The organism is Pseudoxanthomonas sp. SGT-18, assembly GCF_003931645.1.
In the GTDB taxonomy this organism is placed as follows: Bacteria; Pseudomonadota; Gammaproteobacteria; order Xanthomonadales; family Xanthomonadaceae; genus Pseudoxanthomonas.
Map to the genome: position 1 here is coordinate 167612 of NZ_RRYJ01000001.1, position 109518 is coordinate 277129.

112 protein-coding genes, 2 tRNA genes and 1 pseudogene (2 of these 115 only partly in view) are annotated in these 109518 nt (G+C 71.8%); 60 read left to right on the forward strand and 55 right to left on the reverse strand.

What is annotated here, in order from left to right; all coding sequences use genetic code 11:
* A protein-coding gene (gene lpdA / locus EIM47_RS00760; RefSeq protein WP_125075809.1) for a dihydrolipoyl dehydrogenase crosses the window boundary here: on the forward strand, positions 1–87 show its 3' portion. 2022 nt of this gene lie to the left of the window's left edge; 87 of the gene's 2109 nt are visible here — the last part of the coding sequence; its start codon lies beyond the left edge, outside the window; its stop codon occupies positions 85–87.
* A gap of 78 nt (positions 88–165) precedes the next feature.
* Here the strand turns inward: lpdA and EIM47_RS00765 are convergent, their stop codons facing one another.
* On the reverse strand, positions 166–990 hold the full coding sequence (locus EIM47_RS00765) for a hypothetical protein (protein ID WP_019398215.1): 825 nt from the start codon (positions 988–990) through the stop codon (positions 166–168).
* A gap of 346 nt (positions 991–1336) precedes the next feature.
* Here EIM47_RS00765 and EIM47_RS00770 point away from each other — a divergent pair, with 346 nt between their 5' ends.
* From EIM47_RS00770 to EIM47_RS00830, 13 genes are all read left to right on the forward strand, one after another.
* Entirely contained in the window at positions 1337–1705 is a 369-nt protein-coding gene (locus EIM47_RS00770) for a hypothetical protein (protein ID WP_233581615.1), read from the forward strand.
* Between the two features lie 72 nt (positions 1706–1777).
* On the forward strand, positions 1778–2575 hold the full coding sequence (gene atpB / locus EIM47_RS00775) for a F0F1 ATP synthase subunit A (RefSeq protein WP_125075810.1): 798 nt from the start codon (positions 1778–1780) through the stop codon (positions 2573–2575).
* A 69-nt stretch (positions 2576–2644) separates the two neighbouring features.
* Positions 2645–2926, forward strand: coding sequence for a F0F1 ATP synthase subunit C (gene atpE, locus EIM47_RS00780; protein WP_013534007.1), 282 nt, complete (start codon positions 2645–2647; stop codon positions 2924–2926).
* A gap of 122 nt (positions 2927–3048) precedes the next feature.
* Positions 3049–3519, forward strand: a complete 471-nt coding sequence (locus EIM47_RS00785; RefSeq protein WP_019398218.1) for a F0F1 ATP synthase subunit B — start codon at positions 3049–3051, stop codon at positions 3517–3519.
* Between the two features lies 1 nt (position 3520).
* Positions 3521–4048 (forward strand): F0F1 ATP synthase subunit delta, encoded by a 528-nt coding sequence (locus EIM47_RS00790; RefSeq protein WP_125075811.1) that lies wholly within the window; start codon positions 3521–3523, stop codon positions 4046–4048.
* A 75-nt stretch (positions 4049–4123) separates the two neighbouring features.
* Positions 4124–5671: a F0F1 ATP synthase subunit alpha gene (gene atpA, locus EIM47_RS00795; RefSeq protein WP_028914470.1), complete on the forward strand. Its 1548-nt coding sequence runs from the start codon at positions 4124–4126 to the stop codon at positions 5669–5671.
* Between the two features lie 125 nt (positions 5672–5796).
* Positions 5797–6660: a F0F1 ATP synthase subunit gamma gene (gene atpG / locus EIM47_RS00800; RefSeq protein ID WP_019398221.1), complete on the forward strand. Its 864-nt coding sequence runs from the start codon at positions 5797–5799 to the stop codon at positions 6658–6660.
* Positions 6661–6757: 97 nt separating this feature from the next.
* The gene (atpD, locus tag EIM47_RS00805) at positions 6758–8155 is read left to right on the forward strand and encodes a F0F1 ATP synthase subunit beta (RefSeq protein WP_019398222.1); all 1398 of its coding nucleotides are present in this window, start codon (positions 6758–6760) and stop codon (positions 8153–8155) included.
* 38 nt (positions 8156–8193) lie between these two features.
* Positions 8194–8616 carry a F0F1 ATP synthase subunit epsilon gene (locus tag EIM47_RS00810; RefSeq protein ID WP_028914471.1) on the forward strand — a complete coding sequence of 141 codons (423 nt, stop codon included), beginning with the start codon at positions 8194–8196 and terminating at the stop codon, positions 8614–8616.
* 375 nt (positions 8617–8991) lie between these two features.
* Positions 8992–10038, forward strand: coding sequence for an anthranilate phosphoribosyltransferase (gene trpD / locus EIM47_RS00815; protein WP_026010444.1), 1047 nt, complete (start codon positions 8992–8994; stop codon positions 10036–10038).
* Positions 10035–10391 (forward strand): antibiotic biosynthesis monooxygenase, encoded by a 357-nt coding sequence (locus EIM47_RS00820; protein ID WP_019398225.1) that lies wholly within the window; start codon positions 10035–10037, stop codon positions 10389–10391. Before trpD ends, EIM47_RS00820 begins: the two co-directional genes overlap by 4 nt.
* A gap of 79 nt (positions 10392–10470) precedes the next feature.
* On the forward strand, positions 10471–11265 hold the full coding sequence (trpC, locus tag EIM47_RS00825) for an indole-3-glycerol phosphate synthase TrpC (RefSeq protein ID WP_019398226.1): 795 nt from the start codon (positions 10471–10473) through the stop codon (positions 11263–11265).
* Positions 11262–11984 carry a haloacid dehalogenase-like hydrolase gene (locus EIM47_RS00830; RefSeq protein WP_028914474.1) on the forward strand — a complete coding sequence of 241 codons (723 nt, stop codon included), beginning with the start codon at positions 11262–11264 and terminating at the stop codon, positions 11982–11984. Before trpC ends, EIM47_RS00830 begins: the two co-directional genes overlap by 4 nt.
* 18 nt (positions 11985–12002) lie before the next feature.
* On the opposite strand, the gene crp is transcribed toward EIM47_RS00830, so the two are convergent.
* Positions 12003–12692: a cAMP-activated global transcriptional regulator CRP gene (gene crp / locus EIM47_RS00835; RefSeq protein ID WP_125075812.1), complete on the reverse strand. Its 690-nt coding sequence runs from the start codon at positions 12690–12692 to the stop codon at positions 12003–12005.
* A 134-nt stretch (positions 12693–12826) separates the two neighbouring features.
* Between crp and speD the strand changes: the two genes are divergently transcribed.
* Together speD and sugE are read left to right on the forward strand one after the other, a co-directional pair.
* Positions 12827–13621, forward strand: a complete 795-nt coding sequence (gene speD, locus EIM47_RS00840) for an adenosylmethionine decarboxylase (protein ID WP_024870477.1) — start codon at positions 12827–12829, stop codon at positions 13619–13621.
* Between the two features lie 192 nt (positions 13622–13813).
* A complete protein-coding gene (gene sugE, locus EIM47_RS00845) occupies positions 13814–14131 on the forward strand; it encodes a quaternary ammonium compound efflux SMR transporter SugE (protein ID WP_125075813.1) in 318 nt (105 codons plus the stop codon).
* Positions 14132–14279: 148 nt separating this feature from the next.
* Here sugE and coq7 read toward each other — a convergent pair whose 3' ends face one another.
* On the reverse strand, positions 14280–14927 hold the full coding sequence (coq7, locus tag EIM47_RS00850; protein ID WP_028914477.1) for a 2-polyprenyl-3-methyl-6-methoxy-1,4-benzoquinone monooxygenase: 648 nt from the start codon (positions 14925–14927) through the stop codon (positions 14280–14282).
* A gap of 226 nt (positions 14928–15153) precedes the next feature.
* Between coq7 and rplM the strand changes: the two genes are divergently transcribed.
* From rplM to EIM47_RS00870, 4 genes are all read left to right on the forward strand, one after another.
* The gene (rplM, locus tag EIM47_RS00855) at positions 15154–15582 is read left to right on the forward strand and encodes a 50S ribosomal protein L13 (protein ID WP_019398231.1); all 429 of its coding nucleotides are present in this window, start codon (positions 15154–15156) and stop codon (positions 15580–15582) included.
* 10 nt (positions 15583–15592) lie between these two features.
* Positions 15593–15985 (forward strand): 30S ribosomal protein S9, encoded by a 393-nt coding sequence (gene rpsI / locus EIM47_RS00860; RefSeq protein WP_019398232.1) that lies wholly within the window; start codon positions 15593–15595, stop codon positions 15983–15985.
* A gap of 104 nt (positions 15986–16089) precedes the next feature.
* A tRNA-Gln gene (locus EIM47_RS00865) sits at positions 16090–16164 on the forward strand.
* A gap of 80 nt (positions 16165–16244) precedes the next feature.
* On the forward strand, positions 16245–17282 hold the full coding sequence (locus EIM47_RS00870) for a sensor domain-containing diguanylate cyclase (protein ID WP_240626118.1): 1038 nt from the start codon (positions 16245–16247) through the stop codon (positions 17280–17282).
* Positions 17283–17286: 4 nt separating this feature from the next.
* Here EIM47_RS00870 and EIM47_RS00875 read toward each other — a convergent pair whose 3' ends face one another.
* The 10 genes from EIM47_RS00875 to ccoN all read right to left on the reverse strand — a co-directional run bounded on the left by EIM47_RS00875 (position 17287) and on the right by ccoN (position 26394).
* On the reverse strand, positions 17287–18018 hold the full coding sequence (locus tag EIM47_RS00875; RefSeq protein WP_019398234.1) for a sulfite exporter TauE/SafE family protein: 732 nt from the start codon (positions 18016–18018) through the stop codon (positions 17287–17289).
* Positions 18015–18209, reverse strand: a complete 195-nt coding sequence (gene ccoS / locus EIM47_RS00880) for a cbb3-type cytochrome oxidase assembly protein CcoS (RefSeq protein WP_019398235.1) — start codon at positions 18207–18209, stop codon at positions 18015–18017. The genes EIM47_RS00875 and ccoS overlap by 4 nt, the downstream gene beginning before the upstream one ends.
* Positions 18206–20668 carry a heavy metal translocating P-type ATPase gene (locus tag EIM47_RS00885; RefSeq protein WP_125075814.1) on the reverse strand — a complete coding sequence of 821 codons (2463 nt, stop codon included), beginning with the start codon at positions 20666–20668 and terminating at the stop codon, positions 18206–18208. The genes ccoS and EIM47_RS00885 overlap by 4 nt, the downstream gene beginning before the upstream one ends.
* Positions 20669–20673: 5 nt before the next feature.
* A complete protein-coding gene (locus EIM47_RS00890; protein WP_019398237.1) occupies positions 20674–21192 on the reverse strand; it encodes a FixH family protein in 519 nt (172 codons plus the stop codon).
* Entirely contained in the window at positions 21189–22739 is a 1551-nt protein-coding gene (locus EIM47_RS00895; RefSeq protein WP_125075815.1) for a 4Fe-4S dicluster domain-containing protein, read from the reverse strand. Before EIM47_RS00895 ends, EIM47_RS00890 begins: the two co-directional genes overlap by 4 nt.
* 184 nt (positions 22740–22923) lie before the next feature.
* Positions 22924–23220, reverse strand: a complete 297-nt coding sequence (locus tag EIM47_RS00900; RefSeq protein ID WP_019398239.1) for a hypothetical protein — start codon at positions 23218–23220, stop codon at positions 22924–22926.
* Positions 23217–24158: a cytochrome-c oxidase, cbb3-type subunit III gene (gene ccoP, locus EIM47_RS00905; protein ID WP_019398240.1), complete on the reverse strand. Its 942-nt coding sequence runs from the start codon at positions 24156–24158 to the stop codon at positions 23217–23219. Before ccoP ends, EIM47_RS00900 begins: the two co-directional genes overlap by 4 nt.
* A complete protein-coding gene (locus EIM47_RS00910) occupies positions 24155–24313 on the reverse strand; it encodes a cbb3-type cytochrome c oxidase subunit 3 (RefSeq protein WP_125075816.1) in 159 nt (52 codons plus the stop codon). The genes ccoP and EIM47_RS00910 overlap by 4 nt, the downstream gene beginning before the upstream one ends.
* Positions 24310–24939 carry a cytochrome-c oxidase, cbb3-type subunit II gene (gene ccoO / locus EIM47_RS00915; protein ID WP_125075817.1) on the reverse strand — a complete coding sequence of 210 codons (630 nt, stop codon included), beginning with the start codon at positions 24937–24939 and terminating at the stop codon, positions 24310–24312. Before ccoO ends, EIM47_RS00910 begins: the two co-directional genes overlap by 4 nt.
* Positions 24940–24954: 15 nt before the next feature.
* Positions 24955–26394: a cytochrome-c oxidase, cbb3-type subunit I gene (gene ccoN, locus EIM47_RS00920; RefSeq protein ID WP_026010448.1), complete on the reverse strand. Its 1440-nt coding sequence runs from the start codon at positions 26392–26394 to the stop codon at positions 24955–24957.
* Between the two features lie 195 nt (positions 26395–26589).
* Here ccoN and EIM47_RS00925 point away from each other — a divergent pair, with 195 nt between their 5' ends.
* Together EIM47_RS00925 and EIM47_RS00930 are read left to right on the forward strand one after the other, a co-directional pair.
* Positions 26590–29301 carry a bifunctional acetate--CoA ligase family protein/GNAT family N-acetyltransferase gene (locus tag EIM47_RS00925; protein WP_019398244.1) on the forward strand — a complete coding sequence of 904 codons (2712 nt, stop codon included), beginning with the start codon at positions 26590–26592 and terminating at the stop codon, positions 29299–29301.
* A 62-nt stretch (positions 29302–29363) separates the two neighbouring features.
* Entirely contained in the window at positions 29364–30290 is a 927-nt protein-coding gene (locus tag EIM47_RS00930) for an NAD(P)/FAD-dependent oxidoreductase (protein WP_125075818.1), read from the forward strand.
* A gap of 35 nt (positions 30291–30325) precedes the next feature.
* Here the strand turns inward: EIM47_RS00930 and prpF are convergent, their stop codons facing one another.
* The 8 genes from prpF to nirK form a co-directional block, all read right to left on the reverse strand.
* Entirely contained in the window at positions 30326–31507 is a 1182-nt protein-coding gene (prpF, locus tag EIM47_RS00935) for a 2-methylaconitate cis-trans isomerase PrpF (protein ID WP_125075819.1), read from the reverse strand.
* A gap of 36 nt (positions 31508–31543) precedes the next feature.
* Positions 31544–32002 (reverse strand): SRPBCC family protein, encoded by a 459-nt coding sequence (locus tag EIM47_RS00940; RefSeq protein WP_125075820.1) that lies wholly within the window; start codon positions 32000–32002, stop codon positions 31544–31546.
* Between the two features lie 45 nt (positions 32003–32047).
* The gene (gene acnD / locus EIM47_RS00945; protein ID WP_125075821.1) at positions 32048–34666 is read right to left on the reverse strand and encodes a Fe/S-dependent 2-methylisocitrate dehydratase AcnD; all 2619 of its coding nucleotides are present in this window, start codon (positions 34664–34666) and stop codon (positions 32048–32050) included.
* A 204-nt stretch (positions 34667–34870) separates the two neighbouring features.
* Positions 34871–35110, reverse strand: a complete 240-nt coding sequence (locus tag EIM47_RS00950) for a hypothetical protein (protein ID WP_019398249.1) — start codon at positions 35108–35110, stop codon at positions 34871–34873.
* Between the two features lie 75 nt (positions 35111–35185).
* Entirely contained in the window at positions 35186–35644 is a 459-nt protein-coding gene (azu, locus tag EIM47_RS00955) for an azurin (protein ID WP_019398250.1), read from the reverse strand.
* Positions 35645–35681: 37 nt separating this feature from the next.
* The gene (locus EIM47_RS00960; RefSeq protein ID WP_125075822.1) at positions 35682–36302 is read right to left on the reverse strand and encodes an SCO family protein; all 621 of its coding nucleotides are present in this window, start codon (positions 36300–36302) and stop codon (positions 35682–35684) included.
* Entirely contained in the window at positions 36299–37090 is a 792-nt protein-coding gene (locus EIM47_RS00965) for an SUMF1/EgtB/PvdO family nonheme iron enzyme (RefSeq protein WP_240626120.1), read from the reverse strand. Before EIM47_RS00965 ends, EIM47_RS00960 begins: the two co-directional genes overlap by 4 nt.
* Before the next feature lie 26 nt (positions 37091–37116).
* The gene (gene nirK / locus EIM47_RS00970; RefSeq protein ID WP_019398253.1) at positions 37117–38181 is read right to left on the reverse strand and encodes a copper-containing nitrite reductase; all 1065 of its coding nucleotides are present in this window, start codon (positions 38179–38181) and stop codon (positions 37117–37119) included.
* Positions 38182–38421: 240 nt separating this feature from the next.
* Here nirK and EIM47_RS00975 point away from each other — a divergent pair, with 240 nt between their 5' ends.
* Entirely contained in the window at positions 38422–40479 is a 2058-nt protein-coding gene (locus EIM47_RS00975; protein WP_125075824.1) for a TonB-dependent copper receptor, read from the forward strand.
* A 54-nt stretch (positions 40480–40533) separates the two neighbouring features.
* Here EIM47_RS00975 and EIM47_RS00980 read toward each other — a convergent pair whose 3' ends face one another.
* The gene (locus tag EIM47_RS00980; RefSeq protein WP_125075825.1) at positions 40534–41805 is read right to left on the reverse strand and encodes a hypothetical protein; all 1272 of its coding nucleotides are present in this window, start codon (positions 41803–41805) and stop codon (positions 40534–40536) included.
* Positions 41802–42197 (reverse strand): DUF2249 domain-containing protein, encoded by a 396-nt coding sequence (locus EIM47_RS00985; RefSeq protein WP_240626122.1) that lies wholly within the window; start codon positions 42195–42197, stop codon positions 41802–41804. Before EIM47_RS00985 ends, EIM47_RS00980 begins: the two co-directional genes overlap by 4 nt.
* Positions 42198–42253: 56 nt before the next feature.
* Between EIM47_RS00985 and EIM47_RS00990 the strand changes: the two genes are divergently transcribed.
* Positions 42254–43498, forward strand: coding sequence for an alginate export family protein (locus tag EIM47_RS00990; RefSeq protein ID WP_164514520.1), 1245 nt, complete (start codon positions 42254–42256; stop codon positions 43496–43498).
* A 10-nt stretch (positions 43499–43508) separates the two neighbouring features.
* Here the strand turns inward: EIM47_RS00990 and EIM47_RS16065 are convergent, their stop codons facing one another.
* Genes EIM47_RS16065 through EIM47_RS01000 form a run of 3 tightly spaced genes read right to left on the reverse strand, consistent with a single transcriptional unit; the run spans position 43509 to position 45307 of the window.
* Positions 43509–43640 carry a hypothetical protein gene (locus tag EIM47_RS16065; protein WP_276312170.1) on the reverse strand — a complete coding sequence of 44 codons (132 nt, stop codon included), beginning with the start codon at positions 43638–43640 and terminating at the stop codon, positions 43509–43511.
* A gap of 11 nt (positions 43641–43651) precedes the next feature.
* Positions 43652–44053 (reverse strand): SirB2 family protein, encoded by a 402-nt coding sequence (locus EIM47_RS00995; RefSeq protein ID WP_125075826.1) that lies wholly within the window; start codon positions 44051–44053, stop codon positions 43652–43654.
* A 9-nt stretch (positions 44054–44062) separates the two neighbouring features.
* A complete protein-coding gene (locus EIM47_RS01000; protein ID WP_019398259.1) occupies positions 44063–45307 on the reverse strand; it encodes an NnrS family protein in 1245 nt (414 codons plus the stop codon).
* Positions 45308–45448: 141 nt separating this feature from the next.
* Here EIM47_RS01000 and EIM47_RS01005 point away from each other — a divergent pair, with 141 nt between their 5' ends.
* The 3 genes from EIM47_RS01005 (at position 45449) to EIM47_RS01015 (ending at position 46888) form a co-directional block, all read left to right on the forward strand.
* Positions 45449–45703 (forward strand): hypothetical protein, encoded by a 255-nt coding sequence (locus tag EIM47_RS01005; protein ID WP_125075827.1) that lies wholly within the window; start codon positions 45449–45451, stop codon positions 45701–45703.
* A 196-nt stretch (positions 45704–45899) separates the two neighbouring features.
* On the forward strand, positions 45900–46571 hold the full coding sequence (locus EIM47_RS01010) for a methyltransferase domain-containing protein (RefSeq protein ID WP_019398261.1): 672 nt from the start codon (positions 45900–45902) through the stop codon (positions 46569–46571).
* Positions 46568–46888: a YkgJ family cysteine cluster protein gene (locus tag EIM47_RS01015; protein WP_019398262.1), complete on the forward strand. Its 321-nt coding sequence runs from the start codon at positions 46568–46570 to the stop codon at positions 46886–46888. Before EIM47_RS01010 ends, EIM47_RS01015 begins: the two co-directional genes overlap by 4 nt.
* 183 nt (positions 46889–47071) lie before the next feature.
* Here the strand turns inward: EIM47_RS01015 and EIM47_RS01025 are convergent, their stop codons facing one another.
* The 4 genes from EIM47_RS01025 to EIM47_RS01040 form a co-directional block, all read right to left on the reverse strand.
* Positions 47072–49369, reverse strand: coding sequence for a nitric-oxide reductase large subunit (locus EIM47_RS01025; RefSeq protein ID WP_125075829.1), 2298 nt, complete (start codon positions 49367–49369; stop codon positions 47072–47074).
* Between the two features lie 104 nt (positions 49370–49473).
* Entirely contained in the window at positions 49474–50232 is a 759-nt protein-coding gene (locus EIM47_RS01030; RefSeq protein ID WP_125075830.1) for a helix-turn-helix domain-containing protein, read from the reverse strand.
* A 19-nt stretch (positions 50233–50251) separates the two neighbouring features.
* Positions 50252–51652, reverse strand: a complete 1401-nt coding sequence (gene hemN / locus EIM47_RS01035) for an oxygen-independent coproporphyrinogen III oxidase (RefSeq protein ID WP_125075831.1) — start codon at positions 51650–51652, stop codon at positions 50252–50254.
* A 146-nt stretch (positions 51653–51798) separates the two neighbouring features.
* Entirely contained in the window at positions 51799–52341 is a 543-nt protein-coding gene (locus EIM47_RS01040; protein WP_240626124.1) for a hypothetical protein, read from the reverse strand.
* Positions 52342–52692: 351 nt separating this feature from the next.
* On the opposite strand from EIM47_RS01040, the gene EIM47_RS01045 reads away from it, so the two are divergent.
* The 12 genes from EIM47_RS01045 (at position 52693) to EIM47_RS15860 (ending at position 66051) form a co-directional block, all read left to right on the forward strand.
* The gene (locus EIM47_RS01045; RefSeq protein ID WP_125075832.1) at positions 52693–53265 is read left to right on the forward strand and encodes an ANTAR domain-containing protein; all 573 of its coding nucleotides are present in this window, start codon (positions 52693–52695) and stop codon (positions 53263–53265) included.
* Positions 53266–53269: 4 nt separating this feature from the next.
* A complete protein-coding gene (locus tag EIM47_RS01050; protein ID WP_037034254.1) occupies positions 53270–54334 on the forward strand; it encodes a CmpA/NrtA family ABC transporter substrate-binding protein in 1065 nt (354 codons plus the stop codon).
* A gap of 373 nt (positions 54335–54707) precedes the next feature.
* Positions 54708–55877, forward strand: a complete 1170-nt coding sequence (locus EIM47_RS01055) for a nitrate/nitrite transporter (protein WP_205948685.1) — start codon at positions 54708–54710, stop codon at positions 55875–55877.
* Positions 55878–55920: 43 nt separating this feature from the next.
* The gene (locus tag EIM47_RS01060; protein ID WP_037034260.1) at positions 55921–56784 is read left to right on the forward strand and encodes a formate/nitrite transporter family protein; all 864 of its coding nucleotides are present in this window, start codon (positions 55921–55923) and stop codon (positions 56782–56784) included.
* A 27-nt stretch (positions 56785–56811) separates the two neighbouring features.
* Positions 56812–57351 (forward strand): GNAT family N-acetyltransferase, encoded by a 540-nt coding sequence (locus EIM47_RS01065; protein WP_026010465.1) that lies wholly within the window; start codon positions 56812–56814, stop codon positions 57349–57351.
* Positions 57348–59813 carry a nitrite reductase large subunit NirB gene (nirB, locus tag EIM47_RS01070; RefSeq protein WP_125075835.1) on the forward strand — a complete coding sequence of 822 codons (2466 nt, stop codon included), beginning with the start codon at positions 57348–57350 and terminating at the stop codon, positions 59811–59813. Before EIM47_RS01065 ends, nirB begins: the two co-directional genes overlap by 4 nt.
* Before the next feature lies 1 nt (position 59814).
* Positions 59815–60180 carry a nitrite reductase small subunit NirD gene (gene nirD, locus EIM47_RS01075; RefSeq protein ID WP_019398356.1) on the forward strand — a complete coding sequence of 122 codons (366 nt, stop codon included), beginning with the start codon at positions 59815–59817 and terminating at the stop codon, positions 60178–60180.
* The gene (locus EIM47_RS01080; RefSeq protein ID WP_019398355.1) at positions 60180–62960 is read left to right on the forward strand and encodes a nitrate reductase; all 2781 of its coding nucleotides are present in this window, start codon (positions 60180–60182) and stop codon (positions 62958–62960) included. The genes nirD and EIM47_RS01080 overlap by 1 nt, the downstream gene beginning before the upstream one ends.
* 82 nt (positions 62961–63042) lie before the next feature.
* A complete protein-coding gene (gene cobA, locus EIM47_RS01085) occupies positions 63043–63789 on the forward strand; it encodes a uroporphyrinogen-III C-methyltransferase (RefSeq protein WP_198006241.1) in 747 nt (248 codons plus the stop codon).
* Between the two features lie 116 nt (positions 63790–63905).
* Positions 63906–64220 (forward strand): flagellar hook-basal body complex protein FliE, encoded by a 315-nt coding sequence (locus EIM47_RS01090; RefSeq protein ID WP_019400002.1) that lies wholly within the window; start codon positions 63906–63908, stop codon positions 64218–64220.
* A gap of 16 nt (positions 64221–64236) precedes the next feature.
* The gene (fliF, locus tag EIM47_RS01095) at positions 64237–65373 is read left to right on the forward strand and encodes a flagellar basal-body MS-ring/collar protein FliF (RefSeq protein ID WP_019400001.1); all 1137 of its coding nucleotides are present in this window, start codon (positions 64237–64239) and stop codon (positions 65371–65373) included.
* A gap of 453 nt (positions 65374–65826) precedes the next feature.
* On the forward strand, positions 65827–66051 hold the full coding sequence (locus EIM47_RS15860) for a hypothetical protein (RefSeq protein WP_232207951.1): 225 nt from the start codon (positions 65827–65829) through the stop codon (positions 66049–66051).
* A gap of 92 nt (positions 66052–66143) precedes the next feature.
* Here EIM47_RS15860 and EIM47_RS01105 read toward each other — a convergent pair whose 3' ends face one another.
* The 3 genes and pseudogenes from EIM47_RS01105 to flgB all read right to left on the reverse strand — a co-directional run.
* Positions 66144–66830 carry a flagellar hook capping FlgD N-terminal domain-containing protein gene (locus tag EIM47_RS01105; RefSeq protein WP_125075836.1) on the reverse strand — a complete coding sequence of 229 codons (687 nt, stop codon included), beginning with the start codon at positions 66828–66830 and terminating at the stop codon, positions 66144–66146.
* Positions 66827–67228, reverse strand: a complete 402-nt coding sequence (gene flgC, locus EIM47_RS16155) for a flagellar basal body rod protein FlgC (protein ID WP_125076094.1) — start codon at positions 67226–67228, stop codon at positions 66827–66829. Before flgC ends, EIM47_RS01105 begins: the two co-directional genes overlap by 4 nt.
* 48 nt (positions 67229–67276) lie before the next feature.
* A pseudogene (flgB, locus tag EIM47_RS16160) lies at positions 67277–67600 on the reverse strand (flagellar basal body rod protein FlgB); the annotation flags it as partial.
* A 136-nt stretch (positions 67601–67736) separates the two neighbouring features.
* Between flgB and flgA the strand changes: the two are divergent.
* Positions 67737–68447 carry a flagellar basal body P-ring formation chaperone FlgA gene (gene flgA / locus EIM47_RS01120; RefSeq protein WP_125075837.1) on the forward strand — a complete coding sequence of 237 codons (711 nt, stop codon included), beginning with the start codon at positions 67737–67739 and terminating at the stop codon, positions 68445–68447.
* A gap of 80 nt (positions 68448–68527) precedes the next feature.
* Here the strand turns inward: flgA and EIM47_RS01125 are convergent.
* A tRNA-Met gene (locus EIM47_RS01125) sits at positions 68528–68604 on the reverse strand.
* A 157-nt stretch (positions 68605–68761) separates the two neighbouring features.
* Here EIM47_RS01125 and EIM47_RS01130 point away from each other — a divergent pair.
* The 3 genes from EIM47_RS01130 to bfr all read left to right on the forward strand — a co-directional run bounded on the left by EIM47_RS01130 (position 68762) and on the right by bfr (position 70220).
* Positions 68762–69361 (forward strand): RNA pyrophosphohydrolase, encoded by a 600-nt coding sequence (locus EIM47_RS01130; protein WP_125075838.1) that lies wholly within the window; start codon positions 68762–68764, stop codon positions 69359–69361.
* A gap of 89 nt (positions 69362–69450) precedes the next feature.
* On the forward strand, positions 69451–69648 hold the full coding sequence (locus tag EIM47_RS01135; protein ID WP_125075839.1) for a (2Fe-2S)-binding protein: 198 nt from the start codon (positions 69451–69453) through the stop codon (positions 69646–69648).
* A 101-nt stretch (positions 69649–69749) separates the two neighbouring features.
* Positions 69750–70220 (forward strand): bacterioferritin, encoded by a 471-nt coding sequence (gene bfr, locus EIM47_RS01140; protein WP_019399995.1) that lies wholly within the window; start codon positions 69750–69752, stop codon positions 70218–70220.
* On the opposite strand, the gene EIM47_RS01145 is transcribed toward bfr, so the two are convergent.
* The 3 genes from EIM47_RS01145 to EIM47_RS01155 all read right to left on the reverse strand — a co-directional run bounded on the left by EIM47_RS01145 (position 70193) and on the right by EIM47_RS01155 (position 75565).
* Positions 70193–72961, reverse strand: coding sequence for a hybrid sensor histidine kinase/response regulator (locus EIM47_RS01145; RefSeq protein ID WP_125075840.1), 2769 nt, complete (start codon positions 72959–72961; stop codon positions 70193–70195). The genes bfr and EIM47_RS01145 overlap by 28 nt on opposite strands.
* A gap of 53 nt (positions 72962–73014) precedes the next feature.
* Complete coding sequence (locus EIM47_RS01150) at positions 73015–74904, reverse strand: EAL domain-containing response regulator (protein ID WP_125075841.1); 1890 nt, start codon at positions 74902–74904, stop codon at positions 73015–73017.
* A gap of 76 nt (positions 74905–74980) precedes the next feature.
* Positions 74981–75565, reverse strand: coding sequence for a DUF4126 domain-containing protein (locus EIM47_RS01155; protein ID WP_019398799.1), 585 nt, complete (start codon positions 75563–75565; stop codon positions 74981–74983).
* Between the two features lie 119 nt (positions 75566–75684).
* Between EIM47_RS01155 and EIM47_RS01160 the strand changes: the two genes are divergently transcribed.
* The 5 genes from EIM47_RS01160 to EIM47_RS01180 are packed head-to-tail and all read left to right on the forward strand — an operon-like array spanning position 75685 to position 79141.
* The gene (locus tag EIM47_RS01160) at positions 75685–76410 is read left to right on the forward strand and encodes a DUF6776 family protein (protein ID WP_019398800.1); all 726 of its coding nucleotides are present in this window, start codon (positions 75685–75687) and stop codon (positions 76408–76410) included.
* 1 nt (position 76411) lies between these two features.
* Positions 76412–76870 carry a polymer-forming cytoskeletal protein gene (locus tag EIM47_RS01165; protein WP_019398801.1) on the forward strand — a complete coding sequence of 153 codons (459 nt, stop codon included), beginning with the start codon at positions 76412–76414 and terminating at the stop codon, positions 76868–76870.
* A 31-nt stretch (positions 76871–76901) separates the two neighbouring features.
* A complete protein-coding gene (gene erpA / locus EIM47_RS01170; RefSeq protein ID WP_019398802.1) occupies positions 76902–77270 on the forward strand; it encodes an iron-sulfur cluster insertion protein ErpA in 369 nt (122 codons plus the stop codon).
* Between the two features lie 20 nt (positions 77271–77290).
* Positions 77291–78226 (forward strand): NAD(+) diphosphatase, encoded by a 936-nt coding sequence (gene nudC / locus EIM47_RS01175; protein ID WP_019398803.1) that lies wholly within the window; start codon positions 77291–77293, stop codon positions 78224–78226.
* Between the two features lie 21 nt (positions 78227–78247).
* Complete coding sequence (locus EIM47_RS01180) at positions 78248–79141, forward strand: membrane protein (RefSeq protein ID WP_019398804.1); 894 nt, start codon at positions 78248–78250, stop codon at positions 79139–79141.
* A gap of 92 nt (positions 79142–79233) precedes the next feature.
* Here EIM47_RS01180 and EIM47_RS01185 read toward each other — a convergent pair whose 3' ends face one another.
* The 3 genes from EIM47_RS01185 to EIM47_RS01195 form a co-directional block, all read right to left on the reverse strand.
* Entirely contained in the window at positions 79234–79617 is a 384-nt protein-coding gene (locus tag EIM47_RS01185; protein ID WP_164514527.1) for a DUF2752 domain-containing protein, read from the reverse strand.
* Positions 79618–79650: 33 nt separating this feature from the next.
* Positions 79651–79989, reverse strand: a complete 339-nt coding sequence (locus tag EIM47_RS01190) for a CD225/dispanin family protein (protein WP_019398806.1) — start codon at positions 79987–79989, stop codon at positions 79651–79653.
* A gap of 306 nt (positions 79990–80295) precedes the next feature.
* Positions 80296–82203, reverse strand: a complete 1908-nt coding sequence (locus EIM47_RS01195; RefSeq protein WP_125075842.1) for an MFS transporter — start codon at positions 82201–82203, stop codon at positions 80296–80298.
* A gap of 153 nt (positions 82204–82356) precedes the next feature.
* On the opposite strand from EIM47_RS01195, the gene ygiD reads away from it, so the two are divergent.
* Together ygiD and EIM47_RS01205 are read left to right on the forward strand one after the other, a co-directional pair.
* Entirely contained in the window at positions 82357–83217 is an 861-nt protein-coding gene (gene ygiD, locus EIM47_RS01200) for a 4,5-DOPA dioxygenase extradiol (RefSeq protein ID WP_125075843.1), read from the forward strand.
* Between the two features lie 46 nt (positions 83218–83263).
* On the forward strand, positions 83264–84577 hold the full coding sequence (locus EIM47_RS01205; RefSeq protein WP_125075844.1) for a M20 family metallopeptidase: 1314 nt from the start codon (positions 83264–83266) through the stop codon (positions 84575–84577).
* A gap of 4 nt (positions 84578–84581) precedes the next feature.
* Here the strand turns inward: EIM47_RS01205 and EIM47_RS01210 are convergent, their stop codons facing one another.
* The 14 genes from EIM47_RS01210 to cutA form a co-directional block, all read right to left on the reverse strand.
* A complete protein-coding gene (locus tag EIM47_RS01210; RefSeq protein WP_125075845.1) occupies positions 84582–85721 on the reverse strand; it encodes an aminotransferase class I/II-fold pyridoxal phosphate-dependent enzyme in 1140 nt (379 codons plus the stop codon).
* Positions 85722–85724: 3 nt separating this feature from the next.
* The gene (gene purD, locus EIM47_RS01215) at positions 85725–87017 is read right to left on the reverse strand and encodes a phosphoribosylamine--glycine ligase (RefSeq protein WP_125075846.1); all 1293 of its coding nucleotides are present in this window, start codon (positions 87015–87017) and stop codon (positions 85725–85727) included.
* 99 nt (positions 87018–87116) lie between these two features.
* Positions 87117–87623, reverse strand: coding sequence for an N-acetyltransferase (locus EIM47_RS01220; protein ID WP_240626126.1), 507 nt, complete (start codon positions 87621–87623; stop codon positions 87117–87119).
* Positions 87624–87780: 157 nt separating this feature from the next.
* Complete coding sequence (gene purH / locus EIM47_RS01225) at positions 87781–89367, reverse strand: bifunctional phosphoribosylaminoimidazolecarboxamide formyltransferase/IMP cyclohydrolase (RefSeq protein WP_019398813.1); 1587 nt, start codon at positions 89365–89367, stop codon at positions 87781–87783.
* 67 nt (positions 89368–89434) lie between these two features.
* The gene (fis, locus tag EIM47_RS01230) at positions 89435–89710 is read right to left on the reverse strand and encodes a DNA-binding transcriptional regulator Fis (RefSeq protein WP_028914542.1); all 276 of its coding nucleotides are present in this window, start codon (positions 89708–89710) and stop codon (positions 89435–89437) included.
* A gap of 80 nt (positions 89711–89790) precedes the next feature.
* A complete protein-coding gene (locus tag EIM47_RS01235; protein ID WP_084220782.1) occupies positions 89791–90642 on the reverse strand; it encodes a DUF3426 domain-containing protein in 852 nt (283 codons plus the stop codon).
* A 41-nt stretch (positions 90643–90683) separates the two neighbouring features.
* Positions 90684–91601: a 50S ribosomal protein L11 methyltransferase gene (prmA, locus tag EIM47_RS01240; RefSeq protein ID WP_019398816.1), complete on the reverse strand. Its 918-nt coding sequence runs from the start codon at positions 91599–91601 to the stop codon at positions 90684–90686.
* 156 nt (positions 91602–91757) lie between these two features.
* The gene (accC, locus tag EIM47_RS01245; protein WP_019398817.1) at positions 91758–93125 is read right to left on the reverse strand and encodes an acetyl-CoA carboxylase biotin carboxylase subunit; all 1368 of its coding nucleotides are present in this window, start codon (positions 93123–93125) and stop codon (positions 91758–91760) included.
* On the reverse strand, positions 93115–93561 hold the full coding sequence (locus EIM47_RS01250) for a four helix bundle protein (RefSeq protein ID WP_125075848.1): 447 nt from the start codon (positions 93559–93561) through the stop codon (positions 93115–93117). The genes accC and EIM47_RS01250 overlap by 11 nt, the downstream gene beginning before the upstream one ends.
* A 28-nt stretch (positions 93562–93589) precedes the next feature.
* Positions 93590–94075, reverse strand: coding sequence for an acetyl-CoA carboxylase biotin carboxyl carrier protein (gene accB, locus EIM47_RS01255; protein WP_019398819.1), 486 nt, complete (start codon positions 94073–94075; stop codon positions 93590–93592).
* A gap of 54 nt (positions 94076–94129) precedes the next feature.
* Positions 94130–94570 carry a type II 3-dehydroquinate dehydratase gene (gene aroQ, locus EIM47_RS01260; RefSeq protein ID WP_019398820.1) on the reverse strand — a complete coding sequence of 147 codons (441 nt, stop codon included), beginning with the start codon at positions 94568–94570 and terminating at the stop codon, positions 94130–94132.
* Positions 94571–94674: 104 nt separating this feature from the next.
* Positions 94675–95244 (reverse strand): TlpA disulfide reductase family protein, encoded by a 570-nt coding sequence (locus EIM47_RS01265; RefSeq protein WP_019398821.1) that lies wholly within the window; start codon positions 95242–95244, stop codon positions 94675–94677.
* Positions 95241–97529: a protein-disulfide reductase DsbD gene (locus EIM47_RS01270; protein ID WP_276312172.1), complete on the reverse strand. Its 2289-nt coding sequence runs from the start codon at positions 97527–97529 to the stop codon at positions 95241–95243. Before EIM47_RS01270 ends, EIM47_RS01265 begins: the two co-directional genes overlap by 4 nt.
* Positions 97530–97551: 22 nt before the next feature.
* On the reverse strand, positions 97552–97869 hold the full coding sequence (gene cutA, locus EIM47_RS01275; protein ID WP_125075849.1) for a divalent-cation tolerance protein CutA: 318 nt from the start codon (positions 97867–97869) through the stop codon (positions 97552–97554).
* A gap of 223 nt (positions 97870–98092) precedes the next feature.
* Here cutA and groES point away from each other — a divergent pair, with 223 nt between their 5' ends.
* The 5 genes from groES to glnE all read left to right on the forward strand — a co-directional run bounded on the left by groES (position 98093) and on the right by glnE (position 105594).
* Positions 98093–98383 carry a co-chaperone GroES gene (gene groES, locus EIM47_RS01280; RefSeq protein ID WP_019399951.1) on the forward strand — a complete coding sequence of 97 codons (291 nt, stop codon included), beginning with the start codon at positions 98093–98095 and terminating at the stop codon, positions 98381–98383.
* A 63-nt stretch (positions 98384–98446) separates the two neighbouring features.
* Complete coding sequence (gene groL / locus EIM47_RS01285) at positions 98447–100081, forward strand: chaperonin GroEL (RefSeq protein WP_019399950.1); 1635 nt, start codon at positions 98447–98449, stop codon at positions 100079–100081.
* Positions 100082–100277: 196 nt separating this feature from the next.
* The gene (locus EIM47_RS01290; protein ID WP_028914546.1) at positions 100278–100946 is read left to right on the forward strand and encodes a hypothetical protein; all 669 of its coding nucleotides are present in this window, start codon (positions 100278–100280) and stop codon (positions 100944–100946) included.
* Between the two features lie 353 nt (positions 100947–101299).
* Positions 101300–102376 carry a 3-deoxy-7-phosphoheptulonate synthase gene (locus EIM47_RS01295; protein WP_125075850.1) on the forward strand — a complete coding sequence of 359 codons (1077 nt, stop codon included), beginning with the start codon at positions 101300–101302 and terminating at the stop codon, positions 102374–102376.
* A 380-nt stretch (positions 102377–102756) separates the two neighbouring features.
* Entirely contained in the window at positions 102757–105594 is a 2838-nt protein-coding gene (glnE, locus tag EIM47_RS01300; RefSeq protein WP_125075851.1) for a bifunctional [glutamate--ammonia ligase]-adenylyl-L-tyrosine phosphorylase/[glutamate--ammonia-ligase] adenylyltransferase, read from the forward strand.
* Here the strand turns inward: glnE and EIM47_RS01305 are convergent.
* Entirely contained in the window at positions 105591–106559 is a 969-nt protein-coding gene (locus EIM47_RS01305) for a mitochondrial fission ELM1 family protein (RefSeq protein WP_125075852.1), read from the reverse strand. The genes glnE and EIM47_RS01305 overlap by 4 nt on opposite strands.
* Positions 106560–106668: 109 nt before the next feature.
* On the opposite strand from EIM47_RS01305, the gene EIM47_RS01310 reads away from it, so the two are divergent.
* The 5 genes from EIM47_RS01310 to EIM47_RS01330 all read left to right on the forward strand — a co-directional run.
* A complete protein-coding gene (locus tag EIM47_RS01310) occupies positions 106669–107256 on the forward strand; it encodes a malonic semialdehyde reductase (RefSeq protein WP_026010733.1) in 588 nt (195 codons plus the stop codon).
* A complete protein-coding gene (locus EIM47_RS01315) occupies positions 107189–107878 on the forward strand; it encodes a YceI family protein (RefSeq protein ID WP_232207938.1) in 690 nt (229 codons plus the stop codon). Before EIM47_RS01310 ends, EIM47_RS01315 begins: the two co-directional genes overlap by 68 nt.
* 108 nt (positions 107879–107986) lie before the next feature.
* On the forward strand, positions 107987–108184 hold the full coding sequence (locus tag EIM47_RS01320; RefSeq protein ID WP_019399647.1) for a zinc-finger domain-containing protein: 198 nt from the start codon (positions 107987–107989) through the stop codon (positions 108182–108184).
* Positions 108185–108212: 28 nt separating this feature from the next.
* Entirely contained in the window at positions 108213–109325 is a 1113-nt protein-coding gene (locus EIM47_RS01325) for a glycosyltransferase (protein WP_125075853.1), read from the forward strand.
* Positions 109306–109518 carry the beginning of an O-antigen ligase family protein gene (locus tag EIM47_RS01330; RefSeq protein ID WP_125075854.1) on the forward strand. Its footprint extends 1113 nt past the window's final position, so 213 of the gene's 1326 nt are visible here — the first part of the coding sequence; it begins with the start codon at positions 109306–109308; the stop codon falls past the right edge of the window. Before EIM47_RS01325 ends, EIM47_RS01330 begins: the two co-directional genes overlap by 20 nt.

Here is a 109518-nt window from a genome sequence, read left to right on the forward strand (position 1 = left end):
CACCCGACCCTGGGCGAGACGGTGGCGATGGCGGCCGAGGTATACGAGGGCACGATCACCGACCTGTACATCCCGAAGAAGAAGTAAGCCGGCGCCGCTGGCACCGCAACGAAGAACCCCGGCCTGCGCCGGGGTTCTTCGTTTCCGCAGGTGTCGCGGGGTGGTTCAGAACGCCAGGGTCACGCCCACCACCGGGCCCTTGAAGCGCTGGTCCCAGCCGGCCAGGCCGTCGCGCATGCCGTCGCCGGAGACCGTGCGCTTGACGTCCAGGCGGTACCACTCGTAGCCGGCGAACAGGCCGAAGTTGTCGGTGAAGCGGTACTCGGCCACGGCGTTGGCGCGGGTGATGCTGCCGTCGTAGTCGCCGAAATCGCCCCAGTCCGCGTCCAGGTACTGGCCCTGCAGGTTCAGCAGCCAGCGCTCGCCCGGGCGCGCGGTCAGGCGCACGCCGACCACCGGGGCGTAGCCGTCCTCGCTGGTGTCGTCGCTCCAGCGGTCCTCGCCGGCCTCCGCCACCAGGGTGGCCTTGGCCTTGGCCCACTCGGCGCCGATCTGCAGGCCCAGGCTGAAGGAATCGGTCTGCACCACCGAGTAGTCGTACAGCAGGCTGGCCAGCTGGAAGTCCAGCGTGGCCTCGGCGTAGCTGCCGGCGGGGATGGTGATGTCGTCGTAGGAGAGGTTCTCGCCGAGGGTCTCGCGGCGGCTCTTGTCGTAGTTGAAGTAGTCGAACACCAGGCGCTGGCGCTCGGACAGGCGGAACACGCCGTCGATGCGCGGCACCCACTCGTCGCTGCCGAAGTCGAAGCCCTGGGAGAAGCGGTACGGCTCGCCCATGAAGGTGGTGGAGGCCGACAGCTCGGTCTCGGCGGCGGCGCTCATCGCACCCACGCGCAGGGTGAAGCGGTCGCCGCGCGCGTCCTGGGCGGCGGCGGTGCCGGCGCAGGCCAGCAGGGCGGTGGCAAGCAGGGCGGGGGCGGGGTGGAAGCGCATCGGGTCGGGCTCTCGTGGGAGGAGGGGCCGCCACTATGCGGGCGCGTGCGGTCCACAACCCGTGAGCCCGGCGCACAGGCCGGGTGAAGGCGGGCCACCCTACCAAAGCAGGCCCCTACCAAAGACGAAGGCCCCGGTGGGGACGGGGCCTTGGCGGCGACGGATCGACGAGGTACTCCGCGGCTGCAGGGGCTTACGACCGGGATTTTCCCGGCAAGTTCCCGCCCGGGGGCCGTGACTTGCGTCGGTTGTCCCGCAAATTGTCCCGCTGCTATACTTTTGCGGCTCAACGGGCGCATCTGCTGCAGTGCAGCCTGCTTCCGCCTCCCCTCACAGGTACCGTCGCGTGATCAATTCCGTTGCCGCAGCCCGGCGACAGGCCGTTCGCGCGATTGCCTGGCAGGCGATGGCGACGCTGCTGACCGCGCTGGCCTGCCTCTGGCAGGGCTGGAAGGCGGGCGCGGCGGCGCTGGTGGGCGGGGCTGCGGTGCTGCTGGGCGGCTGGATCGCGGCCCGCATCGGACTGGGCGGCGGCATCACCGGGGCGGTTCCGGCGATGGCGCGGCTGCTGGCAGGGATGCTGGCCAAGTGGTTCGTCCTGGTCGCCGTGATGGTGATCGGGGTGGTCGCCCTGGGATTGCCCCCGCTGCCGATGCTGGTGGCGGCGGCGGTCTCGCTGGTGGCGCAGGTACTGGCCATGGCGCGACATCCCTGAACGGCTCAGGCCGACGGGGCCGTTATACCGCAACACACAACTCCAGGTCGTTAGCACAGGAAGATCGGACCTATGGCGGGCGAGGCGGAACTTACCCCTACCAGCTACATCCAGCACCACCTGCACAACCTGACGGCGCACGTCGGCGAGGGCAGCTTCTGGACGATTCACGTCGACACGCTGGTGACCTCGGTCCTGATGGGCCTGCTGATGGTCTTCCTGTTCTGGCTGGCCACCCGCAAGCCGACGTCCGGCGTGCCGGGCAAGTGGCAGGCCTTCGTCGAGATCTGCCTTGAATTCGTGGACCACCAGGCCCGCGACACCTACCACGGGACCAGCAAGCTGGTGACGCCGATCGCGATCACCCTGTTCTTCTGGATCCTGCTGATGAACCTGCTGAAGATGATCCCGGCGGACTTCATCGTGCAGCCGCTGCACGCGCTGGGCGTCTCCTCGTGGAAGCCGGTGCCGACCGCCGACGTCAACGCCACCCTCGGCATGTCGATCAGCGTGTTCTTCCTGATGCTGTTCTTCGCGCTGCGCGCCAAGGGCCTGGGCCACTTCACCGCCGAGTTCCTGACCGCGCCGTTCGGCAAGTGGATGATGCCGTTCAACCTCATCCTCAACATCGTCGAATGGCTCAGCAAGCCGATCTCGCTGGCGATGCGACTGTTCGGCAACATGTTCGGCGGCGAGATCGTGTTCCTGCTGATCTGGGTGCTCGGCGGCGCCGGCCTGCTGGGCATGCTCGGCGGCGCGGTCTTCGGCTTCGGCTGGATGATCTTCCACCTGCTGGTGATCCCGCTGCAGGCCTTCATCTTCATGATGCTGTCGATCGTGTACCTGAGCCTGTCCGAAGACAGCCACTGATTTCCCCCATTCGCTTCACCCTTCGTTCCCACCGTTTCACCAACTCAGCTATCCGTTCCGGAGAAAACCATGGAAACCGCACTGACCGCCCTCGCTTCCGTCCAGGCTTCGACCGTTCTGGCCATCGGCATCATGATCGGCCTGGCCGCGCTGGGCGCCGGCCTGGGCCTGGCCATCATGGCTGGCAAGTTCCTGGAATCGGCCGCCCGCCAGCCGGAACTGATCCCGGTGCTGCAGGTCCGCATGTTCATCACCGCCGGCCTGATCGACGCCGCGTTCATCATCTCGGTCGCCGTGGGCCTGCTGTTCGCCTTCGCCAGCCCGTTCCTGGTCGGCGGCCTGGCCCCGTAACTGCCGGATCGTTCGATTCGACGGGTCTGCCGCCGGTCCGCTTCGCGGGAACCGGCGGCGGCATGTAGGCAGCCTCGCGGCGTCCGCGCCGCAGGCTCCCTGAGCACAGGCAGAGCGTACCAATGAACCTCAATCTGACTCTTTTCGCCCAGGCGCTGGCCTTCGCAGGCCTGATCTGGCTGGTCGCCACCAAGATCTGGCCGCCGCTGCTCAAGGCCCTGGAAGAGCGCCAGCAGAAGATCGCCGAGGGCCTGGCCGCGGCCGACCGCAGCCAGAAGGACCTCGCCCAGGCGCAGGACAAGGTCAACGAGCTGCTGAAGGAAGCCCGCGCCAAGGCCAACGAGATCATCGACCAGGCCCACGCGCGCGCCAACCAGATCGTCGACGCGGCCCGCGAGGAGGCCATCGTCGAGGCCAACCGCCAGAAGGCGCTGGCCCAGGCGGAGATCGAGGCTTCGGCCAACCGCGCCCGCGAGGAGCTGCGCAAGCAGGTCTCCCTGCTGGCGGTGAGCGGCGCCGAGAAGCTGCTGCAGCGCGAGATCGACGCCAACGCGCACAAGGCGCTGCTGGACGAACTGGCGGCCGAGATCTGACATGAGCCAGGCGCTGACCCTCGCACGTCCCTATGCCCGCGCCGCCTTCGGCGCGGCCCGCGACCAGGGCCGCCTGGACGCCTGGTCGCAGGCGCTGGCGTTCTCGGCGCAGGTCGCTGCCGACCCGCGCGTGGCCACGCTGCTGCTCAACCCGGAACTGGGCGACGAGGCGGCCATCGCGCTGCTGGCGCCGCAGGACGCCGACGACAGCTTCCGCCGCTTCCTGGCGGTGCTGGCCGAGGCCGGCCGGCTGCCGCTGCTGGCCGAGATCGCCGGCCTGTTCGAGCAGCTGCGCGCCGAGGAACAGCGCGTGGTGCGGGCCAAGGTCACCTCCGCCACCGAGCTTTCGGCCGAGGAGCTGGAGAAGATCCGCGCCGCGCTGCGCCGCCGCTTCGGCCGCGAGGTCGAGCTGCAGCAGGCGGTGGACGCCAGCCTGATCGGCGGCGCCGTGATCGACACCGGCGACGTGGTCATCGACGGCTCGCTCAAGGGCAAGCTGGCGCGCCTGCAGACCGCCCTGGCGGGCTGACGGACGCCGCACCCAGACAGTTCACTTTTCAGGTCGCGACCCGGGATGCCGGCGAGCGACTCCAAGGAAACCAACATGGCTACCACGCTCAACCCCTCCGAAATCAGCGACCTGATCAAGTCCCGCATCGAGCAGGTCAAGCTCTCGGCCGAGGCCCGCAACGAGGGCACGGTGACCAGCGTGTCCGACGGCATCGTGCGCATCTTCGGCCTGGCCGACGTGATGCAGGGCGAAATGATCGAGCTGCCGGGCAACACCTACGCGCTGGCCCTGAACCTGGAGCGCGACTCGGTCGGCGCCGTGGTCCTGGGCGACTACGAGCACCTGCGCGAGGGCGACGTGGCCAAGACCACCGGCCGCATCCTCGAAGTGCCGGTCGGCCCGGAGCTGCTGGGCCGCGTGGTCAACGCCCTGGGCGAGCCGATCGACGGCAAGGGCCCGATCAACGCCAAGCTGACCGCCCCGGTCGAGCGCGTGGCCCCGGGCGTGATCTGGCGCAAGTCGGTCGACCAGCCGGTGCAGACCGGCTACAAGTCGGTGGACGCCATGATCCCGATCGGCCGCGGCCAGCGCGAGCTGATCATCGGCGACCGCCAGACCGGCAAGACCGCGATGGCGATCGACGCGGTCATCAACCAGAAGAACACCGGCATCAAGTGCGTGTACGTGGCGATCGGCCAGAAGGCCTCGACCGTCGCCAACATCGTGCGCAAGCTGGAGGAGAACGGCGCGCTGGAGCACACCATCGTGGTCGCCGCCACCGCCTCCGAGTCGGCCGCCATGCAGTACATCTCGGCCTACGCCGGCTGCACCATGGGCGAGTACTTCATGGACCGCGGCCAGGACGCCCTGATCGTCTACGACGACCTGTCCAAGCAGGCCGTGGCCTACCGCCAGATCTCGCTGCTGCTGCGCCGCCCGCCGGGCCGCGAGGCGTACCCGGGCGACGTGTTCTACCTGCACTCGCGCCTGCTGGAGCGCGCCGCGCGCGTCTCGGCCGAGTACGTGGAGAAGTTCACCAACGGCGAGGTCAAGGGCAAGACCGGCTCGCTGACCGCGCTGCCGATCATCGAGACCCAGGCCGGCGACGTGTCCGCGTTCGTGCCGACCAACGTGATCTCGATCACCGACGGCCAGATCTTCCTGGAAACCGACCTGTTCAACGCCGGCATCCGCCCGGCCGTGAACGCCGGTATCTCGGTGTCGCGCGTCGGCGGCGCCGCCCAGACCAAGATCATCAAGAAGCTGTCCGGCGGCATCCGCATCGCCCTGGCCCAGTACCGCGAGCTGGCGGCGTTCGCCCAGTTCGCCTCCGACCTGGACGAGGCCACCCGCAAGCAGCTGGAGCGCGGCCAGCGCGTGACCGAGCTGATGAAGCAGAAGCAGTACGCGCCGATGCCGATCGCGCTGCAGGCCCTGTCCATCTACGCGGTCAACGAGGGCTACCTGGACGACGTCCCGGTCAACAAGATCGGCGCCTTCGAGGAAGGCCTGCACGCCCACTTCATCAACACCGCCGGCGAGCTGGTCGAGCGCATCAACAACACCGGTGCCTGGGACGACGAGATCGAGGCGGCGTTCAAGAAGGGCATCGAGGAGTTCAAGACCACGGGCTCCTACTGAGTCCGTGGGATTTGGGATTCGAGATTCGGGATTCGTAGGAAAACAGGGTTCGTGACGGGACACGGGATGCGCCTTCGGCCAATCCCCGTTCCCGAATCCCGAATCCCGGCGAGCGGAGCGAGCTAATGGCAGGCGGCAGGGAAATCAAAACCAAGATCAAGAGCGTGCAGAACACCCGCAAGGTGACCCGCGCGCTGGAGATGGTCTCGGCCTCCAAGATCCGCAAGGCGCAGGATCGGATGCGGACCTCGCGCCCGTACGCGCAGGCGATGAAGCAGGTGATCGGCCACCTGGCCCAGGCCAACACCGATTACCAGCACCCGTTCCTGGTGCAGCGCGAGCAGGTCAAGCGGGTCGGCTACATCGTGGTCTCCTCCGACCGCGGCCTGGCCGGCGGCCTCAACAACAACCTGTTCCGCAAGCTGCTGGGCGAGATCCGCCAGCACAACGAGCAGGGCGTGGAGGTCGACATGGTCACCATCGGCCAGAAGGCGCAGGCCTTCTTCCGCCGGATCAAGGTGAACATGGTCGGCAGCGTCTCCCACCTGGGCGACATGCCGCACCTGGACGACCTGGTCGGCGTGATCAAGGTGATGCTCGACGCGTACACCGAGGGCAAGGTCGACCGCGTGTACGTGGTCTACAACCACTTCGTGAACACGATGAGCCAGAAGGCCACGTTCGACCAGCTGCTGCCGCTGCCGGCGGCGCAGACCGACGTGCCGGCCCACGACTGGGACTACATCTACGAGCCCGACGCGGCCAGCGTGCTGGACCACGTGATCACCCGCTACATCGAGTCCCTGGTCTACCAGGCGGTGCTCGAGAACGTAGCCTCGGAGCACGCGGCGCGCATGGTGGCGATGAAGGCCGCCAGCGACAACGCGACCAAGCTGATCGGCACGCTGAACCTGGTCTACAACAAGGCCCGCCAGGCGGCGATCACCCAGGAAATCTCCGAGATCGTCGGCGGCGCGGCGGCGGTCTGACGCGAACACCAAGCGGCCGCGCCTCCCGGCGGCGGCCATCAGGAAAAACCTTCGGCGACCCGGTCGCGAGAAATTTCAAGAGTCTGAGGAAATCACCATGAGTCAGGGCAAGATCGTTCAGATCATCGGCGCGGTCGTCGACGTCGAGTTCCCGCGCGCGGAAGTGCCGAAGGTGTACGACGCGCTGAAGGTCGAAGGCACCAACATCACCCTGGAAGTGCAGCAGCAGCTGGGCGACGGCGTGGTGCGCGCGATCGCGCTGGGCTCCACCGACGGCCTGAAGCGCAACCTGGTCGCGACCAACACCGGCCGCGCGATCTCGGTTCCGGTCGGCGCCGGCACCCTGGGCCGCATCATGGACGTGCTGGGCAACGCCATCGACGAGGCCGGCCCGGTGCAGGCCTCCGACCACTGGGAGATCCACCGCGCCGCCCCGTCCTACGAGGACCAGTCCTCGGCCACCGAGCTGCTGGAGACCGGCATCAAGGTGATCGACCTGATGTGCCCGTTCGCCAAGGGCGGCAAGGTCGGCCTGTTCGGCGGCGCCGGCGTCGGCAAGACCGTCAACATGATGGAGCTGATCAACAACATCGCCAAGGCGCACTCGGGCCTGTCGGTGTTCGCCGGCGTGGGCGAGCGCACCCGCGAGGGCAACGACTTCTACCACGAGATGAAGGAGTCGAACGTCCTCGACAAGGTGGCGATGGTGTACGGCCAGATGAACGAGCCGCCGGGCAACCGCCTGCGCGTGGCCCTGACTGGCCTGACCATGGCCGAGTACTTCCGCGACGAGAAGGACGCGTCCGGCAAGGGCAAGGACGTGCTGCTGTTCATCGACAACATCTACCGCTACACCCTGGCCGGTACCGAAGTGTCCGCGCTGCTGGGCCGCATGCCGTCGGCGGTGGGCTACCAGCCGACCCTGGCCGAGGAAATGGGCGTGCTGCAGGAGCGCATCACCTCGACCAAGACCGGTTCGATCACCTCGATCCAGGCCGTGTACGTGCCCGCGGACGACCTGACCGACCCGTCGCCGGCCACCACCTTCGCCCACCTGGACGCCACCGTGGTGCTGTCGCGCCAGATCGCCGCGCTGGGCATCTACCCGGCCGTGGACCCGCTGGACTCGACCAGCCGCCAGCTGGACCCGAACGTCATCGGCCACGAGCACTACGACACCGCGCGCCGCGTGCAGGCCACGCTCCAGAAGTACAAGGAGCTGAAGGACATCATCGCGATCCTGGGCATGGACGAGCTGTCGGAAGAGGACAAGCTTGCCGTGTCGCGCGCCCGCAAGATCGAGCGCTTCTTCAGCCAGCCGTTCCACGTGGCCGAGGTGTTCACCGGCTCGCCGGGCAAGTACGTCTCGCTGAAGGACACCATCCGCGGCTTCAAGGGCATCGTGGACGGCGAGTACGACCACCTGCCGGAGCAGGCGTTCTACATGGTCGGCACCATCGAGGAAGCCGTCGAGAAGGCCAAGAAGATCGCCTGAGCGCGGTCTTCCTTGGACACTGAGCACAGCGAGGCAGCATGAGCACCATCCGTTGCGACATCGTCAGCGCCGAGCAGGAGATCTTCCACGGCGAGGCCACCCTGGTCGTGGCCACCGGCGAGCTGGGCGAGCTGGGCATCGCGCCCCGGCACGCGCCCCTGATCACGCGCCTGAAGCCGGGCAAGGTGGTGGTGACGCTGCCGGACGGCTCGCAGCTTGACTTCGCCATCTCCGGCGGCATCCTCGAGGTGCAGCCGCAGGTGGTGACGGTGCTGGCCGACACCGCGATCCGCGCCGAGGACATCGACGAGGCCGCGGTGCGCAAGGCCAAGGAAGAGGCCGAGCGGGTGCTGGCCAACCGCAGCGAGGCGATGGAAGTGGCCGAGGCGCAGCAGCGCCTGGCCGAGGTCACCGCCCAGCTGCAGGCGCTGGAGCGCCTGCGCCGCAACCTCAAGCACTGACGCTGCTCCCGGCCACGGCCGGGCAGGGTTACGCGAACGCCGGCCCCGGGGCCGGCGTTTTGCGTTTGGGGGCCGGGAATGGACCAGGGGCTGGCAAGACTCATGGCCCGCTTGTGGCATGCCCGCGTGCTACAAGCGGCTTCCGGCGCGTCGGGGGGCGTGTGGTCCTGTTCCCGCCCCTGGAGTGGGGCGCCCCGGCAACGGGTATTCCGATGCTCGCAGCCCGGACGAGCGAAGCGGGCCCCGGGAACCGGCTGCGGCAGGCGCCCGGGAGCCCGGCGCGCCATCCCGGATGCGCCCTACGGCCTGTCCCGGGGCCACGCACGCGCCACCGCGATAAACTCGCCCGGGTACCCCCGCACAGCCGCCATGACCATGACCTTCACCCCGCAGGAAGCCCTGCAGCGCACGATCGAACACCGCGAGATCTTCCACGACGAGATGGTCGACCTCATGCGCCAGATCATGGGCGGCGAGGTCTCGCCGGTGATGGCCGCGGCCATCCTCACCGGCCTGCGGGTGAAGAAGGAAACCGTGGGCGAGATCGCCGGCGCGGCCACGGTGATGCGCGAGTTCTCGCGCAAGGTCGAGGTCGCCGACCGCAGCCACCTGGTCGACATCGTCGGCACCGGCGGCGACGGCTCGCGCACCTTCAACATCTCCACCTGCTCGATGTTCGTGGCCGCCGCCGCCGGCGCGCGCGTGGCCAAGCACGGCGGGCGCAGCGTGTCCTCCAGCTCCGGCGCGGCCGACGTGCTGGAGGCGCTGGGCGCGGCGATCGAGCTGCAGCCGGAGCAGGTGGCCGAGTCCATCGCCCGCACCGGCATCGGCTTCATGTACGCGCCCATCCACCACCCGGCGATGAAGGTGGTGGCGCCGGTGCGGCGCGAGATGGGCGTGCGCACGATCTTCAACATCCTCGGGCCGCTGACCAATCCGGCCGGCGCGCCGAACATCCTGATGGGCGTGTTCCATCCGGACCTGGTCGGCATCCAGGCGCGCGTGCTGCAGGAGCTGGGCGCCGAGCGCGCCCTGGTGGTGTGGGGCCGCGACGGCATGGACGAGATCTCGCTGGGCGCGGCCACCCTGGTCGGCGAGCTGCGCGACGGCAAGGTGCGCGAATACGACATCCACCCGGAGGACTTCGGCATCGCCATGTCCGCCAGCCGCAACCTCAAGGTGGCCGATGCGGCGCAGTCGCGCGGCATGCTGCTGGCGGTGCTGGACGGCGCCCCCGGCCCGGCGCGCGACATCGTCCTGCTCAACGCCGCCGCCGCGCTGTACGTGTCCGGCGTGGCCGAGGACATCCCCGACGGCATCGGCCGCGCGCGGCAGGCGATCGACTCCGGTGCCGCCCGCGCGGCGCTGGACCGCTACGTCCAGACCAGCCGCGCGCTGGCCGCGGAGGCGGCCCCGGCATGAGCGAGGGACGCTTCGCCACGCTGCCGGCACCGCCGTACTACATGGTGGTGTTCGCCTCGCAGCGCAACGACGCCGACCCGGAGGAATACGCCGCCGCCGCGGAGCGCATGGTGGCACTGGCGCGCCGGCAGCCCGGTTTCCTGGGCGTGGAGTCGGTGCGTGGCGCCGACGGCTTCGGCATCACCGTGTCGTACTGGGAAAGCGAGGCGGCGATCGCCGCCTGGCGCGCGCACGCCGAGCACGCGGAGATCCGCCGCCACGGCCGTGCCCACTGGTACGAGCGCTACGAGCTGCGCGTGGGCAGGGTCGAGCGCGCCTGCGGCTACCGCGCCGGCGTGCCCGCCGCCGACTGAACGGCGCCGGGCCGCGCCCGGCTCATGCGAGAATGCCGGTCCCGGCCCCGGCCGGGGTGCCGCGCCATACAGGGACCCCATGAGCGACATCCTGCAGACCATCCTGGCCCGCAAGGCCGAAGAAATCGCCGAGCGCCGCGCGCGCCTGCCGCTGGCCGAGGTGGCTGCCCGCGCCCGCGATGCCGGGCCGGTGCGCGGCTTCGCCGCGGCCCTGCAGGCCGCCATCGCCCAGGGCGACCCGGCGGTGATCGCCGAGATCAAGAAGGCCAGCCCGTCCAAGGGCGTGATCCGCCCGGACTTCCGCCCGGACGAGATCGCCGTCAGCTACGAGTTCGGCGGCGCCTCCTGCCTGTCGGTGCTGACCGACGTGGACTTCTTCCAGGGCGCGGACCAGTACCTGCAGCAGGCGCGCGCGGCCTGCACCCTGCCGGTGCTGCGCAAGGACTTCACCATCGATCCCTACCAGGTGCACGAGGCGCGCATGCTCGGCGCCGACTGCATCCTGCTGATCGTGGCCGCGCTGTCCGACGAGCAGCTGGCCGAGCTCTCCGGCACCGCGCTGGAACTGGGCATGGACGTGCTGGTCGAGGTCCACGACATCGACGAGCTGGAGCGCGCGATCCAGGTGCCGGTGCCGCTGGTGGGCATCAACAACCGCAACCTGCGCAGCTTCGAGGTGTCGCTGGACGTGACCCTGGGCATGAAGGACGCCGTGCCGCGCGACCGCCTGCTGGTCACCGAGAGCGGCATCCTCGGCCCGGCCGACGTGGCCCTGATGCGCCAGGCCGGGGTCCACGCGTTCCTCGTCGGCGAGGCCTTCATGCGCGCCGAGGAGCCGGGCGAGGCCCTGCGCCAGCTGTTCTTCGAAGCATGAGTACCTGGCCCGAACCCAAGGCCGACGCGCCACTGGTGGTGTTCGACTTCGACCACACCCTGTACGACGGCGACTCCGGCAGCCACCTGTTCGCCTGGCTGATCCGCCGCAGCTGGCTGCGCACCCTGGTGGCGCTGCTGGCCACGCCGGTGCTGGGGCCGATGGTGGCGTTCCTGCCGACCCGGCGCTGGGGCATCTCCGGCTACGCCTGGATCGGCAGCTTCGGCATGCACCGGGTGCGCGAGTTCGACCGGGTGATCGACCGCTACGTGGCCACCCACCGCGAGGAGATCGCCGCGCGCCTGCTGCCGACCGCGCTGGAGGTGTTCGCCAACCACCGCGCCCGCGGCGACCGCGTGGTCGTGGCCACCGGCGCGCCGCCGGAACTGGCGCGGGCGATCCTGGGCTTCGTCGCCCACGCCGACGTGCCGGTGGTGGGCACCGAGGTCGGGCCGCGCCTGGGCGGGGTCAAGGCCACCCGCCACTGCCACAACCGCGAGAAGGTGCGGATGCTGCGCGAGCGCGGCTATGGCGACATCGACATGGCCTACAGCGACAGCACCGCCGACCTGCCGCTGCTGCAGGCCGCGCGCCAGCCGGTGGTGGTCAATCCCAAGCGCGGGCGCGAGGCGTTCTTCCGGCAGGTGCTGCCGGCCGGGACGCCGATCCTCAACTGGGGCTGCAAGGACCGCGGCGGCGAGGCACCGCCCCGGGCCTGATCCACTGAACGGTTAAGTTCAGCGCGTGCCGTAGACCACGACGGTCTTGCCGCGCGCATGCAGCAGGCCGTCGGCCTGCAGCTTCTTCAGCACGCGGCCGGCCATCTCGCGCGAGCAGCCGACCAGGCGCGCCAGCTCCTGGCGCGAGACCCGCAGCTGGGTGCCCTGCGGGTGCGACATGGCGTCCGGCTCGCGGGCCAGGTCGTGCAGGGTGCGCACGATGCGGTCGGTGACGTCGAGGAAGGCCAGGCGGCTGGCCTTGCGGCTGGTGGTCAGCAGGCGCCGCGACAGCTGCACGCCGATCGAGTACAGCAGGCGCGGGGCGTCGGCCGCCAGCGAGCCCAGCATCAGCTGCTGCAGGCGCTCGTAGCTGATCTCGGCCAGTTCGCAGGCCGCGCGGGTGCGGAGGATCACCTCGCGGCTGTCGGTCTCGATGAACAGGCCCATCTCGCCGACGAACTCGCCCGGGCCGTAGTAGCCCAGGACCAGTTCGCGGCCATCGTCTTCCTCGGCGATGATGCTGACCGAGCCGCTGACCACGTAGTACAGGGTCCCGGCGGGGTCGCCAGGCCTGAACACGTCGGTGCGGTTGGGGTAACGTCGGCGCTGGCAGTGGACGAGGAATCGGTCGACGACGGTCTGGTCCAGCGACAGGGGGCTGGTGGCAAAACGCGCGGGAGACACGGCGGCAGGATTCCTGACGTTCATGAATTGGGGGTATGGGGCAAGCGAAGGGTACCCCCGTGTCGCCCGGGGGGCAAACTCCGGTTCACGGAGCGTATCCCCCTTCATCGGCTTTGCCGCATAATGGCGCGTTTCCCACCCCCAGAGGCATGACCGCCGTGGTCAAACCCCTGCCGCGCCTGAGGCTGCAAGGCTTCAACAACCTGACCAAAGCGCTGAGCTTCAACATCTACGACGTCTGCTACGCGGTCTCGGAGGACGAGCGCCAGCGTTACATCGAGTACATCGATGAGGCGTACAACGCCGACCGCCTGACCCAGATCCTGACCGACGTGGCCCGGATCATCGGCGCCAACATCCTGAACGTGGCCCGCCAGGACTACGACCCGCAGGGTGCCTCGGTGACCATCCTCATCTCCGAGGAGCCGGTGATCGACAAGAAGCAGGCCGGCAAGGAGGTCATCTCCGACGCGGTGGTGGCGCACATGGACAAGAGCCACATCACCGTCCACACCTACCCGGAGACGCACCCGCAGAACGGCATCGCGACCTTCCGCGCGGACATCGACGTGGCCACCTGCGGCGTGATCTCGCCGCTGAAGGCGCTGAACTACCTGATCGAGAGCTTCGAGTCCGACATCGTGGTGATGGACTACCGCGTGCGCGGCTTCACCCGCGACATCAAGGGCAAGAAGCACTACATCGACCACAAGATCAACTCGATCCAGGACTTCCTGGCCAAGAACATCCGTTCGCGCTACGAGATGATCGACGTGAACGTGTACCAGGAGAACATCTTCCACACGAAGATGCACCTGAAGGAGTTCGACCTGGACACCTACCTGTTCGAGGAGAAGGCGCGCAACCTCTCGTTCAAGGAGCGCATGCGCATCGAGGCGCTGCTCAAGCGCGAGATCGAGGAACTGTTCCACGGCCGCAACCTGGTCGAGTAACCGCGCGGTTACTCGCGGTTACACGCGGTTACACGCGGTTGCAGCGGTGCCGGGCACACTGGCCTGGCATGGAAAACAAGGCGGGACGACCCGCCCGCGGCAGGCGCCGCGAACGCGGGACCGACGGCGGTCCGGAACCTGGTTCCGGGCCGCTTTTGCATTGCGGCCCGGGCGAATCGCAAGGAGATCGAGATGTCCTGGATCCTGCTCGTACTGGCTGGCCTGCTGGAAGTGGTGTGGGCCGTCGGCCTGAAGTACTCGCACGGCTTCACCCGGCTCACGCCCAGCCTGGTCACCGTGGTGGCCATGCTCGGCAGCTTCTGGCTGCTGGCCACCGCGTTGAAGACGATCCCGTTGGGCACCGGCTACGCGGTGTGGGTGGGCATCGGCGCGGTCGGCACCGCCCTGCTGGGCATGCTGGTGTTCAAGGAGCCGGCGACCACCGCGCGGCTGCTGTGCATCGGCCTGATCGTGGCCGGGATCGCCGGCCTCAAGCTCACCAGCGCCTGAGCGCCCGCGCCGGGAGCGGGCCAGGGCGTTGGCACGGGGGAGTACGTGGACACGCGCCGGTGGCCTGTCATCCGCCGCACCCCGGATGCGCTGTGCCTGCCCGGGCTACGGATCAACCCCCGATCACCAATCACCAATCCCGGATCCATCAGATCCGGTACGCCACCAGCTTCATGAACTTCGAGGCCAGGGCCATCGCCTGCGGAATCGGCGGCGGCAGCACCCGCGCGCCGGCGTGCTCGGCGTTGTCGGCGTGGCGCGCCTCGTCCTCCTTCATCACCCGGATGATCTCGCGGCTGCGCTGGTCGCCCGGCGGCAGGCTGTCCAGGTGCTCGTCCAGGTGGGCTTCGACCTGGCGCTCGGTCTCGACCACGAAGCCCAGGTTCCAGCCGTCGCCGCGCAACCCGGCCAGCGAGCCGATGGCGTAGCTGCCGGCGTACCACAGCGGGTTGAACAGGCTGGGGCGGCTGTCCAGCTCGCGCAGCCGCTGCGCGCACCAGGCCAGGTGGTCGGTCTCCTCCTGGGCCGCGTCCAGCAGGTGCTGGCGGGTGGCCGGGTCGCGTGCCACGGCGGCCTGGCCGAAGTACAGGCCCTGGGCGCAGACCTCGCCGACGTGGTTGATCCGCATCAGGCCGGCGGCATGGCGGCGCTCGGCCCGCGGCAGCACCGGGTCCCCGGCGCGGGCCGGGCAGGGGCGGGACGCCGGCGGATCGCCCAGGGTGGTCTCCAGCGCGCGCTGGACCTCGACCAGGACGCGGTCCAGGGGGGAGAGCTGGCGGGCGGCGACGGACGACATGGGCGAACCTCCTGCGTGGAACGGGGGATTGTCGGCCGGCCCGCGGGCGTCGCCAAGTGAAGCCGCCCCCCGGACGCGGCGCCTGCGGCCGGAGTACCCGGCGGCTTGCGCCGGACCGCGCGGATGCGCTACCATCCCGCGTCTTTGCTGCACCCTTCACAACGCGAGGCAAAGTTCCGTCCGGGCAATCCGGTGCGGAATCCGCCCGACCAACCTTCGAGTCCCCATGAAGACCTTCATCGCCAAGTCCGAGACCGTCCAGCGCGACTGGTATCTCGTCGACGCCTCCGGCAAGACCCTGGGCCGCCTGGCCGCCGAGCTTGCCCACCGCCTCCGCGGCAAGCACAAGCCCACCTACACCCCTCACGTTGACACCGGCGACTACCTGGTCGTGATCAACGCCGAGAAGATCGCCGTCACCGGCAAGAAGCTGCAGGACAAGATGTACCACCGCTTCACCGGGTACGTCGGCAACCTGAAGAGCGAGACCCTCGCCCAGGCGCTGGAGCGCCACCCGGAGCGCGTGATCGAGATCGCGGTCAAGGGCATGCTGCCCAAGGGCCCGCTGGGCCGCGCGATGTACCGCAAGCTCAAGGTCTATTCCGGTTCCGAACACCCGCACGCGGCGCAGCAGCCGAAGCCGCTGGAAATCTGAGGCACACACGATGGCTACCACGCAAAACTACGGCACCGGCCGTCGCAAGTCCTCCACCGCCCGCGTGTTCCTGCGCAAGGGCAGCGGCAACATCACCGTCAACGGCCGTCCGCTGGACGAGTTCTTCGGCCGTGAGACCGCGCGCATGATCGTGCGCCAGCCGCTGGAGCTGACCCAGACCACCGACAAGTTCGACGTCGTCGTCACCGCCAGCGGCGGCGGCACCACCGGCCAGGCCGGTGCGATCCGCCTGGGCATCGCCCGCGCCTTGGTCGAGTACGACGAGTCGCTGAAGTCCGACCTGCGCAAGGCCGGCTTCATGACCCGCGACGCCCGCGAGGTCGAGCGCAAGAAGGTCGGCCTGCACAAGGCCCGCCGCGCCACGCAGTTCTCCAAGCGCTGATCCGGCGCCTGGAGGGGATCCGGCACGCGCTGCGGTGCGTGCCGGTTCCACCGCCGGTGGTGTTGCATCCGCACCGGCACCTGGGGTTATAATCTCCAGCCCACAGCCCCGTCGCCAAGTGGTAAGGCACCTGACTCTGACTCAGGCATTCGGTGGTTCGAATCCATCCGGGGCTGCCAAATTCGAGATCGAGAAAGCCCGGCCCTCAAGCCGGGCTTTTTCGTGCCGATGGAACCATGGTTTGCAGCGGACGCACGCCATGCCCGACAACCCGGGCAATGCAGGAAGCTCCCTGGCGCGATTCGTCAGGCACACCGCCCTGATGCGGGCGCTGGGCTTTGTCGCCGGAGCCTTCGGCGTGGCCTCCGCGCTGGCCGGGCAGGGCCATCCGGCCTGGGTACTGGCGGTGGTGTGGCTCAACGCGGTGTGCTGGCCGCTGCTGGCCTGGCGCCTGGTCGACGTATCCCTGCAACCCCTGCGCACCGAGTACCGCAGCCTGCTGGTCGACACCGGCATGGCCGGGTTCTGGATGGCCATGACCGGCTTCGACCTGGTGCCTACGGCGATGATGCTGGCGATGATGATGATGGACCGCCTGATCGCCGGCGGCTGGGGCCTGGCCCTGCGCGCGTTCGCGACGATGGCCGCGGCCGCCCTGCTGACCTGGATCGCGCGCGGCTTCCCGTTCCACCCCCATACCAGCTTCCGCACCATGCTCTGGTGCATGCCGTTCTTCGTGCTCTACCCGCTGGCGATCGGTGCGGTGGCCTGGCGCCTGACCGAGCACGTGCGCGTGCGCAAGCGCGAGCTGGAGCAGGATTCGCGCATCGACCCGCAGACCGGTCTGGCCACGCGCCGGCAGTGGCAGGCACAGGTGGCCGCCGAGGTGCGGCGCTACCGGCGCTACGGCACGGTGGCCTCGCTGATGATGGTGGACATCGACCACTTCAAGCAGGTCAACGACGCCGCCGGCCACCTGGCCGGCGACGAAGTGATCCGCAAGGTCGCCGCCTGCGTGCTGGACAGCCTGCGCGGCGGCGACGCCGCCGGCCGCTTCGGCGGCGACGAGTTCGGCGTGCTGCTCCCCGGCACCGCGCGCGAGGCCGCGCTGGACCTGGCCCGGCGCCTGGCCGACGCGGTGCGGGCCTGCGTGCTGGGCGGCGGCCGGCCAGTGACCCTGAGCATCGGCGTGGCCCAGATCGGGCCGGGGCTGGATGATTTCGAAGCCTGGACCGGGGCGGCCGACGCCGCCCTGTACCGGGCCAAGCTCGCCGGCCGCGACTGCGTGCGCGACTGAGCGCTCAGCCGCCCGCCGGGCGGCAACCCAGCGCCGCCAGCGGGCCGTGCAGCGCCGGCACCTGCATCAGCCAGGGCGCGGCCATGGTCAGCAGGCCCGCGCACAGCACCAGCAGGGCGAGCGAAGTGCGCAGCGCCGGGCGCTGCAGCCAGCGCCCGACCCGCGCCCCGCTCCAGGTCAGCGGCAGCATCACCGGCAGCGTGCCCAGGCCGAACGCGGCCATCACCAGCGCCCCGCCGGCGGCGCTGGCCTGCAGCCAGGCCACGGTCAGCAGGCCCAGGCTCAGGCCACACGGCATCCAGCCCCACAGCGCGCCCAGCGCCAGCCGCTTCCAGCTGCGGTCGGCGGGAACCAGGTGCCGGCGCAGCGGCTGCAGCCAGCGCCAGGCCTGGATCCCGGGCCTGGCCAGCAGGTCCAGGCGCCCGCCGCGGTCGAGCAGGCGCAGGGCGACCAGCACCAGGGCCAGGCCGGCGGCCATGCGCAGGCCCAGGGCCAGGGCCTCGATCCGCAGCAGCCGCAGCACGCCGCCGCCCAGGCCGCCGACCAGGGCACCGGCCAGCACGTAGCCGAGGATGCGGCCGGCATTGGCCTGCCAGGCCACGCGGTGCGCGGGGCCGGCGGCCATGGCGTGGAAGCCGGTGGCGATGCCGCCGCACATCACCGCGCAGTGCAGGCCGCCAAGCAGCCCGGCGGTGAGCGCCGCCAGCAGGGTCGGCAGGTCGACCGGCAGGATCATGGCGCCGGCCGGTCGCCGTCCCCGCGCGGTTGCCCGCGCGGCGGGGCCGGGCGGTCGTTGTCCTCGAGGATGTCCAGGGCGGGGGTGTCGAGGTCGTCGAACTGGCCGCGCTTGACCGCCCAGACGAAGGCGGCGATGGCCACGCCCAGCAGCACCAGGCTGATCGGGATCAGCAGCAGCAGGATCCTCATGCGCGGGCCTCGCGGGTGGTGGCGGTACCGCCATTGTCGCCGCTGGCGGACGTCGGCGCGCGCCGGGCCAGGCGCAGCGCGTTGAGGGTCACCAGCAGCGAGGACAGGGCCATGCCCAGCGCCGCCAGCCACGGGGTGACCAGCCCGGCGGCGGCCAGCGGGATCGCCAGCACGTTGTAGGCGGCGGCCCAGGCCAGGTTCTGGCGGATGATGGCGCGGGTGCGGCGGGCCAGCGATACCGCCGCCGGGATGCGCAGCAGGCCCTCGCCGGTGGTCACCAGGTCGGCGGCGCGGTGGGCGAGCGAGGCGCCCTGGCCCATGGCGATGGAGACGTCGGCGCCGGCCAGCACCGGGGCGTCGTTGAGGCCGTCGCCGACCATGGCCACGATCCGGCCCCCGGCCTGCAGGCGGCGCACCAGGGCCAACTTGTCCTCCGGCGACTGCCGCGCATGGCGCGCGTCCAGGCCCAGCGCCGACGCCAGCCGCGCCACCGCGGCCTCGCCGTCGCCGCTGGCCAGGTGCAGGCGCAGGCCCTGCGCGCGCAGCGCGGCCAGCGCGGCGGCGGCATCGGCGCGGGCGCGTTCCTCGAGCACGAAGCGCGCGGCCGCGTGCTGGCCGTCGCCCAGCCACAGGGCACCGTCGTCTTCGCGGCCGGCGGCGAAATCGGCGCGGCCCAGGCGCCAGGCGCGGGCGCCGACCACGCCCTGCACCCCGCGGCCGGGCAGGGTTTCCACCGCGCTCGCGGCCAGTGGCGTGGCACCGGCGAAGGCGGCGGCCAGCGGATGCCCGGTATCGCGCTCCAGCGCCGCGGCGATGGCGAGCACGCCGTCGCGGTCCAGCGTGGCGTCCAGCACCTCGACCGAGGCCAGTGCGGGGCGGCCATCGCTGAGGGTGCCGGTCTTGTCGAACACCACGTCGGTGGCGCGGGCCAGGGTGTCCAGTGCGTCCGGACGCATGGCCAGCAGGCCGATCCGCGCCAGTGCGCCATGCGCGGCGGCCAGCGCGGTGGGCACCGACAGCGACAGCGCGCAGGGACAGCTGACCACCAGCAGGGCCAGGGTCACTTCCAGCGCCCGCTCCGGCTGCCAGTGCCACCAGCCGGCGAACACCAGCGCCGCCACCGGCAGCAGCGACATCACGAAGCGGCTGCCGATGCGGTCGGCCACCCGCGCCAGCGCCGGGCGGTGCGCCTGGGCCTGCTCGACCAGGCGGGCCAGCTGCGACAGCCGGGTGGCGGTGCCGGTGCAGGTCACCCGCAGGCGGGCCGGGCGCTCGCGGCAGATGGTGCCGGCGTAGACGGTTTCGCCGGCGGTGCGGCGCACCGGGGCCGACTCGCCAGTCAGCAGTGCTTCCTCGAACCAGGCCTCGGCGCTGTCGCCATCGGCCAACAGCACGCCGTCGGCCGGCACCGCCTCGCCGGCGGCCACGCAGGCCACGTCCCCGGGCGCCAGCGCCGCCAGCGGCACGGTCTCGCGGCGGCCGTCGGCCAGTTCGCGGGTGGCGAAGGCCGGGCGCGCACGGGCCAGTGCGTCGACCTGGGCCGAGGCCACGCTGCGCGCGCGCTGCTCGAGCATGCGCGCGGCCAGCAGCAGGAACACGAACATCACCGCCGCGTCGTACCAGACGTGCGGGCCGCCGCGGATGGTTTCCACCAGGCTGGCGAAGTAGGCCAGCAGGGTCGAGCTGGCGATCAGGAAATCCATGCCCAGGCGGCGCTGGCGCAGCTCGCGCGCGGCGCCGGCCAGGAACGGCCAGCCGGAGTAGAACACCACCGGCGCGCACAGCAGGAAGGTCAGCCAGCGGAAGAAGTCGCGGGTCGCCTCCGGCATGGTGCTGTCGAAGTCCAGGTACAGGGCCTCGGCCATCATCATCGCCTGCAGCATGCCCAGTCCGGCGATGCCCAGGCGCAGCAGCCAGCGCCGGCGTTCGCGCGTGCGTTCCCGCTCCAGCGCCTCGCTGCCGGCCAGGTAGGGCCGGTAGCCGAGCATGGCCAGGCGCCGCAGCGGCACCGACAAAGCAGTACGCGAAGGGTCCCAGGTGATGCGGATGCGACCGGTCACGGCATTGGCGCTGCAGTCGACCACGCCCGGCTCGCGCGCAAGCGCGCGGTCGATCAGCCAGGCGCAGGCGGCGCAGCGCATGCCGTCGGTGAGCAGGGTGATCTCGCGGCCGCCCTCGACCGGCCGGCTGTGCTCGGCCTGGATGTCGGGCCGGTCCCAGACCGCCAGGTCGGGCAGTTCGTCGCCCACCTTGCCGGCGGCGGCGCTGCGCAGGCGGTAGTAGCCGTCCAGGTCGGCCTGGGCGATCCATTCGGCGGCCGCGGCGCAGCCCTCGCAGCAGAAGGAACGGGCCTGGCCGTCGAGTTCGACCACGCAGGGGTTGGCCGGCAGGGCCTCGCCGCAGTGGTGGCAGTGGCCGCTGGTGGAAGCGGCAGCCGGCATGGCCAGGGCAGCCGCCATGGCGCTCAGCCCTGGCCGCCGCCCAGCGCCGGCGCCAGCCGCGTGGCGTGCTGATCCTTCGGCAGCCGGCCTTGCAGGCGCCAGCTGCCGTCGGCCGCGCGCAGGCGCGCGATCCAGTCGTGCGAGCCGTCCACCGCCTGCTCGGTGCGCCAGCCCGGGCCGTGCGGCTGCAGTTCCAGCTGCAGGTCGCGGGCCTGGGTGGTCGGGTGCTCCAGGTGCAGCCGCAGCGGCGCGGCGCGGTCGAACTTGCCGGTGGCCGGCAGCACCTCGACGATGCCGTCCTCCACCCGCAGCACCGCGCTCAGGCCCAGCTTCTTCGCCTGCGCGTCCGGGCCCAGGTCGGCGGTCTGGATCTGCGAGACCCGGCGCACCGGGTCGGTCACCACGTCGGCGCCGCCGGAGCGCACCGAGACCACCACCAGGCCCACGCCGGCGACGATCGACAGCAGCGGCAGCCCGATGACCAGCCACAGCACGGGGTTGCGCCAGGCCGGGGAATCCTTGTGCGGGTTGGGCTCGTTCATTGGACCGGTCCGAAGAAGCTGCTGTCGATGATGCGCCTTTCGCTGCCATCGATGCTCTCGACGACGAACCGCAGCTCGTGGCGGCCGGCGGGGATGCCCTCGTCGGCGACCACGCTGACCGCCACCGGCACCACCTGCTCCGGCCCGGCGGCGACCTCGCCGGCGCCGGCCAGGCGCAACGGGGCGTCGGTCTCGAGGCTGATGCGGTAGCGCTGTTCCTGCTGGCTCTTGTTCACCAGCTTGAGCGTGTAGTCGTTGGCGACGCCTTCGTCGCCGAGCTGGCGGTAGAGTGCGTTGCGGTCGCGCAGCACTTCGACGATCAGCTCGCTGCGGTTGGCCACGCCCCAGGCCCAGGCCGCGCACAGGCCCAGCAGCACCAGCCCGTAGACCAGGATGCGCGGGCGCAGCACCCGGGTGGGCTTGCCGTCGATGCCGTTCTGGGTGGCGTAGCGGATCAGGCCGCGCGGGTAGCCCATCTTGCCCATGACCTCGTCGCAGGCGTCGATGCAGGCGCCGCAGGCGATGCACTCGTACTGCAGGCCGTTGCGGATGTCGATGCCGGTCGGGCAGACCTGCACGCAGATGGTGCAGTCGATGCAGTCGCCCAGTTCCTCGGGGGCGAACTTCGGCAGCGGCTCGGGCTTCTGGCCGACGCCGGCCAGGGTGATGGTGCCGCGCGCCTGGGCGCGGTTGTCGGCCGCGGTCGGGTGCGCGCTGGCGCGGAACACGTAGTCGTAGGCGGTCTTCGGGTCCAGCAGGCCGCGCGCGCGCTCGAGCACGCTGCCCAGCCCGCGCTTGCGCGGGCCGCGCGGCTCGCCGCGCATCGGGTCGTAGGCGATCAGCAGTGTGTTGCGGTCGAACATCGCGCTCTGGAAGCGCGCGTACGGGCACATGTACTTGCACACCTGCTCGCGCAGGAAGCCGGCGTTGCCCCAGGTGGCCAGGGCGTAGAAGAACACCCAGAAGGTCTCCCAGCCGCCCAGCTCGAACGGGAACATGCGGGCGCCGAGGTCGCGGATCGGGGTGAAGAAGCCGACGAAGGTGAAGCCGGTCCACAGCGCGAACGCCAGCCACAGCGCGTGCTTGGCGCCCTTGCGCAGGATCTTCTCGCGGTTCCAGGGGCCGGCGTCGAGCTTCATGCGCTTGGGCCGGTCGCCCTCGGTCCAGCGCTCCATCCACAGGAACACCTCGGTCCACACCGTCTGCGGGCAGGCGTAGCCGCACCACAGGCGGCCGGCCAGGGCGGTGAAGAAGAACAGCGCGAACGCGGCGATGATCAGCAGCAGGGCCAGGAACAGGAAGTCCTGCGGCCAGAACGCCAGGCCGAACACGTAGAACTTGCGCGCCGGAAGGTCGAACAGCACCGCCTGGCGCCCGTCCCACTTCAGCCAGGGGAACAGGTAGAACATGCCCAGCAGCCACACCACCGCGGCCACGCGCAGGCGGTTGAAGCGGCCGGAGACGTCGCGCGGGTAGACCTTGCGCTCGCTGACGTAGAAGGAGTTGCCCTGGTCGTCGACCACGTCCAGGGGAATGCGCTTGCTCACGGAGTCCACCGTACGCCGGCGGCGTGGCAAGGAAGGGAAAGGATGCGTTCTTGGGCAGTCATGGCGTTTGCTTGGCCGCGTCCGCGGCGTGGCGTGCGGGGGAGTCCGCCGCATGTCCCAGTATCCGCATCCGGTCCGCGCGCGAAAGCGACAGATTGTCCCAGGGCCGCGCGCCGGAGCGCGCTTATTCAGGCGGAAGCGCGCGGTTGAAGCGGCTGGAGGGACGCAGCAGGATCCAGGTGAAGAGGCTGGAGGACGCGGTCGCGATCCAGAAAAGGAAAAACCCCAGCGTGTAGCCGAGTTCCCGTGTCATCGGCAGGCCGGGGAAGGTGAGGTCGCGCAGGACCAGCGGGTCGACGAAGGCGAAGAACACCATCGTCGACACGCCGGCCGCGAAGAAGCTGGGCCAGGCGATGGCCCCCACGCGCTGGGCCAGCGGACGTGGGGGGTGGTCAAAGCGTGGCTCGCTGAAGTCGGTCACTGTTGGTCCGTCGGTTCCCCGGAGTCGGCCCGATTATGCGACAGCGACCAGACATAGGCACCGACCAGGCGCGCGCGGGTCTCGCCGAGCAGCTCGCGGTGGGCCGGCATGGTGCCGTGGCGGCCTTCGGCGATGGTCTTGCGCAGGCTCTCGCGGCTGCTGCCGTACAGCCAGTAGTCGTCGGTCAGGTCGGGCGCGCCGAGGTCCTGGTTGCCCTTGCCGTCGATGCCATGGCAGGCCACGCAGACGCCCTCGTACAGCTTCTTGCCCTGGGCGGCCATGAAGTTGTTCTGCAGGCCGGCCTCCGGGTCGGACAGGGCGCGCACGTAGGCGATCACGTAGTCCACCGCCTCCGGGCCGCCCATGCCGGTCAGCACGGTGCCCCACTCCGGCATCACGCCCTCGCGGCCGTCCAGGATGGTCTCCAGGATGCGGTCCGGGCTGCCGCCCCAGTGCCAGATCTCGTCGGTCAGGTTCGGGTAGCCCACCGCGCCCTGGCCGGCCGAGCCGTGGCAGGTGGCGCAGGTGTTGCTGAAGATCGAGCGGCCCAGGGCCACCGCCTTCGGATCCTGCGCCAGCACGTCGATGGACTTGCCGGCGTACGGCTTGAAGGTCTGCTCCAGGCGCGCGTCCTGCACCGCCTTCTCCTCGGCGTGCTCCTGCTTGGAGCTCCAGCCGCTGTAGCCGGGGATGCTGCCCAGGCCGCCGTACCAGAAGAAGTAGCCGATGCCGAAGACGATGGTGATGTAGAACAGGTTGATCCACCACCGCGGAAGCGGCTTGTTGTACTCGGTGATGTCGCCGTCCCAGGTGTGCAGCGTGTCCTCGGGCTTCGGATCGCCCGGGCGCCGGCGCGACGTCCACCACAGCAACCAGACGTAGCCGACGATGTTCAGCGCGACCAGGGCGATGACGTACCACGTCCATCCCATGCTCATGCGCGGTTCTCCCCAATATTGCCCTGATGCGAGTCCTCTTCCAGCGGCAGCTGCGCCGCCTGCTCGAACTCGGTCCTGCGTGCCGGGCTCCAGGCCCAGATCCAGCCGCCGATGAACAGCACCAGCAGCACTGCGGTCACGATTCCGGAAATCACTGCTGGCCTCCCTTCGGCGCGTGCCGGCCCAGGCCCTGCAGGTAGGCGACCACCGCGTCGAGCTCGGTCTTGCCCTCGAGCTCGGCCGGGGCCTGCTCGATCTGCTCGTCGGTGTAGGGGTCGCCCAGGGCCTGCAGCGCGCGCATGCGCTTGGCCACGACTTCGCCGTCGACCTTGGCCTTGGCCAGCCACGGGAACGCCGGCATGTTGGATTCGGGCACCACGTCGCGCGGGTTGTTCAGGTGCACGCGGTGCCAGTCGTCGGAGTAGCGGCCGCCGACGCGGGCCAGGTCCGGGCCGGTGCGCTTGGAGCCCCACTGGAACGGGCGGTCGTAGACCGACTCGCCGGCCAGCGAGTAGTGGCCGTAGCGCTCGGACTCGAAGCGCAGGGTGCGCACCATCTGCGAGTGGCAGTTGTAGCAGCCTTCGCGGACGTAGACGTCGCGCCCGGCCAGCTCCAGCGCCGGGTAGGGCTCCACGCCCTCCAGCGGCTCGATCGCCTCGGCCTGGAACATCAGCGGGACGATCTCGGCCAGGCCGCCGAAGGACACGGCCACCGCGATCAGCACGGCCATCAGGCCGACGTTCTTCTCGACTTTCTCGTGCGCGTTGTGGTTTTCGCTCATGGTCCTAGTTCCTCCTCAGGCGCGCGCATCGGAGGCCGCCACGGGCAGCACCGGCTGCGGGGCGATCGCCGGGGCCGCACGCCAGGTGCGCCACGTGTTCCAGGCCATCACGCCCATGCCGGACAGCACCAGCAGGCCGCCGCCCAGGCGGATCAGGTAGTACGGGTAGGTGGCGTGCAGCGACTCGACGAAGCTGTAGGTCAGCGTGCCGTCCGGGTTGGTGGCGCGCCACATCAGGCCCTGCATGACGCCGGCGATCCACATCGAGGCGATGTAGAACACCACGCCGCCGGTGTGCAGCCAGAAGTGCAGGTCGATGGCCTTGGTCGAGAACATCTGCTCGCGGCCCAGCAGCTTCGGCAGCAGGGCGTAGATCGAGCCGATGGAGATCATCGCGACCCAGCCCAGGGCGCCGGCGTGCACGTGGCCGACGGTCCAGTCGGTGTAGTGCGACAGCGAGTTGACCGTCTTGATCGACATCATCGGCCCCTCGAAGGTGGCGATCATGTAGAACGAGACGGAGACGATCAGGAACTTCAGGATCGGGTCGGTGCGCAGCTTGTACCAGACGCCGGACAGGGTCAGGATGCCGTTGATCGCGCCGCCCCAGGACGGGGCCAGCAGGATCAGCGAGAACACCATGCCCAGCGACTGCGCCCAGTCGGGCAGCGCGGTGTACTGCAGGTGGTGCGGGCCGGCCCACATGTACACGGCGATCAGCGCCCAGAAGTGCACGATCGACAGCCGGTAGGAGTACACCGGGCGGCCGGCCTGCTTGGGCACGAAGTAGTACATCATTCCCAGGAAGCCGGCGGTCAGGAAGAAGCCGACCGCGTTGTGGCCGTACCACCACTGCACCATCGCGTCGACCGCGCCGCTGTACACCGGGTAGGAGTGCAGGGCGCCGGTGGGGATGGCGATGTTGTTGACGATGTGCAGTAGCGCCACGGCGATGATGAAGCTGGCGTAGAACCAGTTCGCCACGTAGATGTGCTTGACCCGGCGCTTGGCGATGGTGCCGATGAACAGCACCGCGTACGCCACCCAGACCACGGCGATCAGGATGTCGATCGGCCAGATCAGCTCGGCGTACTCCTTGCCCTGGGTCAGGCCCAGCGGCAGGGTCACGGCGGCCAGCACGATGACCAGCTGCCAGCCCCAGAACACGAAGGCCGCCAGGCCGTCCGAGAGCAGGCGCACGTGGCAGGTGCGCTGCACCACGTGCAGGCTGGTGGCCATCAGCGCGCTGCCGCCGAAGGCGAAGATGACCGCGTTGGTGTGCAGCGGGCGCAGGCGCCCGTAGCTCAGCCACGGCAGGTCGAAGTTGAGGGCGGGCCAGTACAGCTGGGCGGCGATTAGCACGCCCACGGCCATGCCCACGATGCCCCAGACCACGGTCATGACCGCGAACTGGCGCACTACCTTGTCGTTGTATGTCTCCTGAACGGTCGACACGTCCCAATCCTCCTGTGGATGGGGCGCATGATCGGCAGGGAAGGCAAGCGGGGCATTGATCAGGATCAAGGCGCCAAGCGCCGTTAACGGGTTATCCCTTGAAATAGGGGAACTGCATCCCGGTTCCGGGACCCGGAGGCGCCCGCCGGCCCCGCACTGTATCGTTTAGCCCTGAGACGTACCGAGCCGTTGCGGATGAGCATCTACGCACTGGAAGCCGTTTTCGCCCCCAAGTCGGTGGCCGTGGTCGGGGCCAGCCCCCGCCCCGGGTCGGTGGGCCGCACCGTGGTCCACAACCTGCGCCAGGCCGGATTCGCCGGGCAGGTGGGCCTGGTCAACCCCAAGTACCGGCGGATCGAGGGCGTGCCGGCGGTGGCCTCGCTGCGCGACCTGCCGTTCGCGCCCGAGCTGGTGGTGGTGACCACCCCGGCCGAAACCGTGCCCGGGGTGATCGCCCAGGCGGTGGCGGTGGGGGCGCGGGCGGCGATCGTGGTCACCGCCGGGCTTGGCCAGGGCCCGGGCTCGCTGCTGGAGCACCTGCGCAACGAGGCCCGCCCGCACGGCCTGCGCATCGTCGGCCCCAACTGCCTGGGGGTGATGGCCCCGCACGTGGGCCTCAACGCCAGCTTCGCCGCGCGCAGCCCGCTGCCGGGCGACCTGGCCCTGGTCTCGCAGTCCGGCGCCATCGCCGCAGGCCTGGTCGAGTGGGGCGCGGCGCGCTCGATCGGCTTCTCGGCCGTGGTTTCGCTGGGCGATGCCCTGGACGTGGACTTCGGCGACCTGCTGGACTGGTTCGCCCAGGACCCGAAGACCCGGGCCATCCTGCTGTACATCGAATCCATCCGCGACGCGCGCAAGTTCATGTCGGCCGCGCGCGCCGCGGCCCGCTCCAAGCCGGTGGTGGTGGTCAAGTCCGGGCGCCACGAGCAGGGCGCGCGCGCCGCCGCCACCCATACCGGCGCCCTGGCCGGCGCCGACGCGGTATACGACGCCGCCTTCCGCCGCGCCGGCCTGCTGCGCGTGCACGCGCTGGACGAGCTGTTCGCCGCGGCCGAGACCCTGGGCCACCTGCGCCAGGCCCCCGGCCGGCGCCTGGCCATCCTCACCAACGGCGGCGGGATCGGCGTGCTGGCGGTGGACCGCCTGGTCGACCTTGGCGGCACCCTGGCCAGCCTGGATCCGCAGACCGTGCAGGCCCTGGACAAGGTGCTGCCGCCGACCTGGTCGCATTCCAACCCGGTGGACATCGTCGGCGACGCCGACGCGGCCCGATACACCGCCGCGCTGGAGGCGCTGCTGGCCGACCCGGGCAACGACGCGGTGCTGGTGATGAACGTGCCCACCGCGCTGTCGTCCTCGCTCGAGGCGGCCGAGGCGGTGGCCTCGGTGCTGGCGCGGCGGCCGCGCCCCGGCCACGGCAAGCCGGTGCTGGGGGTATGGCTGGGCGGCGGCCAGGAGGCGTTGGCGCGGCTGGACGCGGCCGGGGTGCCCACCTACGCCACCGAGGCCGACGCGGTGCGCGGCTTCACCTACCTGGTGCGGCACCGGGAGGCGCAGCAGGCGCTGATGGAAACCCCGCCCAGCCTGCCGGAGGACTTCGTGGTCGACGCCGCCGCGGCGCAGGCGATCGTCGCCCGTGCCCTGGAGCAGGGCCGCGACTGGCTGGACCCGCTGGAGGTGGTGGACCTGCTGGGCGCCTACGGCATCCCGGTCACCCCGGCGTGGCGCGCCGCCGACGCCGAGGCCGCGGTCGCCGCCGCGCGGCCGCTGCTGGAGGCGGGCAAGCTGGTGGCGCTGAAGATCCTGTCGCCGGACATCGTGCACAAGTCCGACGTGGACGGCGTGCGCCTCAACCTGTCCAGCGAGGCCGCGGTGCGCGAGGCGGCGGCCTCGATCCTGGCACGCGCCCGTGAACTGCGGCCCAAGGCGCGGATCGAGGGCGTGACCGTGCACCCGATGGTGGCGCGGGCCAAGGCGCGTGAACTGATCGCCGGCATCGCCCACGACCCGACCTTCGGCCCGGTGATCGTGTTCGGCCGCGGCGGCACCGCGGTGGAAGTGATCGACGACAAGGCACTGGCCCTGCCGCCGCTGGACCTGCGCCTGGCCCACGACCTGATCTCGCGCACCCGCGTCAGCCGCATCCTCAAGGCCTACCGCGACGTGCCGGCGGCCGACGAGCGCGCGGTGGCCCTGGTGCTGGTCAAGCTGGCGCAGCTGGCGGCCGACGTGCCGCAGATCCGCGAGCTGGACATCAACCCGCTGCTGGCCGACCGCGAGGGCGTGGTCGCGGTCGATGCCCGGGTGGCGGTGGCGCCGCACCCGGGCCCGGCGCAGAAGGGCCCGTGGCATTCCAGCTTCGTGATCCGCCCGTATCCGAAGGAGTGGGAGCGCACGCTGGAGCTGTCGCAGGGCCGGCGCATGTTCGTGCGCCCGGTGCGGCCGGAGGACGAGCAGATGTTCCTGGAGTTCTTCTCCCGGGTCAGCGACGAGGACCTGCGCCTGCGTTTCTTCTCCGCGGTGCGCCACTTCAGCCACGAGTTCATCGCGCGCCTGACCCAGCTCGACTACGCCCGCTCCATCGCCCTGGTGGCGATCGACCCGGACAGCGGCGAGATGCTGGGCGCGGTGCGCCTGCTGGCCGACGCCAACTACGAGCGCGGCGAGTACGGGATCATGGTCCGTTCCGACCTCAAGGGCCTGGGCATTGGCTGGCAGCTGATGCGGATCATGATCGAGTGGGCCGGCAGCATCGGCCTGAAGGCGGTCGAGGGCCAGGTGCTGCGCGAGAACGTGACCATGCTGGCGATGTGCCAGCAGCTGGGCTTCAAGGTCGCGCCCGACCGCGAGGATCCCACCGTCATGGACGTGGTGCTGGACGTGGCCAGCGCCAACGCCGCCGCCTAGCCGCCTCGCGCCGCGTTCACGCCGGCCGCCTATCGTTCCGGCGAGGACGACGGAGGTGGGCCGTGATCGAGACGGACGTGCTGGTGGTTGGCGGCGGCCCTGCGGGGCTGACCGCGGCCATCTACCTGGGGCGCTTGCACCGCCGCTGCGTGGTGGTCGACGCCGGCGACAGCCGCGCACGCTGGATCCCCGAGAGCAACAACTGCCCCGGCTTCCCCCAGGGCATCGCCGGCACCGCGCTGCTGGCGCGGTTGCGCGCCCAGGCCGAATCGTTCGGCGCGGTGCTCGAACACGGCCTGGTGGCCTCGCTGCAGCGCGGCGCCGACGGCGTGTTCGTCGCCGAAGCACCGGACGGGCGCCGCTGGCACGCGGCGGCGGTGATCCTCGCCACCGGGCTGAGCGACCGCCTGCCGGACCTGCCGGACGTGGAGCAGGCCGTGGCCTGCGGCGCGCTGCGGCTGTGCCCGGTCTGCGATGCCTACGAGGCCAGCGACCAGGCCATCGGCATCTACGGTCCGTGGGAGACGATCATCGGCCACGTGCCGTTCCTGTGCGGCTACAGCGCACGCCTGAGCCTGCTGCCGACCGATGCGGTGCCGGCGTCGCCGCCCCCGGACCTGGGCGTGGAAGTGCTGCCGCCCGGCGGCCGCCTGGTGTTCGCCGACGGCCGCTGCGGCTACGTGGTCGACGGCCACTGCCACCGCTTCGACACGGTGTACCCGTTCCTCGGCTGCGACAGCAGCGCGCACCTGGCGCGGCAGGCCGGGGTGGAGCTGTCGGACAGCGGCGAGATCCCGGTCGACGCCCACCAGCTGACCTCGGTACCGGGCCTCTACGCGGCCGGCGACGTGGTCAGCGGGCTCAACCAGATCTCGGTGGCGGTGGGCCAGGCGGCGATCGCCGCGCTGGCCGTGCACGACCGGCTGCCGCCGCGGCCGCGGGAACTGCAGCAGGAACAGGCGGCGGCCGCGGGACCGGGGGCGGCCTGAGCCGGCGCGCCGGGAGGCGGCGGGCCGGCGAGGGATCAGGCCGCCGGCACCCGGACGTGGCCTTCCATCAGCACGCGCGCGCTGCGGCTCATCACCGCGCGGGTCACGGTCCACTGGCCGTCGACCCGGGCGACCGAGGCGCCCACGCGCAGGGTCCCGGAGGGATGGCCGAAGCGCACCACCTCGCGCGCGCCGCCGCCGGCGGCGCGGTTGACCAGGGTCCCGGGCACCGCGGCGGCGGTGGCGATCGCCACCGAGGCGGTGCCCATCATCGCGTGGTGCAGCTTGCCCATGGACATGGCGCGCACGTTGAGGTCGATGTCGGCGGCCGCGATCGGCTTGCCGCTGCTGGACACGTAGTCGCGCGGCGGTGCGACGAAGGCGACCTTGGGCGTGTGCTGGCGGGTGGCGGCCTCCTCCGGGGTGCGGATTAGGCCCATGCGCAGTGCGCCGGCCACGCGGATGGCCTCGAGCTTCGCCAGGATCGCCGGATCGCCGTTGATCGCCGGCTGCAGCTCGGTGCCGGTGAAGCCGATGGCTTCCGCGTCCACGAACACGGTGGGGATGCCGGCGGTGATCAGGGTCGCCTCCAGCGTGCCCACGCCGGGCACCTCGAGGGTGTCGACCAGGTTGCCGGTGGGAAACATGCTGCCGCCGTCCTCGCCTTCCTCGGCCGGATCGAGGAACTCGACGACCACCTCGGCCGCGGGGAAGGCCACGCCGTCCAGCTCGAAATCGCCGGTCTCCTGCACCTGGCCGTCGCGGATCGGCACGTGCACGACGATGGTCTTGCCGATGTTGGCCTGCCACACCCGCACTTCCACCGTGCCTTCCCGCGGGATGCGCGCCGGGTCGATGAAGCCGTTGGCGACCGCGAACGGACCGACCGCGGTGCTGAGGTTGCCGCAGTTGCCGCTCCAATCGACGAAGTCCTCCTCGATCGCGACCTGGCCGTAGAGGTAGTCCACGTCGTGGCCCGGGCGCGTGGCCGGGCCGATGATCACGCACTTGCTGGTGCTGGAGGTGGCGCCGCCCATGCCGTCGGTGTGCTTGCCGTAGGGATCGGGCGAACCGATCACCCGCTGCAGCAGGCGGTCGCGCGCCGGACCCGGCACCTGCGCCTCGGCGGGCAGGTCCTGCAGGCGGAAGAACACGCCCTTGGAGGTGCCACCGCGCATGTAGGTGGCGGGGATGCGGAGCTGGGGCTTGTGGCTCATGGATTCGCTTGCGCTGAGGGTAGGGGAGGGCGGGGCTCAGGCCCCGTCCGGGATCTCCGGTTCGACCAGTTTCGCCAGCATGTCCAGCGAGTCGCGCCAGCCCAGGTGGCACATGTCCTCCGGGATGGCCGCGGGAATGCCTTCCTGCACGATCCGCAGTTCGGTCCCTGCGATGCTGGGCTTCAGCGACACGGTCACGAGCATCTCCCCGTGCAGCCCGGGGTCGTCGAACGTGTCGGCATGCCGGATCAACGCGTCCTCGACCAGCTCGAGGTAGCGCACGGTGAACGACTCGCTGCTGCCGGTGGAGAAGTTGGTGAAGGCCATGCGGTAGCCCACGCCGGGCTTGAACTCGAGCATGCGCGCGGTGAAGCCGTACGGCGGCATCCAGCGCACCAGCGCGTCCGGATCGGTGAACGCGCGGAACACCCGGGCCGGTGGCGCGGCCAGGATGCGGTGCAGGTGGACGGTGCCGGTGGCGGTCGTGTCGGTCATGGTCGTGGCTCCTTCGCAGTGGGTCATGTCACTGCGACGAACCAGTCAGGCAGCCTTCGACGCCTCCAGGAAGTCCTGGGCGAAGCGCTGCAGCACGCCGCCGGCCTCGTAGATGCTCACCTCCTCGGCGGTGTCCAGGCGGCACGTCACCGGGACCTCCAGGGCCTGGCCGTTGCGGCGGTGGATGACCAGGGTCAGGTCCGCGCGCGGGGCGCGGGTGCCGACCACGTCGAAGGTCTCGGTGCCGTCGATGCCCAGGGTCAGGCGGGTGGTGCCCGGCTTGAACTCCAGCGGCAGCACGCCCATGCCGATCAGGTTGGTGCGGTGGATGCGCTCGAAGCCCTCGGCCACGATCGCCTCCACGCCGGCCAGGCGCACGCCCTTGGCGGCCCAGTCGCGCGAGCTGCCCTGGCCGTAGTCGGCGCCGGCGATGATCACCAGCGGCTGGCGGCGCTGCATGTAGGTCTCGATCACCTCCCACATGCGCATCACCTTGCCTTCCGGCTCCAGCCGCGCCAGCGAGCCCTGGCGCACGCTGCCGTCCTCGTTGCGCACCATCTCGTTGAGCAGCTTGGGATTGGCGAAGGTGGCGCGCTGCGCGGTGAGGTGGTCGCCGCGGTGGGTGGCGTAGGAATTGAAGTCCTCCTCCGGCACGCCCATCTTCGCCAGGTACTCGCCGGCGGCGCTGGTCGGCAGGATGGCGTTGGACGGGGACAGGTGGTCGGTGGTGATGTTGTCGCCCAGCACCGCCAGCGGGCGCATGCCGCGCAGGGTGCGCTCGCCGGCCAGCGCGCCTTCCCAGTACGGCGGGCGGCGGATGTAGGTGCTCATCGGGCGCCACTCGTACAGCGGCCTGACCGGCTCGCCGTGCTCCACGCGCACCTGGAACATCGGCGCGTAGACCTTGCGGAAGTGCTCCGGCTTGACGCTGGCGCGCACGATGGCGTCGATCTCCTCGTCCGCCGGCCAGATGTCCTTGAGCGTGACCGGCTTGCCGTCGGCGTCCAGGCCCAGCACGTCCTTCTCGATGTCGAAGCGGATGGTGCCGGCGATGGCGTAGGCGATCACCAGCGGCGGGCTGGCCAGGAATGCCTGCCGGGCATACGGGTGGATGCGGCCATCGAAGTTGCGGTTGCCCGACAGCACGGCCACCGAGTACAGGTCGCGCTCGACGATCTCCTGCTGGATCTTCGGGTCCAGCGCACCGCTCATGCCGTTGCAGGTGGTGCAGGCGAAGCCGACGATGCCGAAGCCCAGCTTCTCCAGCTCCGGCAGCAGTCCGGCTTCCTCCAGGTACAGCTGCACCGCCTTGGAGCCCGGGGCCAGCGAGGTCTTGACCCAGGGCTTGCGCAGCAGGCCGCGGGCGTTGGCGTTGCGCGCCAGCAGGCCGGCGGCGATCACGTTGCGCGGGTTGGAGGTGTTGGTGCAGCTGGTGATGGCGGCGATGATCACCGCGCCGTCCGGCAGCAGGCCGCGGGCCTCTTCCTCGCGCGCCGCCTGCAGCTTGGCCGGGTCGGCGATGCCGCGCTCGCCCAGCGCGCTGACCGGCAGGCGCCGGTGCGGGTTGGACGGGCCGGCCAGGTTGCGCACGACCGAGGACAGGTCGAATTCCAGCACGCGCTCGTACTGCGCCTGCGCCAGGTCGTCGGCCCACAGGCCGGCGGTCTTCGCATAGGTCTCCACCAGCTGCACCTGCTGCTCCTCGCGCCCGGTCAGGCGCAGGTAGTCCAGGGTCTGCTGGTCGATGTGGAACAGCGCGGCGGTAGCGCCGTACTCCGGGCACATGTTGGAGATGGTGGCGCGGTCGCCGATGGTCAGCGTGGCCGCGCCCTCGCCGAAGAACTCCAGGTAGTGGCCGACCACGCGCTGCGCGCGCAGGAACTCGGTCAGCGCCAGCACCACGTCGGTGGCGGTGATGCCCGGGCCCGGGCGGCCGGTCAGGCGCACGCCGGTGATTTCCGGCAGCCGCATCCACGAGGCGCGGCCGAGCATCACGTTTTCCGCCTCCAGGCCGCCGACGCCGATGGCGATCACGCCCAGCGCGTCCACGTGCGGGGTGTGCGAGTCGGTGCCCACGCAGGTGTCGGGGAAGGCGACGCCGTCGCGCACGTACACCACCGGCGACATCTTCTCCAGGTTGATCTGGTGCATGATGCCGTTGCCCGGCGGGATCACCTCCACGTTGCGGAACGCATGCCGGCACCACTCGATGAAGTGGAAGCGGTCGGCGTTGCGGCGCTCCTCGATCGCGCGGTTCTTCTCGAAGGCCTGCGGGTCGTGGCCGCCGCACTCCACCGCCAGCGAATGGTCGACGATCAGCTGCACCGGCACCACCGGGTTGACGCTGGACGGGTCGCCGCCCTTGTCGGCGATGGCGTCGCGCAGGCCGGCCAGGTCCACCAGCGCGGTCTGGCCGAGGATGTCGTGGCATACCACCCGCACCGGGAACCAGGGGAAGTCGAGGTCGCGGCGGCGCTCGACCAGCTGGCGCAGGTAGTCGTCCAGGTGGGCCGGGTCGGCGCAACGCACCAGGTTCTCGGCATGCACGCGCGAGGTATAGGGCAGGCTGGCCCAGGCGCCGGGCTGCAGGGCTTCGACCGCCTCGCGGGCGTCGTACCAGTGCAGGGGGGTTCCGGGGAGGGGCTTGCGGTGCTTGGTATTCATGGCGGGCAGGTCGCTGGTCGCGCCGGCCTGCCTGCCGCCGGTGCGGAGCGCACCGGCCTGCCGGGCGGGCCGGGCATGGATCGGAGGACCGATCTTACCCCTGCGTCGCGCCACGACCCGCCGCCGGAGGCCGGAAACAGCGGGTTTGCGGCCTGAATGCGGGTCTCGTATTGATGCCGGCGATCAACGGATCGCCGCGGCGCTTCAGCCGCTGCAGCCGCCGCAGCACACCGAAGGCACGATGTGGATGGCCTGCTGCGGCACCGGGACGCCGGCGGCGGCGAGGATCGCCCCGACCTCGGCGGTGCCGGCGCAGGTGGCCACGCGCAGGTGGCCGCTGGCCGGGTCCAGGTCCACGAGGGCGGCCGGGTCGCTTTCCAGCAGGGCCTGCTCGATGCGTGCCAGGTCGACCCGCGTCGGATCGATGCGGATGTCCAGTTCCATGCGGGAATCCCCTTGGGGCCGCGTCGCGGCCGGGAACGGGCCACCCGTGCCTCGGCGGCACGGGTGGCGCGGGACTTACTTGGTGACGACCAGCTTGCCCTTCATCATGGCCGAGTGGCCCGGGAAGCTGCAGAAGAAGCTGTAGTCGCCGCCGGCGGCCAGGGCCTTGCCGGGGAAGGTGATCTTGGTCTTCTGGCCGCCGCCCACCAGGTCGGTGTGCGCGATCACGCGGGCGTCGCCCTTGGGCACGTAGGCGTTGGCGGCGCCGGCCTTGATGCCGTCGCGGGCGATGCCGGCCATGTCGGCGGTCTTGCTGATGACCACGTTGTGGCCCATCGCGGTGACCGGCAGCTTGCCGGTGTGCGCCAGCTCGACGGTGATGGTCGGGCAGCTGGCCGAGACGGTGGCCTCCTTCAGGTCGAACTTCATGGCGTCGTCGCCCTTGAGCGAGATGGTGCAGTTGCCGGCGGCCTGGGCCATGCCGGCGGCGCCCATCAGGGCCAGGGCAGCGAGGATACGGGTGCGGTTCTTCATGGTGGTTACTCCGGTTTGACGGGGATGGATGGAAGCGTCAGTCCGCGGCCAGCGTGGCGCGGACCTGTTGCACGAATGCGGGATCGGGCGCGATGCCCGTGACTTCGGAGCGTGCGACCTCGCGGCCCTCGGCGTCGAGCAGCACCAGTACGCTGGTGTGGTTGATGCTGCCGTCGTCGCGGAAGCGGTAGCGTACGCCCAACACGCTGGCCAGGGCGCGGACCGCGTCCGGTTCCGGGCGCAGGTAGCGCCAGGCGGCGGGCGTGCGGTGGTCGGCGGCGACCGCGGCCAGGGCCTGCGGGGTGTCGCGCGCCGGGTCCAGGGTGATGACCGCCACGCCCAGGCGTTCGCCGTCGGCGCCCAGCTGCTTCTGCAGGGCCTTGGCGTTCTCCAGGATCAGCGGGCACATCAGGTGGCAGTTGGCGTAGAACATCGACACCAGCTGCGGCCGGCCGTGCAGGTCGGACCAGCGCAGCGGCTGGCCGTGCTGGTCGGTCAGGCCGGCATCGACCTGGTACAGCGAACTGCCGGGCAGCATGGTCGCCGCGGGCGCGTCCGGCCCGGCCAGCGCGGCCAGGGCGACCGGCAGCGGCCCGCACAGGGATAGCGCCAGGGCCAGGCCCAGGGCGGTACGCAGGGGTTTGAAGTGGTGGTTCATGGCTGGCTCCTCGCGCAGCGGAAGCCCAGGTTGCCGAGGGTGGCACCGGGCGTAAGGGCCGACAGCAGGACGAAGCGCTTGACCACGCCGTAGTCGGCCGGATCGTTGAAGGCCATGGCCGAGGCGCCGCAGTACTGCAGGGCGTCGCCGTCGTCGCGGCCGCGGCGGTCGCCGCCGCCCAGCAACGAGGTGGCGTCGCCGGTCCATTCCCAGTAGGCGCCGTGCAGGCCACGGACGCCGTACACGTTGGCCGGGGCGTCCGCCGCGGCATCGGGCGCGTGCGGGGTGCCGTCGTTGGCCTGGCGCAGGCGCCACTGGCGGTCGTGGCGGGCATCGGCGCGGGTGGCGTCGGCGGCCGCGGCGAATTCCCACTCGAGGAAGTCCGGCAGGCGCCCGCCAGCCTCGCGGCAGAACGCATCGGCGGCGTACCAGTTCACGTGCACCACCGGTGCGTCCGGGTCCAGCCTGGCGCCGGGGGCGTCGGCACTTTCCCAGTGGCCCAGGTAGCCGGGACTGGAGAACAGCGCGGGGATGCGGTCGCGCCGCCACTCGGGGCGGCGCGCCACGAATGCGGCGAACTGGGCGTTGCTGACCGGGCGCTCCATCAGCTGGAACGGCGCCACCGGCAGCACCGGCCGCTCCTCCTCGAAGCGCACCGCCGAACGGAACGCGCCGCCGGGAATGGACCGCCATGCGATCCCGCCGCCGGACGCCGCGTCGGTGGCGGCGGCCCCGGCCAGGGCCGGAGCCAGCGCCAGGACGGCGGCGAGGGTGGTGGACAGGGGCATGCTGCGGGACATGGCGGCGGCTGCGCTCAGTGCTGGTGGCCCTGGGGTTCGGCTTCCGGGTACTCGACGTCGTGCTGCTGGCCGGTGTAGATCTCCGGGCGCTTCTCGCCGTCGACCTTGAGGATGCCCAGCGTGCCCTTGTGGAAGGCGCGGAACAGGCTGTGGTCGACCAGCACGAAGTTGCCGGGCACGTCGGCCTTGAACTCGACGATGGCCGAGCCGCCGGCCGGGATCAGCGTGGTCTGCACGTTCTCCTGGTACTTGCTGCCGCCCTCGAAGTAGACCTTGTCGAAGATCTCGCCGATGACGTGGAAGCTGGAGGTCAGGTTGGGGCCGCCGTTGCCGACGTACATGCGGATCTTCTCGCCGGCGTTGGCCTGCAGCGCGTTGTCGCCGGTCAGCGCGCCGACCGAGCCGTTGAACACCACGTAGGTCGGATCCTCGGCGATGCCCTTCTCCAGGCTGAAGGCCTGCAGGCCTTTCTCGCCGTTGGCACCCTCGGTGTAGAAGTCGCCCTGCATGACGTAGAACTCCTTGTCCACCGGCTCCATGCCTTCCTCCGGTTCGACCAGGATCAGGCCGTACATGCCGTTGGCCACGTGCATCGCCACCGGGGCCATCGCGCAGTGGTAGACGTACAGGCCGGGGTTGAGCGCCTTGAACGTGAACTGCGTCTCGCGGCCGGGCAGGGTGAAGGTGGCCTCGGCGCCGCCGCCCTGGCCGGTCACCGCGTGCAGGTCGATGTTGTGGGAGAAGTGCGAGCTGTGGTGGTTCTTCAGCCGGAACTCCACCGTGTCGCCCTCGCGGACGCGGATGAAGCTGCCGGGGACCGAGCCGCCGAACGTCCAGAAGTTGTAGGTGACGCCGTCGTCCAGCTGCATCTCCTTCTCGACCATCTCCAGGTCGACCACGACCTTGGCCGGGGTCTTGCGCGAGATCGGGGCCGGGACCAGCGGCGGCGCGGTCAGCTGCGCCTGCACGACCGGCAGCGGGGCATCGGAAGCCTTGGCCTTGGCGGCGAAGGCGGGAGCGGAAGCCAGGGCGATTGCCGCCGAAAGCGCGCCGATGGCCAGGTGGTGACGGATCTTCATGTTTCGTCTCTTTCGTCTCGTTGGGCTGCGGGACGAACAGTGCGCGTACGCCACCGGACGGACCTTGATTTGCATCAATCCGCTACCCGCGGCGGGCACGACCTGCGCTCCACTTGACCCAGGTCAAGCCGGTGCATGGCGGCCGCCTGCGGGGGCTTGCGATTGACCACCATCAAGGCGCATGCGGCGGCCGGCGCGAAGACTGCCCGTACCCCGAGGCAACGCGCACGAGGCGCAGCCATGATCCGCAATCCCCTTGCCCATGCCCTGGTCGCCGCGCTTTGCGCCGCCGTCCCCGCCGCCGTGGCCGCGGACGGGCATGTCCATGCCGAACTGGCCACCACCGACCTGGATGGGGTGGTGGTGCTGGGCGTGGCCCCGGTGGCCGCGGCCACCTTCACCACCGATCCGAAGCTGCCGCGCCAGCCGGTCCCCGCCAGCGATGGCGCCGACTACCTGAAGACCATCCCCGGCTTCTCCACCCTGCGCAGTGGCGGCACCAACGGCGATCCGGTACTGCGCGGCATGTTCGGCTCGCGCATCGCCCTGCTCACCAACGACGGCGTGCTCAGCGGCGCCTGTCCCTCGCGCATGGACAACGCCATGTCCTACATCGCGCCGGAGACCTACGACCGCCTGACCGTCGTGAAGGGTCCTCAGACCGTGCTGTGGGGAGGCGGCGCCTCGGCCGGCACGGTGCGCTTCGAGCGCGAGATCCCGTACTTCGACCGCCCGGGCGTGCGTGCCCAAGGCAGCCTGCTGGCCGGCGGCAACGGCCGCAACGACCAGGTGCTGGATGCCAGTGCCGGCACCCCGCGCGGTTATGCGCGTGTCGCCGGCAACCGTTCGGAGGCCAGCGACTACCGCGCCGGTGACGGCCGCCGCGTGCCCTCGGCCTGGGACAAGTGGAACGCCGACGCGGCAATCGGCTGGACCCCGGATGCGGACACCGTGCTGGAGCTGTCGGCTGGCACCGGCGATGCCGAAGCCCGCTATGCCGGCCGCGGCATGGACGGCTCGCGGTTCCGCCGCGACAGCCTCGGCCTGCGCTTTGAAAGGAAGCACATGGGTGGCGTGCTCGATGCGGTGGTGGCCAGCCTCTACCGCAACGAGGTCGACCACGTGATGGACAACTACAGCCTGCGCGACCCGGATCCGGATTCGGCCATGCCCATGCCGATGGCCAGCAATGTCGGCGACACCAGCGAGGGCGGGCGCATTGCCCTGACCTTCCAGCACGGCCGCTGGGAGGTGACCGCCGGCGTGGACGGCAGGCAGGGCGAACACCGCCGGCGCAGCGGCATGGGCCGCGACGCCTGGCGCCAGGCGCCCTGGACCCATGACGCACGCACCCGCACCGTCGGCGCGTTCGCCGAATCGCACTGGCACATCGACGAGGTGCACCACCTGATGTCCGGCCTGCGCGTGGACCGCGCCCGTGCCGAGGACCGTCGCGCGCGCACCGGCAGCGGCATGGACGCCATGCCCAACCCGACCGCGGGCCAGCGCCGCGGGGAAACCCTCGCCGGCGGCTTCGTCCGCTACGAGCACGACATGGCCGGGCGCTTCGGCTGGTATGCCGGCTTCGGCCACGCCGAGCGCATGCCGGACTACTGGGAGCTGTTCTCGCCCACGATGGGGCCGCAGGGCGCGGTCAATGCCTTCATCGGTCTGCAGCCGGAGCGCACCACCCAGCTCGACGCCGGCCTGCAGTACCGCGCCGGCAAGGTGGAAGCCTGGGCCTCGGTCTACGCCGGGCGGATCGACGACTACATCGTGTTCGACTATCTCCCCGGCGGGATGATGGGAGGCAGCACGCGTGCACGGAACCTGGATGCGGACATCGCCGGCGGCGAACTGGGCGCGGACTGGAAGCCGCGGCCCGGGCTGAAGCTGGGCGGCGCCCTGGCCTATGCCTGGGGCCGGACCACGGAGGGCGCGCTGCCGCAGATGCCGCCGCTGGAGGCGCGCCTGACCGCCAGTGGCGAGCGCGGTCCCTGGTCCTGGGGCGCGCTGCTGCGCGTGGCCGCGGCCCAGCACCGCAGCAATACCGGGCAGGGCAACGTGGTCGGCCGCGACCTGGGCCCGAGCCCGGGCTTCGCGGTGTTCTCGCTCAACGGCGGCTACCGCTTCGGGCAGCGCGTGCAGCTGGCCGCGGGCATCGACAACCTGTTCGACCGCGATTACCGCGAGCACCTCAATGCCGCCGGCAACAGTGGTTTCGGCTACCCCTCCGAGCCGGAGCGCATCGCCGAGCCGGGGCGCACGGCCTGGATCAAGCTCAACTTCAGCTACTGAGCCGGATGTTGCCGGTGGCGGCGCTGTCGGGGACCGCCGCCGGATATCCGCACCTCATCGGTAGGCTTCCGTATGCAGCCGGAAGTGGCGCGCGCGTCGCAGGCAACGCAGCAGGCAGAGCGCGGTTGCCGCATGCGCCGCAGACAGGGCCAGGCCGGCGGCAAGCGTCGCCAGCGGTCCGAGGAACGCGGCCGGCAGCAGCAGCGCTGCGACCAGGTGCAGGGCCAGGACGCGGCGCTTGTCTTCCTCCGGCTGCAGGCGGCCCACCGCGGGAATGCGCATGCCGCGCGGGCAGCGGCCGCGCAGGTCCACCCAGGCGATGAATGCAACGATCTCCAGCAGCATGCCGGTGACCAGCAGCGGCGCACCGACGCCCAGGCCCAGCACACCCGCAAGCATGGCCCACGCCGGTGCTTCCAGGCCTGGAGCGCCGGCTGCACCCGCGCAGGCCGCCGCGGCCGCCAGGCACAGTGCGATGCAGCCGGCGCACCAGAAGCGCACCAGCGCCGGATTGCGCCGGTGCGGCGCATGCCATTGCAGCCGCAGCACCGCCGCGGCAAGGACGCCGGCCTGCAGGGCGAGGGCCAGCGTGACCACGGTCGCCGGCATGCCAAGCAATCGCGCCACTGCCGCGGCCAGCGGCAGGACCACCGCCGCCAGGGTCCAGGCGCGCTGCGCGCGTGGCGCCACCTGCGCGGTGCCCTGGAACATGGGCACGGTCACCCCGCCGACTGCCGCCAGCAAGCCAAGCAGCCAGCCGCCGCCACCGAGCATGGCGTGGGCGTCCACCACCTGGTCCAGGGGCAGCATGAGGTAGCCGCGCAGCACTGCGGTCGCCACCACGCCCAGCAACGCCGTCGCCGCCAGTGCCAGCAGCGCCGCGCCGATGCCCGCGCGCAGCAGCCGCTGCGTGCCCTGGCGCAGCAGCGCCGGCAGCGGCGGGGCGAGCACGGGCAACAACGATGCCGCCAGCAGGGTCGCCGCCGCGGGCAGCACGGCAGGCCAGCGGTACAACGCCAGCACGAACAGGACCAGGCCCAGGTTCAGCGCCGCATGCGCCAGCGGCAGCAGGCGCCCGGCGCGCACCGGCGTGCCGGCGGCCACCGGCAGGAACTGCAGCAGGCTGCCGAGCATGGCGTTGCCAAGCACGCCCAGGGTGAACACATGTACCATGGCCACCACCGGCGGCGACCAGCGTCCGCCGTCCAGGAGGTGCGGGTCGGCGACCAGCAGTGCGCCGGCAACCACGCCCCACGCAGGCGCGCACAGCAGGAAGCGCAGCGGCCGCACCGCCGGCGGCGCGCTGGCGAAGGCCAGGCCGCTCATGCCCGTGCCGTTGCCGCGCCCGCAGCGGGCGCAGCGATGGAGCCGGCCCGGCTGCGCGGCCGCCGCCAGATCGCGATGCGGCAACCGCCTTCGGGCAGATCTCGCAGCCGCCATGCCCAGCCTTGCGCTTCCAGCATGGGTAGCAGGGGTACCGGACGGAACGGCGTCAGCGCCACCAGGACCGCGCGTACGGGCAGGACCTCCAGCGCATCGAGGATGCGCTGCATTGGTTCGGGTGGCGGCAGGTGGCGCAGGTCGAGCAGATGGGACATGGCGATCGGCGGGCGGGTGCAGGCCGCTGCACGTTCGCAGCGCGGCTGCCGCGGCGCATTGACGTACGTCAGCCGCGTGCGCGGATCACTCCGCCGCCGCGGCGTCTTGACCCTGCTCATGGCTCGCTGGCGCTGGCGGGCCTAGCGTGCGCGCAACCCCACACTCCGGCTCCCCCATGACTGCCCAATACCGTCCGCGCCACGTCGCACCCCTGGTTGCCCTGGCCATGCTTCCCCTGCCCGCGTTGGCCGCGCAGGACGCAGGCCCCGGCACCTGGCTCGACCTGCGCTACCGCCATGAACGCGTCGACCAGTCCGGCTTCGGCGAGGATGCGGTCGCCAACACCTTGCGCCTGCGCGTGGGCGCACGCAGCGCGCCGTGGCATGGCTGGTCGGCGCTGGCCGAGGCCGACGCGGTGCTGGGCCAGGACGATGGTCGCTACAACGACACCCGCAATGGCCGCCGCGCCTATCCCGTGGTCGCCGATCCGGCCGGCGCGGAGATCAACCAGGCCCTGCTGCGCCACGCCGGCACCCGCACCGTCGCGACCCTGGGCCGGCAGCGGATCAACCTGGACAACCAGCGCTTCGTCGGCGGCAGCGCGTGGCGGCAGAACGAACAGACCTACGACGGCGTGCACCTGCAGCTGGCCGCCACGCCGCGCCTGGCGCTGGATTACGCCTGGATCGGCGGGGTCAGCACCATCTTCGGGCCGGCCGACAGCAGCGCCTCCACCGGTGCCAACCCCTCCGACAGCAGCGGCGACAGCCATCTGCTGCGCGCCGCGCTGCAGCTTGCGCCGCCGCTGCGCCTGGTCGCCTACCACTACCGGGTGGAACTGGAGGACATGGCGGTCACCGCGGCCGCGCCGCTGGGCACCCTGGACAGCCGCACCAGCGGCCTGCGCCTGGAGGGAAGCCGGGGCCGATGGAGCTATGCGGGCGAATACGCGCGCCAGCGGGACCTTGCGGGCAACCCGTGGCGGCTCGACAGCCGCTACGTACTGGCCGAGCTGGGCTACGCCCTGGCCGGCGGCAGCGTGCTGAAGGCCGGGTACGAGTCGCTGGGCGGCGGCGAGGGCGAGGGCAACCGGGCCTTCCAGACCCCGCTGGCGACCCGGCATGCCTTCCAGGGCTGGGCCGACGTGTTCCTGACCACGCCGGCGCAGGGCGTGGACGACCGCTACGCGGGCGCCACCGTGCCGCTGGCCGGCGGCAGCCTGCAGGCCTGGTACCACGACTTCGCCGCCGAGCGCGGCGGCGGCAGCTATGGACGGGAGCTGGATGTCTCCTACGCGCACGCGGTACCGGGCGTGCAGGGCCTGACCGGCCTGCTGAAGCTGGCCCGCTACCGCAGCGACGACCCGGCTTACAGCGCCGACACCGGCAAGCTCTGGCTGCAGCTGCAGTACAGCTACTGAGCGGGACTGGCTAGCCGGCGGCAGGATCCGCCGGCGGCACCGCTTCCAGGGACAGCGCCACGCCCGCCGCATCGCAGGATTCCTGCAGCAGCGGGCTGGCCGCCAGGCACGGATCGGGAAGCTCGGGGCACTCGTGTTCCATGGTTCCTCCGCTCAGCCGCCGAGCAGGTAGAGCGCGCCTAATGGATGGTGGGCGCGGGCGATGCAGTAGGCCTGCAGGAAGCACAGCGCCGCGGCGGCCAGCAGTCCCCCGCGCGCCCCGGGCCCGCGGCGCGGACGGAAGGCGAGGATGCCCAGCACCACGTAGCTGGCGACGAAGCCCAGCTTCACCAGCAGCCAGCCGTTGGCGTACAGCTCGCGCGGCAGGATGGTCAGCAGCATCAGCGCCGCGGTCAGCAGCACGGTGTCGATCGTGTAGCTGAGGTAGCGCGGCAACGCGTGCCGGGGCCATTGCAGGCCTGCCAGCAGCGATAGCCCGCGCAGGGCGAAGAAGCTGCCGCTGAGCATCACGGCGCTGACGTGGACGACCTTGATCTGCGGATAGAACTCGATCATGGGAGTGGCTCAGCCGGGACGACCGTCGCGGCGCGGGGTGAGGTAGACATGGCCGATGCGCGCCACCCACGGCGACAGCGCCAGCAGCCAGCCGACCGCGGCCAGTGCCTGCCACAGCCCCGGATCGGGCAGCACGTCGGCCAGGATGCGCAGGGTGGCCACGACCTGGATCGCCACGAACGCGAACCAGGCGATGCCGTACATCCGCAGCGGACGCCCGGAATGGCCCTGGGTCACGCGGGTGACCATCGCCACCAGCAGGCTGCCGAAGAAGCCGATGAACAGCGCGTGCATCGGCGCACGTCCCAGGATGAATTCGCCGGTGAGCCCATAGGCCAGGCTCTGCGCCACGTACAGGCCGAAGGTCACCGGCAGCCATGCGGTGCCGATGAACAGCACCGCCAGCAGGCCCGGCATGCGCGCGCGCGGCCACCAGCGCCACACGGCCAGTGCGGTGAGCGCCAGCAGCGGCGCATCGGTGGTCCACAGCCAGGCGTAGCCGTGCACCAGCTCCAGGGCCAGATGGGCCAGCGCCAGCACCCACACCGCCAGCAGCCACCACAGCGGCCGCCAGGCGCGGTAGCCGGGCACGGCATTGCCGGCGAAGAACGGGAACATGCGATGGGCGACGGTGACGTAAAGCGGCAGCAGCAGGCCGAAGCTCCCCAGCTTGATGCTGGCGAAGGCCCATTGCGCCGATGCACCCAGCACGAAGGCCAGGAACATGGCCAGGCCCAGCCAGCCCAGCAGCAACGCGGCGAAGCAGGAGCGGGCGTGCCAGGTGCGGCCGCGCTCGTCGACCAGCAGGCGGCCCAGCAGGAACAGCGCGGTACTCCAGCCCGCCAGTGCCATCCACAGGCCCACGGTCAGGCCTGCTTCCCAGCCGGCGGCCCCGAGCAGGATCGCCAGCTGCCCGCCCATCAGGCCGGCGCCCACCGGCAGGTAGTGGTGGCGCTGCAGTTCCGGCAGTCCCATCCAGCGCGGGAACACGGTCAGCAGGAAGCCGAACACGAAGCTGGGCAGCACCAGGTACTGCATCAGGAAGGCGTGCAGCCATCCGGCGGGAACCGGCAACTCCGGCATGGTCCACGCGCCCCAGCGCGCGGACACCAGCCACAGCGCCCACCACAGCATCGCCAGCAGCACATTGGCCGCGCCGATGAAGAACATCAGCCGGTGCGGGGCATGCGCGAGCCAGGCAGGCGAGGGCCGCGCATGGCCGCGGCGGGGCAGGGGAACGGTCTCGATGTGCATGGGCGCAGTCTGTCTCCCGCCCAGGGATGCCGCCTTGACCCAGGTCAGCCCGGAGCGTTGCGCCGGGTTTGACCAGGGTCAAGGCGGGAGGCGAGTGTGCTGCCTAACGTGCGGCCACTCCGATCACGCCACGAGGAACGCATGAGCCATCCCTCCGCCCAGGCCGATACCGGCGCCGGCCTGTCGCGCCTGGCCGCCATCAGCGCGGCGCTGCGCCCGCACGATCCCGGCGCGCAGGTGGCGCTGGACCCGGACCACAGCAGCGTCCAGGTCCTCACCGTGCTTGACCCGGAAGAAGTGGACCGCATCCTCGCCGTGGCCGGGATCCCTGTCGCGCCAACCCCGGCCGGTGCCGGCGGCGGCTGCGGTTGCGGCTGCTCCTGCAGCGGCGGCTGAGTTCCCCGGATGTCCCTCCGGGCGTGGCGCGCGGCGGCGCCCGCCCGGCGCTTGGGCCTGGGTTCATCGGCCCGGGTGGTACCATGGCGGCGAGCTCCGTGCTCCCACGCGCGTCCCGCGCGGCCTTGCGGCCCCGATTCGCTCCCTTCCACACCTGAGAGGCCCGCCCTGCGCGGCCAAGCCCGGGGAGCAGCACATGCCTGGCTACGAAACCCGCCAAGAACACGTCGCCATCGGCGGCCACGACTACCGCCTGCGCGTGCTCGCCGATCGCCAGCAGTTCTGGGATCCGGACGGGCACGGCGAGCGCCTAGGCATCTCCTCGGCGCAGTGGGCGCTGTTCGGCCAGCTGTGGCCGGCCGGGCAGCTGCTGGCGCGGGCGATGCAGGACTTCGACATCCGCGGCAAGCGCATCCTCGAGCTGGGCTGCGGCATCGGCCTGGCCAGCCTGGTGCTGCAACGGCGCGGCGCCGACGTGGTCGCCTCGGACATGCACCCGCTGGCCGAGGTGTTCCTGGCCTACAACGCCGCGCTCAACGAGCTGCCGGCGCTGCACTACCGCCACCTGCAATGGGACGCGCCGCTGCCGGAGCTGGGCCGTTTCGACCTGATCATCGCCAGCGACGTGCTCTACGAGACCGCGCACGCGCCGCTGCTGGGCGGGGTGATCGACCGCCACGCGCACGCGGCCGCCGAGGTGCTGGTGGCCGACCCGGGGCGCGGCAACAGCGCGCACCTCAACCGCCAGCTGGCCGCGCGCGGCTTCGCCCTGGAGGAGCGGCGCTGCGCATTGCAGCCTGGCGAGGCGCCGCCCTACCGCGGGCGGCTGCTGCACTACACCCGCGGCGTTCCCGGCGGCCAGGCATGAGCCGCCACGGCGCCCGGCACGCGCGCTGCGCGGCCGAGTGCAGCCGTTGCGACGCGGTGTGCTGCCGGCTGACGGTGGTGCTGGACGATGACGACCATGTCCCCGAACACCTGACCGAGCTGCTGCCCGGCGGGGCACGGGTGATGGCGCACGGCGCCGATGGCTGGTGCGTGGCGCTGGATGCGGAGCATCGCAACTGCGGCATCTACGACGACCGCCCGGATACCTGCCGGCGTTTCGTGATGAATGGCCCCTATTGCCGCTCGGTGCGCAGCGAACACGCGGCACGCGGGACGATCCCCCTGTTGCTGCGTTGACCATGGGCCCTTCTCCCTCCGGGAGCGGGGCAGCCTCCCGGCCGCGCCACCGGACCCGGCGGGGACGATGCGCCGCACCTCGGGCGCCCCGCGCCGCACCGCGCGGCACGTGCCATGTGGCCACCCGGGGAAAAAGAAGACGGGCCGCGAATGCGGCCCGTCCCTTTGCATCGGATGCCGGACTCAGCGCCGCGGCATGATCGCCGCCGCGGCCACCGTGGTGGCGGACGAGGCCGGGGCGCCGCGCTTGGGCGCCACCCACAGCCGGAACACGAACCAGGCCAGGGCCAGCGCGCCGACGCTGAACAGCGTGTCGGCAGGGACGCGCATCCACACCAGCAGGTCGATGATCGGCTGCTGCATGAACTCCGCCGAGCGCGCGAACCAGTAGCCGTGCTCGATCGCCGCGTCCAGCTGCAGGATGCCCAGCGGCAGCAGGGTGAACAGCGACATCCCGGCCAGGCCGATGTTGAGCGACCAGAAGCAGGTCTTCAGCAGGCGCTCGCTCCACTGCAGGTCGGGCTTGAGCCCGCGCAGGCAGAACAGCATCAGGCCGATGCCGAGCATGCCGTACACGCCGAACATCGCGGTGTGGCCGTGGTTGGCGGTCAGGTTCAGGCCCTGCATGTAGTACAGCGGCAGCGGCGGGTTGATCAGGAAGCCGAACAGGCCGGCGCCCACCAGGTTCCAGAACGACACCGCCAGGAAGAACATGATCGGCCACCTGTAGCGCGCCATCCACGGCGTGGCCTTGCCCAGCCGGTAGTTGTGCCAGGCCTCGAAGCCGACGTAGGCCAGCGGCACCACTTCCAGAGCCGAGAAGCTGGCGCCCAGGCCGATGACGGCGGTCGGGGTGCCGGTGAAGTACAGGTGGTGCAGGGTGCCGAGCACGCCGCCGGCCATGAAGATGATGGTGGCGAACAGCACCGCGACGGTCGCCGAACGCACCTGCAGCAGGCCCAGGCGGGTGAACAGGAAGGCCATCACCGCCACCGCGAACACCTCGAAGAAGCCTTCCACCCACAGGTGCACCACCCACCAGCGCCAGTACTCGACCATCGACAGGTGGCTGTGCTCGCCCCACATCAGGCCGGCCGAATAGAACACGCCGATCGCGACCACCGACAGGAACAGCAGGCCCACGATCGAGCGCGACTGCGCGCCCTTGCGCATCGCCGGCCACAGGGCGCGGCCGACCAGTACCAGCCACAGCAGCAGGCCGACGAACAGGAACCACTGCCAGAACCGGCCAAGGTCGACGTATTCCCAGCCCTGGTGGCCGAACCAGAAGTTGTGGGCCAGGCCCAGCTTCTGCATCACCGCCATCCACTGTCCGGCGAAGGAACCGACCACGATCACCAGCAGGCAGGTCCACAGCACGTTGACGCCCAGGCGCTGGAACTTCGGCTCGTGCCCGGAGATGGCCGGGGCGATGTACAGGCCCATGCCCAGCCACGCGGTGGCGATCCACAGCACGGCCAGCTGGGTATGCCAGGTGCGGGTCAGCGCGTAGGGAAGGATCTCGGCCAGGGCGAAGCCGTAGGCCTCCTGGCCCTCGACCTGGTAGTGCGCGGTGGTCGCGCCCAGCAGGATCTGCACCAGGAACAGCGCGATCACCACCCAGAAGTACTTGGCGGTGGCGCGCATGGACGGGGTGACCCTGATCAGCGCCAGCGGATCGGACTTGGGCAGCACCGGCTGCATTTCCTCGCCGTGGCCGGTGGCGTAGTGCCAGCCCAGCAGGCCGACGCCGGCGATCAGGAACAGCACGCTGAACACCGTCCAGATCAGGAGGTTGGACGGCGGCGTGTTGCCGACCAGTTCGTCATGCGGCCAGTTGGCGGTGTAGCTGATCTCCGAGCCCGGACGCTCGGTCACCGAGGCCCAGGCCGCCCACCAGTAGAACGCCGCCAGCTGGCGGCGATGCCCGGCGTCCGGCACCGCGTCGTTGCGCATGGCATAGGCCTCGCGCAGCTCCGCCGTGGCCGGGTCGTTGGAGAACAGGCTCTCGTAGTGCGCGGAAACCTTCGCCATCGCCGCGGCGCGCTCGGCGTCGAGGGTGATGGTGCCGCTGTCCGCGTCCCAGGTGTTGGGCCGCAGCAGTGCCTGCACGCGCTTGGCGTACGCGGCCTGGGTCGGTTCGTCCAGCTGCTTGTACGAATCGACGCCATGCTCGCGCGCGGCCCAGGCATCGAGGATGGCCTCGGCCTCGCGGTGCAGCCAGTCCGCGCCCCAGTCCGGCGCCACGTAGCCGCCGTGGCCCCAGATCGAGCCCAGCTGCTGGCCGCCGATCGACTGCCAGACCTGGCGTCCGGTCTCGATGTCGGCGCGGGTGTAGACCACGGTGCCGTCGGTGGTGACCACCTGTTCGGGCATGGGTGGCGCCTGGCGATGGATCTCGCTGCCGACCCACAACAGGGCGGCGAACGAGGCGAAGAGCAGGACCGCCAGGCCTGCCCAGAGCTTGCGTGTTGGATCCATGATGCGGCCTCTCCGGGGAAGGAACGGCCGCATCTTCGGCAGCGGGGCCGTGGCCGGCCCTGACGCAGGTCAAGCCACGTGCAATGGCGCCTGCCGGAGCGTGACTACTCGCGCAGGACGGCCAGTGCCAGCGCCTCGAGGCGCTCCATGTCCAGCACTTCCACGTCGCGCAGCTTGATGTGCACCAGCCCGTCCTGCTCGAAGCGGCGCAGCACGCGGCTGACCGTCTCCGGGGCCAGGCGCAGGTAGTTGGCGATGTCGGTGCGCGACATGGTCAGCTGGAAGCGGCGCGGCGAGAAGCCGCGCGCGGCCAGCCGCCGCGACAGCCCGATCAGGAACGCGGCCATGCGCTCGTCGGCGGTGTTGTCGCGGGCGAACAGCGAGGCCACGCCGATGTCGCGGCTCATCAGCCGGAACAGGTGCTGCTGCAGGTTGGGCAGGCGCTGGGCCAGCAGTGCGATCTTGGGGAACGAGAACCGGCACAGCATCACCGTGTCCAGCGCCACCGCGTTGCAGGGATAGCGGTCGTCGTGGATCGCGTTGAGGCCGATCACCTCGCCGGGCAGGTGGAAGCCCAGTACCTGCTCGTGGCCGTTGCGGTCGACCTGGTAGGTCTTCACCGTGCCGGCGCGCACGGCGGCGATCGCGCCGAACGCATCGCCCTCGCGGAACACGTGTTCGCCGGGGTGCAGCGGGCCGACATGCTCCACCAGCACGTGCAGGTCCATCAGCGCGGCCTTGTCCATGCCCTCGGACATGCAGGCCTGGGAGAAGGCGCAGGTGGAGCAGAAGGTCAGCGCATCGCCGTCGTCGGCCATGACCGCCGGGCCGGTGCGCGGGAAGACGACGCCGGGGCTGTTCATGCGCAGCGCTCCACCGCCGTCAGACGGTACGCGAATACCGGGGCGCGGCGGAATCGTTGGCGGGCTGGAGGTAGCGGTCGAAGCACATGGCGATGATACGCAGCAGCAGGCGTCCGCGCATCGTCGCCCTCAGCCCGGACCCGTCGACCTCCACCAGGCCGTCGGCCTGCAGCGGCCGCAGCCGCGCCAGGGCGTCGGCGAAGTACTCGCGGAAATCGATCACGTGGCGGCGGCCGATGGCGTCGAAATCCAGCCGCCCGTGGCACATCAGCTGCTGGATCACGTCGGCGCGGACCACGTCGTCCTCGTCCATGCGCATGCCGCGCCACACCGGCAGGCGGCCCTCGTCGATCGCCTGCTCCCAGCCGGCGATGTCGCGCGGGTTCTGGCTGAAGCTGGCGCCGATGTGGCTGATCGCGCTCACGCCCAGGCCCACCAGGTCGCTCTCGGCATGGGTGGTGTAGCCCATGAAGTTGCGGTGCAGGCCGCCTTCGCGCTGGGCGCGGGCCAGCTCGTCGGTCGGCAGGGCGAAGTGGTCCATGCCGATGTATTCGTAGCCGGCCTGGCCCAGTTTCTCGATCGCCAGGCGCAGCAGGTCCAGCTTCTGCTCCGGGCTCGGCAGGTCCTCGGCGCGGATCCGCTGCTGCGGGCGGAAGATGCTCGGCAGGTGCGCGTAGCCGTAGATCGCCAGCCGGTCCGGGCGCGCCTGCAGGGTGATGTCCAGGGTGCGCTCGAAGCCCTCCAGGGTCTGCTTCGGCAGGCCGTAGATCAGGTCCACGTTGACCGAACGGAAGCCGTGCGCGCGGCAGGCGTCGATGATGCCCAGGGTCTGGGCCACGCCCTGCACGCGGTTGACCGCCTCCTGCACCGCCGGATCGAAGTCCTGCACGCCCAGGCTGGCGCGGTTGAAGCCGGCCGCGGCCAGCTCGCCGACCTCGGCCGGGGTGATGAAGCGCGGGTCCAGCTCGATCGAGCAGTCCATGCGCGCGCCCGGGGCGAAGTGGAAGTGCCGGCGCAGCACGTCCATCACCTCGGCGATCTGCAGCGGGTCCAGGAAGTTGGGGGTGCCGCCGCCGAAATGCACCTGCTCCACGTCGCGGTCGCGGTCGAACAGTTCGGAGGCCATGCCGATCTCGCGGTACAGCCGGGTCAGGTACGCGGTGCCGCGCGCCTTGTCGCGGGTGATGATCCGGTTGCAGCCGCAATAGAAGCACGGACTGGTGCAGAACGGCACGTGCAGGTACAGGGAGATCGGTCGCGGGATCGGGTCGCCGTTGCTGGCGGCCGCCACCGCGCGCAGGTCCGCTTCGCCGAAGCCGGGGGTGAACTGCGGCGCGGTCGGGTAGGAGGTGTAGCGCGGGCCCGGCACGTCGTAGCGCCGCAGCAGCTCGGGATCGAACAGGGAGGACAGGCTGGCCATGGAGCGAGGCTAGGCCCGCCCGCGGTGGCTGTCCTTGATGCAGGTCAATGGCCGGCGTGCCGGCAGGGCCGCTTCAGTTTCGTGATGGCGGCCGGGCCCCGGGACCGCGTCCCGGGGCCGCGCGGGGCCGTCACGGCCGGGCAGGCCTACTGCGCCGCCAGCGACATCCCGGCGCGGGGGTGGGCCTGCAGGAATTCCAGGTCCGCCGGCACCACGAAGCCGGCGCGGTGCAGCGCGTGCAGCAGCTGCTCGGCGCCTTCCGGATCGGTGGCGGCGATCCCGGAGAGGATGTCGCGGGCGCAGGTGGCCTCGGCGATGTACAGCGAGGCCTCGTTGATGTCGTCCGGCAGGCGCGCGATCAGCAGGGTTTCCAGCTCGGCCATGTAGCCGTGCAGGCGCATGTGGTCGGCCGACACCGCGGCATCGATCGCCGCGTCGCGGGCGTTGAACAGGGAGATCACCGCCGGGTGCGAGGCCGGGTACTGCGGCCCGGACAGGTAGCGCCAGGTGGCCCGGGCGAAGAGGGCCACGCCCACGACGATGCCTGCCGCCAGGGCGAGCTTGCCCAGCGGGCCGAGCGGATCGGCCGGCGCGAGCGTGGGCATGGCCGCGGCGAGCGCGGCGGTAGCCGGGGTGGAGCGGCCTGGGGCCGCGGGGGTGCCTGGGGTATGGGGGCGCGGGGCGTTCATGGGGGATGTCTGGACCTGGGGGAGGGCGCGGCGGGCGGACGCGGGCGGGCGCCATGCCGGGGGGGCATGCCGCGAACGGAAACGGCGCAGCCGGTGGTGCGGCCCGGGAAGGCGGGCCGGCCTGGCGGCACCTGGCCGCAGCCGTTCGCGGCGGGGGACGCTGTCCCGCGACCTGTTTCCCTAACGGCCGCGGCAGCGCGGCGGTTGAGGGGCTGCACCGGCCCAGTTGCGCGATCAGTGACCGCTGCCGCGGTTTGCCGCCGGGGCCGCCGCGCGTGCCCGGCGCGACCGGTTCCCACAGCGGCGATGTTGCATGGCAACATCAGGCGCATCCCCCGCCGCCCCGTCCCGATGCCGCGCGTCCTCCTGGTCAACGACACGGACAAGCCGATCGCCGAGCTGCGGCAGGCGCTGGCCGATGCCGGCTGCGAGGTGCTGGAGCCGGTGGCCACTGCCGGCTTGCTGCGCGCGGTGCAGGAACAGCAGCCGGACGTGGTGATCCTGGACGTGGAATCGCCCTCGCGCGACACCCTCGAACAGCTGGCCATCGTCGACCGGCATGCGCCGCGCCCGGTGGTGATGTTCTCGGCCGACGGCGACGAACGCCTGATCCGCGAGGCGCTGGGTGCCGGCGTGGCCGCCTACGTGGTCGACGGGCTGGCGCCGGGACGGCTGGCGCCGATCCTGCGCGTGGCCATGGCCCGCTTCGAGCAGCAGGCGCATGTGCGCCAGCGCGTGGACGAGCTGGAGCAGCGCCTGCAGGACCGCAAGGACATCGAACGCGCCAAGGGCCTGCTGATGGACCGCCGCGGCATGGCCGAGGCCGAGGCCTACGCCGCGCTGCGCCAGCAGGCGATGAAACAGGGCCTCAAGCTCGCGGACGTGGCGCGCCGCATCCTGGCCATGGCCGACCTGCTGGGCTGACCGCATGACCGATACCCGCGCCACCACCGCCTTCCTCCGCCCGCTGGACGTGGGCTTCATGCCGCTGCTGGACGCCGCGCCCCTGCTGGCCGCCTCGCACCTGGGCCTGGACCGGCGCCACGGCCTGCAGCTGCGCCTGCACCGACAGCCGTCGTGGGCCACGCTGCGCGACCGCCTGCTCACCGGCGCGCTGGACGCGGCGCAGGCGATGTCGGCGATGGTGCTGGGCGTGCAGGCGGGGATCGGCGGGCCGCAGGCGGACCTGGCCATCCTGCTGGGGCTCAACCGCAACGGCCAGGCGATCGTGCTGTCACCGGCGCTGGCCGCCGGCCTGGCCGAGGGCGGTCCGCTGCCGGAGCTGCTGCGCGCGCTGCCGCGCCGGCCGGTATTCGCCCAGACCTTCCCCACGGGCACCCATGCGCTCTGGCTCTACTACTGGCTCGCCGCGCAGGGCGTGGATCCGCTGCGCGACATCGAGGCGGTGACCCTGCCGCCGCCGCGCATGCCGCAGGCGCTGGCGGCGGGCGAGCTGGATGGCTTCTGCGCCGGCGAACCCTGGGGCGCGGAGGCCGAGAACCTGGGCGCGGGCCGGCGCGTGGCCGCCAGCGGGCAGCTGTGGCCCGGGCATCCGGAAAAGGTGCTGGCGACGCGCCGCAGCTTCGCCGCGCTGGAGCCGGAGGTGTCGGTCGCGCTTACCGCGGCGGTGCTGGAAGGCTGCCGCTGGCTGGACGCCGATCCGGACCACCGCCGCCAGGCCGCGCAGTGGCTGTCGGCCGACGATGCGATCGGCGTGCCGGCGCAGCGCCTGCTCGCCGGCCTGCTGCCGGCGGGCGAGCCCGGCCAGGTCCTGCAGTTCCACGCCGATGGCCAGGCGAACTTCCCGTGGATCTCCGATGGCCGCTGGATCCTGGGCCAGTTCCGCCGCTGGGGCTGGCTGCCGCCGGCGGATGGCGACGAGGCATGGCTGGTGGATGTGTTCCGCACCGGCAGCTACCGCGAGGCCGCGGCGCTGCTGGGCGTGCCGGTGCCGGATGGGGATTCGCGCCCGGGCGCACCCGCGCCGCCCTGAGCGCGACGTGCACGCGCACGGTGCGCGATGGCACCGCGGAGGTGCATGACGCCGGTCGTGGCGCGCGTCCGGGCACGCCGCCCCGGCGTCCCTGGATTCCGGCGGAACGCAGGCGGCACAAGGCTTCCGGTGGTCCGTGCTGCATCGCAGCGGACGTTGGCACGCTGATTGCGTAGTCCATGGTGCGGGTGCAACGAGGTGCCCGCACCAAAACCTGCAAGTCCGGCCAACGGCGGCCGGCACGAAGACAACGGCGTCTTCCGGCCACCCGGCCGGGAGGCGCTTTTTTGTTTCCAGCTCCGCGGTGCCCCCACCGCTGCCAGGAGAGACCCGGATGGACCGTTCGTTCTGGAAAGCCGGACACACGCCGACCCTGCTGTCGGCCTTCCTCTACTTCGACCTCAGCTTCATGGTCTGGTACCTGCTGGGCCCGATGCAGGTGCAGATCGCGCAGGCGCTGCAACTGGACACCCAGCAGCGCGCGCTGATGGTGGCCGTGCCGATCCTGTGCGGTGCCGTGCTGCGCCTGTTCCTCGGCCTGCTGGCCGACCGCATCGGCGCCAAGACCACCGGTGTGCTGGCGCAGATCGTGGTGATCGCCGCGCTGGCCGTGGCCTGGCGGCTGGGCGTGCACAGCTTCGGCCAGGTGCTGCTGCTGGGCGTGATGCTGGGCGTGGCCGGCGCCTCGTTCGCGGTGGCGCTGCCGCTGGCCTCGCGCTGGTATCCGCCGCAGCACCAGGGCACGGCGATGGGCATCGCCGGCGCCGGCAACTCCGGCACCGTGTTCGCCGCGCTGCTGGCGCCTGCGCTGGCATTGGCCTACGGCTTCCAGAACGTGTTCGGCCTGGCCTGCATCCCGTTGCTGCTGGTGCTGGCGGTGTTCTGGACCTGTGCGCGCGAGGCGCCGGTGGTGGTGGCGCGCAAGGGACTGGGCGACTACGCACGGGTGCTGGTCGGCAACCGCGACTCGTGGTGGTTCATGTTCTTCTACGCGATCACCTTCGGCGGCTTCTCCGGCTTCGCCAGCGCGCTGCCGGGCTATTTCCACGACCAGTTCGCGTTCGAACCGAAGGTCGCCGGCTGGGCCACCGCCGCCTGCGTGCTGGCCGGCTCGGTGATGCGGCCGCTCGGCGGCGTGATCGCCGACCGCATCGGCGGCACCCGTTCGCTGCAGGCGGTGTACGCCGCGGTGACGGTGCTGGTGGCCGCCGCGGCCTTGCAGGTGGGCGGCCCGGTGGTGACCGTGGCCCTGTTCGTGCTGACCCTGCTGTGCCTGGGCGCGGGCAACGGCGCGGTGTTCCAGCTGGTGCCGCAGCGCTTCGGTGCCGAGATCGGGCTGATGACCGGGCTGATCGGCATGGCCGGAGGCGTGGGCGGCTTCCTGCTGGCGGCCGGGCTTGGCGTTGTCAAGCAGCAGGCCGGCAGCTACGGCCCGGGGCTGTGGCTGTTCGCCGGCATCGCCCTGGCGGCCTCGCTGTGCCTGGTCGGGGTGAAGCAGCGCTGGCGCGTCGGCTGGGCACGCCTCGGCGACGCCCGCGTGTAGCGGTTCCTTCAGTTCCTTCCTCCCCCACAGCAGGCAGACCGCCATGAGCTACGTGAGCCCCTCCGAACTGGCCGCGAAGATGGTCGACGCAGGCCAGTCCAAGATCCTGATGTCCACCCGCGACACCGTGATCCGCGCCTACATGGCCGGCGCGATCCTCGCCCTGGCGGCCGCGTTCGCGGTGACCGTCACCGTGCAGACCGGGCAGCCGCTGCTGGGCGCGCTGCTGTTCCCGGTCGGCTTCTGCATCCTCTACCTGCTCGGCTTCGACCTGCTCACCGGCGTGTTCACCCTGTGCCCGCTGGCGGTGATCGACCGCCGCCCCGGCTGCACCTGGCGCGGGGTGCTGCGCAACTGGGGCCTGGTGTTCGCGGGCAACTTCGCCGGCGCGCTGACGGTGGCGGTGTTCATGTCGATCATCGTCACCTTCGGCTTCAGCACCGCGCCGGATGCCATCGGCCAGAAGCTGGGGCATATCGGCGAGGCGCGCACCCTGGGCTATGCCGCCCACGGCGCGGCCGGGATGCTGACCCTGTTCGTGCGCGGCGTGCTGTGCAACTGGATGGTCTCCACCGGCGTGGTCGGGGCGATGGTGTCCTCCCACGTGTCCGGCAAGGTCATCGCCATGTGGATGCCGATCATGGTGTTCTTCTACATGGGCTTCGAGCACTCCATCGTCAACATGTTCCTGTTCCCGAGCGGACTGATGCTCGGCGGGCAGTTCTCCTTCGGCGACTACCTGGTCTGGAACGAGATCCCGACCGTGGTCGGCAACCTGGTCGGCGGCCTGACCTTCGTCGGCCTGACCATGTACGCGACCCATGCCCGCACCGCCGCCGGTGCCGCCCTTGTGCCCCCTGCGCCCGCTTCGTCGCCGGCGCCGGGCGCCACTGCCGGGACCGCCTGAGTGCAGCCGGCCATGGCCAGTCCGACGATGACATCGCACGACCCCTTTGTTGCCATGGAAGGCGACTCCTCCCAGCACGCGGCACCGCTGCGGATCGTGGTCGATCCGCTGACCGGTCCGGAGATCGCGGCGCTGCTGCAGGAGCACCTGGACGAGATGTACCGGCTGTCGCCGCCGGAAAGCGTGCATGCGCTGGACCTCGACCGCCTGCGCGCGCCGGACATCACCTTCTGGAGCGCATGGGATGGCGACGTGCTGCTCGGCTGTGCCGCGCTGCGCGAGCTGGATCCGGCCCACGGCGAGGTCAAGTCGATGCGCACCGTGGCGCGCGCGCGTCGCCGCGGCGTGGCGGCGGCGCTGCTGTCGCGGGTGGTCGAAGAGGCGCGCCGTCGCGGCTACCGGCGGCTCAGCCTGGAGACCGGCAGCCAGCCCGCCTATGTGCCGGCACGCGCGCTGTACGCGCGTGCCGGCTTCCGTCCCTGCGCTCCGTTCGCGGATTACGTCGAGGACCCCTGTTCCACGTTCATGACCCTGGCCCTGCAGGGGCCAAGCGAGGAAACACGATGAAGAAGCCCAGGCTGGTGGTGGTGGGCAACGGCATGGCCGGCATCCGCACGCTCGAGGAGCTGCTGAAGCTGGTGCCCGGGATGTACGACATCACGGTGTTCGGCGCCGAGCCGCATCCCAACTACAACCGCATCCTGCTGTCGCCGGTGCTGGCCGGCGAGCAGGACTTCGACGACATCGTGCTCAATCCGCTGTCCTGGTACGCGGACAACGGCATCACCCTGCACCTGGGCAAGGAGGTCACCCGGATCGACCGCGTGCGCCGCAGGGTGGTGGCGGCCGACGGCACCGAGGCCGAGTACGACCGCCTGCTGCTGGCCACCGGTTCGGTGCCCTTCATCCTGCCGATCCCCGGCAAGGACCTGAAGGGCGTCATCGGCTACCGCGACATCCACGACACCCGCACCATGATCGAGACCGCGAAGGTGAAGCGGAACGCGGTGGTGATCGGCGGTGGGCTGCTCGGGCTGGAGGCGGCCAACGGCCTCAGGCAGCGCGGCATGGAGGTGACCGTGGTGCACCTGGCCGGCTGGCTGCTGGAGCGCCAGCTCGACCCGGTGGCTGGTGCGCTGCTGGAGAAGTCGCTGCGCGAGCGCGGGCTGGACTTCAGGCTCAACACCTCGACCACGGAGATCGTCGGCAACGAGGCTGGCGAAGTGGCCGCGGTGCGCTTCTCCGACGGCGGGGAGGTCGCCGCCGACCTGGTGGTCATGGCCGCGGGCATCCGTCCCAACACCGCCCTGGCCCAGGCCGCCGGCATCCACTGCAACCGCGGCATCGTGGTCAACGACACCCTGCAGACCTACGACCCGCGGGTGTACGCGGTGGGCGAATGCGCGGCGCACCGCGGCATCGCCTACGGCCTGGTCGCGCCGCTGTTCGAGCAGGCGAAGATCTGCGCCAACCACCTGGCCACCTTCGGCATCGGTATCTACAAGGGCTCGGCGGTGTCGACCAAGCTCAAGGTCACCGGCATCGACCTGTTCTCCGCCGGCGACTTCATGGGCGGGGAGGGGACCGAGGAGATCGTGCTGTCGGATCCGGCCGCCGGCCTGTACCGCAAGCTGGTGATCCGCGACGACCGCCTGGTCGGTGCCTGCCTGTACGGCGACACCGCCGACGGCGCCTGGTACTTCAAGCAGATCAAGGACGGCACCGCGATCGGCGGGCGCCGCGACACCCTGGCCTTCGGCGAGACCGCGATGGGCGAGGCCGGCACCGCCGGCCAGGACCGCGCCGCGACCATGGCCGATACCGATGAGGTCTGCGGCTGCAACGGCGTGTGCAAGGGCACCATCGTCAAGGCGGTGCGCGAGCAGGGCCTGTTCACCGTGGACGAGGTCAAGAAGCACACCAAGGCCGCCAGCTCCTGCGGCTCGTGCACCGGCCTGGTCGAGCAGATCCTGATGAACTGCCTGGGCTCCAACTTCCAGGAGACGCCCAAGACCAAGGCGGTGTGCGGCTGCACCAGCCTTACCCACGGCGAGGTGCGCCAGGCGATCCGCGAGCACCACCTGGTCAGCCACGCCCAGGCCTACGCCTTCATGGAATGGCGCACGCCCAACGGCTGCGCCACCTGCCGCCCGGCGATCAACTACTACATGCTCTCGACCTGGCCGCGCGAGGCGGTGGACGACCCGCAGAGCCGCTTCATCAACGAGCGCGCGCACGCCAACATCCAGAAGGACGGCACCTTCTCGGTGGTGCCGCAGATGAAGGGCGGCGTCACCAATCCCTCCGAACTGCGCCGCATCGCCGACGTGGCCGACAAGTACGCCATCCCCATGGTCAAGGTCACCGGCGGCCAGCGCATCGACCTGCTGGGCGTGCGCAAGGAAGACCTGGTCGATGTCTGGCGCGACCTGGGAATGAAGTCCGGCCACGCCTACGGCAAATCGATCCGCACGGTGAAGACCTGCGTGGGCAGCGAGTTCTGCCGCTTCGGCACCCAGAACAGCACGCAGATGGGCATCGACCTGGAAACCATGCTGGCCAACATGTGGAGCCCGCACAAGGTCAAGCTCGCCGTCTCCGGCTGCCCGCGCAACTGCGCCGAAAGCGGGATCAAGGACGTGGGCATCATCGCGGTGGATTCGGGCTGGGAGATCCACGTCGGCGGCAACGGCGGGATCCGCACCGAGGTCGCGCAGTTCCTGTGCAAGGTGCGCACGGCCGAGGAAGTGAAGGAATACACCGGCGCCTTCCTGCAGCTGTACCGCGAGGAGGCGTACTACCTGGACCGCACCGTGCACTACATCCAGCGCGTGGGCCTGGAGTACGTCAAGCGCAAGGTGGTCGAAGACGCCGAAAGCCGGCGCGCGCTGTACGAGCGCCTGCTCTATGCGCTGGAAGGCCTGCCGGATCCGTGGCAGGCGCGGATCGCCGGCGAGCGTCCGCGCGAGTACACGCCGCTGAAGCTGGAGGCGCCGGAGCGGCGCATCCCCGCGACCCTGGAGGACTGACATGCCCACGAATGCCAACTGGGTGCGGGTGTGCACGCTCGGGGAGATCCCGCTGCTGGGATCGCGCGTGCTGGACTGCGGGCAGGGCGAGGCCATCGCCCTGTTCCGTCCAGAGGCGGGCAAGGTGTTCGCCCTGGCCGACCGCTGCCCGCATCGCGGCGGTCCGCTGTCGCAGGGCATCGTCGCCGGGGAAACGGTGACCTGCCCGCTGCACGGCTGGAACATCCGCCTCGACGACGGCCAGGCCTGCGCCCCTGACGTGGGCTGCGCGCGCACCTACCCGGTGCAGCTGCGCGGCGAAGAGGTGTGGCTGGCGCTGCCGCTGGAACCGGCCACGCCGGCGGGCACCGCGGAGGCGGTGGCCTGATGGACGGCGCCGTCCGCACCGCGCAGGCGCCGCCGGCGGTGGAGCGGCGCACCACCCGCAGCACCTGCTGCTACTGCGGCGTGGGCTGCGGCGTGCTGGTGCACAGCCGGCACGATGCCGCCGGCGAACGCATCACGGGCGTGGAAGGCGATCCCCTGCATCCGGCCAACCTGGGCCGCCTGTGCAGCAAGGGTCGCACCCTGGCCGAGACCGCGCGCAGCCTGCAGGGCCGCGCCCTGGTGCCGGAGCTGCGCCACCGCCGCCAGGATCCGCGCCGGCCGGTGGACTGGGCGGTGGCGCTGGACAGCGTGGCCGACCGCCTGGCCAACATCGTCGAGCGCCATGGCCCGGACGCGGTGGCGTTCTACCTGTCCGGGCAGCTGCTGACCGAGGACTACTACGTCTTCAACAAGCTGGCCAAGGGCCTGCTGCGCACCAACAACATCGATACCAACTCGCGGCTGTGCATGTCCGCCGCGGTGGCCGGCTACAAGCTGGCCTTCGGCGCCGACGGCCCACCCACCTGCTACGAGGACCTGGAGCAGGCGAAGACCGTGCTGTTCGCCGGCAGCAATGCCGCCTGGGCGCATCCGGTGCTGTTCCGGCGGCTGGAGGAGGCGAGGGCGCAGGATCCGGACGTGCGCTGGATCGTGGTCGATCCGCGCCGCACCGATACCGCGGCCATGGCCGACCTGCACCTGCAGATCCAGCCCGGCACCGACGTGGCCCTGTTCAATGGCATGCTCCACCACCTGGTGTGGGAGGGGCTGCTCGACCAGGACTTCATCGACCGCCACACCACCGGCTTCAGCGAACTCAAGCGCCTGCTGCGCGACTACAGCCCGCGCATGGCGGCGGAGATCTGCGGCGTGCCGGTCGAGGACCTGGTGACCGCGGCCGAGTGGTTCGGGCGCAGCCCGGCGTCGCTGTCGCTGTACTGCATGGGCCTGAACCAGTCGGTGCACGGCACCGACAAGAACCTGGCCCTGATCCACCTGCACCTGGCCACGCGCCAGCTGGGCCGTCCGGGGGCGGGGCCGTTCTCGTTGACCGGCCAGCCCAATGCCATGGGCGGGCGCGAGGTCGGCGGCATGGCGACCATGCTGGCCGCCCACCGCGAGATCGCCGATCCGGCGCACCGCGCCGAGGTCGAGGCCTTGTGGCAGCTGCCGCCCGGCAGTCTGTCGCCGCAGCCCGGACTGGCGGCGGTGGAGCTGTTCGAGGCCGTGCGCGCCGGCCGGATCAAGGCCATCTGGATCGCCTGCACCAACCCCGCGCATTCGATGCCCGACCTTGGCCCGGTGCGCGAGGCGCTGCAGCGCGCCGAGCTGGTGATCGTGCAGGAGGCTTTCGCCAATACCGATACCGTGCCTTATGCCGACGTGCTGCTGCCGGCCGCCACCTGGGGCGAGAAGGAGGGCACGGTCACCAATTCCGAGCGCCGCATCTCGCGCGTGCGCGCCGCGGTGGCGCCGCCGGGACAGGCGCGTCCGGACTGGTGGATCGCACGCGAGGTCGCGCTGCGGCTGGAAGCGCGACTGGCCGTGCCGGGCGCCGCGCCGCTGTTCGCCGCCGACACGCCTGCGGCGATCTTCGCCGAGCACCGCGCGCTGACCGTGGGCCGCGACCTGGATATCGGTGGCCTCGACTACGAGTTGCTGGAGCAACGCGGTCCGCAGCAGTGGCCTTTCCCGGCAGGAGCCACGCAAGGCGATGCCCGCCGCTATGCCGACGGCGTGTTCGCCACCGCCGATGGTCGCGCACGCTTCCACGCCACCCCGTACCGGCCAGTCGCCGAGCCGACTTCGGCGCGTTTCCCGCTGCGCCTGCTGACCGGGCGCCTGCGCGACCAGTGGCATGGCATGTCGCGTACCGGGCGGGTGCCGGCGCTGTACACGCACAGCCCCGAGCCTGCGCTGCGCATGCACCCCGAGGATGCGGCACGGCGCGGCCTCAAGGCCGGCGAGCTGGTGCGCGTGTCCAGCAAGCGCGGCGGCCTGGTATTGCCGCTGGAGCTGTCCGACGAGGTCGGCTCCGGCACCGTGTTCGCGGCCATGCACTGGAGCGGCCAGCACCTGGCCAGCGGCGGCATCAACGAGCTCAGCCAGCCGGCGGTCGACACGCGCTCGCGCCAGCCCGAGCTCAAGCACGCCGCGGTGCGGGTGGAGAGGGCGGAGTTCGGCTGGCATCTGCTGGCCGCGCGCCGTGGCGACGTGCTGGCGATGCATGCCGCGGTGCAGCCGTTGCTTGCGGCGTGCGGTTACGCCTCGGTCGCGCTGCAGCCGGACGTGGATCCGGAAGCCGTCGAAGGCAGCGGCTGGGTGGTGCTGCGCGCTGCGGCCTCCGGGGCGATGCCAGCCGACTGGCAGGCCGCGCTGGAGAACGCGCTGGGCCTGGCCGCCTCCGCCGACACCCTCGAGTACCGCGACGCCCGCCGCGGCCAGCTCAAGCGCGTGGCCTGGCGCGTTGCCGCAGGGGCCAGCCGTATCGATGGCTTGCTCTGGAGCGACGTGCGACCCGGCGGCGAAGCCCTGCTGCGCACCGCGCTGGCGGGCGAGCCCTGGCAGGGCTCGCGCCTGGCCGCCTTTGCCGCGCTGCCCGAAGTGGCGCGCGATGCGGTGGTCTGCGTCTGCCGCCAGGTCAGCGAATCGGCGATCCGGGCCGAAGTGCGCGCCGGCGCCGACCTGGCCGCGCTGAAGCAGCGCCTGGGCTGCGGCACGGTCTGTGGCTCCTGTGTCCCGCAACTCACCCGGCTCGTCCGCCAGGCCGCCAGCGCCTGACCGCCGCCCCCCCCCCCACTGGAGACCCGCCATGGCCCGCGACCCCCGTCACCCTGCCGATCTCCGCCGCCCGCCCGCCGAGGTGGTGCTGCTGTCCGCCGGCCCCGGCGACCTGGAACTGCTGACGCTCAAGGCCGTGCGCGCCCTGCAGCAGGCCGAGGTGCTGCTGCTGGACGAGCTGGTCGATCCCGGCATCGTCGAGCTGGCGCCGCAGGCACGCGTGGTGCGGGTGGGCAAGCGTGGCGGCTGCCGCTCCACGCCACAGGCCTTCATCTGCCGGCTGATGCGGCGCTACGCGCTGCAGGGCCTGCGCGTGGTGCGGGTGAAGGGCGGCGAGGCGCTGATGTTCGGCCGTGCGGGCGAGGAGATCGCCTTCCTGCGCGAGGCCGGAGTCCCGGTACGCATCATCAATGGCGTCAGCGCCGCCTTCGCCGCTGCCGCCGCGCTGGGCGTGTCCCTGACCCACCGCCAGCACTGCCATGGTGTGAGCTTCGTCACGGCGCATACCGCCGACCACGGCGAGCCGGACTGGGCGGCGCTGGCGCGCAGCGGCACCACCCTGGCCATCTACATGGGCATGGGCCGGCTGGAGCGCATCGCCCGCGCCCTGCTGGTCCACCTGCCGGGCGACACGCCGGCCGCCGTGGTGCAGGCCGCGTCGCGGCAGGACGAACAGGCCCAGGCCACCACCCTGGCCGGGCTGCTCGCGCTTCCTGCCGCCGGCGAGGGGCTGCCCGGGGTGATCCTGGTCGGCGGCGCCCTGGGCGAGGCCGCCGCGGTGGCGGGCAGGGCAGGCGAACCGGAACCGGAGGTCCGCGCGGCCGGCTGACGCGGCCGGGCACGGCAAGGGGCGCAGCGGGCCCGTAGAGATTCTCTTAAGAATCGGCCAGGCCCCGGGAAGGGGTGGACACAATGCCGGCCGATCCTGCCCCGAGTCCCCCTGCGATGGAAGCCCTGACCAACCTGCCTTCCCTGCCGCCCCTGGCGCTGCTGCAGCCGGGCGAACTGCCGCCGTCGCCGCCTTCCGATGGAGCCTCCGCGGGTGGCTTCGGGGACATGTTCCAGAAGGTCCTGCACCAGGTCGACGCGGTCCAGCACGAGGCCGCGCGCCAGGTCGAGGCGGTCGAGACCGGCGCCAGCGACGACCTGGTCGGCGCCATGCTCGCCAGCCAGGAGGCCAGCCTCTCGTTCTCGATGCTGATCCAGGTGCGCAACAAGGTCATGGCCGCGTTCGACGACCTCATGAAGACCACGGTCTGAGCGGGCGCCCACGGACGTGATCGAACGCCTCAAGCCCCTGGCCCAGCGCTGGCTCCCCGCCTCGCTGCCGCGCCCGTCCCCGGCCACCCTGTCGCGGCTGCTGCCGGTGGTGCTGCTGGCCTTGGCGCTGACCGCGCTGGGGATGATGTACCTGCACCACGCCCACTCGCGCTACAAGCCGGTGTTCGGCGCGCAGGAGAAGGTGGTGGCGGCCGACGTGATGTCGGTGCTCGACGCCGAGGGCATTCCCTACCGCCTGCACCCGGACACCGGCCAGGTGCTGGTGCCGGACTCGCGCCTGGGCCAGGTGCGCATGCTGCTGGCCGCGCGCGGCGTGGTCGCGCGCCTGCCGGACGGCCTGGAGGTGGTCGACCAGAAGGATCCGCTGGGCGTCAGCCAGTTCGTGCAGGACGTGCGCTTCCGCCGCGGGCTGGAAGGCGAGCTGGTGCAGAGCATCGTCACCCTCGACCCGGTGCAGTCGGCGCGCGTGCACCTGTCGGTGGCCAAGTCCTCCTCCTTCATCCTCAGCGATGGTGACAAGAGCTCGGCCTCGGTGGTGCTGGCGCTCAAGCCGGGACGCCGCCTCAACAAGGAGCAGGTCGCGGCGATCATCGCCATGGTCTCCGGCAGCGTCGCCAACCTCGATCCGGCGCGGGTGTCGGTGGTGGACCAGGCCGGCAACTTCCTGTCGGCCGGCGTCGACCTGGCCAGCCCGCACGGTGGCGACAACAGCGAGCTGGCCACCCGCGTGCGCGAGGAAACCCTGCGCAACATCCAGGACCTGCTCGGCCCCACCCTGGGCGACGGCAACTTCCGCGCCTCGGTGGCGGTGGAAGTGGACCAGGACCGCATCGAGGAAACCCGCGAACAGTACGGCGAGGCGCCGCGCGTCACCCAGGAGGCCACGCGCGAGGAGAACGACAGCGGGGTGATCCCGCTGGGCGTGCCCGGCTCGCTGTCCAACCGCCCCGTGGCGGTGTCCGGTGCCGCCAACGACGCCCCCGAGGGTCCGCGTTCGCAGAAGAACGCGCTCACCCGCCAGTACGTGTACGACCGCAACGTGGTCCAGATCCGGCGCAGCCCGGTGCGGCTCAAGCGCCTGAGCGTGGCGGTGGTGTTGAAGTCGCCGCCGAAGAAGGTGGTGGTGGCGTAGTTGATCGCCACCTGCAGCGGCTCGGAGCCGTCGGGGGTGCCCAGGGCGATGTTGATCGGCGCGGCAGGGGCGACCAGCTGGCCGGTGGTGCCGAACTGCAGGTTGGAGGTGACCGGGCCGGTGCCGTCGTCGACCAGGGTGCCGTCGACGGCGTAGTAGACGGTCACGTCGTTGCCGGCGCCGCGCACGAAGTACTGGCTGAGGGTGTGCTGGCGGCCCAGCGAGTCGTACAGGCTGGAGACCTGCACGCCGTTGTAGGTGGTGGCATCGGCCATGTCGAACGGCGCGGCCGGCGCCTGCCAGTCGGCGGACATGTTGCCGGCGTAGTTCAGCGTGCTGCTGGCGGCGGCGGGCATGGCCTCGGTCGGCACGCTCAGGTCGCCCAGCACGCCGCCGGAGGCGGTGCCGTAGCCCTGCACGCGACGGCCGATGGAGTCGACCACGAAGCCGTCCTTGTCCACGCTGAACTGGCCCAGGCGCGAGTACACCATCGCGCCGCTGCTGTCGCGGGCGACGAAGAAGCCGCGGCCCTGGATCGCGGCGTCGAGGCTGCGGCCGGTGGCCAGCACGTTGCCGCCCAGGCTCATCGACTGCGTGGTCGAGCCCACGTACACGCCGCCGGCCTTGCCCTGGGAGTACGCCGAGGCGAAGTTGGCGCGACCGGACTTGAAGCCGTAGCTGCCGCTGTTGGCGATGTTGTTGCTGATCTGGTCGAGCTGGCCGGTGACTGCGTTGAGGCCGCTGAGTGCGATGTTGAATGCCATGGACCGTCAGGCTCCTTGCTGCGAGGTGGTCTGGGTGCCGCCGTTGCGGCCCAGGAATCGGGAGATGACGCCGGTGCCGACTTCGCCGACGCCGGAGACGTCGAGCACGACCCGGCCCTGCGCATCCAGGCGCACGCCGAGCAGGCGGCCCTGGAGTTTGGCGCGCGGCGCCTCGCCGGTGCCGGCCTCGATCCGCAGCGCGTAGCGTCCGGCGGGCAGGCCGAGCTTGCGCGGGTCGATGCTGAACTGCACGGTGCCGGCGTCGTGCGCGCCCAGCTCGATGCGGCGGGTGCTGCCGTCGGCGCCGGTCAGCAGCACGGCCACCTCGGCGGCGGGCGCATCCAGCACGAATGCGCCCTGGACCGGGTCGGCGTCGAGGCTGACGCCGGCGGCGGCGACCATGATGTCGCTGCCGACCTGGGCGCCCAGGTTCACCACCAGCATGCTTTCCTGCAGTGCCGCGGAGCTGCTGGTCAGGCTGGACAGGGTCTGCATCGTCTCGACCTGGCTCATCGAGGCGAACTGGTTGACGAAGTCCTTGCTCTCCATCGGCGAGAGCGGGTCCTGGTTGCGGATCTGCGCCACCAGCAGGGTCATGAACAGGTCGGAGACGCTGCGGCCGTTCGCGGCCACGGCCCCGTCGGACCTGCCGGCGCCGGCGCCGGCCAGCAACGCGTTGTCGACCGCGGTCATGCGCCTTCTCCCAGCTTCAGCACCGCCTGCTGCATCCCGTTCAGGCGCGCCAGCACCTCGACGTTGGTGGAATAGGCGCGGGAGGCGGCGAGCATGTCGGCCATCTCCTCCACCGGGTTGACGTTGGAATAGAAGACCATGCCGTTCTCGTCGGCCAGGGGGTTGCCGGGCTCGTGGCGCGATTCCAGCGGGTCCTGGCTGGTGATCACGTCCAGCACCTGCACCCGCGCGCCGAGGCCGTTGAACACCGAGGCGAACACCGGCTTGCGCGCCAGGTAGGCGCCGTTGGCGGTGCCGGCGGTGTTGGCGTTGGCCAGGTTGCTGGCGATGGTGTTCATGCGCACGGTCTGGGCGGCCATGGCCGAACCGGCGATCTCCACGCTCTGCTTGAAGCTCATCGTGCTTACCCGTTGCCCTGGATCGCCGCGGCCAAGGTCCTTGAGCCTCATGTTCAGGAAGGTCAGGCTGGTCTGGAAATCGAGGGCGTTCTGCGCGAATTCGGCCTGTTCGACGCCGAGCTCGACGGTGTTGCCGTCCTGCGAGGGGCGGCTGGGAACGCGGTAGAGCACCGCGTCGGATTCGAACGGCAGCAGCGGCTCGGCCAGGCCGAGCGCGGCCTCGTCCAGGCGCGCGCGGAAGTCGAGGTCGCGTGCCTGGTAGCCGGGGGTGTTCTCGTTGGCCAGGTTGGAGGCCAGTACCTGGGCGCGTTCGCCGCGCAGCTTCAGCGCGGCAGGGTGCAGGCCAAGCGCCTGTCCGAGGTTGATACCCATGCTGTTCCGGTTCCTCTGGTGGTCGCGGCAGTGCCACGACCGGGCCGTCGCATGGTAGGGAGGCCCCCCGGCCGCTGGCGGAATCTAAAAAGATCCTGAGCGAAGCCCGCGCGCCCGCGCGGCTAATCTGCGCGGCATGTCCCAATCGCACCTCGCCTGCCTGCTGGCGGCATGTATGCCGCCGCAGGCACGCGCGCAGGACGCTTCGATGCCGCAGGCGCGGCTGGAACAGGTGGCGCGTGCCTGGGTGCAACGGCGGGTCCAGGCAATGGGCGTGCCCACCGCACGCATCGAGGTGCTGCTGTTGCCGGCGGCACGGCGCCCGCCCGATTGCGCGCGGCCGCTGCAGGTGGAGGTGGCCGAGGTGGCGGCGGACGAGCGCTTCGACCGCCTGCAGCTGCTGGTGCGCTGTCCTGGCGGCGGCGAGGTGCGTTTCGCGGCGCGCGCCGGCGCCTACGTGGACGCGGTGGTCGCGCGCGGGGAAGTGGAGGCCGGGCAGCCGCTGCGTGCCGAGGCGCTGGGAACCGGCGAGCAGGACCTGGCGGCGATCCCCGACCTGTTGCTGTCGCCGGACCAGGCCGCCGGCTACCGCGCCCGGCGCACGCTGCGCGCGGGCCAGCCGTTGCGGCGTTCGCTGCTGCAGGGCGGCAGCGCGGTCGCCCGTGGCCAGCCGCTGCGGATCGTGGCGACGGGGCAGGGCTTCCAGACCGCGATTGCAGGCACCGCGCTGGAGGATGGCGGGGTAGGCGACAGCGTGCGCATCCGCAACACCAGCACAGGCAAGACCACCCGTGCCCGGGTCCTGGCCCCCGGCGTGGTCGGCCTGGAGGCGGAGGCGGCGCCATAGCGCGGCGCCGGACGGCGCGGCCAGGCGTGGCGATGGAAACAAAAAGCCCCGCGGATGCGGGGCTTTTGCGTTGCAGGCAATGGTGGCTACGGGTGGACTCGAACCACCGACCCCAGCATTATGAGTGCTGTGCTCTAACCGGCTGAGCTACGTAGCCGAAACCGCGGACCAGGCCGCGCTTCCCGCGCACGCGCCTGCAGAGCGGCGGGGAATTGCGAATTTTTCACGTTCCTGGCCGCGCTGTCAATCGCCGCTTGTCGCCCTGCCGGGGGCGTGGCATTGTCGGGGCAGTCGAATTTTCTGGAGTCCGCATCGTGATCGATCCGGACGGTTACAGGCCGAACGTCGGCATCGTGCTGATGCGCGACGATGGGCAGGTGTTCTGGGCGCGCCGGGTGCGCCGGGATGGCTGGCAGTTCCCGCAGGGCGGGATGCGCAGCGACGAAACCCCGGTCGAGGCCATGTACCGCGAGCTGTACGAGGAAACCGGCCTGTCCCCCGAGCATGTGGAACTGCTGGGCGCCACGCCCGGCTGGCTGCGCTACCGGCTGCCGGGGCGGGCGATCCGCCGTGGCGGGCCGGGGCCGGTGTGCATCGGGCAGAAGCAGGTCTGGTTCCTGCTGCGGCTGGTGGCCGACGATTCACTGGTGCGCTTCGACGCCACCGACAGCCCCGAGTTCGACCACTGGCGCTGGGTCGACTTCTGGTACCCGGTCGAGCACGTGGTCACCTTCAAGCGCGGGGTCTATGCCCGCGCCCTGCGCCACCTGGCCCCGCTGGCCACCAGCGTGGGCGCCCAGCTGCGGCAGATGCCGGGGGTGGCGCAGCAGGCCTGGCTGCCGGGCAACAGCGCCGGCCACGACCGTCCGCGGCGGCGGCCGCGGCAGCCGCGGGGCGGGCGTTCATCCGCCTGAACCCTGGCAGGGGCCGCGGACGCGGATGCAATTGACAACGGTTCTCATTCATTGTGGAATGGATCCCGGTTCAGCCACATGAGACCGCCGTGTACGTCTGCATCTGCAATGGGGTTACCGACCGCCAGATCCGCGAGGCCGTCGAGGCCGGCTGCGAAAGCGTCGCCGAACTGACCATGCGTACCGGCTGCGGCGCGACCTGCGGCACCTGCCTGCCGCTGGCCGCCGACCTGGTGGCCGAATACCGGGCCCGCGCCCTGTCCCTGCCGCTGCTGCAGGCGGCCTGAGCCTCGCCGGCCCGCGGCCGGCGATGCACACGATTCGCGTTACCTCGCCGCCGCCCGCGGCGCGCTAGAGTGCGCGCATCCCCCGCGCAGGAGCGAACCCGATGAAAGGCGACGCGAAGGTCATCGAGTACCTCAACAAGGCCCTGTACAACGAGCTCACCGCGATCAACCAGTACTTCCTGCACGCCAAGATGCTGAAGAACTGGGGGCTCAAGGAGCTGGCCGAGCACGAGTACAAGGAATCGATCGAGGAGATGCACCACGCCGACTGGCTGGCCGAGCGCATCCTGTTCCTCGAGGGCCTGCCGAACTTCCAGGCGCTGGGCAAGCTGCGCATCGGCGAGGGCCCGCGCGAGGCGCTGGAGTGCGACCTGGCGCTGGAACTGGAAGGCATCCCGCTGCTGCGCGAGGCCATCGCCTACGCCGATTCGGTCGGCGACTACGTCAGCCGCCAGCTGTTCACGAAGATCCTCGACAACGAGGAGGAGCACGTGGACTGGCTGGAGACCCAGCTGGACCTGATCGCCCGCATCGGCGAGCAGAACTACCTGCTCAGCAAGCTCGAGGACTGACCCGGGGTCGCCAGCCAGGCCAGCAGCGCCTCGCGCGCGCGGCCGAATTCGGCGATCAGCAGCGCCGCGGCCACCGCCGGCCGCTCCAGGGTGCCGGTGCGCGCCGCGGTCTCGATCCGGCGCGCCACCGACGACAGCGCCAGCGCGCCGATGTTGGCGCTGGAGGACTTGAGCGCATGCGCGGCCTCGCGCATGGCCGGCAGGTCGGGCGTGGCCGAGGCCTGCTCCACCTGGCGCACCAGCCGCGGCGCATCCTCCAGGAACAGGCGCACGATCGCGGTGGCGTCGTCGCCGGCGATCGCGCGCAGCTCATCCAGCATTTCCATGTCCAGCACCGGGATCCCGGCATCCACGGCCGACAGGGCCGTGGCCTGGGCGCCGCTGGCGCGCGCCGCGGGGGCCGCCGGGCGGACCGGGGTGATTGCCGGCGTGGCCGGAGCCGTGGAAGGCGGTGCAGGGTTCGCCGGAGCCATGGGGTGCGCAGGAGCCGCCGGCGTGGCCGGCCGACCGGCGGCCGGCGCGGCGGGGGCGCCTGGCGCGGTCGGTGCAGTCGGCGCCGGGGCCGGGCGCGGCGGTGTCGCCGCAACCCGCGACGGCTGGGTTGCGGGAGGCATCAGCGGGGCCGCGGGCCGGGCCGGCGGCGTGGCCACGGCCGGAGCGGGGGCCGGGCGCGCCGGGCCAGGGGCGGGCGCGGCGCGCGGGACCGGGCCCGGGGCGGCAGCCGACGCGGGCGTCGCCGCCGGCGGGACGCTGGGTGCAGGCCGCGCCGGGGCCGCGGACGCCGCGGGCGCAGGCGCCTGGGCGGCGGCGGGCGCCGGGCGCAGCCAGCGCCGCAGGCAGGCATCGAGCTGCTCGCGCGCCACCGGTTTGGACAGGTAGTCGTCCATGCCCGCGTCCAGGCAGCGCTGGCGGTCGCCGGCCATGACGTTGGCGGTCATGGCCACGATCGGCAGGCGCCGGCCGCCGCGCACCGCTTCCTGCTCGCGCCAGCGCCGGGTGGCGCTGTAGCCGTCCAGCACCGGCATCTGGCAGTCCATGAAAACCAGGTCGTACTCGGCCGCGGCCAGGCGCGCCAGCGCGGCCTCGCCATTGGTCGCGGTGTCGCAGGCGTAGCCCAGCACCGACAGCAGCTTCTGCGCCACCAGCAGGTTGACGGGGTTGTCCTCCACCAGCAGCAGGCGCGCCGCATGCACCGGCGCCGGCCCGGCCGCCGGCGCGGGAGATGCAGGCGGGGCAGGGGGCGCAGCCGGGGTTTCCGGTGCCTGCGGTGCCGGGCCCGGCTCGGCGCCGGCCAGCCCGCCGCCGGCCAGCGCGCCGGGGGTGTCGTCGTCGCCGCCCGGGGCGGTGTCGGCGGCCGTGCCCGCACCATCGCCGGCCGGTTCCTGCAGCGCGGCGCGCAGCTCGGCGTCCGCCGCCATCCGCGGCACCAGCTCGGCGCCCTCGCGCAGTTCCCCCGGCACCTCCGCGCCGTACAGCCACAGCAGGCGGATGCCGGCGTAGGCCGGGGTCCGGGCCAGCGCCCGGTACAGGGCGCGCGCGCTGTGGCGCAGGCCGTCGTGGTCGGCCAGGACCGCGACGTAGGCGCCGCGTGCCTGGCGCGGGAGGGCATCGCCGCGCAGCCGTTCCAGCGCTTCCTGCGGCGATTCGACCGCGTCCACGGCGTAGCCCCACGGTGGCAGCAGCAGGCCCATGCGCTGGCGCAGGCGCACGTCCGGGCTGACCACCAGCACCTGGCGCAGTTCTGCGCCACCGGTCTCGCCGCGCTGCAGGTCGCCGACCACCTTCAGCAGCGGGATCTCGAACCAGAAGGTGGAGCCGCGGCTGGGCTCGGATTCCACCCCGATGCGTCCGCCCATCAGGTCGACGATGCGCTTGCAGATGGCCAGGCCCAGGCCAGTGCCGCCGTACAGGCGGGTGGTGGAGGCGTCGGCCTGGCTGAAGGCACGGAACAGGCGCGCCTGGATGTCCGGGTCGATGCCGATGCCGGTGTCGCGCACCTCGAAGCGCAGCAGGTGCTGCGCCGGGGTCTCGCCCAGCCGGCGCACGGCCAGGGTGACCCCGCCGCGCTCGGTGAACTTGACCGCGTTGCCGACCAGGTTGCCCAGCACCTGGCGCAGCCGCACCGGGTCGCCGCGCACCGGCAGGCGCACGTTGGGGTCGATCTCCAGCTCCAGCCGCAGGCCCTTGTCCTCGGCCGGGCGGCGCATCAGCTGCAGCATCGCCTCCAGCGGCTCGCGCAGGTTGAAGGTGGTGATCTCCAGCTCAAGCCGGTTCGCCTCCAGCTTGGAGTAGTCGAGGATGTCGTCGACGATCCGCAGCAGCTGCAGCGAGGACTCGTGCGCGGTGCGCAGCATCTGCCGCTGGTCCTCGGCCAGGGTGCCGTGCCCGATCAGGTCCAGCATCGGGATGATGCCGTTGAGCGGGGTGCGGATCTCGTGGCTCATGGTGGCCAGGAACTCGCCCTTGGCCAGGGCCGCGGCCTCGGCCGCCTGCTTGGCCTGCAGCAGCTGCTGCTCGAGCTTGTCGTGGCGCTGCAGCTCGCGCTGCAGCTGGTTGCGCTCGTGCTCGGCCGTGGCCGCGCGCGCCAGCGCCGTGTCCAGCACCGCCGCGGCGCGGCGGGTGGCGAACAGGGTCACCAGCGCGGCCACCAGCCCGGCCAGCGCCAGGCCGCCGGCCAGCGCCACCCAGGGCCCGGGGATCCCGGCCAGTGCCAGGGCCAGGGCCAGCAACGCCGCTGCCATCGCGCCTGCGGCGGCAGCCGGCCACGGGCTGCGGGAGGCGGGCGCGGCCATGGCTAGAGCACCGCGTTCTGGAAGTCGAAGTCGAGCTCGCTGCCTACCGAGCTGACCAGGTTGCCCTGCACGAAGTCGATGCCGGCCATCCACATCGCCGCGGCGGCCTGCGGATCCTCGATCTGCTGGCCGACCACCAGCAGGCCGAAGCCATGGGCCTTGTCAATGGTGGCGCGCAGCTGGTCGCGCAGGCCCTGGTCGGTGTGCGCGCCGGCGAAGCGCCCGGCCATGCGCACGTAGCCCAGCGGCAGCTGGCCCAGCAGCGCCTCGGCCTCCGGGCCGGGCTCGTACTGGCTGAGGCAGAACTGCACGCCGGCCTCCACCAGGCGGCGGCAGAACGGGGCGAGGGCCACGCAGTGGACCAGGGCGTCGGCCAGGCGCAGGTCGATGATCACCGCGCCACCGTCGATGGCGCGCGCGCCGATCGCCTGCAGCAGCCAGTCGGCGTAGGCCTCGCGGGTGAGCGTGCGCGGCGACTGCGAGACGAACAGCTGCAGCGGGTTGCCCTCGCGCGCGCGGCGCGCGATCAGGTCCAGCGCGTGCTCCATCACCTGCTGGTCCAGGTCGGTGATGCGGCCGCTGGCCTCCGCCGTGGGCACCACCTGGCCGGCCGACAGCACCGTGCCGTCGGCCTGGCGCAGGCGCATCAGCACCTGGTATCGGGCCTGTTCGCTGCCGGCCACCGCCACCACCGGCTGGTAGGCCAGTTCGATCTCGCCTTCCAGCAGGGCCAGCTGTTCCTGTGCCTCCTGGGTGCTGGGCGGCACGTAGCCGCACACGCCCTCCGGCAGCAGGCGCGCCTGCAGCGCGGCGCGCTCGGTCGCCTCCAGCGCGGCGGTGGCGTGCTCGAAGCCGCCGGGCAGGGCGGCGTGGCCGACCGCGCTGCGCAGCTGCAGCGGCTCGCCCTCGCGCACCTGGAAGGTTTCGGTGGCCAGGCGCGCGCGCATCTCCGCGGCGATCGCCTGCAGCTGGTCCGGGACCGCGTCGCGGACCAGCGCCAGGAAGCTGTTGTCGTTCAGGCGCGCCAGCGGCGCCGGCGCCACGATCAGCGCCAGGCGGCGGCCGGCCTCGGCCATCAGCCGCTCGAACGCGGCGTAGCCGAAGCGCTCGCGCAGGCTCAGCGCGCCGGCGACCTCGACGAAGAACAGACCGGCGGTGGCGCCGGCGGCAAGCATCTCCTCCACCTGCTGCAGCAGCCAGCTGCGGGTGGCCAGGCCGGTGTCCGGGTGGCTGCGCAGGGTCGGCACCGCGATCGCCGGCGCGGCCGCGGCCTCGCGCTGCGCGCGCCGGCGCTGGATGCGGTTGGCCACCGCGGCGATCAGGTGGCGCGGACGCACCGGCTTGACCAGGCAATCGTCGGCGCCGGCTTCCAGCACCTCGAACTGCAGGTCCGGGTCCGGTTCGCCGGTGAGGAACACGATCGGCAGCAGCTGGCAGCCGGGCTGCTGGCGCACCAGGGTGGTCAGGCGGCGGCCGTCCACGCCCGGCAGGTGCAGGTCCATCAGGATCAGGTCCGGCTCGAACCGGGTGATCGCCTCGATCAGGCCCTCCGGCTGCATCAGCACCTCGGCCTGCATGCCGGCGCCGTGCAGCACGCTCTGCGCGAACAGCGCCTGCGGACGGTCGTCCTCGACCACCAGGATGCGGTACGGGGCCTCTTCGCCGGTGCTGAGCACCGGGGCCGGGGTCGGCACCGGGCCGGACGGGGCCACGGCGGCGGGCGGCGGCACCGCGGCGCCCACGCGCGCGGCGGGAGCGGCCGCGGCTTCGGCCGCCACGTCCGCGGCGTCGCGGGTCCAGCGGCGCCAGTAATGCGGTGGCGGGGTTTCGGCGCGTATGCGCTGGCGCGCCGCCGGGTCCTCCGGCGTGGGCGCAGGATCTCGTGCGGCCATCAATGGCTCCCCTATTGGGCCTGCATTATGTGACCAATCCCTCCATCCGGTACAACCCTGGGCGGTCCGCAACGGTTCATCGGGCGGCCAGCAGGCGGCGCATGCCGCGCGCCATCAGCCGCCAGATCCACCACACCAGCAGCGCGCCGAGCACGGTGGTGCCGACCACCAGCGCCAGCGCCAGCCATGGGTGTGCCAGCGCCAGCGCCAGGCCGCCGACCACCACGGTGTCCTCGGCCGCCGAGGCGGCCCAGTTGCTGGCCGGTTCGGGGGAGGTGTTGAGCAGGGCGCGGGTGCCGGACTTGAGCGCGTGGCTGGCCAGGGCCACGCCCGCGCCGGTGGCCAGCGCGCCGGCGCCGAGCTCGCCGTCCGGCGACAACGCGGCGGCGGCCAGGAAGGCGCCCGCCGGGATCCGCGCCAGGGTCTGCAGCAGGTCCCAGACCGAGTCCACCCCGGGGATCTTGTCGGCCAGGAATTCGGCCACCGCCAGCGCCCCGGAGGTGCCCAGCACCCACCACGACTGCGTGGCCTGCAAGGCCGGCGGCAGCTCGACCCAGCCGAGCAGCCCGGCCAGGCCCACGCCGAACACGGTCAGGTAGGCGCGGATGCCGGCCATCCAGGCCAGCAGCAGGCCGATCACGAAGACGTGGGCATCGGTCATGGCGGCTCCTTGCGGAGGGGACACGGGGCCAGGGCGGGGCGGCTCCGGCCGCCGGCACCGGGGCGGTTACACTGCCCGGCCATCGGCCGCAGTATAGGCAGAAACGACGGCATGACCCGATGACAGGATCGTCCTCACGCTTTCGCATCGTCCCGCGCCGTGGTTCCGGGCGCGCATGGAAGATCGGCCTCGCCTGCGCCTGGCTGCTGAGCCTGGTGGTGGTGGGCCTGGTGGCCACCCGGCTCGCCGCACCGGGGCTGCAGCAGGTGCGCGAGGGCGCGCGCCAGGCCCGGCACGAGGCCGAGCAGCTGCGCCGCCAGCTCGAGGAACTGAACCAGCGGGTGGTGACCCTGGAACGCTCGGACCAGATCAGCCGCGCCGCCAACATCGAACTGCAGGCCTCGCTGGCCGCGCGCGACGAGGAGATCGCGGCGCTGCGCACCGACGTGGCGTTCTACGAGCGCCTGGTGGGCGCGACCAGCCAGCGCAAGGGCCTGAGCGTGCACTCGATCGAGTTCGCCCCGGAGGAGGGCGGCACCTGGCGCTACCGCGCGGTGCTGACCCAGAACCTCAACCGCGGCGCGATCAGCCAGGGGCAGATGCGCTTCACCGTGGAGGGCGTGCGCGACGGCAAGCTCGCCAGCATCGGCTGGAACGAGCTGCTGCAGCGCCCGGACGCGCCCGGCCAGCCGTATTCCTTCAGGTATTTCCAGGAACTGGACGGCAGCGTGATGCTGCCCAAGGATTTCACCCCGCAACGTGTGCGAGTCTTGCTGCGCGGCAACGGAGGGGGTGCCGAGCAGACTTTCGACTGGAAAACCGCCGGCAGCGGGGGAGGCAGGTAACGTGTTCGGAAAGAAGAAGTCCGGCCAGCGCAACGGCTACACCATCGATACCCTGGTGGGCCCTGAGGTGGTGATCCGCGGCGACCTGGAATTCAGCGGCGGCCTGTACGTGGAAGGCCGCATCGAGGGCCGGGTGCAGGCGGTCCAGGGCAAGCCCGCCAGCCTGGTGCTGGCCGAGGGCGGCAGCATCGCCGGCGGGATCCACGTCCCGGTGGTGGTGATCAACGGCACCGTGGTCGGCGACGTGCACGCATCCGAGCGGGTGGAGCTGGGGCAGCAGGCGCGGGTGGAGGGCGATGTCCACTATGCCGTGGTGGAGATGAGCGCCGGTGCCCAGCTGACCGGCCGCCTGGTCCACGCCCAGCCGCCGGCGACCCGCGCCCTGCCGGCGCCGGAACAGCAGCCGCGGGAAGCCGCCAAGGCCGGTTCCGGCGAGGCGATGGCGACCGCCGAGGCTTGAACGGGGGGCGCCACGCCCCCATGCTGGCAGCATGATTCCGCTTCCCACCGTTCCCAGCTACCAGCAGCTGGACCAGCCGCTGCGCTTCAGCAGCGCCGCCGCGGCCAAGGTCCGCGAGCTGATCGCCGAAGAGGGCAACGCCGACCTCAAGCTGCGCGTCTACATCCAGGGCGGCGGCTGTTCAGGCTTCCAGTACGGCTTCGAGTTCGACGAGAACCAGGCCGAGGACGACATGGCCGTGAACACCGACGGGGTGACCTTGCTGGTCGACCCGCTGAGCCTGCAGTACCTGATGGGCGCCGAGGTCGACTACAGCGAAGGCCTCAGCGGCGCCCAGTTCGTGATCCGCAACCCCAACGCCAAGACGACCTGCGGCTGCGGCAGCAGCTTCAGCGTCTGACCGCGGCGGAGGCCAGGCCGATGGCCACGTCCACCGCGGCGGCCGCGTTGTCCGGTTATGCCTTCGGCGACGCCGGGCTGGACCGCTCCGACGCCCTGCGCGGCGACGCCGCCGCCCTGCGCGCGCTGTGGCCGCGGGCGCGGCTGCTGCTGCTGGACGCCGAGGGCCGCGCCGCCGCCGACGGGTGCGGCCAGCCGCTGCCGCTGGCCGGCACCGACCTTCCCGACCGCTTCGACCAGGCCGTATTCCTGGGCCTGGACGGCAGCGGCCAGCCGCATTTCGCCCTGCAGGCGCCCGCCGGGCAGGCGGTTCGGCAATGGATCGACCTGCGCCGCGCCGCTGGCGCCTGGCCGCCCACCGTGGCCGGCGCCTTCGCCTATGCCCGCGGCATGCTCCACTGGCGGGCCCGCAACCGCCACTGCGGTGCCTGCGGCGCGGCGGTGGAATTCCAGCGTGGCGGGTTCGTTGCGCACTGCCCGGCCTGCGGCAGCGACCACTACCCGCGGGTGGACCCGGCGGTGATCGTGGCCGTCAGCGACGGCGAGCGGCTGCTGCTGGGGCGCCAGCCCGGCTGGGTGCCGGGGCGCTGGTCGGTGCTGGCCGGGTTCGTGGAGCCGGGCGAGACCCCCGAGCAGGCGGTGGTGCGCGAAGTCCACGAGGAAACCGGGGTGCGGGTGCGCGACTGCCGCTACCTGGCCGCCCAGCCCTGGCCATTCCCTGGCTCGCTGATGCTGGGCTACATCGCCCGCGGCGAGCCCGACCTGCCGCGGATCGACGGCGAACTGGAGGCGGCGCGCTGGTTCACCCGCGAGGAAGTCGGCCAGGCCCTGGCCCGCGGCGACGACGCCAGTGGCGGCCCGGTCCTGCCGCCCTCGCTGTCGATCGCGCGGGCGCTGGTCGAGTACTGGTACGCCGAGGGCGCGCCGGCGGTGACCGCCGCCCGCGCCGCCGGCTAGTATCCGCGGCACGGAGGGAGCATGTTCACGACCCTGGTCGCGGTGATCATCGCCCTGGTGCTGGGCCACGTGGCGCCGGCCGTGCTGGCGCCGGCGCGCAGCTTCGGCTGGTACGCGCGCTGGCAGGCCTGGCTGGCCGCGCAGCTGGCCGACGGCGGCCCCTGGCGCACCCGCTGGGGCATCGCCTTGGCGGTGCTGCCGCCGGTGCTGCTGGTGCTGGCCCTGCAGCTGGCGCTGGGGCGGGTGCTGTACGGCCTGCCGGGGCTGCTGTTCGGCGTGCTGGTGCTGGTCCTGGCCTGGGGCCCGCGCGACCTGGACGTGGACGTGGAAGCGGTGCTGGACGCCGAGGACCCGGCGACCCGCAAGGCCCGCCTGGACCAGCTGGCGGCCGAACCCGGGCAGGTGGTGGCCGAAGGCCCCGGACTGCCGGCGGTGATGGCACGCGCCGCCCTGCGGCGCTGGTTCGCGGTGCTGTTCTGGTTCCTGCTGCTGGGCCCGGCCGGGGCGGTGCTGTACCGCCTGCTGGAGCGTTCGGCGTTCGCCGGCCAGGTCCGCCAGCTGCCCGAGGACAACGCCGCCGGACTGCTGTGGCTGCTGCGCTGGATGGAATGGCCGGTGGCCCAGCTGATGACCCTGGCCCTGGCCCTGGCCGGCAACTTCGACCTGGTCAGCCGTGCCTGGCGGCACAAGGGCGGCGCCGGCTGGAACCCGGAAAGCCGGTTCCTGGAGGCGGCAGCGCGCGCGGCGGTGGTCGGCGAGCTGGCCGAGGAAGACGCCGAGGACCTGGAGGCCGGCCGCGTGCCCGCGCGCGGCGAACTGGCCGAGCTGCGCGACGCGATGAACCTGATCTGGCGGGCGCTGTTGCTCTGGCTGGCAGTGCTGGCCCTGCTGATCCTGGCCGGCTGGGCCGGCTGAGCGGCGCGCGCCGCGCCAGGCAGGCATCAGGGCTGGCCACGACGAAGGCGTCGCCACGCGCCAGCGGCCTCACCGCCCGGGCTGGCGTTGCCCTAGACCGGTGCGAGCAGCGTGAACGGAAACCACGGAAGGTTCCGCAGGATCCAGTACCCCGGCAACACCGCCAGCCACAGCTTCGGCGCCAGCACCCAGCGCATCAGCGGTGCCAGCAGCCGCGGCTGCCAGCCGCCGGACCAGGCCAGCATCAGCGGGGTCAGGCCCAGCGCCAGCAGGCCCAGCGGGTTCATCGAGAAGGCCCGCACCAGGTCGCCGTGCACCAGCGCGTGCATGGCCCGGGTCAGGCCACAGCCGATGCAGAACCAGCCGGTGAAGGCGCGGAACATGCATGGCGGGAACGGGTTGCCGGCCACGTTGGGATCGTAGGTGCGCAGCAACCACACGCCGGCGCCGGCCGCCACCGCGGCCGACGCCAGCATCGCGATCCGCAAGGGCCGCGACAGGGCCATGGATCAGCCCTGCATCTGCTGCATCATCTGCATGTACTCGGCCATGCCGCCGGTGGCCAGCGCCCAGATGTTGAGCAGCAGGCCGATGATGGCCAGCGCGGTGGCCACCCAGCACCAGGTCTTGGCATTGGCCGAGGCGCGGCGCGCGCCCTCCAGGTCGCCGCGGTCGAGCAGCGAGTTGACCTTGCTGGCGAACACGATGGCGACGATGCCGACCAGCCCCAGCGGGCAGCACAGGCAGGTGGCCAGGATCGTGGAGATGATGGCCCAGGCCAGGTGGTTGGGAACCGGCTCCTGCACCGGCGCGGCGGACTGGGGGGACGGTGGCGGAACGTAGCTCATCAGGTTGCTCCAGCAGGGAAGGAAAGGCCGTGGCGGGCCTGACACCGGCCGGCGGCATGCCGGCGCGGGCACCGGGCCCGGTGCTGCAGGGGCGGACAGCTGCGGTCGCGGATGGTGGCGTGCCGCGCGTGCGGCGGCGCGCCCGTCGTCCGCGGCGCGGTTGCCCGGGCCCCGGTTGCCGGAATACAGGTGCCACGTCCCATGGCGTTGTTCGGCGCGTCCATGCTGGCGTACATCCCCCCGGACAACAGCCGCAAGCCTAACCGACCGGCCACTGGCGGCAAAAGCCGCGCCGTGGCGCGTGGCTCATGCATCGTCGCCGCGCAGTTCGCGCACGCGTGCCTCCAGCGCCTGCGCCGACACCGGGCCGGGCAGCGGCGCGGCGGCGATCACCTCTACCCGCGCGCGCAGCCGGCGCGGCACGCGCATGCGGCCCAGGCGCGAATCGCGCCGGCTCCACATGCTGGCCCACATGCCGCGCAGCGCCATCGGCACCACCGGCACCGGGCGCCCGGCCGCGGCGGCGCGTTCCAGGATCCGCTCCACCCCGGACCTGAACGGCGCGATCCCGCCGTCCTTGGTCAGCGCGCCCTCGGGGAAGATGCACACCAGCTCGCCCTCGGCCAGCGCGGCGTCGATCGCGTCGAACGCGCGCTGCATGCGCTCCGGGTCCTCGCGCGCGCCGGCGATGGGGATGGCGCGGGCGGTGCGGAAGATCCAGCTCATCACCGGGATGTCGAAGATCCGGTAGTACATGACGAAGCGCACCGGGCGCGGGATGCTCGCCGCCAGGATCAGCGCGTCCATGTAGCTGACGTGGTTGCACACCAGCACCGCCGCGCCCTCGTCGGGCACGTGCTCCTCCACGCCGCGCACGCGCAGCCGGTACAGCGCCCGCACCAGCACCCAGCTGAGGAAGCGCATCAGGAACTCGGGCACCAGGGCGAAGATCCACGCCGCCACCAGCACGTTGGCGATCGCCATGGCCAGGAACAGCTGCGGGCTGCTCCAGCCCAGCATGCCCGCGCCCAGTCCGACCACCGCCGCCAGCACGATGAAGCCGGAGTTCTGGATGTTCAGCGCGGCAAACACCCGCGACATGCGCGAGGACGGCGTGCGGCTCTGGATCAGGGCGAACAGCGGCACCACGAAGAAGCCGGTAAACACGCCGATGCCCAGCAGGTCGACGACGATGCGCAGGCTGCCGGGCTGGGCCAGGAAGCCGGCCACGTCCAGCCCGGTGGCCGGCGGCGCGCCGGGGCGGGCGAAGTAGAGGTCCAGCAGGAACGCGCTCATGCCGGCCGCGCCCAGCGGCACCAGGCCGATCTCCACGGTGCGCGCCGACAGCTTCTCGCAAAGCAGCGAGCCGGTGCCGGTGCCGACCGAGAACAGCGCCAGCACGAAGATGTACAGCGTGGCCGAGCCGGAGGCGCCGCCGAGGTTGAGTTCGGCGTAGGCCGGCAGCTGCGAGGTGACGATGGTGCCGAAGAACCAGAACCAGGACACGCCGAGGATGGCGTTGCGCACCGCCGGCTGGGCGCGCGCCATGCGCAGCACCGCCAGCGACTCAGGCAGCGGGTTCCAGCCGATCTTCAGGTCCGGCGCGCCGGCGTCCACCCGCGGGATCATGCGCGCCACCAGGTTGCCGGCGATGGCCAGCGCCACGATCGCCGCGGCCGCTGCCTCCGGGCCGTGCGCGCCGGCGAGCTGGAAGATCAGGCCGCCGGTGATCATGCCGCCGAGGATCGAGATCGAAGTGCCCATCTCGACCAGGCCGTTGCCGCCGGTCAGTTCCTCGGGCTTGAGGATGGCCGGCAGCACCGAGTACTTCACCGGGCCGAACAGGGTCGACTGCAGGCCGGTGCAGAACAGCGCCACCAGCAGCAGCGGCATGGACTGCAGCAGGAAGCCCACCGCCGCCAGCGACATGATCGCGATCTCCATGCTGGTGGTGACCACGATCAGGCGCTGCTTCTCCAGCTTCTCCGCCACCTGCCCGGCGATCGCCGAGAACAGGAAGTAGGGCGCGATGAAGATCGCCGGGGCGATGACCGCGTAGGTCGAGCGCTCCTCGGCGCTGACCCCGAGGAAGAACAGCAGGCCGATGATGGCCTGGCGGTAGACGTTGTCGTTGAAGGCGCCGAGCGCCTGCACGATGAAGTAGGGCAGGAAGCGGCGCTGGGTCAGCAGCGCGAACTGGCTGTGGGCGGCCATGCGGCTCTCCGCGGGACTGGCGCGGAGCCTAGCAGAGCGCCGGGTCGCGGTGGACATGCGCGGCGTGGACGGCGCACCCGACCGTTGCCTTGCGTGCCGCGCCGGCCGCGCCGGCTTACAGTGGGCGCGGTACCCCCGTTTCCGGAGTCCTGCGTGGACGCCCATGCCCTGATGCCGGCCGCCTTCCTTGGCCACGGCAGCCCGATGAACGCGCTGGAGCGCAACCGCTACACCGAGGCCTGGCGCGCCTTCGGCGCCACCGCGCCGCGGCCGCGCGCGATCCTGGCGGTGTCGGCGCACTGGTACGGCAACTTCACTGCGGTAACCGCCATGCCCAGGCCGCGCACCATCCACGACTTCTACGGCTTCCCGCAGGCGTTGTTCGACGTGCAGTACCCGGCGCCGGGCCTGCCGGAGCTGGTGGAGGAGGTGGCCGACGCGGTGGCGCCGGACCAGCTCGGCGCCGACCTGGACGGCTGGGGCCTGGACCACGGCACCTGGTCGGTGCTGGTGCATGCGTTCCCGCAGGCCGACGTGCCGGTGGTGCAGCTGTCGATCGACGCGCGCAGGCCGCCGGAATGGCACCTGGCCCTTGGCGCCAAGCTGGCCGCGCTGCGTTCGCGCGGGGTGATGGTGATCGGCAGCGGCAACGTGGTGCACAACCTGCGCGCGATCGACTGGCACCGGCCCGACGGTGCCTTCGACTGGACCCGCCGCTTCGAGGAGGCCGCGCGCGAACTGATGCTGGAACGGCCGCACGACGCGCCCTCGCTGGTATCCCACCCCGACTACCGCCTGGCCGTGCCCACCCCGGACCATTTCCTGCCGCTGCTGTACATCGCTGGCCTGGCCGCCGCTTCCGGGCATCCGGCGCGGCCGCTGGTGGAGGGCTACGCCTACGGCTCGCTGTCGATGACATCGTACGGCGTGGACAGCCATGGCGCGGCCGCCGGCGCTGGCCCGGGCGCCGCCCCGATCGAGACCTCGCTGCCGGCGGAGCAGGCCAACGTCTAGTGCGGCAGCCGGCTACCATCGGCCATCCCCGCGCCGGAGCCGAGTGATGAAGCCGTCGATCCTGCCAGGCCTGCTGGCCGCGCTGCTGGGCATGGCCCTGCCCGCGTCCGCCGCCGAATCCGCCACCACCAGCGCCATCGCTGCGGCCAGGGCGCAGTACCCGGCGATGGTGGAGTGGCGGCGCGATTTCCACCGCCATCCGGAGCTGGGCGGACACGAGGCCCGCACCGCTGCCGCCATCGCCCGCGAGCTGCGCGCGCTGGGACTGGAGCCGCGCACCGGCATCGCCCGCACCGGCGTGGCCGCGGTCCTGCGCGGCGGCAAACCCGGCCCGCGCATCGCCCTGCGCGCGGACATGGACGCGCTTCCCGTGGAGGAGGCCACCGGCCTGCCGTTCGCCTCCACCGCGCGCTCGACCTATCGCGGCCAGCCGGTGGGGGTGATGCACGCCTGCGGCCATGACCTGCACGTGGCGATCCTGCTGGGCGTGGCCCGCGCGCTGGCCGAACGCCGGCAGGAACTGGCCGGCGAGGTGATGTTCGTGTTCCAGCCCTCGGAGGAAGGCCCGGACGAGCCCGGTGCGCGGTTCGGCGCGCGGTTGATGCTGGACGAGGGCGTGTGGAAGGACTTCCGCCCGGAGGCGGTGTTCGGCCTGCACGTGTGGTCCGCGCTGCAGGTGGGCCAGGTCGGCTTCCGCAGCGGGCCGTTGCTGGCCAGCGCCGACGAGTGGGCCCTGACGGTGCGTGGCCGCCAGACCCATGGTTCGCGGCCGTGGGATGGCGTGGACCCGATCACGGTGGCTGCGCAGATCCTGCTGGGCACCCAGAGCATGATCGCGCGCCAGGTGAACATCGCCAGCACGCCGGTGGTGCTGACCGCGGGCCAGTTCAACGCCGGCGTGCGCTTCAACATCATCCCGGACGAGGCGAAGCTGGTCGGTACCTTGCGCACCTTCGACCCGGCCGTGCGCGAGGACGTGATCGCGCGCTTCGGACGCATCGCCAGCGATTACGCACATGCGGCCGGCGCCACGGCGAAGCTGGAGGTGGTGAACACCGCGCCGGCCACGATCAACGAACCGCAGCTGGCGCGACGCGTGCTGGCCTCGCTGCAGGCCGCCGCCGGCGCGGAGAACGTGGTGGAAATGCCGCTGCAGACCATCGCCGAGGACTTCTCGCAGTTTGCCAACGAGGTGCCGGGCGCGTTCTTCCTGGTCGGCACCACGCCGGTCGGGCAGGATCCGGCGCAGGCGCCGATCAACCACTCGCCGCACTACGCGCCGGACGAGGCGGCGCTGGAGCATGGCGCGAAGGCGATGCTGCAGGTGGTGCTGGACTACCTGGGCGGCGCGCCCGGCTGAGCCCTCAGCGGATGCGCGGCTGCGCCGCGAACCACGGCCGCAGCCGTCGCAGCGCCTCCTCCACGTGCACCGTGGCCGGGGCGAAGCTGAAGCGGATGAAGCGGTGGCCATCGACGGGGTCGAAGTCCACGCCGGGGGCCAGGGCCACGCCGGTGTCCTCGAGGATGCGCCGGCACAGGCCAAGGCTGTCGTCGGCCAGGTGGGCCACGTCGGCCCAGATGTAGAACGCGCCGTCGGGCGGGGCGATGCGCTCCAGGCCCAGGTCGGGCAGCGCCTCCAGCAGCAGCTGGCGGTTGCGCGCGTAGGTGGCGCGATGGCCTTCCAGCTCCTCCGTGCAGTCCATCGCCACCAGCGCGGCCTGCTGGCTGGGCGAGGGCGGGGTCAGGAACAGGTTGCCGGCATAGGCACGCGCGGTGTCCACGTGCGACGGCGGCACCAGCAGCCAGCCCAGGCGCCAGTCCACCATCGAGTAGTACTTCGAATAGCTGTTCACCACCATCGCGTCCGGCGCGTATTGCAGGATCGAGTGCGCCGGCTGCGTGTAGTGCAGGCCGTGGTAGATCTCGTCCGACAGCAGGACGATGCCGCGCTGCCGGCACACGTCCGCGATGGCGCGCAGCTCGCCGGGTTCGATGATGGTGCCGGTGGGATTGGCCGGACTGGCGAGGATGACGCCGGCCGGTGCAGGATCCAGCGCGGCGATCGCCGCCGCGGTGAGCTGGTAGCGGCTTTCCGGTCCGCAGCCGATCTCCACCGGCTGCAGGCGCGCGGCGATGGCGGTGTTGCGGTAGGCGATGTAGCCGGGGCGGGCGAAGGCGATGCGGTCGCCGGCCTCGAAGCGGGACAGCATCGCCAGCAGCAGCGCCGGCGATGCGCCGCAGGTGAGGACGACCTGCGCCGGATCCACCTCCACGCCGTAGGCGTCGCGGTAGTGGCGGGCGATGCGCGCCCGCAGCGGCACGCTCTCCCAGTAGCCGGGCGGATCGCGGTCGAGCCCCTCGCGCACCGCCGCCAGTGCCGCGGCCGGCGCCGGCGTGGAAGGCTGGCCGAACTCCATGTGCACCACGGAGCGGCCCTGGGCCTCCAGCGCACGCGCCAGCTGGCTGATGGCGATCGCGCGGAACGGCTCGACCCGGCCGGCCATGGCTCAGTTGCCCTGCTCGCGGGCGATCGCGCGCCAGCCGATGTCGCGGCGGCAGAAGGCGTGTTCCCAGCGGATCGCGTCCACCCCCGTATAGGCGCGGCGCTGGGCGTCGGCCACGCTGTCGCCCAGCGCGGTCACGCACAGCACGCGGCCGCCGGCGCTGACGACCTTGCCGTCGGCATCCAGTGCGGTGCCGGCATGGAACACCTTCACGTCGGCCGGGACCGCGTCCAGGCCGTGGATGGGGTCGCCGGTCACCGGCGATTCCGGGTACGGGCGCGCGGCCATCACCACGCCCAGCGAAGGGCGCGGATCCCACTGTGCCTGGACCTCGTGCAGGCGGCCGTCCAGCGCGGCCTCGACCAGGTCCAGCAGGTCCGACTGCAGGCGCAGCATCACCGGCTGGGTCTCCGGATCGCCGAAGCGCACGTTGAACTCGATCACCTTCGGCGCGCCGGAGGCATCGATCATCAGCCCGGCGTAGAGGAAGCCGGTGAACGGGATGCCGTCGGCGGCCATGCCGGCCACGGTCGGTTCCACCACCTCGCGCATGATCCGCGCGTGCACGTCGGGGGTGACCACCGGCGCCGGCGAGTACGCGCCCATGCCGCCGGTGTTGGGGCCGGTATCGCCATCGCCCACGCGCTTGTGGTCCTGCGAGGTGGCCATCGGCAGGGCGGTGCGGCCATCGACCATCGAGATGAAGCTGGCTTCCTCGCCCTCGAGGAATTCCTCGATCACCACGCGTGCGCCGGCATCGCCGAAGGCATTGCCGGAAAGCATGTCGCGCACCGCGGCCTCGGCCTCCTCCAGGGTCATGGCGACGATCACGCCCTTGCCGGCGGCCAGGCCGTCGGCCTTGACCACGATCGGCGCACCCTTCTGGCGGATGTACGCGAGGGCGGCCTCGACCTGGGTGTGCACCGCGTAGAACGCGGTGGGGATGCCGTGGCGGGCGAGGAAATCCTTGGCGAAGGCCTTGCTGCCTTCCAGCTGCGCGGCCGCGGAGGTGGGGCCGAAGATGCGCAGCCCGGCTTCGCGGAAGCGGTCGACCACGCCGGCCACCAGCGGCACCTCGGGTCCGACCACGGTCACCGCCACGCCTTCGTCGCGCGCAAGCTGCAGCAGCCCCTCGAGGTCGGTGACCTTGACCGCGGCGTTGCGGCACTTGGCCTCGGCGGCGGTGCCGGCATTGCCGGGGGCGACGATCACTTCGCTGACGCGCGCCGACTGCGCGAGCTTCCATGCCAGCGCGTGCTCGCGCCCGCCGGAACCGATGACCAGGACCTTGCTCATGAGGGAAGGGAATCGCGGGAAAGGGAACGCGATTCTAGCCTGCCCGCCGGGTCCGGCCTTCCGCGCGCGGCGCTTTCGCCGGCAACCACCGCGACTGGCTCAGGGCTTCTCGTGGTGGCCGAAGGCCGGATGCAACACCACCTCGCCGGCCGAAGCGGCATCGGTGAAACGCAGGGCCTGGAACGCGCCCTGCGGCGCCCCGGGCAGGGTCAGCAGCGGATCGGCGACGAAGCCGAAGCGGCCGTAGTAGGCCGGATCGCCCAGCACCACGCAGCCGTTGGCCTGGCGTTCCTGCAGCGCCAGCAGCCCGGCGTGGACCAGGGCGCTGCCGATGCCATGGCCCTGGTCGGCCGGGTCCACCGCCAGCGGGCCCAGCACGTACCAGGCGTCGCCGTCGCGCGAGGGCCGTGCCGGGGAGAAGGCGACGTAGCCGGCCACGCGGCCGTCGATGTCGGCCAGTAGCGAGACCGCCAGCGCGTCGTCCAGGCGCAGGCTGTCCACGGTGCGGGCCTCCAGTTGGCCCGCGCCCGGGGATCCGGCGAAGGCGGCGCGCAGCACGGTGCAGATGGCGTCGGCGTCGCCGGGGCCTTCCTCGCGGATCCACATGGCAGCCTCCTTGTGCATGGCCGGCCCATGGGCGGGCGGCGTGCCGGGCAAGGTAGCGGCGCGGCGGCGAACGCCGGGTGATGCCGGTTGGTGCGCAACGTGCAGCGGCCGCGCCCCGGGGGACGCGGCCGCGCCCATGCCCGCCGGCGGAGGGCGCTCAGTGGCGGAAGTGGCGCACGCCGGTGAACACCATGGCGATGCCGTGCTCGTCGGCCGCGGCGATCACCTCGGCGTCGCGCATCGAGCCGCCGGGCTGGATCACCGCCTTGATGCCGGCCTCGGCCGCCGCGTCGATGCCGTCGCGGAACGGGAAGAACGCGTCGGAGGCCATCACCGAACCCTCGACCACCAGCCCGGCGTCGGCGGCCTTGATCCCGGCGATGCGCGCCGAGTAGACGCGGCTCATCTGCCCGGCGCCGACGCCGATGGTGCGGTTGTCCTTCGCGTAGACGATGGCGTTGGACTTGACGAACTTGGCCACCTTCCAGGCAAACAGCAGGTCGGCGAACTGCTGTTCGGTGGGGGCCAGCTTCGTCACCACCTTCAGCTCGTCGCGGGTGACCACGCGGTCGTCGGCGGTCTGCATCAGCAGGCCCGAGCCCACGCGCTTGAGGTCGATGAAGCCCGGCGACGGCGGCGCCATCGGGATCCGCAGCACGCGCACGTTGGCCTTCTTCTTCGCGTACTCCAGCGCGCCTTCGTCGTAGTCCGGGGCGATCAGCACCTCGACGAACTGGCGGTCGAGGATGGTCTGCGCGGTGGCCGCGTCCAGCGGGCGGTTGAAGGCGATGATGCCGCCGAAGGCGCTGGTCGGGTCGGTGGCGTAGGCTTGCTCGTAAGCCTCGCCCACGCCGGCGGCCACGGCCACGCCGCAGGGGTTGGCGTGCTTGACGATCACGCAGGCCGGGGCGTCGAACTGGCGCACGCATTCCCAGGCCGCGTCGCTGTCGGCGATGTTGTTGTAGCTCAGCTCCTTGCCCTGCAGCTGGGTGAAGGTGGCCAGCGAGCCGGGCGCCGGGTGCAGGTCGCGGTAGAACGCGGCCTGCTGGTGCGGGTTCTCGCCGTAGCGCAGGTCCATGACCTTGACGAAGCTGCCGTTGGCCTGGGCGGAGAAGGCCGCGCGCACCGGCACTTCGGCGCTGGCGTCGGTCACGGCCGACAGGTAGTTGCTGATCGCAGCGTCGTACTGGGCCACGCGGTTGAACGCGGCCACCGACAGGGCGAAGCGGGTGGCGGCCGAGAGCTTGCCGTCGTTGGCCTCCAGCTCGGCCAGCAGGCCGGCGTACTGCTCCGGCGAGGTGGCCACCGCGACCCGGGCGAAGTTCTTGGCCGCGCTGCGCAGCATCGCCGGGCCGCCGATGTCGATGTTCTCCACCGCCTCGGCCAGGGTGCAGTCGGCGCGGGCGGTGACCTGCTCGAACGGATACAGGTTCAGCACCAGCAGGTCGATCGGGGCGATGCCGTGCTCGGCCATCACCGCATCATCCAGGCCCGCGCGGCCGAGCAGGCCGCCGTGGACCACCGGGTGCAGGGTTTTGACCCGGCCGTCCATCATTTCCGGGAAGCCGGTGACCTCGGACACGTCCCTGACCGGCAGGCCGGCCTCGCGGATGGCGCGGGCGGTGCCGCCGGTGGACAGCAGCTCGACGCCACGCGCGGCCAGGGCGCGGGCCAGGTCGATCAGGCCGGTCTTGTCGGAAACGGACAGCAGTGCCCGGCGCACGGGCAGGAAATCGGCGGTCATGGGTGGGCAGCAGGGTGCGGGGAAAGAGGCGGAATTATAGCCGCCGCCCCCGGGGCCGCCCGCGGGCTCAGACCAGCCCGTAGTCCTTCAGCTTCTTGCGCAGGGTGGCGCGGTGGATCCCCAGCAGCGCCGCGGCGCGGCTCTGGTTGCCGTCGCAGTGGTTCAGCACCTCGACGAACAGCGGGATCTCCATCTCGCGCAGGACGATCTCGTAGACGTCGTTGGCTTCCACCCCGTCCAGGTCGCGCAGGTAGCGGCGCACCGACTGCGCCACGTGCTCGCGCAGGGGCGGGCGGGGGGCGCTGCGGCCGGCGTCGGCGCGGGAAGGGGCGTTCTGCTGCACGTGGGATTCCGTTGGATGATGCGCGTGCATCGAGCGGGTTGGGGAGTCTAGCGCGGCCGCCCGGCCGCTGCCATTGGCCATCAGTGGAACCTGAAGGAGAACGCCACCGTGCCCGGCGCCGGCTCCTGCACCACGAAGGTGACCTGCGCGCTCTGCCCGGGTGCGAGCAATCCTTCCGGCGCCTCGCCCAGGTATTGCTCCGGCGCGAACACGCCGCTGCCGGTGGTGCGGCCGTCGGCATCGGCCAGCGACAGCTGCAGCAGCGGCCAGGGCTGGGCCCAGCGCGCATCGTTGCGGAAGGTGGCGTCCACGCGCAGGGTGCCCGGCGCCTGGCCCGGGCGCACGCTGCGCTCGACCATGGTGAATGCGCCCGGCTCGCGCCAGTCCGGCAGGCTGCAGCGCAGCACGCCGCAGGCCTGCAGCAGCAACGGGCGCCATTGCGGATCGGCCGCCAGCCGCGCGCGGTCGGCCAGCAGCACCTGCAGGCCGAGCAGCAGGGCCAGCAGCACCACCAGCGGCCACTGCCAGCGCGCGCGCCGCGGGCGCGCCGCGTTGGTGCGTGGTGCGGCGGACGCCTGCGCCGGCGTGGCATGCAGGGCGACGACGGACGGTGCATCCGCGGCGATGGCCGGTGGCGGCTGCGGCGTGGACCGCGGCTCGGGCTGCGGTTGCGGGATGGGCTCCGGTCCGGGCGCAGGGTCTGCTGCGGCGGATGCCGCTTCCGGCGCGATAGCCGCTGGCGGCGTCGGTTCGTCATCCAGCAGGGTGGCCAGCGCCGGCGGTGCAGCCGCGCCTGCCACGGCCGGACCGCTGGCGGCCGATGCGCCGGGATCGGCCGCCAGCGGCTTGCCGCAGCGCGGGCAGGCCTCGGGCCGCGGCTGGCCCGACAGGTGGGTGACCAGGAAATCGCAGTGCGGGCAGGCGGTGAACATGCCCGCTATTCAACCATGCGCCCGCGGCCGGCGCAGGCGCCTTAGCGGCGCACGCCGTCGATCCGCACCCAATCGCCGTCGACGCTGGCCTGCAGCTCGTCGAACCAGGCCGCGTAGCGCTGCAGCAGTTCGCCTTCCTGGCCCTCCAGGATGCCGGACAGGGCGATGCGCCCGCCCGGGGCCACGCGCGCGGCCAGGGTGTTGGCCAGCGCATCCAGCGCCGAGGCGAGGATGTTGGCCACCACCACCGGATAGGTCGCTTCCGGTTCGTCCTGCGGCAGGTACACCGCCAGCTGGCCTTCGACCTCGTTGCGCAGCGCGTTGTCGAGCGAGGCCTGCAGCGCCTGCGGGTCGTTGTCCACGCCCACCGCCTGCGCGGCGCCGAGCTTCAGCGCGGCCAGGGCGAGGATCCCGGAGCCGCAGCCGAAGTCGAGCACGCGCGCGTCCTGCAGCAGGCCTTCGCCGGCCAGCTGGTCCAGCCAGCGCAGGCACAGCGCGGTGGTCGGATGGGTACCCGAGCCGAACGCCAGGCCCGGGTCCAGGCGCACCACCGCGGCATCGGCCGCGGTGGCCTCGGCCGGCAGTTCGTGGTTCCACGGCACGATCCAGGTGCGCGCGCCGAAGCGCATCGGCTGGAACTGGTCGAGCCAGACCCGCTCCCAGTCCTGGTCCTCGACCTTGCGGAACGAGGCGCTGCTCCAGTCCAGCGACGGGTCGAACGCCTCCAGCGCGGCCAGCAGGGCCAGCGCGTCGACGTCGGCGTCGAACAGCGCGCTCAGCACCAGCGACTTCCACACCGGGGTCTCGCCCACGCCGGGTTCGAGGATGGCGCGCTCGTTGGGAGTGTCGGCGTCGGCGTCCAGCAGGGTCACCGACAGCGCGCCCACGTCCTCCAGCGCGCGCTCGTAGCGCGGCTGCTCGGCCTCGGTGCTGCGCAGGCTAAGTTCAAGGTAGGGCATGGGCGTGGGCGGTTGCGGTGTGGGGGCGCGATTGTCTCACGCGGGGCCTGCGCTGGCCGCAAAGGGAAAGGGCCGGCATGGCCGGCCCCAGGTGCCACCTGCCCGGCGCGGCGCGCCGGGGCGTTCCCGAGGCGGCGCCGCGCAGGCGGGTTGTCCTCACCCCAGTGCGATCGACTGGTTCTTGCGCTCGGCCAGGCGCTTCTCCAGGTAGTGGATGTTCTGGCCGCCGGCCTGGAAGCCCTTGTCGCGCATGATCCGCTGCTGCAGCGGGATGTTGGTCTTGATGCCGTCGACCACCATCTCGCTCAGGGCCACGCGCATGCGGCAGATCGCGGTCTCGCGGTCCGGACCGTGCACGATCAGCTTGCCGATCATCGAGTCGTAGTTCGGCGGCACGCGGTAGCCCTCGTAGATGTGGGTGTCCACGCGCACGCCCGGGCCGCCCGGGGCGTGGAAGTGCTGGATCAGGCCGGGGCTGGGGAAGAAGGTCTCCGGGTCCTCGGCGTTGATGCGGCACTCGATGGCGTGGCCGTTGAGCACCACGTCCTCCTGGCGGATGCGCAGCTTGTGGCCGGCGGCGATGCGCAGCTGCTCGGCCACCAGGTCGATGCCGGTGACCATCTCGGTGACCGGGTGTTCGACCTGGATGCGGGTGTTCATCTCGATGAAGTAGAAGCGGCCGTTCTCGTACAGGAACTCGAACGTGCCGGCGCCGCGGTAGCCGATGCGGATGCATGCCTCGACGCAGACCTTGCCGATCTCCGCGCGCTGCTCGGCGGTGATGCCCGGCGCCGGCGCCTCCTCGACCACCTTCTGGTGGCGGCGCTGCATCGAGCAGTCGCGCTCGCCGAGGTGGATGGCGTTGCCCTGGCCGTCGGCCAGCACCTGGATCTCCACGTGGCGCGGATTCTCCAGGTACTTCTCCATGTACACCTCGCCATTGCCGAAGGCGGCCTTGGCTTCGCTCTTGGTGGTCTCGATCGCGGCCCTGAGCGCGGCCTCGGAGTGGACCACGCGCATGCCGCGGCCGCCGCCGCCGCCGGCGGCCTTGATGATCACCGGGTAGCCGATCTCGCGGGCGATCCTGGCGTTGGCGGCGATGTCGTCGCCCAGCGGGCCGCCGGAGCCGGGCACGCAGGGCACGCCGGCGGCCTTCATCGCCCGGATCGCCTCGACCTTGTCGCCCATCAGGCGGATGGTGTCGGGCTTGGGGCCGATGAAGATGAAGCCGGACTGCTCCACCCGCTCGGCGAAGTCCGCGTTCTCGGACAGGAAGCCGTAGCCGGGGTGGATGGCCTGGGCATCGGTCACCTCGGCGGCGGCGATGATCGAGGCCATGTTGAGGTAGCTGTCGGTGGACGGCGCCGGCCCGATGCAGACCGACTCGTCGGCCATGGCCACGTGCTTGAGGTTGCGGTCCACGGTGGAGTGCACGGCGACGGTGCGGATGCCCAGCGCATGGCAGGCGCGCAGGATCCGCAACGCGATTTCGCCGCGGTTGGCGATTACGACTTTATCGAGCATGGGATTGGGCCCGTGATTCGTGATTCGTCATTGGTAATTCGTAGTAGGCCGGCTCGTCGCGCGCGGCTGCGGTGTCGTCGATCGACCTGATCAGCGCGTTGAGGCGCGCGAAGGTGCGATCGAGCAGCTGCAGGAGGTCCTGGTCCGGGGCGGCGAGGCCGAGCCGCGGAGCCAGCGCCAGCTGCGTATCCAGTTCGGACAGCGAGCCGCGCGCAATCAGCAGGAAACGTACGAGTTCAGGGGCATAGCGACGGGCGGCGCCTTCGGCGATGTTCGATGGCACGCTCACGGCGGCCCGGCGCATCTGCGCCGTCAGACCGTACCGTTCCTCCGCGGGAAAGCCGGCCGAGTACGCGTACACCAGGGCGGCAAGTTCCATCGCATCGCGCCATGCATCCAGGCGCTGGTGCGGCCGCTCCTTCGAATCACCAATCACGAATCACCAATCCCGTCGTGATCGGCGTTTAGCCGATCACGAACAGCGGCTGGTCGAACTCCACCGGCTGCCCGCTCTCGCACAGGATGGCGACCACGGTGCCGGAGACGTCGGCCTCGATCGGGTTGAACATCTTCATCGCCTCGATGATGCCGAGGGTGTCGCCGGCCTTGACCTGCTGGCCGACGGTGACGAAGGCCGGCTTGTCCGGGGCCGGGGCGGCGTAGAAGGTGCCGACCATCGGCGCGCGCACGACCTGGCCCGGCGGCAGGTCGCTGCCCGGCTTGGGGGTGCCGCCGGTGGCGGCCTCGACCGGGGAGCTCATCGGCATCGGCGCGGCGGCCGGGGCCGCGGCGGGCGAGCGCACTTCCAGCGAGGCGGCCGGGGCGGCCACCGCCACGCCCTGCGGGATGCGCGACAGGCGCACGCTTTCCTCGCCTTCCTTGATCTCGATTTCGGCGAGGTTGGATTCTTCCAGCAGGTCGATGAGTTTCTTGATCTTGCGCAGGTCCATGGTGGCCTCTGTGTGGGGCGTCCGCGGCGCGGACGCGTTGCAACGGGATGGGGCTCAGGCCGGCAGCCGCGCCAGCGCCGCATCCAGGGCGTAGCGGTAGCTGTCGGCGCCGAACCCGCACACCACGCCGACCGCCTTGTCGCTGAAGTAGCTGTGCTGGCGGAACGGTTCGCGGGCGTGCGGGTTGGACAGGTGGATCTCGATGAACGGGATCGCCACCGCCGCCAGGGCGTCGCGCAGGGCGACGGAGGTATGGGTGAAGGCGGCGGGGTTGATCAGGATGAAGGCCGTGCCGTCCTGGCGGGCGGCCTGGACCCGGTCCACCAGCGCATGCTCGGCGTTGGACTGGAACGACTCGAGCTGGTGCCCGGCGGCCGCGGCGCGGCGGGCCAGGTCGGCGTCGATGTCGGCCAGGGTTGCGTGGCCGTAGACCTCCGGCTCGCGGGTGCCGAGCAGGTTGAGGTTGGGGCCGTGCAGGACCAGCAGCTTTGCCATGGTTGCGGGCGGAACCGGAAAGGGCGGCAGTCTGGAGGAAGGCGCCTTTACTGTCCAGTTCGGCGAAGATGAAAGCGTTTCAAGTAACCGTTTGAAGGCCGGCCTCAGTCCGGCCCGGTGCCGGCCGCGGCCCAGTCGGCGATCTCGCCGGGCTGGAACGGTCCCAGCTTCTGCCGCAGCACCCGGCGCTGCCGATCCAGCAGCACCGTGTAGGGCAGCAGGCCGCGGGTATTGCCCAGCCGCACGCTGGCGTCGGCCGGACCGGGGCGGTCCAGCAGGATCGGGTAGTCCACCGGGACCTGGCGCAGGAAGGCGCGCACCGCCTCCGCCTCGTCCAGGGCCAGGCCCACGACCTGGACACCGTCCGCGCCCTGGGCGGCAGCGAAGCGCTGCAGCTCCGGCATCTCCTCCACGCAAGGCCCGCACCAGCTGGCCCAGACGTTGACCAGCAGCGGGCGGCCGGGCGCGATCGCGGCCAGTTCGACGAGGTTGCCGTCCAGGTCGGGCAGGCGGATCGGGTCGGGGTGCTGCCCCGGCATGGCCGCGCGCACCCCTTCGGGCACCGGCAGCGGCGCCGGCAGGTCCGGGCGGCGCTGCTCGTACCAGGCGCGCGCGCCCAGGCCCAGCGCGGCGGCGCAGGCTGCCGCCAGGACCAGGCGCAGGCCGGGCCTCACCGCGCCGCCGCCCTGAGCAGGGCGTCCTCGACGATCGCCGGGGTCAGCACCGGCGGCAGCACCGCCGGCGGTGCGCCGGGTCCGTAGACCACGTACAGCGGCACGCCCACCGCGTTGTGCGCCTCGAGGAACGCGCTGATGGCCGGATCGGTATTGGTCCAGTCGCCGCGCATGTAGACCGCCCCGGTGCGGCCCAGCAGTTCGCGGAAGCCGTCGCGGGCCAGCACGTTGCGCTCGTTGGCCTTGCAGGTCACGCACCAGTCGGCGGTCATGTTGACGAATACCACCCGGTTCTCGCCGCGCAACCGGTCCAGCTCGGCGGCCGAGTAGGGCACCGCGTCGCTGTCGGCGGCGCGCACGCTGGCCGGCGGCAGGCGGGTCACGCCCCACACCGGCGCCAGCGCCACCGCGACCAGGACCAGGGCGGCCAGGGTGGCGCCACGGCGGCCCCACCAGCGGCTGCGCTCGAACCACCACAGCGCCAGCGCCAGCACCGCGGCGCCGGCCAGCACCATCGCCACCGCGTCCACCCCGCGCTGGCGGCCGAGGATCCACAGCAGCCACACCGCGGTCAGGTACATCGGATAGGCCAGCAGCTGCTTGACCGTCTCCATCCACGGCCCCGGTTGCGGCAGCCGCCGTGCCAGTGCCGGCACGAAGCCGACCAGCAGGAACGGCAGCGCCAGGCCCAGGCCCAGTACCAGGAACACCAGCATCCCGGCCGCGGCCGGCGCGGCGAAGGCGTAGGCCAGGGCGGGGCCCATGAACGGGGCAATGCAGGGGCTGGCGACCACGCAGGCCAGCACCCCGGTGAGGAAGTCGCCGGCCGGTCCGTTGCGCGCGGCGGCCAGGCCGCCGCCGACCCCGGTGCCCAGGGTGTACACGCCCGACAGGCTCAGGCCGACCGCGAACATCAGGTAGGCCAGCGCGGCCACGAACCATGGCTGCTGCAGCTGGAAGCCCCAGCCGGCGGCCTGGCCGGCGGCGCGCAGGCCCACCACCAGGGCGCCGACGGCGGCGAACGCCACCAGCACGCCCGCCGTGTACCACAGCGCGTGGGCGCGGGCGCGCTCGCGGCTCTCCCCGCTCTGGGCCAGGCCCAGGGCCTTGAGCGAGAGCACCGGGAGCACGCATGGCATCAGGTTCAGCACCAAGCCGCCCAGCAGGGCCAGCAGCAGGGCGCCGACCAGGCCGCGCTTGCCGTTGCCCGCGGCCGCTGGCGGCGCCGCGGTGCGCGCGGCGTTGCCGGCCGAGGCATCCGGTGCCGCTTCCGGCGGGGCCGGCAGCTCCGCAGGCGCCACCTCGCCGGCGTCTGCGGCCGGGGCCGGGGGCAGCGGCGCGGCGCCCACCGCCGCCGCCGTCGTCACCTCTCCGGTGGGCAGGTCCACGGCCACGCGCCGGGTCATCGGCGGGTAGCAGATGCCGCCTTCCTGGCAGCCCTGGAAGGTCACCACCAGGGTGGCGCGCGCCGGGTGCGGCCGGGTGCGGACCACCGGCAGCACGACCTCCGCCGGTTCGAAGTACACCGTCACCTCGCCGAAGTGCTCGTCGCGGTGCGCGGTTCCCGGCGGCCACTGCGGGCGGCCGGCGGACAGGCCCGGCGCGTCCTCCAGCACGAACCGGGTGGTGTCGCGGTAGATGTAGTAGCCGGCCACCGGCTGCAGGCGCACGCGGATGCGGTTGCCGCCGTCGGCGATGGCGTCCACCGCGAAGGCCTGCGCCTCCGGCAGGGCCGGGCGGACGCCGCCCAGCGCCGTCGCGAGGCGGTCGCGCCCGGCGTTGGCCGACTGCAGCGCCGCCAGGCGGCTGGCGGCGGTGCTGGTGCCGGGCAGGCGCACCTGCACCCGGCGGGTCTGCGGCGGATAGCAGATGCCGATGTCGGCGCAGCCCTGGTAGCGGATCTGCAGCTCGGCGCGGGCGCCGGCGCCGGTGGGCTGGCCGTCGAGGATCGCCACCAGCCCGCCGCGGTAGGTTTCCACCGGACCGAAGAACTCGTCGACGTGGCGCTCGCCGGCCGGCAGCCGCAGGTTGCCGCCGACGAAGTCGCCGCTGGCGCTGACCGCGGTGCGGTGGCGGTAGAGGTAGTAGCCCTCGGCGATCTTCCAGTGGATCTCGATCCGCCCCGGTTCGGGCGCGGTCGCGGTCAGGACGAAGGCTTCGTCCACCGGCAGCAGGTCCTTGGCGTCGACCGCGGCCTGGACGGGGGCGAGGACCGCCAGCCAGGCCAGCAGCATCAGGAGCAGGCCGGGCAGGTGCCGGGCCGGCAGGGGGCGGTGCGGGGTCATGCGTGTCTTCGTCTTCCGTTCGTCAGTCGCGGGTGGCCTCGACCACCCATCCGAGGTAGGCGGGCAGCCCGGCCGTGGCCTGGACCGCGAGCACCTCGGGGAGTTCATAGGGATGCAGCGCCTGCAGCCGCCCGATCAGGTCCGGCAGGCGGTCGGCCGGGGCCTTGGCCAGCAGCAGCACCTCGTCGGCCGACTCCACCGCGCCCTGCCAGCGGTATACCGAGTGCATCCCCGGCAGCACGCTGGCGCACGCGGCCAGCCGCTCCTCCACCAGGGTCCTGGCCAGGGTGGAGGCGGTGTCCGGGTCGGGGCAGCTGCAAAACACCAGGTGCACGTCCATGGGCGCAGAGTGTAGCCGGCCGCGGCCCCGGGGCCCGGACCCGGGGCCCGGAAGAAAAACCCGGCCGGCCCCTTGAAAGGCCTCCGCCGGCGCCCCACATGGGGCCCATGCCCTCGGCCCGTCGGGGGTTTTCCTGCCGTCGCGGGCGCTGGCACTCGCCAGGGGCGAGTGCTAGACTCGCCGCCCTTTTTCCAACCCAGTCAATCACTTGTGAGGGATTGAAATGAGCAACATCAAGCCGCTGTACGACCGCGTCGTGATCAAGCGCACCGAGGAGGAGAAGGTCTCCGCCGGTGGCATCGTGATCCCGGATTCGGCTGCCGAGAAGCCGATCAAGGGCACGGTCATCGCCGTGGGCGAGGGCAAGGTGCTCGACAACGGCAGCGTGCGCGCCCCCAAGGTCAAGGTCGGCGACCAGGTGCTGTTCGGCAAGTACGCCGGCACCGAGGTCAAGCTGGACGGCACCGAGTACCTGGTGGTGAAGGAAGACGACATCTTCGCGGTGCTGGGCTGAGTCCCGCCGCGGTTCCTGCGCTTCGATCCACTCAACGCTTAAAGAATCACGGAGTTTTTCAAAATGGCTGCGAAGGAAATCCGTTTCGGTGAAGACGCCCGCTCGCGCATGGTGCGCGGCGTGAACATCCTCGCCAACGCCGTCAAGGCGACCCTGGGCCCGAAGGGCCGCAACGTCGTGCTCGAGAAGAGCTTCGGCGCCCCGACGATCACCAAGGACGGCGTGTCCGTCGCCAAGGAGATCGAGCTGGCCGACAAGTTCGAGAACATGGGCGCGCAGATGGTCAAGGAAGTCGCTTCCAAGACCTCGGACAACGCCGGTGACGGCACCACCACCGCCACCGTGCTGGCCCAGGCCTTCATCCGCGAGGGCTCCAAGGCCGTGGCCGCCGGCATGAACCCGATGGACCTCAAGCGCGGCATCGACCAGGCCGTCAAGGCCGCCGTCGAGGAGCTGAAGAAGCTGTCCAAGCCGACCGCCGACGACAAGGCCATTGCCCAGGTCGGCACCATTTCGGCCAACAGCGACGAGTCGATCGGCAACATCATCGCCGAGGCGATGAAGAAGGTCGGCAAGGAAGGCGTGATCACCGTCGAGGAAGGCTCGGGCCTGGAGAACGAGCTGGACGTGGTCGAGGGCATGCAGTTCGACCGCGGCTACCTGTCGCCGTACTTCATCAACAACCAGCAGTCGCAGACCGCCGACCTGGATGATCCGTTCATCCTGCTGCACGACAAGAAGATCTCGTCGGTGCGCGACCTGCTGCCGATCCTCGAGGGCGTGGCCAAGGCCGGCAAGCCGCTGCTGATCGTGGCCGAGGAAGTCGAGGGCGAAGCCCTGGCGACCCTGGTGGTCAACACCATCCGCGGCATCGTCAAGGTCGTCGCCGTCAAGGCCCCGGGCTTCGGCGACCGCCGCAAGGCGATGCTGGAGGACATGGCCGTCCTGACCGGCGGCACCGTGATCTCCGAGGAAGTCGGCCTGCAGCTGGAGAAGGCCACCATCAAGGACCTGGGCCGCGCCAAGAAGGTGCAGGTCTCCAAGGAGAACACCACCATCATCGACGGCGCCGGCGACACCTCCGCCATCGAGGCCCGCATCAAGCAGATCAAGGCCCAGATCGAGGAGACCTCCTCGGACTACGACCGCGAGAAGCTGCAGGAGCGCGTGGCCAAGCTCGCCGGCGGCGTGGCCGTGATCAAGGTCGGTGCCGCCACCGAGGTCGAGATGAAGGAGAAGAAGGCCCGCGTCGAAGACGCCCTGCACGCCACCCGTGCGGCCGTCGAGGAAGGCGTGGTGCCGGGCGGCGGCGTCGCCCTGATCCGCGCCAAGAAGGCGGTCGAGGCCCTGAAGGGCGCCAACGAGGACCAGAACCACGGCATCCAGATCGCCCTGCGCGCGATGGAGGCCCCGCTGCGCGAGATCGTGACCAACGCCGGCGAGGAGCCGTCGGTCATCGTCAACAAGGTCAAGGACGGCGATGGCAACTTCGGCTACAACGCCGCCACCGGCCAGTTCGGCGACATGTTCGAGTTCGGCATCCTGGACCCGACCAAGGTCACCCGCACCGCGCTGCAGAACGCGGCGTCGATCGCCGGCCTGATGATCACCACCGAGGCCATGGTGGCCGAGCTGCCGAAGAAGGAAGAGCCGGCGGCCGCGGGCGGCATGGGCGGCATGGGCGGCATGGACTTCTGATCCAGGCCCCAAGGCCGGTCCACGCAGTACCGGAAGGCCCCGCCGCAAGGCGGGGCCTTTCCTTTGCGCGCATGGCGGATTCCGTGACCGGGTGCGCGCCGCGGGCACGCCGCGACCAAGGCGGGATTAATACGCGCGCGGTGGCGGTCGCTATCCACCCAGGACCCCGCGTCCCAACCCACCCAACGGAATCCCCATGACCAAGAACAAACTCGCCGCCCTGGCCCTCGCCCTGCCGGCCGCGCTGCTCGCGCCCGCCGCCATCGCCGCCCCGTTCGAGGACGTCAGCGTCGGCGCCGGCGTGTCCACCCTCGGCTACGGCGTGGACGTCAACGCCAGCCTCAGCAAGCGCTTCTCCGCCACCGTCGGCTACAGCACCTTCCAGTTCGACGGCGACGAGACCACCGACGAGGTGCGCTACGACGGCGAGCTGAAGTCCGACAACGCCCGCGTGCTGCTGAACTGGCATCCGTTCGCCGGTGGCCTGCAGCTGTCGGTCGGCGCCGTGGTCGGCGACATCAAGGCCGCGGTGACCGGCACTCCGCGCGCCGGCGGCGTCTACGAGTTCAACGGCACCGAGTACTCGGCCGAGGACGTGGGCAGCCTGCAGGGCCGCGTCGAGCTGAAGGACAAGGTCGCCCCGTACGCCGGCATCGGCTACCGCTCGCGCGGCGGCTCGGGGCTGGGCTTCTACGCCGAGCTGGGCGTGGTCGCGGCCAAGACCTCGGTCGAGCTGGTCGCCACCGGCCTGGCCGGCGACCCCCAGTTCGCCGCCGACCTGGAAGCCGAGCGCCGCGACCTGGAGGACAGCGTCGACCTGAGCCTGTACCCGGTGCTGGGCGCCGGCCTGGTGTACCGCTTCTGATCCTGCGGATTCCCTGATCCGCCGTCCCGCGCCGTTGCGCGGGCCTGGCAAGGCCGCCGCTCTTCGCGGCGGCCTTCTTTTTTTGCGTTCCGTGACCGCATCCACGCCGCGGACGCGCGGGTTGCGGATGAAACTGTGGCAGCGCACAAGACCGCGTGCTATCAATACGGCCCATGACCGCAACCCGTGCCAGCTTTTACTTTTGGTACTACTTTCCGAAGCCGCTGGCGGAGGAAGGATTGCGCTCACCCTGAAGAAAGCTTCAGACGCATTCCCGAAAGCCGCCAGCGAACCTGGCGGCTTTTTTCATGCCGCCACGCTGGGCAGGCCCCACACCAAGAGATGGAAACGCCATGGCCCCGCATACCGACGACCTCCGCATCCGCAGCCTCGAACCGCTGACTCCCCCGGCCGAGCTGCTGGCCCAGATTCCCTGCGACGAGCAGGCCTCGCAGACGGTGGCCGATGCGCGCCGCGCGCTGTCGGCGATCCTGCACGGCCGCGACGACCGGCTGGCGGTGGTGATCGGCCCGTGCTCGATCCACGACCCGCACGCGGCGATGGAATACGCCCGGCGCCTGCGCCCGCTGCGCGACAGCCTCGGCGACGCGCTGGAGATCGTGATGCGCGTGTACTTCGAGAAACCGCGCACCACCGTCGGCTGGAAGGGCCTGATCAACGACCCGGACCTGGACGGCAGCTTCCGCATCAACAAGGGCCTGCGCATCGCCCGCGGCCTGCTGCGCGACATCAACCACCTGGGCCTGCCGGCCGGTTGCGAGTACCTGGACACGATCTCGCCGCAGTACATCGCCGACCTGGTGGCCTGGGGCGCGATCGGCGCGCGCACCACCGAGAGCCAGATCCACCGCGAGATGGCCTCTGGCCTGTCCTGCCCGGTGGGCTTCAAGAACGGCACCGACGGCAACGTGCGCATCGCCGCCGACGCGGTGATGGCGGCGGCGCATCCGCACCATTTCCTGGCCGTGACCAAGGACGGGCGCTCGGCCATCGCCGCCACCGCCGGCAATCCGGACTGCCACGTGATCCTGCGCGGCGGCAAGACGCCCAACTACGACGCCGCCAGCGTGCAGGCCGCCAGCGAGGTGCTGGAACGCTCGGGCCTGGCGCCGCGGATCATGATCGATGCCAGCCACGCCAACTCCGGCAAGAACCCGGAGCGCCAGCCCGCGGTGGTGGAGGACATCGCCGCGCAGCTGGAGGGCGGCGAGCGCCGGATCATCGGGGTGATGGTGGAAAGCCACCTGGTCGGCGGGCGCCAGGACCCGGTGGCCGGGCGTGCCCTGGCCTACGGGCAGAGCATCACCGACGGCTGCCTTGGCTGGGAGGCCTCGGCCGCGGTGCTGGAGCGGCTGGCGCAGGCCGTGCGCCGACGCCGCGCCCTGCCGGCCGCGCACCAGGCCGCCTGAGTCCGCCCCCCGGACGCCCGGCCGCGCACCGCGCCCGGGGCGTTTTTGCGCAGTCCGTTCAGGCTGATGGCCCCCGCAGGTGCCCGCGGCGGCACCGGAAAGGTGCCCGCGGGTCCTGCCCGGGATCCATGCCGGTTCATGTGATACCGGTATCACTTCGGTGAATATCCGTATTCAGCAAAAATGCCCGGAAATCCACGTTGATGAACCGGCGGGCGCTGTTTTGCAGCGCAGCGTGCAAAGCCTTCGGGCGCTCTTCACGATGGCCCCGCATCCCGACGTGGGGGAGGGAGCAGGCCCGCTGGCAGTACGCTGCAAGCGGGCTTTTTTTATGCCTGCCCGGCCCGGGCGCGCGCCGGGCGCATGCCACAATCCGGGCGATGAGCACGCCCACGCCTCCCGTCCCCGCCGCGGATGAACTCCGCAGGCTCCACGCCGAACGCGCCCTTTCCACCCTGCGTGCCGCCTCGGCCGAGCATGCCGCGCTGCTGCAGGACCCCGGGCTGTGCGACCGCGTCGCGCGGGTGGCCCTGGGCAGCGACTTCGCGATCGAGACCCTGCGCCGGCAGCCGGCGCTGCTGGCCCACCTGGCCGCGGACGATCCGGCGCCGCTGCCGCCGCCGGTGCTGGACCCGCTGCAGCCGCACGACTGGCCCGGCCAGCTGCGCCGCTTCCGCGCCGCCGCCTCCACCCGCCTGGTATGGCGCGACGTGCTGGGCCTGGACGACGTCGACGCCACCCTGGCTGGCAGCACGCGGCTGGCCGAGCAATGCCTGGCGCTGGCCCTGGAGGCGCTGGAGCAGGAGTTCGCGCAGCGCCATGGCGTGGTCCGCGATCCGGCCGGCCGGCCGCAGCGGCTGGTGGTGTTCGGCCTGGGCAAGCTCGGCGGCGGCGAGCTGAACTTCTCCTCCGACATCGACCTGGTCTACGCCTACGCCCACGAGGGCGAATCCGACGGCCGCCGCGCGCTGGAAGCCGAGGAATACTTCGCGCGCCTGGGCCAGCGCCTGGCCAAGCTGCTGGACGAGGTCACCGCCGACGGCTTCTGCCACCGCGTCGACCTGCGCCTGCGCCCGTTCGGCAACGCCGGGCGGGTGGCGTGGTCGTTCGCGGCCATGGACCAGTACTTCCAGCGCGAGGGCCGCGACTGGGAACGCTACGCCTGGCTCAAGGCGCGCGCAGTGGCCGGCGATACCGCCGCCGGCGAGGCCTGGCTGGAGACCCTGCGCCCGTTCGTCTACCGCCGCTACCTCGATTTCACCGCGCTGGACGGCCTGCGCGCGATGAAGGCCGCGATCGTGGCCGAGATGCAGCGCCGCGACATGGCCGACGACCTCAAGCGCGGGCGCGGTGGCATCCGCGAGATCGAGTTCCTGGTGCAGTCGCTGCAGCTGATCCGCGGCGGGCGCGAACCGGCGCTGCGCGGCCGCTGCCTGCTGCCGGCGCTGCAGGCGCTGGTGGAGGGCGGGCAGATCGCCGCGCAGGACGGCGCCGCGCTGGCCGCTGCCTACCGCTTCCTGCGTCGGCTGGAGAACCGGGTGCAGATGCTGGGCGATGCCCAGGTCCACTCGGTGCCGGAGGATCCGGAAGCGCGCGAGCGCATCGCCCTGGCCCTGGGCCACGCAGGCTGGGAGGCGCTGGCGGCGGAACTGGCCGCCTGCCGCGCCCGGGTGTCGGCCGAGTTCGACGCGCTGCTGGTGCCGCGCCGGCGCGAATCCGCGCCGGACGCGCTGCAGGATTACTGGCGCGCGCTGCCGCAGGCCGGCGAGGCCGGAGTGCTGGCCGATGCCGGTTTTGGCGATTCCGCCGGCGCCGACGCGGCACTGCGCGACTTCGCCCGCGGCAACGGCGTGCGCGCGCTGTCGGACGCGGCGCGCGCGCGCCTGGACCGGGTGGTGCCGGCGCTGCTGGGTGCGGCCGCGCGCTCGGCGCAGCCGGATGCGGCGCTCAAGCGCCTGCTGGGCCTGCTGCAGTCGATCCTGCGCCGCGCCAGCTACCTGGCCCTGCTGGACGAGCAGCCCAGCGCGCTGGCGCGGCTGGTCGACGTGCTGGCGCGCAGCGCGCTGCTGGCCGACCGCATCGCCGCCTATCCGCTGCTGCTGGACGAGCTGCTGGACATCCGCGTGGCCGGGCCGATCCCGGACGCGGCGGAAATGCACCGCGCCTGCGCCGCGGCGGTGGCCAGCGGCGACGGCGACCCGGAGGCGGCGTTGCGCGCGCTCAACGAGGTGCGCCTGGCGCTGAGCTTCCGCATCGCCCTGGCCGCGCTGGACCGGCGCCAGCCGGCCACGGACAGCGTGCGCGAGCTGGCCTGGCTGGCCGACGCGGTGGTGGCCCAGGTGCTGGCCATGGCCGAGGGCGAGGTGGTCGCTGCGCACGGCCGCATCCCCGGCGGGCGCTTCGCCGTGGTCGGTTACGGCAGCCTCGGTGGCTGCGAGCTTGGCTTCGGTTCGGACCTGGACCTGGTGTTCCTCTACGACGCCGACCCGGAGGCCCTGTCCGACGGCGCGCGGCCGCTGGAGGCCGGGCGCTGGTACGCGCGCCTGGCGCAGAAGGTGGTGGGCCTGCTGGGCGCGGTCACCAGCGCCGGGCGCCTGTACGAGACCGACATGCGCCTGCGCCCGGACGGCGGCAAGAGCCTGCTGGTGTCCTCGCTGTCCAGCTATTCGGAATACCAGCTGCACCGCGCCTGGACCTGGGAGCACCAGGCCCTGGTGCGCGCGCGCATGGTCGCCGGCGATGCCTCGATGGGGGCGGACTTCGAGCGCATCCGCCGCCAGACCCTGGCGCGGCCGCGCGATCCGGCGGCGCTGGCCGCCGACGTGGCCGGCATGCGCCGGCGCATGCGCGCCGAGCTGGACCGCAGCGACGCGGCGCGCTTCGACCTCAAGCAGGGCGCCGGCGGCCTGGTCGACCTGGAGTTCCTGGTGCAGTACCTGGTGCTGCGCGAGGCCGCGACCTGCCCGCCGCTGCTGGAGCCGCGCGACACGCCGCGGCTGCTGGCCGCGCTGGGCGCGGCCGGCCGGCTGGCGGAGGCCACCGTGCAGGCGCTGCTGGCGGCGCATGCGGCGCTGGTGGAGGCGGGCCTGGGCTGCACCCTGGACCGGCGCCCGCGGCTGGTTCCCGACGACGGCGCGCTGGATCCGCAGCGGGCGCAGGTGGCCGCTGCGATCGCCGCGCACGGACTGGTGTTCGACCCGGCGCCGGACGCCTCCTAGGGCGCGTCCTCCAGCCCCAGCCGCCGGCGCACCTCGGCGGCGACCCGCGCGGTCTCGCGCAGCGGCTGCACCGGGAACGGTTCCAGCCCGCCGGCAAGCGCGCGCACCCGGCCCAGGTCCTGCAGTGCGCGCAGGAAGGCCGCCAGGCGCCCGCGTGCCAGCTGCGGTTCGAGCACGTACACCGGCGCGTCGGTGGCACAGGCCTCGGAGAGCATGTTCACCGAGTCCGGGGTGCAGACGATGCGGTCGGCGCAGGCCAGCAGGCCCGGATAGGGGTTGGCGCCGCCGCCGTCCCAGGCCATGCCCGGCACGCCCTGCATCGCCGCGTGCAGCGGCGCGGAGGCGGCCGCCGGGGTGCGCCGCGAGACCGTGGCCAGCAGGCTGCCACCCTCCGCACGCACCTGCGCGCGCAGCGCCGCCAGCGCCTGCGCCAGCGAATCCAGCGACCAAGGCGCATGCCGGGTCGGGCCGCCCAGCAGCAGCGCGGTGCGCGGACGCGGCAGCGCGCACAGCGCGCGGAACTGCTGCCGCGCCCGTTCCAGCCAGGCGTCGTCGACCGGGTTGAGGCTGCCCAGCAGGGTGATGACGTTGGTGCCGCGCAGGCGGTCATGCTCCGGCACCACCACCAGGTCCCAGTGGCGGCTGTCGATGCGCGGATCGAGGATCTGCACCGCACGCGCGCCGCGCTCGCGCGCCAGGCGCCCGGCCAGCGCACCCTGGCGGCCGCAGCCGATCGCCAGCGCCGGGGCCGGACCCGCCAGGGCCGCCGCCAGCCCGGGACCAAACGCGTGCCGCGCCCCGGGCAAGCGCCGCGGCGCCAGCCAGCGCCAGGGCGCGCGCGGCGCCAGTTCCGGCAGGCGCGGCGAGTCCAGGCCGAGGGCGCCGGCCAGGGCCTCGGCCTGGCGCACGTTGCCGGCGTTGCCATCGGTCAGCAGCCAGGCCGTGGTGGACGCGTTCCGTTCCATGCGCGACATCAATTCGTTCCGGGCCGGATTTGGTAAACCGCTGCTGCAACACTCTACACTGCGGCCCACCCGTGGCCTCGTGCCGCAACCGGACCCTTTAGCCAGAACCATGAGCCAACCGTTGAACGAAGCCGCCCTCGACCAGCTGTTCCGCAGCGCCCGCACCTACAACGCCTTCACCGGCGAAGTAAGCGACGACACCCTGCGCCGGCTCTACGACCTGCTGAAGCTGGGCCCGACCGGAGCCAATACCACGCCGGCGCGCTTCGTGTTCGTGAAATCGGCCGAGGCCAAGGCCAAGCTCGCCCCGGCGCTGTCCGAGGGCAACCATGCCAAGACCATGTCCGCGCCGGTGACGGTGATCGTCGGCCGCGACCTGGATTTCCACGAGAAGCTGCCCTACCTGTTCCCGCACGCCGACGCCAAGGCCTGGTTCGACGGCCCGCGCGAGGGCCGCGACAAGCCCTCGCTGCTGAACATGTCGCTGCAGGCCGGCTACCTGATCCTGGCCGCGCGCGCGCTGGGCCTGGACGCCGGCCCGATGACCGGCTTCGACCCGGCCAAGGTCGACGAGGCGTTCTTCGCCGGCACCAACATCCGCTCGGAAATCCTGGTCAACCTCGGCTACGGTGACCCGGCCAGCCTGTTCCCGCGTTCCCCGCGACTGTCCTTCGACGAAGCCGCGCGCATCGTCTGAGGCGTCGCCCCCGCAGTCGTCACGGCAAACCACAAGGAGTTCCACCATGCGCAAGATCCTGCTCGCCGTCGCCCTGGCCGCCTTCGCCGGTGCTGCCTCCGCCGCCCCGGTGACCTACAACCTCGATCCGACCCACACCAACGTGCTGGCGCAGTGGAGCCACTTCGGCTTCTCGCATCCGTTCGCCAACTTCGGCGACGTCCAGGGCACCCTGGTGTACGACGCCGACAACGTGTCCGCCTCCAGCGTGGAGGTGACCTTGCCGCTGTCCGGCCTGGAGGCCTTCAGCAGCAAGTTCAACGAGCACCTGCGCAGCGCCGACTTCTTCGACGCCGAGAAGTACCCGACCGCGAAGTTCAGGAGCACCAAGGTCGAGCCCGCCGGCGAGGGCAAGCTCAAGGTCACCGGCGAGCTGACCATCAAGGACATCACCCGCCCGGTGGTGCTGGACGTGACCTTCAACAAGGCCGCCGACCATCCGATGCTCAAGGCCCCGGCGATCGGCTTCGACGCCACCGCCACCATCCTGCGCAGCGAGTTCGGCGTGGGCGCCTACGTGCCCAACGTCGGCGACGAGGTGACCCTGCGCATCACCACCGAGGCCCACGCCAAGGCCAAGTGAGGCCCGCCGGTGCCGGCCCCGCGCGGGCCGGCACCGCCGCGACCCGGGCCGCGGTGGCCCGCGCGCTGGTAGAATCCACGCGCTTCCTGCCGATCCGAGCTACACGCCATGAACACCACCGCCGCCGCGCCCGCCAATGCCGAGAAGCGTTACACCGTGCACCGCGCGGACCTGCCGCTGAGCTGCCCGACGCCGGAAATGGCGCTGTGGAACTCGCACCCGCGCGTGTACCTGCCGATCCAGGACGAGCCGAACGGCGAGGCCAAGTGCCCGTACTGCTCGGCCGTCTACCAGCTGGTCGACTGACGCCCGCCGCATCCCGGCCACGCCGCCGATGCGCCGCCTGACCGTGGTCCAGCTGCTGCCGGCGCTGGAATCCGGCGGCGTCGAACGTTCCACCCTCGAGATCGCCGCGGCCCTGGCCGCCGGCGGCCACCGCGCCATCGTCGTCTCCGCCGGCGGCCGCCTGGTGCCGCAGCTGCGCGCCGGCGGGGCAGAGCACGTCGAACTGGCTATCGGCCGCAAGTCGCCGGCCGTGCTGCGCCATGTCCCGGCCCTGCGCCGGTTGTTCCTGGACCAGGGCGTGGACATCGTCCACGCGCGCTCGCGCCTGCCGGCCTGGCTGGGACGGATGGCCCTGGCCGGACTACCGGCCGCGCGCCGCCCGCACTGGGTCACCACCGTGCACGGACTCAATTCGCCCGGGCGCTACAGCGCGGTCATGGCCAGCGGCGAGCGCGTGGTCTGCGTCTCGCGCACGGTGCGCGACTACGTGCTGCGGCATTACCCGGACACCGATCCGGGCCGGCTGCGGGTGATCGAGCGCGGCGTCGATCCGGCGCAGTTTCCGCCGCGGCCCTTGCCCGATCCCGCTGCCCGCGCCGCGGTGGCGGCGGAGCACCCGGCCCTGGCCGGGGCCGCCCCCTTGCTGCTGCTGCCCGGGCGCGGCACGCGCCTGAAGGGCCATGCCGACGCCCTGCGGCTGCTGGCCGCCCTGCGTGCCGGTGGCCAGCCGCAGGCACGGCTGTGGCTGCCGGGCGCGCGCGAACCCGGGCGCGAGGCCTATATCGCCGAACTGGAGGCCTTGGCCGCGCAGCTGGGCGTGGCCGATGCGGTGCTGTTCACCGCACCCACCGCGGCCATTGCCACCGCGTACGCGGCCAGCGACCTGGTGCTGCAGCTGTCGCGCAAGCCCGAGGCCTTCGGCCGTACCGTGGTGGAAGCGCTGGCGGTGGGCCGCCCGGTGCTGGGCTGGGCCCATGGCGGGGTGGGCGAACTGCTGCAGGCGCTGCAGCCGGCCGGCGCGGTGCCGCCGTTCGACAGCGATGCGCTGGCCGCGGCCGCAGCCCGGCTGTTGCGCGAGCCGCCCGCGCCGGTGGCCGTCCCCTTCCCCCTGCAGGCCATGCAGCAGGCCACCCTGGACCTGTATGCGGAACTGGCCGGCTGAGCACGCTCCCGCGCCTGGCCGCGCGTTCGCCTGGACGCCGGCCTGGGTGCTGCTGGCGGTGGCGCTGTGGCCGCTACCGGGGCCGGCCGAGGCGGTGCTGTCGCTGGGGGCGCTGGTGGTGGCCGTGCAGCTGGCCTGGTGCGCGCTGCGGCGCCGGCCGTTGCCGCTGCAGCGCGGCGCGTTCGTGCTGGCG

Excerpts from the sequence above, each read along its gene's own strand:
- EIM47_RS01160 (WP_019398800.1), top strand. The coding sequence starts at position 75,685 with ATGACAGGATCGTCCTCACGCTTTCGCATCGTCCCGCGCCGTGGTTCC.
- hemN (WP_125075831.1), bottom strand. The coding sequence starts at position 51,652 with ATGGCCAGCCTGTCCTCCCTGTTCGATCCCGAGCTGCTGCGGCGCTAC.
- trpD (WP_026010444.1), top strand. The coding sequence starts at position 8,992 with ATGACCTTCACCCCGCAGGAAGCCCTGCAGCGCACGATCGAACACCGC.
- EIM47_RS01065 (WP_026010465.1), top strand. The coding sequence starts at position 56,812 with ATGACATCGCACGACCCCTTTGTTGCCATGGAAGGCGACTCCTCCCAG.
- EIM47_RS01235 (WP_084220782.1), bottom strand. The coding sequence starts at position 90,642 with ATGTTCACCGCCTGCCCGCACTGCGATTTCCTGGTCACCCACCTGTCG.
- EIM47_RS00830 (WP_028914474.1), top strand. The coding sequence starts at position 11,262 with ATGAGTACCTGGCCCGAACCCAAGGCCGACGCGCCACTGGTGGTGTTC.
- EIM47_RS01210 (WP_125075845.1), bottom strand. The coding sequence starts at position 85,721 with ATGGCCGGCCGGGTCGAGCCGTTCCGCGCGATCGCCATCAGCCAGCTG.
- EIM47_RS00890 (WP_019398237.1), bottom strand. The coding sequence starts at position 21,192 with ATGAACGAGCCCAACCCGCACAAGGATTCCCCGGCCTGGCGCAACCCC.
- trpC (WP_019398226.1), top strand. The coding sequence starts at position 10,471 with ATGAGCGACATCCTGCAGACCATCCTGGCCCGCAAGGCCGAAGAAATC.
- nirB (WP_125075835.1), top strand. The coding sequence starts at position 57,348 with ATGAAGAAGCCCAGGCTGGTGGTGGTGGGCAACGGCATGGCCGGCATC.
- cutA (WP_125075849.1), bottom strand. The coding sequence starts at position 97,869 with ATGGACGTGCACCTGGTGTTTTGCAGCTGCCCCGACCCGGACACCGCC.
- crp (WP_125075812.1), bottom strand. The coding sequence starts at position 12,692 with ATGAACGTCAGGAATCCTGCCGCCGTGTCTCCCGCGCGTTTTGCCACC.
- prmA (WP_019398816.1), bottom strand. The coding sequence starts at position 91,601 with ATGCCCTACCTTGAACTTAGCCTGCGCAGCACCGAGGCCGAGCAGCCG.
- EIM47_RS01295 (WP_125075850.1), top strand. The coding sequence starts at position 101,300 with ATGGCCCCGCATACCGACGACCTCCGCATCCGCAGCCTCGAACCGCTG.
- EIM47_RS00870 (WP_240626118.1), top strand. The coding sequence starts at position 16,245 with ATGCCCGACAACCCGGGCAATGCAGGAAGCTCCCTGGCGCGATTCGTC.
- EIM47_RS00765 (WP_019398215.1), bottom strand. The coding sequence starts at position 990 with ATGCGCTTCCACCCCGCCCCCGCCCTGCTTGCCACCGCCCTGCTGGCC.
- atpE (WP_013534007.1), top strand. The coding sequence starts at position 2,645 with ATGGAAACCGCACTGACCGCCCTCGCTTCCGTCCAGGCTTCGACCGTT.
- EIM47_RS01010 (WP_019398261.1), top strand. The coding sequence starts at position 45,900 with ATGCCTGGCTACGAAACCCGCCAAGAACACGTCGCCATCGGCGGCCAC.
- EIM47_RS01050 (WP_037034254.1), top strand. The coding sequence starts at position 53,270 with ATGACCGATACCCGCGCCACCACCGCCTTCCTCCGCCCGCTGGACGTG.
- EIM47_RS00885 (WP_125075814.1), bottom strand. The coding sequence starts at position 20,668 with ATGGCGGCTGCCCTGGCCATGCCGGCTGCCGCTTCCACCAGCGGCCAC.
- rplM (WP_019398231.1), top strand. The coding sequence starts at position 15,154 with ATGAAGACCTTCATCGCCAAGTCCGAGACCGTCCAGCGCGACTGGTAT.
- EIM47_RS00990 (WP_164514520.1), top strand. The coding sequence starts at position 42,254 with ATGACTGCCCAATACCGTCCGCGCCACGTCGCACCCCTGGTTGCCCTG.
- groL (WP_019399950.1), top strand. The coding sequence starts at position 98,447 with ATGGCTGCGAAGGAAATCCGTTTCGGTGAAGACGCCCGCTCGCGCATG.
- EIM47_RS00925 (WP_019398244.1), top strand. The coding sequence starts at position 26,590 with ATGAGCATCTACGCACTGGAAGCCGTTTTCGCCCCCAAGTCGGTGGCC.
- EIM47_RS01145 (WP_125075840.1), bottom strand. The coding sequence starts at position 72,961 with ATGGCAGCGGCGTTGCTGGCCCTGGCCCTGGCACTGGCCGGGATCCCC.
- EIM47_RS01015 (WP_019398262.1), top strand. The coding sequence starts at position 46,568 with ATGAGCCGCCACGGCGCCCGGCACGCGCGCTGCGCGGCCGAGTGCAGC.
- EIM47_RS01195 (WP_125075842.1), bottom strand. The coding sequence starts at position 82,203 with ATGGCCGCCCACAGCCAGTTCGCGCTGCTGACCCAGCGCCGCTTCCTG.
- coq7 (WP_028914477.1), bottom strand. The coding sequence starts at position 14,927 with ATGTCGTCCGTCGCCGCCCGCCAGCTCTCCCCCCTGGACCGCGTCCTG.
- EIM47_RS01090 (WP_019400002.1), top strand. The coding sequence starts at position 63,906 with ATGGAAGCCCTGACCAACCTGCCTTCCCTGCCGCCCCTGGCGCTGCTG.
- nirK (WP_019398253.1), bottom strand. The coding sequence starts at position 38,181 with ATGAAGATCCGTCACCACCTGGCCATCGGCGCGCTTTCGGCGGCAATC.
- accB (WP_019398819.1), bottom strand. The coding sequence starts at position 94,075 with ATGGACCTGCGCAAGATCAAGAAACTCATCGACCTGCTGGAAGAATCC.
- EIM47_RS01190 (WP_019398806.1), bottom strand. The coding sequence starts at position 79,989 with ATGAGCTACGTTCCGCCACCGTCCCCCCAGTCCGCCGCGCCGGTGCAG.
- EIM47_RS00810 (WP_028914471.1), top strand. The coding sequence starts at position 8,194 with ATGAGCACCATCCGTTGCGACATCGTCAGCGCCGAGCAGGAGATCTTC.
- EIM47_RS01045 (WP_125075832.1), top strand. The coding sequence starts at position 52,693 with ATGCCGCGCGTCCTCCTGGTCAACGACACGGACAAGCCGATCGCCGAG.
- atpD (WP_019398222.1), top strand. The coding sequence starts at position 6,758 with ATGAGTCAGGGCAAGATCGTTCAGATCATCGGCGCGGTCGTCGACGTC.
- EIM47_RS01150 (WP_125075841.1), bottom strand. The coding sequence starts at position 74,904 with ATGGCCGCACGAGATCCTGCGCCCACGCCGGAGGACCCGGCGGCGCGC.
- EIM47_RS01105 (WP_125075836.1), bottom strand. The coding sequence starts at position 66,830 with ATGACCGCGGTCGACAACGCGTTGCTGGCCGGCGCCGGCGCCGGCAGG.
- atpA (WP_028914470.1), top strand. The coding sequence starts at position 4,124 with ATGGCTACCACGCTCAACCCCTCCGAAATCAGCGACCTGATCAAGTCC.
- sugE (WP_125075813.1), top strand. The coding sequence starts at position 13,814 with ATGTCCTGGATCCTGCTCGTACTGGCTGGCCTGCTGGAAGTGGTGTGG.
- atpB (WP_125075810.1), top strand. The coding sequence starts at position 1,778 with ATGGCGGGCGAGGCGGAACTTACCCCTACCAGCTACATCCAGCACCAC.
- glnE (WP_125075851.1), top strand. The coding sequence starts at position 102,757 with ATGAGCACGCCCACGCCTCCCGTCCCCGCCGCGGATGAACTCCGCAGG.
- groES (WP_019399951.1), top strand. The coding sequence starts at position 98,093 with ATGAGCAACATCAAGCCGCTGTACGACCGCGTCGTGATCAAGCGCACC.
- ccoO (WP_125075817.1), bottom strand. The coding sequence starts at position 24,939 with ATGAGCGAAAACCACAACGCGCACGAGAAAGTCGAGAAGAACGTCGGC.
- EIM47_RS00965 (WP_240626120.1), bottom strand. The coding sequence starts at position 37,090 with ATGCCCCTGTCCACCACCCTCGCCGCCGTCCTGGCGCTGGCTCCGGCC.
- EIM47_RS01205 (WP_125075844.1), top strand. The coding sequence starts at position 83,264 with ATGAAGCCGTCGATCCTGCCAGGCCTGCTGGCCGCGCTGCTGGGCATG.
- EIM47_RS01290 (WP_028914546.1), top strand. The coding sequence starts at position 100,278 with ATGACCAAGAACAAACTCGCCGCCCTGGCCCTCGCCCTGCCGGCCGCG.
- EIM47_RS01220 (WP_240626126.1), bottom strand. The coding sequence starts at position 87,623 with ATGTGGATCCGCGAGGAAGGCCCCGGCGACGCCGACGCCATCTGCACC.
- EIM47_RS01185 (WP_164514527.1), bottom strand. The coding sequence starts at position 79,617 with ATGCTGGCGTCGGCCGCGGTGGCGGCCGGCGCCGGCGTGTGGTTGCTG.
- EIM47_RS00875 (WP_019398234.1), bottom strand. The coding sequence starts at position 18,018 with ATGATCCTGCCGGTCGACCTGCCGACCCTGCTGGCGGCGCTCACCGCC.
- bfr (WP_019399995.1), top strand. The coding sequence starts at position 69,750 with ATGAAAGGCGACGCGAAGGTCATCGAGTACCTCAACAAGGCCCTGTAC.
- nudC (WP_019398803.1), top strand. The coding sequence starts at position 77,291 with ATGGCCACGTCCACCGCGGCGGCCGCGTTGTCCGGTTATGCCTTCGGC.
- rpsI (WP_019398232.1), top strand. The coding sequence starts at position 15,593 with ATGGCTACCACGCAAAACTACGGCACCGGCCGTCGCAAGTCCTCCACC.
- erpA (WP_019398802.1), top strand. The coding sequence starts at position 76,902 with ATGATTCCGCTTCCCACCGTTCCCAGCTACCAGCAGCTGGACCAGCCG.
- EIM47_RS01000 (WP_019398259.1), bottom strand. The coding sequence starts at position 45,307 with ATGCACATCGAGACCGTTCCCCTGCCCCGCCGCGGCCATGCGCGGCCC.
- EIM47_RS01270 (WP_276312172.1), bottom strand. The coding sequence starts at position 97,529 with ATGACCCCGCACCGCCCCCTGCCGGCCCGGCACCTGCCCGGCCTGCTC.
- ccoS (WP_019398235.1), bottom strand. The coding sequence starts at position 18,209 with ATGAGGATCCTGCTGCTGCTGATCCCGATCAGCCTGGTGCTGCTGGGC.
- EIM47_RS01155 (WP_019398799.1), bottom strand. The coding sequence starts at position 75,565 with ATGACCGATGCCCACGTCTTCGTGATCGGCCTGCTGCTGGCCTGGATG.
- EIM47_RS01030 (WP_125075830.1), bottom strand. The coding sequence starts at position 50,232 with ATGAACAGCCCCGGCGTCGTCTTCCCGCGCACCGGCCCGGCGGTCATG.
- EIM47_RS00960 (WP_125075822.1), bottom strand. The coding sequence starts at position 36,302 with ATGAACCACCACTTCAAACCCCTGCGTACCGCCCTGGGCCTGGCCCTG.
- EIM47_RS01320 (WP_019399647.1), top strand. The coding sequence starts at position 107,987 with ATGAACACCACCGCCGCCGCGCCCGCCAATGCCGAGAAGCGTTACACC.
- accC (WP_019398817.1), bottom strand. The coding sequence starts at position 93,125 with ATGCTCGATAAAGTCGTAATCGCCAACCGCGGCGAAATCGCGTTGCGG.
- flgA (WP_125075837.1), top strand. The coding sequence starts at position 67,737 with ATGTCCCAATCGCACCTCGCCTGCCTGCTGGCGGCATGTATGCCGCCG.
- EIM47_RS00790 (WP_125075811.1), top strand. The coding sequence starts at position 3,521 with ATGAGCCAGGCGCTGACCCTCGCACGTCCCTATGCCCGCGCCGCCTTC.
- EIM47_RS00980 (WP_125075825.1), bottom strand. The coding sequence starts at position 41,805 with ATGAGCGGCCTGGCCTTCGCCAGCGCGCCGCCGGCGGTGCGGCCGCTG.
- aroQ (WP_019398820.1), bottom strand. The coding sequence starts at position 94,570 with ATGGCAAAGCTGCTGGTCCTGCACGGCCCCAACCTCAACCTGCTCGGC.
- EIM47_RS01310 (WP_026010733.1), top strand. The coding sequence starts at position 106,669 with ATGAGCCAACCGTTGAACGAAGCCGCCCTCGACCAGCTGTTCCGCAGC.
- EIM47_RS01040 (WP_240626124.1), bottom strand. The coding sequence starts at position 52,341 with ATGAACGCCCCGCGCCCCCATACCCCAGGCACCCCCGCGGCCCCAGGC.
- EIM47_RS01060 (WP_037034260.1), top strand. The coding sequence starts at position 55,921 with ATGAGCTACGTGAGCCCCTCCGAACTGGCCGCGAAGATGGTCGACGCA.
- EIM47_RS01305 (WP_125075852.1), bottom strand. The coding sequence starts at position 106,559 with ATGGAACGGAACGCGTCCACCACGGCCTGGCTGCTGACCGATGGCAAC.
- EIM47_RS00950 (WP_019398249.1), bottom strand. The coding sequence starts at position 35,110 with ATGGAACTGGACATCCGCATCGATCCGACGCGGGTCGACCTGGCACGC.
- EIM47_RS00995 (WP_125075826.1), bottom strand. The coding sequence starts at position 44,053 with ATGATCGAGTTCTATCCGCAGATCAAGGTCGTCCACGTCAGCGCCGTG.
- EIM47_RS00940 (WP_125075820.1), bottom strand. The coding sequence starts at position 32,002 with ATGACCGACACGACCGCCACCGGCACCGTCCACCTGCACCGCATCCTG.
- purD (WP_125075846.1), bottom strand. The coding sequence starts at position 87,017 with ATGAGCAAGGTCCTGGTCATCGGTTCCGGCGGGCGCGAGCACGCGCTG.
- EIM47_RS01180 (WP_019398804.1), top strand. The coding sequence starts at position 78,248 with ATGTTCACGACCCTGGTCGCGGTGATCATCGCCCTGGTGCTGGGCCAC.
- EIM47_RS00975 (WP_125075824.1), top strand. The coding sequence starts at position 38,422 with ATGATCCGCAATCCCCTTGCCCATGCCCTGGTCGCCGCGCTTTGCGCC.
- EIM47_RS01025 (WP_125075829.1), bottom strand. The coding sequence starts at position 49,369 with ATGGATCCAACACGCAAGCTCTGGGCAGGCCTGGCGGTCCTGCTCTTC.
- EIM47_RS01080 (WP_019398355.1), top strand. The coding sequence starts at position 60,180 with ATGGACGGCGCCGTCCGCACCGCGCAGGCGCCGCCGGCGGTGGAGCGG.
- ccoP (WP_019398240.1), bottom strand. The coding sequence starts at position 24,158 with ATGAGCATGGGATGGACGTGGTACGTCATCGCCCTGGTCGCGCTGAAC.
- atpG (WP_019398221.1), top strand. The coding sequence starts at position 5,797 with ATGGCAGGCGGCAGGGAAATCAAAACCAAGATCAAGAGCGTGCAGAAC.
- nirD (WP_019398356.1), top strand. The coding sequence starts at position 59,815 with ATGCCCACGAATGCCAACTGGGTGCGGGTGTGCACGCTCGGGGAGATC.
- prpF (WP_125075819.1), bottom strand. The coding sequence starts at position 31,507 with ATGAGCCACAAGCCCCAGCTCCGCATCCCCGCCACCTACATGCGCGGT.
- flgC (WP_125076094.1), bottom strand. The coding sequence starts at position 67,228 with ATGAGCTTCAAGCAGAGCGTGGAGATCGCCGGTTCGGCCATGGCCGCC.
- EIM47_RS00985 (WP_240626122.1), bottom strand. The coding sequence starts at position 42,197 with ATGAGCAGGGTCAAGACGCCGCGGCGGCGGAGTGATCCGCGCACGCGG.
- EIM47_RS01325 (WP_125075853.1), top strand. The coding sequence starts at position 108,213 with ATGCGCCGCCTGACCGTGGTCCAGCTGCTGCCGGCGCTGGAATCCGGC.
- purH (WP_019398813.1), bottom strand. The coding sequence starts at position 89,367 with ATGACCGCCGATTTCCTGCCCGTGCGCCGGGCACTGCTGTCCGTTTCC.
- EIM47_RS16065 (WP_276312170.1), bottom strand. The coding sequence starts at position 43,640 with ATGGAACACGAGTGCCCCGAGCTTCCCGATCCGTGCCTGGCGGCCAGC.
- acnD (WP_125075821.1), bottom strand. The coding sequence starts at position 34,666 with ATGAATACCAAGCACCGCAAGCCCCTCCCCGGAACCCCCCTGCACTGG.
- EIM47_RS00820 (WP_019398225.1), top strand. The coding sequence starts at position 10,035 with ATGAGCGAGGGACGCTTCGCCACGCTGCCGGCACCGCCGTACTACATG.
- EIM47_RS00785 (WP_019398218.1), top strand. The coding sequence starts at position 3,049 with ATGAACCTCAATCTGACTCTTTTCGCCCAGGCGCTGGCCTTCGCAGGC.
- azu (WP_019398250.1), bottom strand. The coding sequence starts at position 35,644 with ATGAAGAACCGCACCCGTATCCTCGCTGCCCTGGCCCTGATGGGCGCC.
- EIM47_RS01005 (WP_125075827.1), top strand. The coding sequence starts at position 45,449 with ATGAGCCATCCCTCCGCCCAGGCCGATACCGGCGCCGGCCTGTCGCGC.